The organism is Nocardia rhizosphaerihabitans, from assembly GCF_014646295.1.
Classification (GTDB): domain Bacteria; phylum Actinomycetota; class Actinomycetes; order Mycobacteriales; family Mycobacteriaceae; genus Nocardia; species Nocardia rhizosphaerihabitans.
The window spans coordinates 1093081-1206622 of record NZ_BMNE01000001.1 but is presented as its reverse complement, the minus strand read 5'-3'; the positions used below and the strand labels follow the sequence as shown (position 1 = coordinate 1206622).

At 69.3% G+C, this 113542-nt stretch carries 111 protein-coding genes and 1 tRNA gene (2 of these 112 running past the window's edge); 78 read left to right on the top strand and 34 right to left on the bottom strand.

The window, feature by feature from the left end:
• The 4 genes from IEY60_RS05420 to IEY60_RS05405 all read left to right on the top strand — a co-directional run.
• Positions 1 to 344 carry the 3' end of a tyrosine recombinase XerC gene (locus IEY60_RS05420; protein ID WP_189024375.1) on the top strand. It extends 580 nt beyond the left edge of the window, so only the last 344 of its 924 coding nucleotides appear in the window; its start codon lies beyond the left edge, outside the window; its stop codon occupies positions 342 to 344.
• Positions 345 to 541: 197 nt separating this feature from the next.
• The gene (locus IEY60_RS05415; RefSeq protein WP_189024374.1) at positions 542 to 907 is read left to right on the top strand and encodes a YidH family protein; all 366 of its coding nucleotides are present in this window, start codon (positions 542 to 544) and stop codon (positions 905 to 907) included.
• Complete coding sequence (locus IEY60_RS05410; RefSeq protein WP_189024372.1) at positions 904 to 1212, top strand: DUF202 domain-containing protein; 309 nt, start codon at positions 904 to 906, stop codon at positions 1210 to 1212. The genes IEY60_RS05415 and IEY60_RS05410 overlap by 4 nt, the downstream gene beginning before the upstream one ends.
• Before the next feature lie 237 nt (positions 1213 to 1449).
• Positions 1450 to 1818 carry a GatB/YqeY domain-containing protein gene (locus IEY60_RS05405; RefSeq protein WP_189024370.1) on the top strand — a complete coding sequence of 123 codons (369 nt, stop codon included), beginning with the start codon at positions 1450 to 1452 and terminating at the stop codon, positions 1816 to 1818.
• Between the two features lie 20 nt (positions 1819 to 1838).
• Here the strand turns inward: IEY60_RS05405 and IEY60_RS05400 are convergent, their stop codons facing one another.
• The 3 genes from IEY60_RS05400 to IEY60_RS05390 all read right to left on the bottom strand — a co-directional run bounded on the left by IEY60_RS05400 (position 1839) and on the right by IEY60_RS05390 (position 3462).
• Positions 1839 to 2351, bottom strand: a complete 513-nt coding sequence (locus tag IEY60_RS05400; protein WP_189024368.1) for a DUF1990 domain-containing protein — start codon at positions 2349 to 2351, stop codon at positions 1839 to 1841.
• Positions 2352 to 2408: 57 nt separating this feature from the next.
• Positions 2409 to 2885 carry a M23 family metallopeptidase gene (locus IEY60_RS05395; protein WP_189024976.1) on the bottom strand — a complete coding sequence of 159 codons (477 nt, stop codon included), beginning with the start codon at positions 2883 to 2885 and terminating at the stop codon, positions 2409 to 2411.
• Between the two features lie 121 nt (positions 2886 to 3006).
• Complete coding sequence (locus IEY60_RS05390) at positions 3007 to 3462, bottom strand: hypothetical protein (protein ID WP_189024366.1); 456 nt, start codon at positions 3460 to 3462, stop codon at positions 3007 to 3009.
• Positions 3463 to 3857: 395 nt separating this feature from the next.
• Between IEY60_RS05390 and rpsB the strand changes: the two genes are divergently transcribed.
• The 5 genes from rpsB (at position 3858) to IEY60_RS05365 (ending at position 8229) form a co-directional block, all read left to right on the top strand.
• Positions 3858 to 4721, top strand: a complete 864-nt coding sequence (gene rpsB / locus IEY60_RS05385; protein ID WP_189024364.1) for a 30S ribosomal protein S2 — start codon at positions 3858 to 3860, stop codon at positions 4719 to 4721.
• Between the two features lie 108 nt (positions 4722 to 4829).
• Positions 4830 to 5654 carry a translation elongation factor Ts gene (gene tsf / locus IEY60_RS05380; RefSeq protein ID WP_189024362.1) on the top strand — a complete coding sequence of 275 codons (825 nt, stop codon included), beginning with the start codon at positions 4830 to 4832 and terminating at the stop codon, positions 5652 to 5654.
• A 232-nt stretch (positions 5655 to 5886) separates the two neighbouring features.
• Positions 5887 to 6615: a UMP kinase gene (pyrH, locus tag IEY60_RS05375; protein ID WP_189024361.1), complete on the top strand. Its 729-nt coding sequence runs from the start codon at positions 5887 to 5889 to the stop codon at positions 6613 to 6615.
• Positions 6616 to 6664: 49 nt separating this feature from the next.
• Entirely contained in the window at positions 6665 to 7222 is a 558-nt protein-coding gene (gene frr, locus IEY60_RS05370) for a ribosome recycling factor (RefSeq protein WP_030202900.1), read from the top strand.
• 50 nt (positions 7223 to 7272) lie between these two features.
• Positions 7273 to 8229, top strand: coding sequence for a phosphatidate cytidylyltransferase (locus tag IEY60_RS05365; protein ID WP_373291668.1), 957 nt, complete (start codon positions 7273 to 7275; stop codon positions 8227 to 8229).
• A 9-nt stretch (positions 8230 to 8238) separates the two neighbouring features.
• On the opposite strand, the gene IEY60_RS05360 is transcribed toward IEY60_RS05365, so the two are convergent.
• Positions 8239 to 8610: a LapA family protein gene (locus IEY60_RS05360; RefSeq protein WP_189024359.1), complete on the bottom strand. Its 372-nt coding sequence runs from the start codon at positions 8608 to 8610 to the stop codon at positions 8239 to 8241.
• A gap of 113 nt (positions 8611 to 8723) precedes the next feature.
• Between IEY60_RS05360 and rlmN the strand changes: the two genes are divergently transcribed.
• Complete coding sequence (rlmN, locus tag IEY60_RS05355) at positions 8724 to 9833, top strand: dual-specificity RNA methyltransferase RlmN (protein WP_189024357.1); 1110 nt, start codon at positions 8724 to 8726, stop codon at positions 9831 to 9833.
• 4 nt (positions 9834 to 9837) lie between these two features.
• Here rlmN and IEY60_RS05350 read toward each other — a convergent pair whose 3' ends face one another.
• Positions 9838 to 10641, bottom strand: a complete 804-nt coding sequence (locus IEY60_RS05350; RefSeq protein WP_189024355.1) for a transglutaminase-like domain-containing protein — start codon at positions 10639 to 10641, stop codon at positions 9838 to 9840.
• A gap of 158 nt (positions 10642 to 10799) precedes the next feature.
• Between IEY60_RS05350 and IEY60_RS05345 the strand changes: the two genes are divergently transcribed.
• From IEY60_RS05345 to IEY60_RS05335, 4 genes are all read left to right on the top strand, one after another.
• Complete coding sequence (locus IEY60_RS05345; RefSeq protein ID WP_189024353.1) at positions 10800 to 11222, top strand: uL11 family ribosomal protein; 423 nt, start codon at positions 10800 to 10802, stop codon at positions 11220 to 11222.
• A 107-nt stretch (positions 11223 to 11329) separates the two neighbouring features.
• Positions 11330 to 12025, top strand: coding sequence for a serine/threonine-protein kinase (locus IEY60_RS05340; protein ID WP_308426080.1), 696 nt, complete (start codon positions 11330 to 11332; stop codon positions 12023 to 12025).
• Complete coding sequence (locus IEY60_RS36345) at positions 12022 to 12465, top strand: hypothetical protein (protein WP_308426079.1); 444 nt, start codon at positions 12022 to 12024, stop codon at positions 12463 to 12465. Before IEY60_RS05340 ends, IEY60_RS36345 begins: the two co-directional genes overlap by 4 nt.
• A gap of 43 nt (positions 12466 to 12508) precedes the next feature.
• A complete protein-coding gene (locus tag IEY60_RS05335) occupies positions 12509 to 13474 on the top strand; it encodes a LysR family transcriptional regulator (protein ID WP_189024351.1) in 966 nt (321 codons plus the stop codon).
• A 71-nt stretch (positions 13475 to 13545) separates the two neighbouring features.
• Here the strand turns inward: IEY60_RS05335 and IEY60_RS05330 are convergent, their stop codons facing one another.
• The gene (locus IEY60_RS05330) at positions 13546 to 13815 is read right to left on the bottom strand and encodes a DUF2631 domain-containing protein (RefSeq protein WP_189024350.1); all 270 of its coding nucleotides are present in this window, start codon (positions 13813 to 13815) and stop codon (positions 13546 to 13548) included.
• A 95-nt stretch (positions 13816 to 13910) separates the two neighbouring features.
• Between IEY60_RS05330 and dxr the strand changes: the two genes are divergently transcribed.
• The 5 genes from dxr (at position 13911) to IEY60_RS05305 (ending at position 20384) form a co-directional block, all read left to right on the top strand.
• Entirely contained in the window at positions 13911 to 15092 is a 1182-nt protein-coding gene (gene dxr, locus IEY60_RS05325; protein ID WP_189024348.1) for a 1-deoxy-D-xylulose-5-phosphate reductoisomerase, read from the top strand.
• A 27-nt stretch (positions 15093 to 15119) separates the two neighbouring features.
• Positions 15120 to 16316 (top strand): M50 family metallopeptidase, encoded by a 1197-nt coding sequence (locus IEY60_RS05320; RefSeq protein WP_189024346.1) that lies wholly within the window; start codon positions 15120 to 15122, stop codon positions 16314 to 16316.
• A gap of 115 nt (positions 16317 to 16431) precedes the next feature.
• Positions 16432 to 17586 (top strand): flavodoxin-dependent (E)-4-hydroxy-3-methylbut-2-enyl-diphosphate synthase, encoded by a 1155-nt coding sequence (ispG, locus tag IEY60_RS05315; RefSeq protein ID WP_189024344.1) that lies wholly within the window; start codon positions 16432 to 16434, stop codon positions 17584 to 17586.
• A gap of 78 nt (positions 17587 to 17664) precedes the next feature.
• A complete protein-coding gene (locus tag IEY60_RS05310) occupies positions 17665 to 18528 on the top strand; it encodes a GNAT family N-acetyltransferase (RefSeq protein ID WP_189024342.1) in 864 nt (287 codons plus the stop codon).
• A 77-nt stretch (positions 18529 to 18605) separates the two neighbouring features.
• On the top strand, positions 18606 to 20384 hold the full coding sequence (locus tag IEY60_RS05305) for a penicillin-binding transpeptidase domain-containing protein (protein ID WP_189024340.1): 1779 nt from the start codon (positions 18606 to 18608) through the stop codon (positions 20382 to 20384).
• Here the strand turns inward: IEY60_RS05305 and IEY60_RS05300 are convergent.
• Together IEY60_RS05300 and IEY60_RS05295 are read right to left on the bottom strand one after the other, a co-directional pair.
• Positions 20378 to 20587, bottom strand: coding sequence for a hypothetical protein (locus tag IEY60_RS05300; protein WP_189024338.1), 210 nt, complete (start codon positions 20585 to 20587; stop codon positions 20378 to 20380). The genes IEY60_RS05305 and IEY60_RS05300 overlap by 7 nt on opposite strands.
• 267 nt (positions 20588 to 20854) lie before the next feature.
• Positions 20855 to 21352, bottom strand: coding sequence for a peroxynitrite isomerase (locus IEY60_RS05295; protein ID WP_189024336.1), 498 nt, complete (start codon positions 21350 to 21352; stop codon positions 20855 to 20857).
• A gap of 113 nt (positions 21353 to 21465) precedes the next feature.
• Between IEY60_RS05295 and IEY60_RS05290 the strand changes: the two genes are divergently transcribed.
• The 3 genes from IEY60_RS05290 to IEY60_RS05280 all read left to right on the top strand — a co-directional run bounded on the left by IEY60_RS05290 (position 21466) and on the right by IEY60_RS05280 (position 24451).
• The gene (locus IEY60_RS05290) at positions 21466 to 22812 is read left to right on the top strand and encodes a TIGR03118 family protein (RefSeq protein WP_373291667.1); all 1347 of its coding nucleotides are present in this window, start codon (positions 21466 to 21468) and stop codon (positions 22810 to 22812) included.
• 292 nt (positions 22813 to 23104) lie between these two features.
• Positions 23105 to 23482: a DUF4254 domain-containing protein gene (locus tag IEY60_RS05285; protein WP_229739551.1), complete on the top strand. Its 378-nt coding sequence runs from the start codon at positions 23105 to 23107 to the stop codon at positions 23480 to 23482.
• A gap of 57 nt (positions 23483 to 23539) precedes the next feature.
• Entirely contained in the window at positions 23540 to 24451 is a 912-nt protein-coding gene (locus tag IEY60_RS05280) for a thioesterase domain-containing protein (protein ID WP_229739606.1), read from the top strand.
• Positions 24452 to 24487: 36 nt separating this feature from the next.
• Here IEY60_RS05280 and IEY60_RS05275 read toward each other — a convergent pair whose 3' ends face one another.
• A complete protein-coding gene (locus IEY60_RS05275; RefSeq protein ID WP_189024330.1) occupies positions 24488 to 25351 on the bottom strand; it encodes a helix-turn-helix domain-containing protein in 864 nt (287 codons plus the stop codon).
• Between the two features lie 427 nt (positions 25352 to 25778).
• Here IEY60_RS05275 and IEY60_RS05270 point away from each other — a divergent pair, with 427 nt between their 5' ends.
• Positions 25779 to 26138, top strand: coding sequence for a DUF4254 domain-containing protein (locus IEY60_RS05270; protein ID WP_019048160.1), 360 nt, complete (start codon positions 25779 to 25781; stop codon positions 26136 to 26138).
• A 4-nt stretch (positions 26139 to 26142) separates the two neighbouring features.
• Here IEY60_RS05270 and IEY60_RS05265 read toward each other — a convergent pair whose 3' ends face one another.
• Positions 26143 to 26865, bottom strand: coding sequence for a GntR family transcriptional regulator (locus IEY60_RS05265; RefSeq protein ID WP_189024327.1), 723 nt, complete (start codon positions 26863 to 26865; stop codon positions 26143 to 26145).
• 97 nt (positions 26866 to 26962) lie between these two features.
• Here IEY60_RS05265 and IEY60_RS05260 point away from each other — a divergent pair, with 97 nt between their 5' ends.
• From IEY60_RS05260 to IEY60_RS05235, 6 genes are all read left to right on the top strand, one after another.
• On the top strand, positions 26963 to 28090 hold the full coding sequence (locus IEY60_RS05260) for a TIGR03364 family FAD-dependent oxidoreductase (protein WP_189024325.1): 1128 nt from the start codon (positions 26963 to 26965) through the stop codon (positions 28088 to 28090).
• A 7-nt stretch (positions 28091 to 28097) separates the two neighbouring features.
• Positions 28098 to 28775 (top strand): phosphonatase-like hydrolase, encoded by a 678-nt coding sequence (locus IEY60_RS05255; RefSeq protein ID WP_189024323.1) that lies wholly within the window; start codon positions 28098 to 28100, stop codon positions 28773 to 28775.
• A gap of 82 nt (positions 28776 to 28857) precedes the next feature.
• Positions 28858 to 29904 carry a 2-aminoethylphosphonate ABC transporter substrate-binding protein gene (locus IEY60_RS05250; RefSeq protein ID WP_189024321.1) on the top strand — a complete coding sequence of 349 codons (1047 nt, stop codon included), beginning with the start codon at positions 28858 to 28860 and terminating at the stop codon, positions 29902 to 29904.
• Between the two features lie 28 nt (positions 29905 to 29932).
• A complete protein-coding gene (locus tag IEY60_RS05245; protein ID WP_189024319.1) occupies positions 29933 to 31105 on the top strand; it encodes an ABC transporter ATP-binding protein in 1173 nt (390 codons plus the stop codon).
• Positions 31102 to 31998: a 2-aminoethylphosphonate ABC transporter permease subunit gene (locus IEY60_RS05240; protein WP_189024317.1), complete on the top strand. Its 897-nt coding sequence runs from the start codon at positions 31102 to 31104 to the stop codon at positions 31996 to 31998. Before IEY60_RS05245 ends, IEY60_RS05240 begins: the two co-directional genes overlap by 4 nt.
• 2 nt (positions 31999 to 32000) lie before the next feature.
• Positions 32001 to 32798: an ABC transporter permease gene (locus tag IEY60_RS05235; protein WP_189024315.1), complete on the top strand. Its 798-nt coding sequence runs from the start codon at positions 32001 to 32003 to the stop codon at positions 32796 to 32798.
• Positions 32799 to 32820: 22 nt separating this feature from the next.
• Here the strand turns inward: IEY60_RS05235 and IEY60_RS05230 are convergent, their stop codons facing one another.
• The 3 genes from IEY60_RS05230 to IEY60_RS05220 all read right to left on the bottom strand — a co-directional run bounded on the left by IEY60_RS05230 (position 32821) and on the right by IEY60_RS05220 (position 35871).
• Positions 32821 to 33585: an SDR family NAD(P)-dependent oxidoreductase gene (locus tag IEY60_RS05230; RefSeq protein WP_189024313.1), complete on the bottom strand. Its 765-nt coding sequence runs from the start codon at positions 33583 to 33585 to the stop codon at positions 32821 to 32823.
• An 86-nt stretch (positions 33586 to 33671) separates the two neighbouring features.
• Positions 33672 to 34520, bottom strand: coding sequence for a helix-turn-helix transcriptional regulator (locus IEY60_RS05225; protein WP_189024312.1), 849 nt, complete (start codon positions 34518 to 34520; stop codon positions 33672 to 33674).
• Positions 34521 to 34857: 337 nt separating this feature from the next.
• Positions 34858 to 35871 carry a helix-turn-helix transcriptional regulator gene (locus IEY60_RS05220; protein WP_189024309.1) on the bottom strand — a complete coding sequence of 338 codons (1014 nt, stop codon included), beginning with the start codon at positions 35869 to 35871 and terminating at the stop codon, positions 34858 to 34860.
• Positions 35872 to 35974: 103 nt separating this feature from the next.
• Here IEY60_RS05220 and IEY60_RS05215 point away from each other — a divergent pair, with 103 nt between their 5' ends.
• Positions 35975 to 36373, top strand: coding sequence for a VOC family protein (locus IEY60_RS05215; protein ID WP_189024307.1), 399 nt, complete (start codon positions 35975 to 35977; stop codon positions 36371 to 36373).
• A 256-nt stretch (positions 36374 to 36629) separates the two neighbouring features.
• Here IEY60_RS05215 and IEY60_RS05210 read toward each other — a convergent pair whose 3' ends face one another.
• Both IEY60_RS05210 and IEY60_RS05205 read right to left on the bottom strand, forming a co-directional pair.
• Positions 36630 to 37028 (bottom strand): PPOX class F420-dependent oxidoreductase, encoded by a 399-nt coding sequence (locus tag IEY60_RS05210; protein WP_189024305.1) that lies wholly within the window; start codon positions 37026 to 37028, stop codon positions 36630 to 36632.
• 42 nt (positions 37029 to 37070) lie between these two features.
• Complete coding sequence (locus IEY60_RS05205; protein ID WP_189024303.1) at positions 37071 to 37547, bottom strand: DUF1772 domain-containing protein; 477 nt, start codon at positions 37545 to 37547, stop codon at positions 37071 to 37073.
• Positions 37548 to 37764: 217 nt separating this feature from the next.
• Between IEY60_RS05205 and IEY60_RS05200 the strand changes: the two genes are divergently transcribed.
• Positions 37765 to 38373 (top strand): DUF4126 domain-containing protein, encoded by a 609-nt coding sequence (locus IEY60_RS05200; RefSeq protein ID WP_189024301.1) that lies wholly within the window; start codon positions 37765 to 37767, stop codon positions 38371 to 38373.
• 32 nt (positions 38374 to 38405) lie between these two features.
• On the opposite strand, the gene IEY60_RS05195 is transcribed toward IEY60_RS05200, so the two are convergent.
• A complete protein-coding gene (locus IEY60_RS05195) occupies positions 38406 to 39416 on the bottom strand; it encodes an LLM class flavin-dependent oxidoreductase (protein ID WP_189024298.1) in 1011 nt (336 codons plus the stop codon).
• 121 nt (positions 39417 to 39537) lie between these two features.
• Between IEY60_RS05195 and IEY60_RS05190 the strand changes: the two genes are divergently transcribed.
• Positions 39538 to 40014 (top strand): MarR family winged helix-turn-helix transcriptional regulator, encoded by a 477-nt coding sequence (locus IEY60_RS05190; RefSeq protein WP_189024296.1) that lies wholly within the window; start codon positions 39538 to 39540, stop codon positions 40012 to 40014.
• A gap of 46 nt (positions 40015 to 40060) precedes the next feature.
• The gene (locus IEY60_RS05185) at positions 40061 to 41494 is read left to right on the top strand and encodes a DHA2 family efflux MFS transporter permease subunit (RefSeq protein ID WP_189024294.1); all 1434 of its coding nucleotides are present in this window, start codon (positions 40061 to 40063) and stop codon (positions 41492 to 41494) included.
• A 94-nt stretch (positions 41495 to 41588) separates the two neighbouring features.
• Here the strand turns inward: IEY60_RS05185 and IEY60_RS05180 are convergent, their stop codons facing one another.
• Both IEY60_RS05180 and tkt read right to left on the bottom strand, forming a co-directional pair.
• A complete protein-coding gene (locus tag IEY60_RS05180) occupies positions 41589 to 42299 on the bottom strand; it encodes an HAD-IA family hydrolase (protein ID WP_189024292.1) in 711 nt (236 codons plus the stop codon).
• Positions 42296 to 44293 (bottom strand): transketolase, encoded by a 1998-nt coding sequence (gene tkt / locus IEY60_RS05175; protein ID WP_229739550.1) that lies wholly within the window; start codon positions 44291 to 44293, stop codon positions 42296 to 42298. The genes IEY60_RS05180 and tkt overlap by 4 nt, the downstream gene beginning before the upstream one ends.
• Positions 44294 to 44398: 105 nt before the next feature.
• Between tkt and IEY60_RS05170 the strand changes: the two genes are divergently transcribed.
• Positions 44399 to 45055, top strand: a complete 657-nt coding sequence (locus tag IEY60_RS05170) for a response regulator (protein WP_189024290.1) — start codon at positions 44399 to 44401, stop codon at positions 45053 to 45055.
• Positions 45052 to 46209: a GAF domain-containing sensor histidine kinase gene (locus IEY60_RS05165; protein ID WP_189024288.1), complete on the top strand. Its 1158-nt coding sequence runs from the start codon at positions 45052 to 45054 to the stop codon at positions 46207 to 46209. Before IEY60_RS05170 ends, IEY60_RS05165 begins: the two co-directional genes overlap by 4 nt.
• On the opposite strand, the gene IEY60_RS05160 is transcribed toward IEY60_RS05165, so the two are convergent.
• Entirely contained in the window at positions 46210 to 47193 is a 984-nt protein-coding gene (locus IEY60_RS05160) for a class I fructose-bisphosphate aldolase (RefSeq protein WP_189024278.1), read from the bottom strand.
• Between the two features lie 152 nt (positions 47194 to 47345).
• On the opposite strand from IEY60_RS05160, the gene IEY60_RS05155 reads away from it, so the two are divergent.
• The 5 genes from IEY60_RS05155 to IEY60_RS05135 all read left to right on the top strand — a co-directional run bounded on the left by IEY60_RS05155 (position 47346) and on the right by IEY60_RS05135 (position 53130).
• Positions 47346 to 49640 carry an FdhF/YdeP family oxidoreductase gene (locus IEY60_RS05155; protein WP_189024276.1) on the top strand — a complete coding sequence of 765 codons (2295 nt, stop codon included), beginning with the start codon at positions 47346 to 47348 and terminating at the stop codon, positions 49638 to 49640.
• A 13-nt stretch (positions 49641 to 49653) separates the two neighbouring features.
• Entirely contained in the window at positions 49654 to 50517 is an 864-nt protein-coding gene (map, locus tag IEY60_RS05150) for a type I methionyl aminopeptidase (RefSeq protein WP_189024273.1), read from the top strand.
• Positions 50518 to 50539: 22 nt separating this feature from the next.
• A complete protein-coding gene (locus IEY60_RS05145; RefSeq protein ID WP_189024271.1) occupies positions 50540 to 52123 on the top strand; it encodes a cobyric acid synthase in 1584 nt (527 codons plus the stop codon).
• A gap of 12 nt (positions 52124 to 52135) precedes the next feature.
• A complete protein-coding gene (locus IEY60_RS05140) occupies positions 52136 to 52402 on the top strand; it encodes a YdeI/OmpD-associated family protein (RefSeq protein WP_189024269.1) in 267 nt (88 codons plus the stop codon).
• 164 nt (positions 52403 to 52566) lie between these two features.
• Complete coding sequence (locus IEY60_RS05135; protein WP_189024267.1) at positions 52567 to 53130, top strand: alpha/beta hydrolase; 564 nt, start codon at positions 52567 to 52569, stop codon at positions 53128 to 53130.
• Positions 53131 to 53170: 40 nt separating this feature from the next.
• On the opposite strand, the gene IEY60_RS05130 is transcribed toward IEY60_RS05135, so the two are convergent.
• Positions 53171 to 54214 (bottom strand): alpha/beta hydrolase, encoded by a 1044-nt coding sequence (locus IEY60_RS05130; RefSeq protein WP_189024265.1) that lies wholly within the window; start codon positions 54212 to 54214, stop codon positions 53171 to 53173.
• Between the two features lie 233 nt (positions 54215 to 54447).
• On the opposite strand from IEY60_RS05130, the gene mqo reads away from it, so the two are divergent.
• The 9 genes from mqo to IEY60_RS05085 all read left to right on the top strand — a co-directional run bounded on the left by mqo (position 54448) and on the right by IEY60_RS05085 (position 63234).
• The gene (mqo, locus tag IEY60_RS05125; protein WP_189024263.1) at positions 54448 to 55980 is read left to right on the top strand and encodes a malate dehydrogenase (quinone); all 1533 of its coding nucleotides are present in this window, start codon (positions 54448 to 54450) and stop codon (positions 55978 to 55980) included.
• Between the two features lie 8 nt (positions 55981 to 55988).
• Positions 55989 to 56435 (top strand): GNAT family N-acetyltransferase, encoded by a 447-nt coding sequence (locus IEY60_RS05120; protein ID WP_189024261.1) that lies wholly within the window; start codon positions 55989 to 55991, stop codon positions 56433 to 56435.
• 73 nt (positions 56436 to 56508) lie between these two features.
• Positions 56509 to 58659, top strand: coding sequence for a magnesium chelatase subunit D family protein (locus tag IEY60_RS05115; RefSeq protein ID WP_189024259.1), 2151 nt, complete (start codon positions 56509 to 56511; stop codon positions 58657 to 58659).
• Positions 58660 to 58914: 255 nt separating this feature from the next.
• Positions 58915 to 59529 carry a cob(I)yrinic acid a,c-diamide adenosyltransferase gene (gene cobO / locus IEY60_RS05110; protein ID WP_189024257.1) on the top strand — a complete coding sequence of 205 codons (615 nt, stop codon included), beginning with the start codon at positions 58915 to 58917 and terminating at the stop codon, positions 59527 to 59529.
• A 40-nt stretch (positions 59530 to 59569) separates the two neighbouring features.
• Complete coding sequence (locus tag IEY60_RS05105) at positions 59570 to 60934, top strand: cobyrinic acid a,c-diamide synthase CobB (RefSeq protein ID WP_189024255.1); 1365 nt, start codon at positions 59570 to 59572, stop codon at positions 60932 to 60934.
• The gene (locus tag IEY60_RS05100; RefSeq protein ID WP_189024254.1) at positions 60934 to 61314 is read left to right on the top strand and encodes a cobalamin biosynthesis protein; all 381 of its coding nucleotides are present in this window, start codon (positions 60934 to 60936) and stop codon (positions 61312 to 61314) included. Before IEY60_RS05105 ends, IEY60_RS05100 begins: the two co-directional genes overlap by 1 nt.
• Positions 61315 to 61375: 61 nt before the next feature.
• Positions 61376 to 61441 (top strand) — tRNA-Asp (locus IEY60_RS05095).
• Positions 61442 to 61714: 273 nt separating this feature from the next.
• Entirely contained in the window at positions 61715 to 62536 is an 822-nt protein-coding gene (locus IEY60_RS05090) for a TROVE domain-containing protein (RefSeq protein ID WP_189024253.1), read from the top strand.
• Between the two features lie 227 nt (positions 62537 to 62763).
• Complete coding sequence (locus IEY60_RS05085; RefSeq protein WP_189024252.1) at positions 62764 to 63234, top strand: hypothetical protein; 471 nt, start codon at positions 62764 to 62766, stop codon at positions 63232 to 63234.
• 111 nt (positions 63235 to 63345) lie between these two features.
• Here IEY60_RS05085 and IEY60_RS05080 read toward each other — a convergent pair whose 3' ends face one another.
• Positions 63346 to 64455: an Rv3169 family protein gene (locus IEY60_RS05080; RefSeq protein WP_229739548.1), complete on the bottom strand. Its 1110-nt coding sequence runs from the start codon at positions 64453 to 64455 to the stop codon at positions 63346 to 63348.
• A 15-nt stretch (positions 64456 to 64470) separates the two neighbouring features.
• On the bottom strand, positions 64471 to 65601 hold the full coding sequence (locus tag IEY60_RS05075) for a phosphotransferase family protein (RefSeq protein WP_189024251.1): 1131 nt from the start codon (positions 65599 to 65601) through the stop codon (positions 64471 to 64473).
• A 188-nt stretch (positions 65602 to 65789) separates the two neighbouring features.
• Between IEY60_RS05075 and IEY60_RS05070 the strand changes: the two genes are divergently transcribed.
• From IEY60_RS05070 to IEY60_RS05060, 3 genes are all read left to right on the top strand, one after another.
• Positions 65790 to 67145, top strand: a complete 1356-nt coding sequence (locus IEY60_RS05070) for a DoxX family protein (protein WP_189024250.1) — start codon at positions 65790 to 65792, stop codon at positions 67143 to 67145.
• A gap of 106 nt (positions 67146 to 67251) precedes the next feature.
• Positions 67252 to 68493 carry a uroporphyrinogen-III C-methyltransferase gene (gene cobA / locus IEY60_RS05065; protein ID WP_189024249.1) on the top strand — a complete coding sequence of 414 codons (1242 nt, stop codon included), beginning with the start codon at positions 67252 to 67254 and terminating at the stop codon, positions 68491 to 68493.
• Between the two features lie 78 nt (positions 68494 to 68571).
• Positions 68572 to 70032, top strand: coding sequence for an MFS transporter (locus IEY60_RS05060; RefSeq protein WP_189024966.1), 1461 nt, complete (start codon positions 68572 to 68574; stop codon positions 70030 to 70032).
• Between the two features lie 9 nt (positions 70033 to 70041).
• On the opposite strand, the gene IEY60_RS05055 is transcribed toward IEY60_RS05060, so the two are convergent.
• The gene (locus tag IEY60_RS05055) at positions 70042 to 70455 is read right to left on the bottom strand and encodes a PPOX class F420-dependent oxidoreductase (protein ID WP_229739547.1); all 414 of its coding nucleotides are present in this window, start codon (positions 70453 to 70455) and stop codon (positions 70042 to 70044) included.
• 132 nt (positions 70456 to 70587) lie between these two features.
• Here IEY60_RS05055 and IEY60_RS05050 point away from each other — a divergent pair, with 132 nt between their 5' ends.
• On the top strand, positions 70588 to 71208 hold the full coding sequence (locus IEY60_RS05050; protein WP_189024246.1) for an HD domain-containing protein: 621 nt from the start codon (positions 70588 to 70590) through the stop codon (positions 71206 to 71208).
• Between the two features lie 3 nt (positions 71209 to 71211).
• On the opposite strand, the gene IEY60_RS05045 is transcribed toward IEY60_RS05050, so the two are convergent.
• The 3 genes from IEY60_RS05045 to IEY60_RS05035 form a co-directional block, all read right to left on the bottom strand.
• Positions 71212 to 72459, bottom strand: coding sequence for a DUF1444 domain-containing protein (locus tag IEY60_RS05045; RefSeq protein WP_189024244.1), 1248 nt, complete (start codon positions 72457 to 72459; stop codon positions 71212 to 71214).
• Positions 72460 to 72684: 225 nt separating this feature from the next.
• On the bottom strand, positions 72685 to 73554 hold the full coding sequence (locus IEY60_RS05040; protein WP_229739546.1) for an SGNH/GDSL hydrolase family protein: 870 nt from the start codon (positions 73552 to 73554) through the stop codon (positions 72685 to 72687).
• 146 nt (positions 73555 to 73700) lie between these two features.
• On the bottom strand, positions 73701 to 74393 hold the full coding sequence (locus IEY60_RS05035; protein ID WP_189024242.1) for a type 1 glutamine amidotransferase domain-containing protein: 693 nt from the start codon (positions 74391 to 74393) through the stop codon (positions 73701 to 73703).
• Between the two features lie 94 nt (positions 74394 to 74487).
• Here IEY60_RS05035 and IEY60_RS05030 point away from each other — a divergent pair, with 94 nt between their 5' ends.
• The 4 genes from IEY60_RS05030 (at position 74488) to IEY60_RS05015 (ending at position 76953) form a co-directional block, all read left to right on the top strand.
• On the top strand, positions 74488 to 75414 hold the full coding sequence (locus IEY60_RS05030; protein ID WP_229739545.1) for a LysR family transcriptional regulator: 927 nt from the start codon (positions 74488 to 74490) through the stop codon (positions 75412 to 75414).
• Positions 75415 to 75505: 91 nt separating this feature from the next.
• Positions 75506 to 76186, top strand: a complete 681-nt coding sequence (locus IEY60_RS05025) for an NADPH-dependent F420 reductase (RefSeq protein WP_189024240.1) — start codon at positions 75506 to 75508, stop codon at positions 76184 to 76186.
• Between the two features lie 90 nt (positions 76187 to 76276).
• On the top strand, positions 76277 to 76558 hold the full coding sequence (locus IEY60_RS05020) for an ArsR/SmtB family transcription factor (RefSeq protein ID WP_189024238.1): 282 nt from the start codon (positions 76277 to 76279) through the stop codon (positions 76556 to 76558).
• A complete protein-coding gene (locus tag IEY60_RS05015) occupies positions 76558 to 76953 on the top strand; it encodes a VOC family protein (protein ID WP_189024960.1) in 396 nt (131 codons plus the stop codon). The genes IEY60_RS05020 and IEY60_RS05015 overlap by 1 nt, the downstream gene beginning before the upstream one ends.
• Here IEY60_RS05015 and yaaA read toward each other — a convergent pair.
• Positions 76943 to 77689, bottom strand: a complete 747-nt coding sequence (gene yaaA, locus IEY60_RS05010; protein ID WP_189024236.1) for a peroxide stress protein YaaA — start codon at positions 77687 to 77689, stop codon at positions 76943 to 76945. The genes IEY60_RS05015 and yaaA overlap by 11 nt on opposite strands.
• Before the next feature lie 104 nt (positions 77690 to 77793).
• Here yaaA and IEY60_RS05005 point away from each other — a divergent pair, with 104 nt between their 5' ends.
• Together IEY60_RS05005 and IEY60_RS05000 are read left to right on the top strand one after the other, a co-directional pair.
• Entirely contained in the window at positions 77794 to 79542 is a 1749-nt protein-coding gene (locus IEY60_RS05005; RefSeq protein ID WP_189024234.1) for a proline--tRNA ligase, read from the top strand.
• Between the two features lie 133 nt (positions 79543 to 79675).
• A complete protein-coding gene (locus IEY60_RS05000; protein WP_189024232.1) occupies positions 79676 to 81130 on the top strand; it encodes a DUF6882 domain-containing protein in 1455 nt (484 codons plus the stop codon).
• Positions 81131 to 81282: 152 nt separating this feature from the next.
• On the opposite strand, the gene IEY60_RS04995 is transcribed toward IEY60_RS05000, so the two are convergent.
• Together IEY60_RS04995 and IEY60_RS04990 are read right to left on the bottom strand one after the other, a co-directional pair.
• Positions 81283 to 82314: an FAD-dependent oxidoreductase gene (locus IEY60_RS04995; RefSeq protein WP_189024230.1), complete on the bottom strand. Its 1032-nt coding sequence runs from the start codon at positions 82312 to 82314 to the stop codon at positions 81283 to 81285.
• 19 nt (positions 82315 to 82333) lie between these two features.
• Positions 82334 to 82849 (bottom strand): MarR family winged helix-turn-helix transcriptional regulator, encoded by a 516-nt coding sequence (locus IEY60_RS04990; RefSeq protein ID WP_189024228.1) that lies wholly within the window; start codon positions 82847 to 82849, stop codon positions 82334 to 82336.
• A gap of 49 nt (positions 82850 to 82898) precedes the next feature.
• On the opposite strand from IEY60_RS04990, the gene IEY60_RS04985 reads away from it, so the two are divergent.
• Entirely contained in the window at positions 82899 to 84650 is a 1752-nt protein-coding gene (locus IEY60_RS04985) for an acyl-CoA dehydrogenase family protein (protein ID WP_189024226.1), read from the top strand.
• A gap of 36 nt (positions 84651 to 84686) precedes the next feature.
• Here the strand turns inward: IEY60_RS04985 and IEY60_RS04980 are convergent, their stop codons facing one another.
• The gene (locus tag IEY60_RS04980) at positions 84687 to 85124 is read right to left on the bottom strand and encodes a ferritin-like domain-containing protein (RefSeq protein WP_189024224.1); all 438 of its coding nucleotides are present in this window, start codon (positions 85122 to 85124) and stop codon (positions 84687 to 84689) included.
• Positions 85121 to 85771 carry a hypothetical protein gene (locus IEY60_RS04975; RefSeq protein ID WP_229739544.1) on the bottom strand — a complete coding sequence of 217 codons (651 nt, stop codon included), beginning with the start codon at positions 85769 to 85771 and terminating at the stop codon, positions 85121 to 85123. The genes IEY60_RS04980 and IEY60_RS04975 overlap by 4 nt, the downstream gene beginning before the upstream one ends.
• Before the next feature lie 171 nt (positions 85772 to 85942).
• Between IEY60_RS04975 and rimP the strand changes: the two genes are divergently transcribed.
• The 7 genes from rimP (at position 85943) to IEY60_RS04940 (ending at position 93022) form a co-directional block, all read left to right on the top strand.
• Positions 85943 to 86572, top strand: coding sequence for a ribosome maturation factor RimP (rimP, locus tag IEY60_RS04970; RefSeq protein ID WP_189024221.1), 630 nt, complete (start codon positions 85943 to 85945; stop codon positions 86570 to 86572).
• On the top strand, positions 86569 to 87597 hold the full coding sequence (nusA, locus tag IEY60_RS04965; RefSeq protein ID WP_189024219.1) for a transcription termination factor NusA: 1029 nt from the start codon (positions 86569 to 86571) through the stop codon (positions 87595 to 87597). The genes rimP and nusA overlap by 4 nt, the downstream gene beginning before the upstream one ends.
• A gap of 68 nt (positions 87598 to 87665) precedes the next feature.
• Positions 87666 to 87986, top strand: coding sequence for a YlxR family protein (locus IEY60_RS04960; protein ID WP_189024217.1), 321 nt, complete (start codon positions 87666 to 87668; stop codon positions 87984 to 87986).
• Between the two features lie 108 nt (positions 87987 to 88094).
• Positions 88095 to 91088 carry a translation initiation factor IF-2 gene (gene infB / locus IEY60_RS04955; RefSeq protein WP_189024215.1) on the top strand — a complete coding sequence of 998 codons (2994 nt, stop codon included), beginning with the start codon at positions 88095 to 88097 and terminating at the stop codon, positions 91086 to 91088.
• Between the two features lie 89 nt (positions 91089 to 91177).
• The gene (locus IEY60_RS04950; RefSeq protein ID WP_189024956.1) at positions 91178 to 91471 is read left to right on the top strand and encodes a DUF503 domain-containing protein; all 294 of its coding nucleotides are present in this window, start codon (positions 91178 to 91180) and stop codon (positions 91469 to 91471) included.
• A 22-nt stretch (positions 91472 to 91493) separates the two neighbouring features.
• Positions 91494 to 91943 (top strand): 30S ribosome-binding factor RbfA, encoded by a 450-nt coding sequence (gene rbfA / locus IEY60_RS04945; protein WP_189024213.1) that lies wholly within the window; start codon positions 91494 to 91496, stop codon positions 91941 to 91943.
• A 62-nt stretch (positions 91944 to 92005) separates the two neighbouring features.
• Positions 92006 to 93022 carry a DHH family phosphoesterase gene (locus IEY60_RS04940; protein ID WP_229739543.1) on the top strand — a complete coding sequence of 339 codons (1017 nt, stop codon included), beginning with the start codon at positions 92006 to 92008 and terminating at the stop codon, positions 93020 to 93022.
• A 47-nt stretch (positions 93023 to 93069) separates the two neighbouring features.
• Here the strand turns inward: IEY60_RS04940 and IEY60_RS04935 are convergent, their stop codons facing one another.
• Complete coding sequence (locus tag IEY60_RS04935) at positions 93070 to 94233, bottom strand: MFS transporter (protein WP_229739542.1); 1164 nt, start codon at positions 94231 to 94233, stop codon at positions 93070 to 93072.
• A gap of 454 nt (positions 94234 to 94687) precedes the next feature.
• On the opposite strand from IEY60_RS04935, the gene IEY60_RS04930 reads away from it, so the two are divergent.
• Both IEY60_RS04930 and IEY60_RS04925 read left to right on the top strand, forming a co-directional pair.
• Positions 94688 to 96034 (top strand): MATE family efflux transporter, encoded by a 1347-nt coding sequence (locus tag IEY60_RS04930; RefSeq protein ID WP_189024211.1) that lies wholly within the window; start codon positions 94688 to 94690, stop codon positions 96032 to 96034.
• Between the two features lie 95 nt (positions 96035 to 96129).
• Positions 96130 to 97272 carry a lipase family protein gene (locus IEY60_RS04925; protein ID WP_189024209.1) on the top strand — a complete coding sequence of 381 codons (1143 nt, stop codon included), beginning with the start codon at positions 96130 to 96132 and terminating at the stop codon, positions 97270 to 97272.
• A gap of 6 nt (positions 97273 to 97278) precedes the next feature.
• Here the strand turns inward: IEY60_RS04925 and IEY60_RS36170 are convergent, their stop codons facing one another.
• Positions 97279 to 97596 carry a putative quinol monooxygenase gene (locus IEY60_RS36170; protein WP_189024950.1) on the bottom strand — a complete coding sequence of 106 codons (318 nt, stop codon included), beginning with the start codon at positions 97594 to 97596 and terminating at the stop codon, positions 97279 to 97281.
• A gap of 10 nt (positions 97597 to 97606) precedes the next feature.
• On the opposite strand from IEY60_RS36170, the gene IEY60_RS04915 reads away from it, so the two are divergent.
• The 5 genes from IEY60_RS04915 (at position 97607) to IEY60_RS04895 (ending at position 101617) form a co-directional block, all read left to right on the top strand.
• Positions 97607 to 98548, top strand: coding sequence for a metallophosphoesterase family protein (locus IEY60_RS04915; RefSeq protein ID WP_373291676.1), 942 nt, complete (start codon positions 97607 to 97609; stop codon positions 98546 to 98548).
• A 21-nt stretch (positions 98549 to 98569) separates the two neighbouring features.
• Positions 98570 to 99241: a 4'-phosphopantetheinyl transferase Npt gene (gene npt, locus IEY60_RS04910; RefSeq protein ID WP_189024205.1), complete on the top strand. Its 672-nt coding sequence runs from the start codon at positions 98570 to 98572 to the stop codon at positions 99239 to 99241.
• A complete protein-coding gene (truB, locus tag IEY60_RS04905) occupies positions 99241 to 100173 on the top strand; it encodes a tRNA pseudouridine(55) synthase TruB (RefSeq protein ID WP_189024203.1) in 933 nt (310 codons plus the stop codon). The genes npt and truB overlap by 1 nt, the downstream gene beginning before the upstream one ends.
• An 85-nt stretch (positions 100174 to 100258) precedes the next feature.
• On the top strand, positions 100259 to 100681 hold the full coding sequence (locus IEY60_RS04900) for an EF-hand domain-containing protein (RefSeq protein WP_189024201.1): 423 nt from the start codon (positions 100259 to 100261) through the stop codon (positions 100679 to 100681).
• A 117-nt stretch (positions 100682 to 100798) separates the two neighbouring features.
• A complete protein-coding gene (locus tag IEY60_RS04895) occupies positions 100799 to 101617 on the top strand; it encodes a hypothetical protein (protein WP_189024199.1) in 819 nt (272 codons plus the stop codon).
• On the opposite strand, the gene IEY60_RS04890 is transcribed toward IEY60_RS04895, so the two are convergent.
• Positions 101618 to 102385 carry a metal-dependent transcriptional regulator gene (locus IEY60_RS04890; RefSeq protein WP_229739540.1) on the bottom strand — a complete coding sequence of 256 codons (768 nt, stop codon included), beginning with the start codon at positions 102383 to 102385 and terminating at the stop codon, positions 101618 to 101620.
• A 101-nt stretch (positions 102386 to 102486) separates the two neighbouring features.
• Here IEY60_RS04890 and IEY60_RS04885 point away from each other — a divergent pair, with 101 nt between their 5' ends.
• The 4 genes from IEY60_RS04885 to IEY60_RS04870 all read left to right on the top strand — a co-directional run.
• On the top strand, positions 102487 to 103455 hold the full coding sequence (locus IEY60_RS04885; protein WP_189024197.1) for a bifunctional riboflavin kinase/FAD synthetase: 969 nt from the start codon (positions 102487 to 102489) through the stop codon (positions 103453 to 103455).
• 128 nt (positions 103456 to 103583) lie between these two features.
• The gene (gene rpsO / locus IEY60_RS04880; protein ID WP_019048089.1) at positions 103584 to 103853 is read left to right on the top strand and encodes a 30S ribosomal protein S15; all 270 of its coding nucleotides are present in this window, start codon (positions 103584 to 103586) and stop codon (positions 103851 to 103853) included.
• Positions 103854 to 104228: 375 nt separating this feature from the next.
• Positions 104229 to 106499 carry a polyribonucleotide nucleotidyltransferase gene (locus IEY60_RS04875; RefSeq protein WP_189024195.1) on the top strand — a complete coding sequence of 757 codons (2271 nt, stop codon included), beginning with the start codon at positions 104229 to 104231 and terminating at the stop codon, positions 106497 to 106499.
• Positions 106500 to 107106: 607 nt separating this feature from the next.
• On the top strand, positions 107107 to 113542 hold the start of the coding sequence (locus IEY60_RS04870; RefSeq protein ID WP_189024193.1) for a non-ribosomal peptide synthase/polyketide synthase. Its footprint extends 16973 nt past the window's final position; 6436 of the gene's 23409 nt are visible here — the first part of the coding sequence; the start codon lies at positions 107107 to 107109; its stop codon lies beyond the right edge, outside the window.

Here is a 113542-nt window from a genome sequence, read left to right as displayed (position 1 = left end):
CCGCCGACACCGCGCTCGACGCCTGGCTCCGAGCGGGCCGCCCCTCCCTCGTCAACGAACACTCCGGCCGAGCGCTCCTCCTCGGACAACGCGGCCGCCGCCTGGACCAACGCCAAGCCCGCACCGTCGTCCACGAGGTCGTCGCGGCAATCCCCGGCGCACCCGACATGGGCCCGCACGGACTACGCCACACCGCAGCCACCCACCTCCTCGAGGGCGGTGCCGACCTCCGAGTCGTCCAGGAACTACTGGGCCACGCCAGCATGGCAACCACCCAGCTCTACACCCACGTCTCGGTAGAGCGCCTCAAACGAGTACACGACCAGGCCCACCCCCGCGCGTAACCAGCGCACCCGCGCGTGTAACCGGCGCCCAGGCTCGCACCCGGCGTGCGGCCGCTGCAATCCCGTGCGGTGACGGGCCTACCCGGCGCGTGGCGGGTGCATGCCCGCGTGCGTGATCGGTGGCGGCGCGCCCGCGTCGGGCCGTTGCGGTCGCGCTCCTGATCGGCACGGCAAGATGGGGGACGGAGGTGGTGGTGATGGCGTTGCCCGAGGTCGGGGGCGAATCCGAGGACGGGGAGGACGAGCTCGACTATCGGTTCACCCTCGCCAACGAGCGCACGTTCCTGGCCTGGATCCGGACCGCGCTCGGACTGCTCGCCGGCGGTGTCGCCGTGCATGCCCTGGTCCAGCCACTGCGCCTGGCCGGGTTCGGCGGTGTCATCGCGGTGAGTTGCCTGGTGATGGCGCTCGCGGTGGCGCTCGGCGCATTCCGGCACTGGCGCCAGGTCGATGTCGCGATGCGCCGAGGGCGACCACTTCCCGGCACGATTCTGGTTCCCGTGCTGTCGGTCGGCGTGGCCCTCGTCGCCGCTCTCGCTTGCCTGGCGGTGCTCTTGTCATGACGGCGCCCACCTTGGCGATGGAGCGCACCGCGCTGGCCTGGCGCCGCACCTCCCTCGGCGCGGCGGGCTGCGCCCTCCTGTTCGCCCACCAGGTCACCCGCGACGGCTGGCCGACCAACACGCTCCCGCTGGCCGCCGCCCTGGTGGCCTTGCTGCTGAGCTTCCTCGGTTGGTCACGCGGTCGCGCACTCCACCACGGGCAGGTGAGTACGGGCGGCCGTGTCGTGGTGACCGCAACGCTCGCGGTGGCAGCCATCACGCTCATCGCCGTCAGCGGCGTACTGGTCGACTGGCTGCTTGACTGAGCCTCGCAGAACCGAGCGGCATGGGGACCGCGCGGCGTGGGGACCGCGCGGCGTGGGGACCGCGCGAACGCAATCCCGTCGGGTACTGCTCTCACCCAGCGCTTGTCCCTGCAGCATTGAACGCCTTATCGCCTGCCGCAATTCGTGCGCAGTTGCCCGACCTCGACTTCCACACCATGCCTACTGCGGTGAGAACTCGCTCGACGCTCCCCGGACCGGCAATTAGGCTCGTCGAGCATGACCCCCGGAGTGTCGGACCAGCCTGACTCAGCCCTGCGCGAGCGGCTGCGCGCCGCCTTGAAGCCCGCGATGCGGGCCCGCGACCGCAGTGCGATCTCGGCACTGCGCTCCGCGCTGGGCGCGATCGACAACGCCGAGGCGATCGACGCCGCAGAGGTGAAAGCCGGTGCGCTGGAAGACAGTGCGGTCGGCCTCGGCGCCGCCGAAGCCCGCCGCCGCGACCTCACCGAAGCCGACATCGCCGACATCGTGCGTCGTGAAATCGGCGAAAGACGAGACGCCGCAGCCGAATACGACCGCCTCGGCGCCACCGACCGCCGCGACTCCCTGACCGCCGAAGCGGACACCCTCGCCGCCCTGCTCTGACCACCGCGCCGACGACGGGCTCAGTTGTTCGTCGGCAGGGTGTTCAGGTAGCGGTGGGCGAACCAGCGCTGGATCAGCCGGACTACAGGACCGCCCAGCCGCGCATACCAGGTACCTGGCCGGGAGAAGGCGGTGACCAGTCCGTACACCGTGTCGTCGGTGGGGTCGTATTCGACGGCGAACAGTTCCTCACCCACCTCGGGATGTCCGGGGAGCGTGCCGTATGCGAACCCCCGCCGATCTGGTTCGTCCAGGACGTAGACCACCCGGCAGGGCGCGACGATGCCGATCGGGCCGAGACCGATCCGGACCGTCAATTCCGTTCCCGCCACCGCGGTTTCGGTGTCGGCGCGCTCGAAGACGCCGGAGCCCTTCTGTATCCCGAAGCCGAGGATGTGCGTCGCGGCCCGGTCGAACAGATCGCGGCCGTGGCCGAGCGGCCGCCGATGCGCGAACCGGTGGTAGCCGGGCGGGAAGGTCGCCCGAGTGGCACCCACCTCGGGGTAGGTGAACGGCGCTGATTCCTCTGACACACCCTGATTGTCGTCCCGCGATCGAGGTCGATGTACTCGGTGTGGCCGAGTGGTTCGTCACAGCACCGCCTCCAGCGGCTTCAACCGGACCGGCACTTCGTGCAGCAGACCCAGCGGATCGACATATTCGCGCCTGCCGTGCTCGCTCGCCTCCCGCCGCGCGCCCCAATGCAAACAGGCGGTGGCCGGGCACCCCTCATGCCCGGCCACCAACGTGCCGATCGGCGTTCCCCTGCTCACCCGTCTTCCGACGATGACTTGCGCTTGCACCGGTTCGTAGGTCGTGCGCAGACCGCCGGGATGGTCGATGGACACCACCGGCTTGTCCGCGACCACCCCCGCGAACACCACGATGCCGTCGCCCGCGGCAAGCACCACCTGCCCTGCGCTACCGGCCAGATCCACCCCGCGATGCCCGGGCAGCCAGTTCCGTTCCGGTTTGTCGAAGCGTCGTTCGACGCTCGGCCTCGGCCGCAACGGCCACCCGAACACCCCCACCTCCGTTGCACCGACCGGCGCCGCGCCCCCGAGCATCACCGTCACCAGCCACAGCGCCGCGACACTGTGCCCGGCTACCCGACGTTTGCCGATGACGGTCCTCGCGAGGCCGGTGGCCGGAGAGACCCATGCGCGCACAGGAGTCCCCACACCGAACTCAGCGATGCGGCCGAGGCGCAGGCACCCGCTGCGGCGTCGCGAGTGTCCGCACGAGATCACGCAGCACCGCAGGCAACTCCGCCGCCGACCCGCTCCCACCGCCACGGACGATGATCTCGACCTCGACCTGAGCTGCCGGGCGCCCCGCTTCCCCGCGCGCCGACGCAGGCGCACCGGTCAGATCGTGGACCGTGACCCGGACCGGAACCGGCGCGGGAACGGCCCCATCGCGCGAGGGAACCGCGGGTACGGCCCCTTCGTGGGCGGCAACGGTCGGTCCCGCTGCCCCGTGCCGCTCCGGTGGCGTAGTGGGCGAAACGGCACCACCACCGCCCGAGCACACCGGCGTGATCGGTACCCGATCACCGGGGTGAGCCGCGACAGGCGCCGCCAGCACCCCCGCCGCGCACACCAGCGGAAACGTGCAGATCAGAGTTCGCGTGAAGATGTTCATGCACCTACTCTCGGCGCCGGACAACCTGCCCGGCGGCCCCGTTCGCCGAATGTGGACAACTCCGCCACATGTGGATACCGCGCACTTCACCGCGGGTATGGGCGGTCCGCGCACGGGGGCGATTTCGGCCCTGGCCTAGGTCCGCGTAGACTGATCAACGCGGTTTGTGCACAGCACGGACCGACTTCGCGCGCCACCCGTGCTCGTCCATCCGGTCGTCGCTCGTTATGCAGACGGTCCGCGAGGGCATGTCAGCGCGAGTTCTCCAGCGGATGAACAGTGAAATCGTCGGCTGGTCCCGGTTTTTCGATCGGGTCCGGCGGTTTCGGTGGCGCCAGGGCAGTCGATCGCCGATCGGCTGCGTCAACCGGCAACGAAAGAGAGATACGGGAGCTATGGCTGTCGTAACTATGAAGCAGCTGCTCGACAGCGGCGCGCACTTCGGGCACCAGACTCGTCGGTGGAACCCGAAGATGAAGCGGTTCATCTTCACCGACCGCAACGGCATCTACATCATCGACCTGCAGCAGACGCTGACCTACATCGACAAGGCCTACGAGTTCGTCAAGGAGACCGTCGCCCACGGTGGCACCGTTCTCTTCGTCGGCACCAAGAAGCAGGCCCAGGAGTCGATCGCGGCCGAGGCGACTCGCGTCGGGATGCCCTACGTCAACCAGCGCTGGCTGGGTGGCATGCTCACCAACTTCTCGACCGTCCACAAGCGCCTGCAGCGCCTGAAGGAGCTCGAGGCCATGGAGCAGACCGGTGGCTTCGAGGGTCGCACCAAGAAGGAAATCCTCATGCTGACGCGTGAGATGACCAAGCTGGATCGCACCCTCGGTGGTATCCGCGACATGGCCAAGGTGCCCTCGGCCATCTGGGTCGTCGACACCAACAAGGAGCACATCGCCGTCGGCGAGGCTCGCAAGCTGAACATCCCGGTCATCGCGATCCTGGACACCAACTGCGATCCCGACCTGGTCGACTACCCGATCCCGGGTAACGACGACGCGATCCGTTCCGCCGCTCTGCTCACCAAGGTCGTCGCCTCCGCGGTGGCCGAGGGCGTGCAGGCCCGCGCGGGCCAGGCTTCCGGCGACGCGAAGCCCGAGGCCGGCGCCGGTGAGCCGCTCGCCGAGTGGGAGCAGGAGCTGCTGGCTCAGGCGACCCCGGCCGCCGAAGCTGCCGTCGAGACGCCCGCCGAGGCCGAGGCCGAGGTCAAGGCCGACCCGGCGCAGCACACCCCGGCCGACTTCTGAGCTGATCGGTAGCTCTACGTTCACCTTGCCGGCCCTTCTGAATTCAGAAGCGGTCGGCAAGGTGGTGTAAACACCCAAGCACCCCACACACGAGGAGGCTCGCCCCCGATGGCGAACTACACCGCTGCTGACGTGAAGCGGCTCCGCGAGCTCACCGGCTCCGGCATGATGGACTGCAAGAACGCGCTGGCCGAGTCCGACGGCGATTTCGACAAGGCCGTCGAGGTGCTGCGCATCAAGGGCGCCAAGGATGTCGGCAAGCGCGCCGAGCGCGCGACCGCCGAGGGTCTGGTCATCGCCAAGGACGGCGTCATGGTCGAGATCAACTCCGAGACCGACTTCGTCGCCAAGAACGCCGAGTTCCAGGAGCTGGCCGAGGCCGTCGTCACCGCTGCCGCCGCAGGCAAGCCGGCCGACCTCGAGGCCCTGAAGGCGCTCAAGCTCGACAACGGCACCGTCGACGAGGCCGTGCAGGCGCTGGCCGCCAAGATCGGCGAGAAGCTGGAACTGCGTCGCGTCGTCTCCTTCGACGGCCCGGTCGCCACCTACCTGCACAAGCGTGCTTCGGACCTGCCGCCGGCCGTCGGCGTGCTGGTCGAGTACACCGGTGAAGGCGATGCCGCCGCCGAGGCCGCCCGCGCCGCCGCCATGCAGGTCGCCGCGCTCAAGGCCCGCTACGTCACCCGTGACGAGGTCCCGGCCGAGCTGGTCGAGAACGAGCGTCGCGTCGCCGAGGCGACCGCCCGTGAAGAGGGCAAGCCGGAGGCCGCGCTGCCGAAGATCACCGAGGGCCGTGTCAACGGCTTCTTCAAGGACGTCGTCCTGCTCGAGCAGGCGTCGGTCACCGATTCGAAGAAGACCGTCAAGGCCCTTCTGGACGAGGCCGGTGTCACCCTGACCCGCTTCGCCCGCTTCGAGGTCGGCCAGGCCTGATCCGCCTGAACGAGAGCCCCTCGGGAGCAGCCAACGTCTGCCCCCGAGGGGCTCTTGCCGATTCCTGGCGGCAGCTGCCCCCGGTTCCGGGGTACCCGCCTCGCGCAAGGGGGTCTTGTGCGGCGGCAAGAACCGGATAAGGCAGGATGGATGCCGCTTCGCCTTGCTGTGCGGCCGATTCGCGTGCCCGCAGTTCGACCGATCTCAATCTCGCCGAAGGAGACGAACACCCATGACCGACCCGGGTAACGACCGCCCTGGATACAACCGGGTGCTGCTCAAGCTGGGTGGGGAGATGTTCGGTGGCGGCGGGGTCGGTCTCGACCCCGATGTCGTGCAGACCGTGGCCGAGCAGATCGCCGAGATCGTCGAGACCGGTGTGCAGGTGGCCGTGGTGATCGGTGGCGGCAACTTCTTCCGCGGCGCCGAGCTGGAGGAGCGCGGCATGGAACGCGCCCGCTCGGACTACATGGGCATGCTCGGCACCGTGATGAACAGCCTTGCGCTGCAGGACTTCCTGCAGCAGCAGGGGGTGGACACGCGCGTGCAGACCGCCATCACGATGGGTCAGGTCGCCGAGCCGTACCTCCCGCTGCGCGCCAAGCGGCACCTCGAGAAGGGCCGCGTCGTGATCTTCGGTGCGGGCATGGGCATGCCCTACTTCTCCACCGACACCACCGCCGCCCAGCGCGCGCTCGAAATCGGCGCCGACGTGGTGCTGATGGCGAAGGCAGTCGACGGCGTGTTCGACGCCGACCCGCGCGTGGACGAGAACGCGAGCATGTACACCGAGATCACGTACAAGGAAGTGCTCGAGAAGGGCCTGAAGGTGGCAGATGCCACGTGCTTCAGTCTCTGCATGGACAACCAGATGCCGATTCTGGTGTTCAATCTGTTGACCAAGGGCAATATTGCCCGCGCAGTCGCCGGTGAACACATCGGCACCTTGGTTCGGTCCTGATCCCGCAACCGCGGAAGATGACGATGACGACGCTGTGGAGGAACCGGTCGTGATTGATGAAGCGCTCTTCGATGCCGAGGAGAAGATGGAGAAGGCCGTCTCGGTGGCGAAGGACGACCTCGGAACCATTCGCACCGGCCGCGCCAACCCGGGCATGTTCGCCCGCGTCGTGGTCGACTACTACGGCTCGCTGACGCCGATCACCCAGATGTCGAGCATCACCGTGCCGGAGCCGCGCATGGTGGTGATCAAGCCCTACGAGCAGAGCCAGCTCGGCCCGATCGAGAACGCGATCCGCAACTCCGACCTGGGCGTTAACCCGACCAACAACGGTGACATCCTGCGCATCACGGTGCCGCAGCTCACCGAGGAACGTCGCCGCGAGATGGTCAAGATGGCCAAGGGCAAGGGCGAGGACGCCAAGGTCTCGATTCGCAACGTCCGTCGCAAGGCGATGGACGAACTCGGCCGGATCCAGAAGGATGGCGAGGCGGGTGAGGATGAGGTCGGGCGCGCCGAGAAGGAGCTCGACAAGACCACCGCCAAGTACGTGGGCCAGATCGATGAGCTGGTCAAGCACAAGGAAGCCGAACTGCTCGAGGTCTGAGCGCAGATCTCGCCAGTCCCGCTCGTGCGGGGGATGAACGGAACGACGAGTTGAGCGACGGGACAATCGTGGCCGAAGACGCCGCCGCCACCGGAGCGGCACCGGAGCCGACGCCGGACCAGGTCGACACGACCGGCGCGGCGCCGCAGACACCGGACGACGTGGCGCCTGCCGAGCCGCAGGCGCCCACGTCGCGCGCGGGCCGCAACCTGCCCGCCGCGCTGGCGGTCGGCCTCGGCCTCGGCCTGTCGCTGATCGCGATCCTGCTGTTCGTCCCCAAGGTGTTCATCGGGGTGGCCGGCGTCGGGGTTGCCGTGGCGACCTGGGAGGTCGCCAAGCGGCTGCGTGAGGCCGACGTCCTGGTGCCGCGAATCCCGCTGCTGGTCGGTGGTCAGGCGGTGTTCTGGCTCGGCTGGCCGTGGGGTGCGCGCGGGGTGGTCGGCGCGTTCGCCGCGACGGCGCTGGTCTGCATGGTGTGGCGATTGTTCGATCACGGGCTGAACACCGCACCGAAGAACTTCCTGCGCGACACCGCGATCACGCTGTTCACCCTCAGCTGGATTCCGCTGCTCGCCGCGTTCTCGACGCTGCTGCTGCTCGAACCCGACGGCAACCTGCGGGTGCTGACGTTCATGATCCTGGTCGTCTGCTCCGATGTCGGCGGCTACGTCGCCGGCGTGCTGTTCGGCAGGCATCCGATGGTGCCCGCGATCAGCCCCAAGAAGTCGTGGGAGGGGTTCTGCGGTTCGCTGGTGTTCAGCGTGATCGGTGGTCTGCTGACCGTCACCCTGCTGCTCGAGGCGAACTCGATGATCGGTGTGGTGCTCGGTGTCGGCCTGGTGGTCGTGGCCACCTGCGGCGATCTGATCGAGTCGCAGATCAAGCGGGAACTGGGCATCAAGGACATGGGCACGATGCTGCCCGGCCACGGCGGCATCATGGACCGCCTCGACTCGATGCTGCCCTCGGCCTTCGTGTCGTGGCTGGTGCTCAGCGCGCTGCTGTAGTTCGCCGGGTCACGGCTTCTTCGCGGCGTGGCGGAGCTGCAGAATGCGCACGCCACCGACCAGAGCCATCACCAGTGCGCCGGCGATCACCGACAGCAGCACGGTGATGCCGAGCGGCAGCGAGAAGTCCCAGAACAGCATGTTGACCTGGACCTGGTCGAGGTTCTGGATGATGAAGATCAGCACGATGATGCCGATGATCGCGGCCGCGATCAGGGCGATCCAGGTGTAGCCGGTCTTCGAACCGTGGACCCCGGGCGGGGTGGCGCGTTTCGCGGGTGCCCGCGTCTGCTCGTCCCGGCGATGCTTGGCCTCGGTGTGCGCGGTCGCCGGAGGCTCGTGCTCGGCCGGTGACGCCCCTGATTCGGCATTGGTGGACATGGTTCGATCATTGCCGACAGCTATCACCCGTGCACGCATCTTCTCGATAACGGCGTTCGGCGTGGCGGCCCGCCGACCGGGCCCGCTGCCTCGTTTGGGACAATGGTCGAATTATGGCCACCTCCCTGCCCCTCGTGTTCGATGCCCCGCGTCGCGGTATGCCGCCGCGCCACCTCGCCGATCTCGACGCGGACGAACGCAAGGTCGCGGTGCAGGAGCTGGGTCTGCCGAAGTTCCGGGCCGATCAGCTGGCCCGCCAGTACTACGGCAGGCTGCAGGCCGATCCGGCGCAGATGACCGATCTGCCCGCCGACGTGCGCGAGAAGGTCGGCGAGACGCTGTTCCCGCCGCTGCTGTCGGTCGTCCGCCATCTCGCCTGCGACGAGGGCGACACCCGCAAGACGCTCTGGCGTGCTCACGACGGCACCCTGCTCGAGAGCGTGCTCATGCGCTACCCCGACCGCAACACGCTCTGCATCTCGAGCCAAGCGGGCTGCGGCATGGCGTGCCCGTTCTGCGCGACCGGCCAGGCCGGACTGAACCGGAATCTGTCGACGGCGGAGATCGTCGACCAGGTGCGTGCCGCCGCCGCCTCGCTGCGCGACGGTGAGGTGCACGGCGGGCCAGGCCGGCTGTCCAACATCGTATTCATGGGAATGGGCGAGCCGCTGGCCAATTACAAGCGGGTGGTGAACGCGGTCCGCCGGATCACCTCGCCCGCGCCCGACGGCCTCGGCATCTCGCAGCGTTCGGTGACGGTGTCGACCGTCGGCCTCGCCCCCGCGATCCGCAAGCTGGCCGACGAGGACATGTCGGTGCGGCTCGCGGTCTCGCTGCACACGCCCGACGACGAACTGCGCGACACCCTGGTGCCGGTGAACAACCGCTGGTCGATCGCCGAGGTGCTCGACGCCGCCCGGTACTACGCGGACAAGTCCGGTCGCCGGGTGTCGATCGAGTACGCGCTGATCCGCGATGTGAACGATCAGCCGTGGCGGGCGGACATGCTCGGCAAGAAGCTGCACAAGGCGCTCGGCCCGCTCGTCCACGTGAACCTGATCCCGCTCAACCCCACCCCGGGCAGCGAGTGGGATGCCAGCCCGAAGCCGGTCGAGAAGGAATTCGTGCGCCGCGTGATCGCCCAGGGTGTGTCGTGCACGGTGCGCGACACCCGCGGCCAGGAGATCGCCGCCGCCTGCGGTCAGCTCGCCGCCGAAGGCTGATCCGCTATTCGATGCTGATCGGCTGCACGAAGTCGTCGTAGGGGAGCGGGCCGTCGACGAAGGCCTGCACCGACATCGAGTTCAGGGTGATGTCGCCGCCGTGGTTGTCGAGGAAGGCGATATCGGAGGCGTCGCGGCCGGTGGCGATGCGGACCAGGCTCGAGCGCGGCGCCAGGCAGGTCGGATCAAGGGTGCGCCACGCGCCGTCGACGTAGGCCTCGGCGACCGCGTGGAAGTCCATCGGCACGCAGCCGGGGGCATAGACCGCCGCCACGCGCGCGGGCACGCCGACCGCGCGGAGCAGCGCCACCACCAGGTGGGAGAAGTCGCGGCAGACGCCGGTTCCGGACAGTAGCGTCTCGACCGCGCCGTCGATCGGCGCGCTGCTGCCCGAGACGTAGGAGATGCGCCTGCCCACCCACGCCGCGACGCGGGCGGGCATCTCCGGATCGATGATGCCGTAACCGAATTCGGCGGCCGCGTAGCCGAGCAGCTTGTCCGACTCGGCGTAGCGGCTCGGGCGTCGATACAGGGCGATCTCGTAGTCGGTGGCCGGTTCGGGAACGGCTGTGCCGAACACCGTCGCCTGATAGTCGAGGCGTAGCGTACCGGCGCGGGCCTCGAGCACATGGAGCCGGGAATGGTGCGGTCCGATCACCTCGCGCGGGGTGAGGTACTCGCCGTCGAGGACGCATGTCATGGATTCGACCAGGTCGATGCCCGGCTGCCGGGCCACGGCGATCTGCCATTGCAGGACCGTGTCGGCGTGGACCGCGATCTCCAGGGTGGCGGAAACGTCACGTTTCACCGCTCCAGCCTGCCAGGCGGACAGGCGCGAGGCGACTCGAAGGTGCTCGGCTACCCGGGTTCGTGGCGCCAGGACTGGAGCACCGAGCTCGAACACGTTGCGGCCCAGGCGTTACCGGCGCGGGACCGGATCGAGGCCCGCATCCGAGATGGTTGACTATGGCGCGCGGAACAGCCTCTGTCACAGTCACTCTCGAACTCGAGGCAGGCAATGCCTCCCTCATGGTTCTCGGCAAGATGCTCGGTCCCACCGGTATCCCGCCGTTCGAAGTCAAACGCCGGTACGACGCGGCGACCGCGGATCGACGCGGGGAAATCATCCCCGCCGTCATCACGATCGATGCCCGCAAAAGATGGACCATGCGGCTCAAGACGCCGCCGACGGCCTCGCTGATCCGTAAGGCCCTCGGCAACCCCGGTTCGCCCCAGCCCGGCCACAAACCGGTCGGCGCGATCTCGCGGGAACAGTTGCGGCGCATCGCGATACGCAAACTTCCCGACCTGAACACCACCGATGTGGAGGCGGCGATGCGCATCGTCGCCGGGACCGCCCGATCGATGGGTGTGCGGATCGAGGACTGATCCTGGATGCGGCGACCCGCTGCCCCGCGGGCAATGCGCACGACGGCACGAACGGCGTTTTGGTAGGGTCCAGCCCGTCGGACGACGAGCGAGATTCGGGGGTCAGAGTGGTTTCTGACGGGACGGTGTTCGCCGGATACACGATCGACCGGCAGCTGGGTCGTGGCGGGATGGGGTCGGTGTACCTGGCCAGGCATCCGCGGCTGCCGCGGTGGACCGCGCTGAAGCTGCTGAATCAAGAGCTGTACTCCGACAAGGAGATCAGGGCCAGGTTCGAGCGGGAAGCCGACCTGGTCGCCCAGCTCGACCATCCGAATATCGTGACCGTCTTCGACCGCGGCGTCGAGGGCGACCAGCTGTGGATCAGCATGCAGTACATCGACGGGGTCGACGCCTCCACGCTGGATCCGCGGACCCTGCCGCCGGAGCGGGCGGTGCAGATCATCGGCGAGACCGCCGCCGCGTTGGACTACGCCCACCGCGCGGGTGTCCTGCACCGCGATGTGAAGCCGGCCAATATCCTGCTGGCGCGGTCCAACAGCCAGGAGAGGGTGTATCTCACCGATTTCGGGATCGCCCGGCTGCGCGACGACTCCGGTCACCTGACCGAGACCGGGTCGTTCACGGCCACGCTCGCCTACGCCGCGCCTGAGCAGCTCACCGGCGTCGCCCTCGATCACCGCGCCGACCAGTACGCGCTGGCCTGCACGCTGTTCTCGCTGCTGACCGCACCGCGCCGTACGAGGCCGCGAGCCCGGCCGCCGTCATCACCGGGCATCTACAGGCGCCGCCACCGCCGGTGAGCCCCCGCCGGGCCGGGCTGCCCCCGGTGCTCGACGCCGTGATGGCCCGAGCGCTCGCCAAGCGCCCCGCCGACCGGTTCACCTCGTGTGAGGAGTTCGTCGACGCCGTGCAGCGGGCACTGCGCACCGGGACCACCGGTGCGAGGCCGACGGTGGCACCCACGTCGGGGGCGCACGCCCAGCCGTTCGTCGGGATGACGCCGATGAGCCCGGTCCACGTGCCGGGCGTCCCGCGTCCCGCGCCGGTGAATCCGTACCAGCCGATGACGCCTCGTCCCGTCGCCCCCGCGGCCTGGCAGCAGCGGCCGCCGGTGCGGCCGCAGGCACCGTATCCGGCGCCGTCGCGCGGCGGGTGGGGATCGATGTTCGGCACCTTCCTGATCTGGATCGCCGTCATCGGGTCGGTCATCGGCGTGGTCTGGTTGCTGTCGAACCTGTGATCGGGCGGCAGGCCGCCGTGGCGGGTGCCATATTCTGGTCAGAATGAGCGACTTCGATGTCACCGCCGCCGACTCCATCGACCTCGCCCGGCTGCGTCGCTTCGTCGCGGTCGCCGAGGAACTGCATTTCGCGCGGGCCGCGAAGGGTTTGCGGATCTCCCGGCAGGCCCTGAGCGCCACCGTCATCGAGCTGGAGAACGAGCTCGGGACAAGGGTTTTCGTGCCTGGCGCCTCGCCCACCCAGCTGACCGAGGACGGCGCGGAACTGCTGACTCATGCCAGGGCGCTGATCAGCGCACAGGAGCAGGCCGAGCGCGAGCAGAAGCCGGAAGCGCCCGCGAGTCTGCGGGTCGGGTTCGTGCCCGGTGTCACCGTGTCGAAGTGGGCGCGGATCTGGGGCGACCGGTTGCCGGATCATCCGCTCGAGGTCGTCGGGGTCGCGCAGGGGGAGCAGGAGGCCGCGCTGCGCGAGGGCCGGATCGATCTGTGCTTTGTCCGGTTGCCGATCGACCGGACGGCGATGAACGCGATCCCGCTGTGGCAGGAGACACCGGTCGCGGTCGTGCAGAAGGACGACGCGCTCTCGCTGCTGGAGACGATCAGCCCGGCCGATCTGGCCGAGGAACACCTCCAGGACGGCAGCGACATCGACCAGGCCGTCGACACGCTCGCGCTGGTCGCCGCGGTCGGCGGCGCCACGATCGTGCCGCAGTCGATCGCGCGGCTGCATCATCGCCGCGATCTGGTGTACCGCCCGATCAGCGACACCGAGTTCACCGAGATCGCGCTCGCGTGGCCCGCCGGCACCGACAGCGAACTGCTCGAGGAGTTCGTCGGCATCGTGCGCGGCCGCTCGGCGAACAGTTCCCGCGGTGTCGCCGCCGCGGAACCGGAGCGGCGCGCCGCGGCGAAACCCGCGCGCAAGACCACCGCCAAGAAGCCGGCGGCCAAGCAGCAGCCCGCGCGTCAGGGCAAGGGACGCAAGCCCGGCGCCCGGCGCGGTCGCTGACTCCGGACACACGAAAACGCCTGCGGCGCAAATTGATTGCGGGCCGCAGGCGGAGGTTTCGTGCCGAAGTACTACCTCGGGACGCGCCGGGTCAGCGAGTCGACGACCATGATCGCCGCGAGCAGACCGGCCAGGCCGATGAGGAATATGTCCTCCACGTGGCCCTGGTGGTTGCCGATGGTCATGCCGAGCAGGGCCACGACGACGACCCAGCCCGCGATGCGGAAGGTCTTGCGCGACTCACCGCTCCAGCCCCATGCGGCCGAGGGCACCTCGGCGGGGTCGACGCTGGTGGCGACGGCGCGCTCGGTGCTGGCTGATTCGAGGTCCGTGGCGGCCACGATCGCTCCTTAGGGCTCGAGTTCTGGTTGGGCGAGTGGTCATATCGTGGCATACGACCGTCCGTCGTAGCCAGCAGCCCTGCCACAATGGGGCCGTGTCCCACCCAGCAACGCGTGCCGCACAAGGCCGCTCCACGTCCGCCGACCGGGTCAAGGTGCTGCTCCTCGGCAGTACCGGTTCGATCGGTACCCAGGCGCTCGAGGTGATCGCCGCCAACCCCGACCGCTTCGAGGTGGTCGGCCTCGCCGCGCGCGGTGGCAACACCGCCCTGCTCGCGGAGCAGATGGCGGCCACCGGCACCCGCAATGTCGCCGTCGCCGACCCTGTCGCCGCGCAGGCGCTCGGCCTCGAGCTCGGTGGCCCCGAGGCCGCGACCGAACTCGTGCGCCGCACCGAAGCCGATGTCGTGCTCAACGCGCTGGTCGGCTCGCTGGGTCTCGGACCGACCCTGGCCACCCTGGAGGCGGGGACCCGGCTCGCGCTGGCCAACAAGGAATCCCTCGTCGCCGGCGGTTCCCTGGTGACCCGCGCGGCCGCGCCGGGCCAGATCGTCCCGGTCGATTCCGAACATTCCGCACTCGCGCAATGTCTGCGCGGCGGTCGCGCCGAGGAGGTCGCGCGCCTGGTCCTCACCGCGTCGGGCGGTCCGTTCCGCGGCTGGACCGCCGAGATGCTCGAATCGGTGAACCCCGCCGAGGCCAAGACCCACCCGACCTGGTCGATGGGTCCGATGAACACCCTCAACTCGGCGTCGCTGGTGAACAAGGGCCTCGAGCTGATCGAGACCCACCTGCTCTTCGGCGTCCCCTACGACCGCATCGACGTCACCGTGCACCCGCAGTCGATCGTGCACTCCATGGTCACCTTCACCGACGGCTCCACCCTCGCCCAGGCCAGCCCGCCGGACATGAAACTGCCCATCGCCCTGGCCCTGGGCTGGCCCGACCGGGTCCCCGGCGCGGCCGCCGCGTGCGACTTCGGCACCGCGTCGACCTGGACGTTCGAACCGGTCGACGACAAGGTCTTCCCCGCCGTGCGCCTGGCCAGGCAGGCGGGCGAGGCGGGCGGCAGCGTCACCGCCGTCTACAACGCCGCCAACGAGGTGGCGGTGCAAGCCTTCCTCGACGGCAAGATCAGCTTCCCCGCGATCGTGCGCACCGTCACACAGGCGGTAGAGGCCGCCGATCGCTGGCAGGCGGAACCCGATACCCTGGACGACGTCCTCGCGGCCGACCGCTGGGCACGGCATTACGCCACGGAAATCATCGCGTCCTGACACGACGCGAATCGACACAGGAGCCAGATGGTATTCGCGCTGGGGTTCGCGCTGTTCGCCCTCGGTATCACGATCTCGATCGCGCTGCACGAGTGCGGGCACATGTGGGCGGCGCAGGCCACCGGCATGAAGGTGCGCCGCTACTTCATCGGTTTCGGACCCAAGGTGTTCTCGTTCCGCCGTGGTGAGACCGAGTACGGCCTCAAGGCACTGCCGCTCGGCGGCTTCTGCGACATCGCGGGCATGACCGCGCTCGACGAGCTCGAGCCCGAAGAGGTCGACCGGGCGATGTATCGCCAGTCGACCTGGAAGCGCCTGGTCGTGATGTTCGGCGGTATCGCGATGAACTTCCTGCTCGGCTTCGTGCTGCTGGTCGTCCTGGCGATCGGCTGGGGCCTGCCGCAGCTCGAGCAGCCCCCGGCGACCTCGCTCGGCTCGATGAGCTGCGTCGCCCAGCAGAACCCCGACCAGACGATGCAGCCGTGTGTCGGCGCGGGTCCGGCGCAGCGGGCCGGTCTGCAGCGCGGCGACGTGGTGACCGCTGTGAACGGTGTGCCGGTGACGACCTGGGTGCAGTTCCAGGCCGAGACCCAGAAGCAGACCGGCACCTTCATCTACACGATCGAGCGCGACGGCAAGACACTCACCGTGCCGGTGACCCCGGAACGCACGATGCGGTACCCGAAGGAGGGCCCCAGCCGCGAGGTGAGCGCGGTCGGTGTCGGCCCGGACTTCGCGGAGCCCCAGCAGTACGGCCCGCTCGCCGCGATCCCGGCCACCATCTCGTTCACCGGCGATTTCTTCATCGAGACGGTGAAGTCGCTGGCGAAGATGCCCCAGAAGGTATCGGCGCTGTGGGAGGCGGTCACCGGTGGCGAGCGCGACCCGGAGACCCCGGTCAGCGTCTACGGCGCCAGCCGCATCGGCGGCGAGACCGCCGAACGTGGCCTGTGGGGCATGTTCATCCTGGTCCTGGCCAGCCTGAACTTCTTCCTCGGCGCGTTCAACCTGCTGCCGCTGCTCCCGCTCGACGGCGGGCACATCGCGGTCGTGCTCTACGAGAAGGCCAGGGATACGATCCGGTCGTGGCGCGGCAAGGCCCCTGCCGGTCCGGTGGACTATCTGAAACTGCTCCCCGTGACGTATGTGGCGGTGGTGATCGGTGGTGCGTTCATGCTGCTGACCTTGGCCGCCGACATCGTCAACCCGATCCGCCTACCCTGACCCGCGTCCACCCGCTGTCGTGCCCCTCACAGGGCGTAGCGGGTACCGGCGCGACTAAGCTCGGCAACAACAATCCCGGTCGAATCGACACACGTACGAAAGAAGGCAGCCGAACGTGACCAGCACAATCGGATTGGGGATGCCCGCCGCCCCCGCTGCTGTTCTCGCACCGCGGCGCAAGACCCGCCAGCTCACGGTGGGCAATGTCGGCGTCGGCAGTGACTCGCCCATTTCGGTGCAGTCGATGACCACCACCAAGACCCACGACATCAACGCGACGCTGCAGCAGATCGCCGAGCTGACCGCGTCGGGCTGCGACATCGTCCGGGTGGCGTGTCCGCGCCAGGAGGACGCCGACGCGCTCGCCACGATCGCGAAGAAGTCGCAGATCCCGGTGATCGCCGACATCCATTTCCAGCCGCGCTACATCTTCGCCGCGATCGACGCCGGGTGCGCCGCGGTCCGGGTGAACCCGGGCAACATCAAGGAATTCGACGGCCGCGTCGGCGAGGTCGCCAAGGCCGCGGGCGCCGCGGGCATCCCGATCCGCATCGGCGTCAACGCCGGTTCGCTGGACAAGCGGATGCTGGAGAAGTACGGCAAGGCCACCCCCGAGGCGCTCGTCGAGTCGGCGCTGTGGGAGGCGAGCCTGTTCGAGGACCACGGCTTCGGCGACATCAAGATCTCGGTCAAGCACAACGACCCGGTGATCATGGTGGAGGCATACCGGCAGCTGGCCGCGCAGAGCGATTACCCGCTGCACCTCGGCGTCACCGAGGCCGGCCCGGCGTTCCAGGGCACGATCAAGTCGGCGGTGGCCTTCGGTGCGCTGCTCAGCGAGGGCATCGGTGACACGATCCGGGTCTCGCTGTCGGCGCCGCCCGCCGAGGAGGTCAAGGTCGGCGGCCAGATCCTGCAGTCGCTGAATCTGCGCCCGCGCAAGCTCGAGATCGTGTCGTGCCCGTCGTGCGGACGCGCGCAGGTCGACGTCTACACCCTCGCCGACGCGGTCGCCGCGGGCCTGGACGGGCTCGAGGTGCCGTTGCGCGTCGCGGTGATGGGCTGCGTCGTGAACGGTCCCGGCGAGGCGCGTGAGGCCGATCTCGGTGTCGCCTCGGGCAACGGCAAGGGCCAGATCTTCGTCAAGGGCGAGGTCATCAAGACCGTACCGGAAGCTCAGATCGTGGAGACGCTGATCGAAGAGGCGATGCGCATCGCCGAGGAGATGGGCGAACAGCCCGGCGCCGAGCCGGTCGTCACCGTCGGCTGAGTTCTCCGGCCTTCACGCTCGGGCGTCGGATTCCGCGGACCCGTACCGCTCGGCGTGCTTTCGTGGCAGGCTGGTGCCGTGCGGAGTCTGCTGGAGCCGACGCGACGGTCCAAAACCGCGCCAGCGCGCCCGGTGTCCGTCCGAGATCTGGCCGAGGTGCTGCGTGTCCTGGACGCAGACCCGGTGGCCTCCTGCATGATCGCCGCCCGGGTCCAGGAGTTCGGTCTGGACGCGCGCTCCGGTCTCGGCGAGTTGTGGAGCCGCGGCGGGCCAGCGGACTCGCTGTGCTTCTCCGGCGCGAACCTGATGCCGCTGCGCGGTGACCAGCAGGCCCTTCGGGCGTTCGCCGAACGCGCGGCGCGCTGGCCGCGGGTGTGTTCCTCGGTGGTCGGCAGGCAGGAACTCGCGCTGCCGCTGTGGGAACTGCTGCTGCCCAAGTGGGGACCCGCCCGGGATCTGCGCGCCGATCAGCCGCTGCTCGCGCTCGCCTCGCCCGCGCTGGCCCGGCCCGACGCCGGAGTGCGCCGGGTCAGGCCCGACGAGATCGATCGCTACCTGACCGCCGCGATCGCGATGTTCATCGAGGAGGTCGGTGTCGACCCGCGCGCGGGCGACGGTGGCCGTGGCTACCGGCGCCGGATCAAGAGCCTGATCGAATCAGGAAGGGCCTGGGCACGTTTCGAGGACGGCGTGGTCGTCTACAAGGCGGAGATCGGTGCGCTTTCGCGGCGGACCGGCCAGATCCAGGGCGTGTGGGTGCATCCCGAATTCCGTGGCTCCGGCGTCGGCACGGCGGGCACGGCCACGGTCGCGAATGCTGTTGTCGCGACGGGACGTACGGCCAGTCTGTATGTCAACGACTACAACCAGATCGCCCGACGTGCCTACAGCCGTGTGGGTTTCCGCCAGATCGCCACCTTCGCCACGGTGCTCGTCGACTGAATCCGCCGCGTGTACGGCGCCGTCCTCCGGGGTTTGCCTCCCGGTCGCCGCTACGATCGGTGCCGATGAGGACACGGATGGTAACCACGTTCGCGGTGGCCGCCCTCGCGGTGGCGGCGACCGCCTGCTCCTCCGGCCCGCAGGGACCGGTGCCCGCGGCCGACGCCTTCGCCGAGGCGTTCGCCGACCGCGATCTCGTCGCGGCCGCCGGGCTGACCAGCTCGCCCGAGAAGGCAACGGCCGCACTGACTTCGACGTGGCAGGCGCTACAGGCCGAGAAGCTGGAGATCAGGACCGGCGACGCCCGCGTCAGCGGCGACACCGCCACGGTCGACTACACCTACGCCTGGACCCTGCCCAAGGGCCGCCAGTGGACCTATACCGGCGAACTGCAGATGGGCCGCAGCGGTGGCCGCTGGCTGGTCCGCTGGACCTCGGCTGACATCCACCCCAAACTCGGCGACACCCAGACCCTGGAACTGCGCACCGCACCGGCGCCGCGCGCGCGGGTCAACGAGTCGGCGGGCAGCGATGTCCTGGTGCCGGGCAAGGTGTCCCGCGTCCGATTCGATGTCGCGAAGGCCGCCGACCCCGACCGGGTGGCCGGGGCGCTCGCCGCCGCGCTGAGCCGGATCGATCCGGTCGCCTATACCCCGCAGTCGATCCTGACCGCCGCGCGCAAGGCCGAGGGCCCGTATTCGGTGATCCTGCTCAACGAGTACGAGGCCGAGACCATCGGCGGTGAACTGATCGGCCTGCCCGGGGTCACCCTGACCCAGGAGTGGGACATGGTGCCCACCGATCGCAAGTTCGCGCCCGACCTGCTGACCCAGGTCCGCAAGACGGTGATCGCCGAGGTCGACGGCAAGGCGGGCTGGAGCGTGGTCACCCGCAACGCCAACGGCGCCGATCTCGATGTGCTGCACGAGGTTCCGGCCCAGCCTGCTCCCTCGTTCGCACTGAGTATCGACCGGTTCGTGCAGAACTCCGCGCAGCACGCGGTGGACCTGCGCACCGAGCAGACCATGATGGTGGTGATCCGCCCGTCGACCGGCGCGATCCTCGCCGTCGCCCAGAACAAGTACGCCGACCGGGACGGCCCGGTGGCGACGAGCGGTCAATACCCGCCCGGCTCGATCTTCAAGACGGTGACGGCCTCGGCCGCGATGGCGGCGGGCATTGCCACGCCGGAGACTGTGCTGCCGTGCCCGAGCCACACCACCATCGGCGAGCGCACGATCCCCAACTACAACCTCTTCTCCGTCGGCGACGTGCCGATGGCGACCGCCTACGAACGGTCCTGCAACACCACCTTCGCGCGGCTGGCGAGCAGGCTCGACAGCACTGCGCTCACCGAGGCCGCCGCCCGCCTCGGCATCGGCCAGGACTACAAGGTGGAGGGGCTGCCGACCATGTCTGGTTCGGTGCCGCCCGCGGAGGGACTCGTGCAGCGCGCCGAGGACGGCATCGGCCAGGGCCGGGTGGTGACGAGCCCGTTCGGGATGGCGGTGATGGCGGCGACGGTCGCGCACGGATCGGCGCCGGTGCCGTATCTGATCGCGGGCCGGCCGACCGAGATCACCGGTGACCGACCCGCGATCGACCAGGCCGTGGTTGACGGCCTGCGCTCGATGATGCGCATGGTGGTCACCGGCGGCACCGCCGAACGAATCAGGGATCAAGGCGAGGTATACGGCAAGACAGGCGAAGCCGAGGTCGACGGCGGGTCGCACTCGTGGTTCGTCGGCTACCGCGGGGATATGGCGTTCGCGACGCTGCTGGTCAAGGGTGGCAGCTCCGACAATGCCGTCGCCGTCACCCGGGACATGTTCGCCGCGCTGCCGCCCGGCTATTGAGCGGGGGCCTCGGTCGCCAGCAGGCCCCGCACCACCGCGAGGGAACTGCTTTCGGAATGGGATGTCGCCATGTTGTGCGAGACGTTGTAGCTCGCGGCGGGTTCGGGTGCGGCATTGGTGCCTGCGCCCTCGAGAAGGTCGATGGCGGCCGCGCCGCCCAGAATCATCCCGGCAGTGGTCAAGATCAGGGTGGAACGCCTCATGGTCCGTCTCCCTCGTTCAGGGTTCCGACGTGCTTTCCCGGGCAGCCTTTCGATTGTCTGGCGGTTAGCTGTTGGTTGAACCGTAGAACGGTGATCACAGCGGCAACAGGCGGCGACAGCAAGCGACACCTAATTGTTGCGTTATGTGCGGGCGTGTTCGAACGCAACCGGTATGCGACCGTGATGAAACGGTGAATGATCGGTATCGATCGCGCGAATGCGCAGTTCAGTGGCCGTGTCTGGGTAATATTTCGAATTCGGCGGCGGTCACGCGCGTTGCAGAGTTGCGGCCAGATGGTGCTGCAGGGATTCACCGACGGCGGCCATTCGCACCGTGTAGTCGATGGTGTCACCGGTCACGTGGAAAGAACGGCCTACGGCGGTAACCGGTTTCGCTGAACCGGTCAGGCCGATATTCGTCGAGTTAAATTCCAGGCGAATTCCGTCGACGGTTTCGGTGATCGTGCCCTCGCTGATCTCGGTGATGCCGGTGGGGTGGGCGAGCACCAGCTCGACCCGGCCGGGCGCCGGACAGCGCAGGTAGCCGGTCTCGGCGTGCAGCGGCCTGCCGTCCGATGCCGCCTTGGTCCGCTGCAGGTAGGTGAGGAACGGCCTGCCGAGATGCCCGAAGGTGATCTCCTCGACATAGTCGAACGGTTCGATGGTCGGGTACTCGCCGTGGCCGCGGCCGCGCCAGTTGCCGAGCAGCGGTGCGAGGGCGGCGATGTCGGGATGCGGGGCGACGGGGGCTGAGGGTTCGACCACGGGCGACAGCCTAGACCTGCCACTGGTGCGACGGTCACGGCACGCCGACGCCGCCGTCAGGCTAAGGTCAGCCTCGCCTGAAACGCCGTCCGGCGGAGGCGAAAGGAAAGAACGTGAACGGACATGTGAGGGGTACCCGCGGGGTACGGTCCGGGCTGGTGCGCGGTGTGGTTCTCGGTGCGGCCCTGCTGCTCGCCGTGGCGTGCTCGAGCAACGAGCCCGCCGGCGACGATGTCGCCGCGCTCGACGGCAACCGGTACAGCCAGACCAACCTGGCGGCCAACAAGGACTCCTACCACGCCCAGTTCACCTTCCCCGACCTGGTCAATGCCTGGGGCCTGGCCGATCGCCCCAAGGGCGCGGGCGGCCACTTCTGGGTCGGCGCGGGCGGCAAGTCCTACCAGTTCGTCGGTGACGTGCACGCCTCGTCGGACCCCAAGCTGCAGAAGCTGTTCCAGGACCAGCTCAAGCTCGTCGGCGTGCCCGGCGCCGACGCCGACACCTCCGACAAGAGCGTGGGCAAGACCACCGGCGTGGTCTTCAACCCGGCGCCGATCAACTCCGACCTGTTCGCCGTGCGCGACCAGTGGGTCGATGTCGACGGCATGCCGATCCCGCTCGGCGGCTCCTCGCGCTTCATCTTCGCCACCGACTCCGGCAAGCTCTCCGCCTGGACCGAGCAGGCGCCCGACGGCGCGATCGTGCGCCGCGACGGCGGCGCGAACCAGGTGTTCGACGGTGCGGCGCAGGGCATGGCGTTCTTCGGCATCGCGCTCGCCCCCTCCGGCGACAAGCTGCTCGCCGCCGACTTCGGCACCGATCCCCAGGTCCGCACCTTCGACAAGTTCTGGCAGCCGGTGGCGACCACCGGTTTCGCCAACCCGTTCGCCACCGGCGACGTGATCGACCCGGCCACACCCGAGAAGGGCAAGAAGGTCAAGCCGGGCGACCCCGCGCCGTTCAACATCACCACCCTGGGCAGCCGCGTGTTCGTCTCCTACGCGGTGACCAAGCCGGACGAGAAGGATCCGGCGAAGTTCGACAAGGGCGAAGAGGACGCCCTCGACGCCGATGCCGACAAGGCGTCCAACGGCAAGCCGGACAAGGGCAAGGTCGCCGAGTTCGACGCCGCAGGCAAGCTGGTGCGCATCATCGACGACGGCGGCAGGCTCAACGCGCCGTGGGGTGTGGCGATCGCGCCGTCGAACTTCGGCGCGCTCTCGGGCAAGCTGCTGATCGGCAACTTCGGTGGCCTGGGCCGCGTGCTGGCCTACGACGACACCACCGGCACCTTCGTCGACTACCTGCGTGACGGTGAGGCGAAGCCGGTCGAGATCGCCGGGCTGTGGGCGCTGATGTTCGGCAACGGCGAGAGCCTGGGCGATGCGAACGCGCTGTACTTCACGGCCGGTCCCGAGGACGAGAAAGACGGCCTCTTCGGCAGCCTCCGCGTGCAGTAGCTGGGGCGGACAATTCGAGTGTCCGGTGGGACATCGCTTCCGTGACGGCTTGTTGTGCGGGACAGTTGGGGGCGGGACGAGTGCCGGGTGTACGGGATCCGTGCGGCGGTGGGTTCGTTCCGCCGCACGCGATGACGCTGCTACCGGGGTGTCGTTGCCGATCCGGAGGTGTGCCAGATGAAGGTTTCGCGCGGTGACGTCGTCGGTTCGGCGGGGGAGCGGTGAGATGCGGCAGTCGGCTCGGGGGTCGATGCTGCCCTGTCGCGATGGGCTGCTCGCGGTGTTTCGTGGTTTGCCCCACGATGACCATCCGATCCTCGACGCGGCACGCGAACTGGCCCAGCTGCACGAGTTGCGGGAGCGGACACCGCTGAGCGAGTCGGCGCCGATCGACCGTCGCAGGGCTCAGCTCATGCGGGCGATCGACCGCTGGGTGATCCTGGCCGCGCCGGTGCCGTGCGCCGCGGCCGACGAGCACTGCGAAACCCTGGGCGGACTGGTCGACCGGCTGGCCAGGCACAGCGCCAAGGCGTTCGTCGCGCCGGCCGGTGCACCCGACTCGGTCTGCCACGACGAGTGGGTCCGGCTCGACGATCTCGCCGACACCTATCAGCGTCTCGTCGACGATCTGTGGGCAGGAGTGCGCAGCCTGCCCTCGCACACCTATTGACCCCCCGAAACTGTTGGGCCGGTACAGTTTTCGTACGACGTATCATTGGGCGTGAGCATGCACGCTGATTCGTCCGGCACCGGGCCCGACCCTGCCTGCGCGTGGTCGCCGGATCGGCCCGCTTCCTGTCCGGCGGTGTCCGCCGTCGACGGCGGGCGCGCCGGGTCGTCGGCCCTGTCGGTCGTGGTGCCGATTCGTCCGCGCGCCGCGTCCGTCGACGGCGCTCCGCTGTTCTGTGTGGCCGGTGACGCGGGACTGGCCTGGAATTACGCCGGTCTGGTCGCGCACATCGATCCCCGCGTACCGATCTACGGGCTGCAAGCCCCTGTGGCCCCGGCCCCGCGCACGATCCGCGAGTACGCCGCCCGCTATGTCGCCGAGATCCGCCGGATAGCCCCGCACGGTCCCTACCAACTGCTCGGCTGGTCCGCGGGCGGTTTCGTCGCCCACGAGATCGCGGTGCTACTCCGTGCCGCTGGTGACCACGTCCGGGTCGTTCTGCTCGACGCCGACCTCGCCGCACACAGAGCCGTTCCACCGCAACGGCTCTCGGCCGGGGAATTCGTGGCCCGATTCGGCCCGCTGCTCGGTGTCGAGGCCGACACGGCGGAACTCACCGCCGACGAGACCGCCGCGGTCGTCACCGCCGCCCTGGCCGGAACCCTGGAACTCACCGGCGCCGACCTGGACCGGATCGCCGACGCGGCGGACACCGCCACGCGGATGGTTGCCGGACATCGCCCCTCGCGCCTCCCCGGCGATCTGACCGTCTGCGTCGCGGGCCGTGAGCCCGACGGCGAAACCCGACGGAATCCGGAAGTCGCGGTACGCAACTGGTACCCGTACGTCGAAGGCGAGGTCACCGGCTTCGTCCTGGACGCCGCGCCCGACGAGCTGACCGCACCGGACCTACTGCCCGAGATCGCCCGAGTCCTCGGCACGGCCACCGCGACCAGCACCTCACGCTGATCGCGTTCCGCCGCGACCGATTCCGGCGGCCGGTCGCTACTGAGCGATATCGGCGCGTGCCTGAGCGATCAGCGCCGCCGAATCCCGCGGGCTCAACGCCATCGCGCGCAACTGGTCGAAGATCACACCGAAGCGGCGGATCTCGGAATGTCCTTCGACGAGGTCGTGCACCGACATGCTCTCCACATACACCAGTTCGGGGTCGACCGGATTGCGGAAGTCGAGCAGGGTGAACGAGCCCGCCATGCCGGGATGGGCGCCCGCGTCGAACGGCAGCACCTGCAGGATCACATTCTTGCGCTTGGTCTCGAGCAGCAGCCGGTCGAGCTGACCGGCCATCGTGGCAGGCCCGCCGACAACCCTGCGGATCGCCGCCTCGTCCATCACCACCCAGAGCTCGAGTGGCTCCTCCTTGGTGAGGTTGACAGCACGATCCATGCGCGCCTTCGCCCTGCTCTCCATCACCGCGGCGTCGAGGCGCGGCATCGACGTGTCGATCACGGCCGCGGCGTAGTCGAAGGTCTGCAGCAGGCCAGGCACTGTCGACGTCTGGTACTGGCGGGCCGACAGCGCCTCGGCCTCGAAATTGATGTAAGTGGCGTAGACGTCGGACAGCGCGCCCTCATAGGCGTGCGACATACCGGGTTTGAGCGCGTCGCTGAGCAGGCTGAGCGCTTCTTCACGCGTTTTCTCGTTGACCTGATACAGGTCGAGCATCGCGCCGAGAGTGCGCCGTTGCGGACGAGCCTGCGCCATTTCGATGCGATACAGCGTGGTCACGTTGATGCCGGTACGAGCGCTGACATCTTCCTTGCTCAGACCCGCGGTTTCGCGCAACTCGCGCAACATGGCGGCGAGCCGGCGCAGCCGGACGGTCAGTGTCGTGCGCTTGCCTGCCATGGTTCCCCTTCGCCTGTGGCGCGCTTCGTGAATCGCATTATTGCGCTGTGGGGCGTCGATGTCACGCGATCGGCGAAGAAGGCAGGCTGTCACGCATATCCGGAGGTCGGCGGGCACGAAGACACGCCGTAAAGCTGTGTTGCCCTGCGGATGTGACCGCCGGTTCTGTCAGGGCGGCTTTACTGCAGGAGTGACAACGCAATCTTGCGTTTCGTCTTGTGAGCGAGCATGATCCAGTTAGCCTGGTTGCGAGCAATCCGAACAGAAGACCGGGATAACCGAATCGAGAGCCAATCATGTTGGTAGACAAATCTTGGGTGTCGGGTGAATTCGGGGCGTTGCGATGAGCGCGCCGGTGATGGGGGTACTGCCGACTGCGCCGCAATTGTTGTGCGCATTTCAGGGCAGGCGTTTTCAAGATCGAGAATTGTTGCGGTCGGCGCACGCGCTCGCTGAACTGCACGAACGGCGGGCACAGGTGCGCGATGCCGCACTGATCGCCGAAATCGATTGCCGTCGCAGCGAACTCGTCGACGACATCAACGACTGGATCGTGCAGGAGATCCCGTTGCATCGCAACGGCGCGTCACTGCACACCGAGAGCCTGGGCGCCGTCGTCGACCGGATGGCGCGCAGCTGGGTGGATGCCAACCAGGCCATCGATCTCGACGGTGCGCGCAGCGACAGCACGCACAAGCACTGGTACCACCTTGCCGAGCTGGTCGACGGCTACACCGATCTGGTCACCGATGTGGCAGGCGGCAGGCGCAGGCTGCCTGAGCAGTAACCCGTCACGCGTGCTCGGGTGACAGCATCGCCTCGAAGGCGATGCGGTCACCCCGGTACAGCGATCGCACCCGTTCGATGGGTGCGCCGTCGGCGTCGACACTGCGCCGGTGCAGCAACAGCATCGGCAGCGCGGTGGTGCATTCGAGCAAGCCTGCCTCGCGCGGCGCGGCGAGCACGGTTTCGATGCGCTCGCGCGCGGCGGTGAATACGACGCCGCTCGCCCGGATCGCCGCGTACAGCGAGGTGGTCGGGTCATAACTGCCGCGCAGGCCGGCGAAGCGGTGCAGCGGCAGGTAGGTGCTCTCCAGTCCGATGCGTTCGCCGTCGGCGAGCAGCACACGTTCCAGGTGCATCACCTCGGTGCCCGGCTCCAGTTCCAGGTCGGCGGCGGTCTCCGCGTCGGCGGGGACGTCTTCCCAGCCGACGAGAATGCGGCCGGGTGTGCGGCCGAGTTTGATCGCGCCCTCGGTATAGGAGTGCAGCGACAGCGGCTGGGTGAGCTTCGGGCGCGAGACCACCGTGCCCCGGCCCCGGCGGCGAATCTTGCCCTCTACCAGCAGTTCTCGCAATGCCTGGCGCACCGTCTCGCGGGCGACGCCGAAGCGGGCGGCGAGGTCGCGTTCAGACGGCACCGGATCGCCTTCGCCGAGATCGGCCAGGATGGCGTCGATTTCGGTGCGAACCAGGAACACCTTGGGAACGCGCGTCGGGTGCGGTGCTTCCATGCCGTCCAGCCTACATGGATTGGTCTATACCAAAATTTAACCTGTCGTTCTCGCTGCCCACACCTATCGGTCTAGACCATTTGTCACCATCGGTGGCATGCGATTGGTCATCATCGGTGGCGGGATACTCGGCACCGCACACGCCTGGGCGGCGATCGCCCGTGGCCACGAGGTCGTTCAGCTCGAACGCGAACGTGAGGCACGCGGTGCGACGGTGCGCAACTTCGGCCTGGTCTGGGTCTCCGGCCGGGCGGCGGGGGAGCTGGAGCTGACCCTGCGTTCACGGGAGCTGTGGGAGGAGATCGGCGGCCGGGTCGCCGGTGTCGGATTCCGCCCGGCCGGGTCGATCACGCTGGTGCGCACACCCGCCGAACTCGCCGTCGCCGAGGCCGCGGCCGCCGGTGCGACCGCGCAGGCGCGTGGCTTCGCCCTGCTCGATCCTGACGAGGTGCGCGCGCTCAACCCGGCGCTGCGCGGCAAATACCTTGCCGGACTGCACTGCTCGACCGATGCCGCGGTGGAATCGCGCCAGGCGCTGCCCGCGCTGCGCGCCCACATGGCGAGCAGCGGCCGCTACACCTTCCACGAGGGCACCGAGGCTCGGTCGGTGCTCGATACCGGTTCGGGCGCCGTCGTCGTGGACGATCACGGCCGTCGCCACGAGGCCGACCTGGTCGTGCACTGCCCCGGCGCCGCGCACTCCGGCCTCACCCGCGAGCTGGCCGGTGAGCTGCCGGTGCGCCGGGTCCGGCTGCAGATGATGCAGACCGCGCCGCTGGGCGAACCGCTCACCACCGCGATCGCCGACGGCGACAGCTTCCGCTACTACCCGGGTTTCGCGGGCGCCGAGGTGGATTCGCTCGCCGCCGAGCAGTCCCAAACCGCGACCGCTGCCGAGCACAAGATGCAGCTGCTGTGTGTGCAGCGCCTGCACGGCGGCCTGACCATCGGTGACACCCACGAATACACCGAGCCGTTCGCCTTCGACGTCGACGAAGCGCCCTACGACCACCTCACCGAGGTGACCGAGGAACTGCTCGGCCGCAAGCTGCCGCCGATCGTGCGCCGCTGGGCCGGCGTCTACAGCCAGAGCGTCGACCCCGACACGATCGTCACCCGGGTAGAGGCCGACACCAACGTCTGGGTCGTCACCGGCCCCGGCGGCCGTGGCATGACGCTGGGCCCCGCCATCGGCGAGCAGACCGCCGACCAGATCGGACTGTGAGGAAACCATGCCGGACACCAGGATTCAGCTCGCCGCCCTCGACATAGCAGGCACCACCGTCGCCGACAATGGACTGGTGCTGCGCGCCTTCGAAGCCGCCGCGACCGCCGCCGGGATCGACACCGAAGGCCCGCGCCGTGACGAGGCCCGCCAGTACGTGGTCGACACCATGGGCCAGTCCAAGATCGAGGTGTTTCGCGCGCTGCTCGGCGACGAGAATGCCGCCCAGGCAGGCAATCTCGCCTTCGAAGCCGCCTACGACGCCCTGATCGACGAGGCCGACATCGCGCCCGTCCCGGGTGCGGTCGAGGCGATCACCGCGCTGCGCGAGGCGGGTGTGCGGGTCGCGCTGACCACCGGATTCAGCCGCGGCACCCAGGACAAGCTGCTGGCCGCCCTCGGCTGGGCCGACCTGGTCGACCTCACCCTCGCGCCGTCGGACGCGGGCCGCGGCCGCCCCTACCCCGACATGATCCTCACCGCGGCACTGCGTCTCGGCGTCGACGCGGTCGACCGGATCGCCGTGCTCGGTGACACCACCAGCGATATCGCGACCGGCCTCGCCGCGGGCGCCGGCATCGTCGCCGGCACCCTCACCGGCGCGCACTCCGCCGACCAGCTGCGCGCGGCGGGTGCCACCCACGTGGTCGCCTCGGTCGCCGAGTTCCCCGCGCTCGTTCTCTGATTGCGTGCCGCGGCAGCCGTCGCGGCAGGTCCCACCGTCTCTGCGATTCCCCCTCGACAACAAGCCGAAAGTTGCTGTGATCGTGCGTACTTCTCTTACCGCGCGCCGCCTGTCCAGGGCCGCGCTGCTGCTGGCCGGCGTCACCGCCGTCGCGTTCACCGCGGCCTGCGGTGGCACCGGCACCGAATCCGCGGACGGCAAGACCGTCACCGTGTACTCCGCCGACGGCGTCGGCGGCTGGTACAAGAACCGCTTCGCCGAGTTCACCAAGGAGACCGGCATCGCGGTCAACCTGGTCGAGGCGGGCTCCGGCGAGGTCGTCAACCGCGTCGACAAGGAGCAGTCGAACCCGCAAGCCGACGTCGTCGTCACCCTGCCGCCGTTCATCCAGAAGGCCAAGAAGTCGGGCCTGCTGCAGCCCAGCGGCATCGACACCGCAGCGATCCCTGCCCCGGACAAGGACGCCGAGGGCACCTACGTGACCCTGGCGAACAACTACCTGTGCTTCATCGCCAACCCCTCGGTCGACGCGTCCGCGCTGACCTGGGAGGACCTGCTGAAGCCGGAGTACAAGGGCAAGCTGCAGTACTCCACGCCGGGCCAGGCCGGTGACGGCACCGCGGTGCTTGTGCTGTTGCAGCAGCTGCGCGGCAAGCAGGGCGCGCTGGACTACCTGGCCGCGTTGCAGGCCAACAATGTCGGCCCGTCCTCATCCACCGGCAAGCTGCAGGCCAAGGTCGACAAGGGTGAGCTGCTGATCGCCAACGGTGACGTGCAGATGAACCTGACGACGGTGAAGGAGAAGGGCTCCGAGTTCGACGTCTTCTTCCCCGCCACCGCCGGCAAGCGCTCCACCGTGTCGGTGCCGTACGTGATGGGCCTGGCCAAGGGCGCGCCCCACAAGGATGACGCCACCAAGCTGATGAGCTTCCTGCTCGCCACCGACGCGCAGAGCAAGCTGGGCCCCGAGGCGTTCGCCGTCTCGCCGCGCACCGATGTGGCCGCTCCCACCGAGGGCGGTCCGGCCGCCGCGTTGCAGGGCGTCGACGTGGTCGCGGTCGACTGGACCAAGGTCCTCACCGAGCTGGACGCCGACCTCGCGGCGTACCAGAGGGCAACCGGCAGCTGAATCCGGCTGTGCTGTAAGGGAGTTGACGATGTCCGACGGTGACCTCCGCATGAAGTCCGCCACGCGCACCGCGGCGGCGACGAACGAGCCGGCGATCGTGTTCGACCGGGTCGGGGTCAGGTACGGCAGGGGCCGCAAGGCCGCGGTCGCGCTGGCCGATTTCACCCTGCGCGTCGCCGTCGGCGAGACCGTCGCGCTGCTGGGCCCGAGTGGGTCGGGCAAGTCGACCGCGCTCAAGGCGCTGGCCGGGTTCGTCCGGCCCACCTCGGGCGCGGTCCGGCTGGCAGGCCGCGACGTCACCGATCTCTCGCCCGCCAAGCGCGGGATCGGTGTCGTCGTCCAGTCCTACGCGCTGTTCCCGCACATGAGCGTGCACAGCAATGTCGCGTTCGGCCTGAAATCGCATCGGGTACCGCGCGCAGAGATCGGTGCGCGGGTCACCGAGGCGCTGGAAATGGTCGGGATGGCCGGTTACGCCGACCGGCTGCCGCGCGAGCTGTCCGGCGGCCAGCAGCAGCGGGTGGCGATCGCCCGCGCGCTGGCGATCCGGCCCAAGGTGCTGCTGCTCGACGAGCCGTTGGCCGCGCTCGACGCGCAGCTGCGGCACTCGATGCTCGGCGAGCTCCAGCAGTTGCGGAAAGCCTTGCCCGACACCGCGATGCTGTATGTCACCCACGATCAGGCAGAGGCGCTGGCCCTGGCCGACCGGATCGCGGTGATGCGCGATTCACGGCTGGTCGACATCGATACCGCCGAGAATCTGTGGCAGCGTCCGCCGTCTGATTTCACCGCCGGATTCCTGGGTGGCGCGAACCTGGTGCCGTGCACGGTCAATCACGTCACCGGCACCGCGGCGCTGGTCACCGCCGGTACGGCGACATTGCGCGCGCAGGCGCCGCAGCCCGGTGTCGGGCTGGCCGACTGGGCGCCGAATGATGCCGCGTTGCTGTGCATCCGGCCGCACACGATCACTGTCGGCAAGACCGGTGACCGCGACGCCCTGCGCGCCACCGTGCTGTCCTCGGTGTGGCGCGGCGCTTCGACCAGGGTCGAGCTGGCGGTCGACGGGCTGCCCGGTGAGCTCGCCGCCGACGTGCCGGGCCACTACACAGCCGAAGCCGGAGCGATCGTCGGCGTGCGGCTGCCCGACCCGGCCGGTGTGCTGATCCCGAACGCTGTCGGCGTGGAAAGCGCGTCATGAGTGCCCCCGTCCTCGATCCGCCTGTGCCGCTCGGAAATGCGAAAGTCACCGCGCCTCAGCGCTCCTGGTTGCCGGTCCTGTGGACTCTGCCACCGGTGCTCGTCGTGCTCGGCATCGCGGGCTACCCGATCCTGCGGGTACTCACCGAGTCCACCCAGACGCCGACTGGGCGCGACACCGAGGTGTGGACCTCGGTGCTCGGCTCCGAGGCGTTCCGGGAAGCGTTGTGGCGCACCGTGTCCATCGCCGTCTGCGCGACCGCGGGCTGCCTGGTGCTCGGGACGTTCCTGGCGATCGTGCTGGCATTCGTGCCGTTCCCCGGTTCGGGGGTGGTCGGCAGGCTCATCGACACGATCCTGACTCTGCCGTCGTTCCTGATCACCCTCGCCTTCACGTTTCTCTACGGGACGGCGGGCGCGGTGAACGCGCTGCTGGCCGAATTGACCGGCGCCACCCAGCCGGTCGTCGATTTCCTCACCACTCCGCTCGGGGTGATCCTGGCCGAGATCACCTACTTCACCCCGTTCGTGGTGCGCCCGGTGCTCGCCGCGTTCGCCCAGCTGCCGCGCGAACAACTCGATGTGGCAGCGAGTCTCGGTGCGTCACCCTGGCGGGTCCTGCGGCAGGTCGTCCTGCCCGAGGCGTGGCCCGCGCTCGCGGCGGGCGGCAGCCTGGTGCTGCTGCTGACGCTCAACGAGTTCGGCATCGTGCTGTTCACCGGCGCCAAGGGCGTGATCACCCTGCCCGCCTTGATCTACACCCGCGGCATCGTCACCTTCGACCTGCCCGGCGCCGCCGTGCTGGCCTCGGTGCAGGTGCTGCTCTCGCTCACCCTGTACCTCACCTACCGGCTGGTCTTCGCCCGGTTCACGGCCCGCCCGAAGGGAGACTGATCGTGCTCGTCTGGACGCCGCGCGGAAAAGCACTGGTACTAGGTGTATTCGGGCTGGTGGTGGCGGTGGTCTTCGTCGCCCCGATCGCCACCGTGGTCGCGGCCGCACTGGCGGGCAGCTGGACCGGCCCGCTGCCGTCGGACCTCGGCTTCACCAATGTGGGTAACGCCCTCAGCGGTGAGCAGGCCGCCAGCCTGGCGGTGAGCCTGCAGACCGCCGTGTTGGCAGGTGCGATCTCCCTGATCATCGGCACCTGGGCGGCACTGGCCTCGCGAGAAGCACCCGGCTGGTTGCGCCGCCTCACCGACGCTGTGTTCCACCTGCCGGTCGCGGTGCCCTCGGTCGCCGTCGGTCTCGGCGTGCTCATCGCCTTCAACGAACGTCCGCTGCTGCTCGGCGGAACCAAGTGGATCGTGATCCTGGCACACACAGTCCTGGTCCTGGCCTACGCGTTCAGCGCGGTCTCCGCCGCCCTGGACCGCCTCGACCCCGCCTACCGCCAGGCCGCCGAATCCCTCGGCGCGGGCCCGGTGCGTGTCCTGTGCCAGATCACCCTGCCGCTGCTACTGCCCGCCCTCGGTGCCGCCGCGGGCCTGGCGGTGGCACTGTCCATGGGCGAGCTCGGCGCCACGATCATGGTCTACCCCGCCACCTGGAAGACGGTGCCCGTCAGCATCTTCGCCCAGACCGACCGCGGCGAGGTGTTCGACGCCGCAGCCGGAACCACGGTCCTCGTGGTGGTGACGCTGGTGGTGCTTGTCGTCCTCGGCCGCGTGCGGGGCCGAGCTGCCCTGCGGTGAGTCGAGCAACACCGCAGTCTCGCTACAGGAGTGCGGCGGCATCCACGGCAGTGAGACCGCCGTCGACCCGGAGATCATGGCCGTTGATGTAGGCAGCGTCGCCGGAGGCCAGGAAGGCGACGGCGGCAGCGACGTCCTGGGCAGTGCCGACCCGACCGGCGGGGGACAGAGCCGCCACACCTGCCTGAGCGGCATCCGAGAGTTCGGCGCGGAAAGCCGGCGTATCGATGTAGCCGGGGCTCACCGAGTTCACGCGGATGCGGTGAGGCGCCAATTCGGCGGCAAGCGTGCGGGTCAGGTTGTGAACGGCGGCCTTGCTCGCCGAGTACAGCGCCGCACCCGGGACACCGCGGTGCAGACCGAAGGACGCGTTGATGACGATCGCGGCGTGATCGGGCAGCAGCGGCAGCGCCTTCTGGATCGTGAAGAACGCGGCCTTGACGTTGGCGGCGATCACGTCGTCGAACAGTGCACCGGTGACCTGATCGATCGGCTGGAATGAGCCGATACCCGCATTGGCAAACACCACGTCGAGCTGCCCGAAGCGTTCGGCGACGGCGGCAACCATGGTGTCGAGGTCGCCGAGATCGGTGACATCACCCGCGATACCGTATGCGCGCTCACCGAGTTCGGCCACCGCGGCGTCGAGCCGGCTCTTGTCGCGAGCGGTCACCACGACCTCGGCGCCTTCGGCGACCAACCGATGCGCGGTGGCCAGACCCATCCCACTGGAACCGCCGGTGATCAGTGCCGTCTTGCCGTCGAATCGAGAACTGTTGTGCGTCATGGATTCAGCGTGGCGGCTCGACCGACGCGCCGACAGTGCGCAGTTATCAGGGGTGTGGCACCACCAGGCTTTCCGGGCTGGGGGCGTCAGGCGGATTCGGTCAGGCGCAGCCGCGGCAGGCGGGCGAGGCGCTCGGCGGTATCGGAGCCCGGCCTCGGGTTGTACAACACCAGCGACCAATCCGGATGGTCGGCGATGGTCAGCGTGGTCGCGTCGAAGTACAGCTCGCCGACCTCGGGATGCCGGAGGGCATTCACCGCTTGCAACGGAGCACCGACCTCGTGCCGTTCCCACAGCCGCGCGAACTCCGGCTCGGCAGCAGCGAGTTCGCGCGCCACCCGGTGAAATTCGTCATCGTGCGGTGCGAGCGCTGCATCGGCACGGTACGCGGCAACAACACCGGGGGCCGCCGCATCCCACAGCTCGGGCAGCCCGCGATAGCGCGGACTGGTGAAGAAGGTAACCAGGCAGTTGTGCGGCTCGCCGTCCTCACACCCGAACACCCGCCCGGCGATGACGTTGAACGCCAGGATGTTCCAGTACCGATCCCGCACCACGGCAGGTCCACGCTCCCAGCCATCGATGAGCTGACGAATCTCAGGAGTCACCTCGGTCCCCGTCGAACCGCTCGCGGGCGGCGGATTGAGCCCGGCGAGTAGATACAGGTGCGCCCGCTCCGGCTCGCTCAACCGCAAGACCCCCGCCACGGCATCGAGGACTTCCCCCGACACCGTGATGTCGCGCCCCTGCTCGAGCCACGTGTACCAGGACACCCCGACCCCGGCCAGCATGGCGACTTCTTCGCGCCGTAGGCCGGGCGTCCGTCGACGACCCGCCGCGGGTAGTCCGACATCGCCGGGCCGAACCCGTTCCCGCCGCGACCGCAGGAAATCCCGGAGCTGGGCGCGACGGTGGACGGATGCTGTACCAGCCATGCCACCAAGCTAACTGCGCCATTGGTCGAGCCGCTCGCCGGCGGCGCATCGAGCCCGTCGAACAGGGTAGACATCGCATCCGGATGCCACTCGAAAGGACGGGGCTGTGCGTGGCCAGCCGGTGGGTCGACGTAACGCTTGTGCTGCACAGGCCGTACGGCAGTGGCGGTGAGCCTTGAGAAACTCAGCGAGCTCGGCACGATGCAGGTCGGTCATCAACATCCCTCGGGTGTTGCACCAAGCCGGACAGACAGACTGCGCAACCGACATCTCACCCCGGCGAGCAGGGCCGACGCTGCACTCCTGAGGCCCTGAACAGCCCGCGCGATCAGCGGCATTACCGAGCGTCCGGGCTGCTACCTATGGGTTTGGATCGGCCGTCGGCGGCCGCGGTGAGTCGGCGGGCCAGGGCGCGTACGGCGTCGTTGAGTGTGTCGGGGTGCTCGATGATGAACGGGCGGTTCAGGCCGGCGAGCAGGGCGGGAATCCAGTCGAGTTGTTCGGCGCGGATTCGGATCCGGACCCACGGGTCGGTGTCAGCGGGCTGCGAGTCGATCTCATGCACGGTCGCGATCGTCGCAGGGAGCAGCGGGCGGACCTGGGTGAGTGTGCCCTGGACTCGGACCGATACCTCGTGCCGATAGGGCGCGTTGGCCAATGCGGACAGCAGATGAGCGGCTGGCTCGAATTCGGCGGGCGGAGCGAACGTTCCGGGCTGTGTGCTCACCGCGGTGATGCGGTCCAGCCGGAACTGGCGTAGTTCGTCGCTGTTGCTGTCCATCCCTGTCAGATACCACCGGCCGGAGTGGTCGACGAGCGCGTACGGGTGCACGGTTCGTTGGCTGGAACGCCCGTTTCGGTCGGTGTACCCGATTGCGACCGGTCGGTGCTCGCGGGTGGCCTCGGCGAGCCGGAGCAGGACGGCCGTCTCGACGGCCACTTCCGGGCGCGCGTCGGCGGTGAATTCGACGGTGTCGATCAGTGCGTCCAGCCGGGCCGTCAGACGTGGGGGTAGGACGCGGCGGAGTTTGGCCGTCGCGCTGTCGGCTGCGCGGGCGGCCGCCGTCGGCCGGTCGGCGCCGCGGCTGGTGAGGAGTCCGAGTAATACGGCCACCGCCTCGTCGTCGGTCAGCATCAGCGGTGGCATTCGGTATCCGGGAGCGAGCCGGTATCCCCCGTAGCGGCCACGCACCGATCGGACCGGGATGTCCAGGTCGGTGAGATGTGTGACGTATCGCCTGACGGTGCGCTCATCGACGCCGAGCCGTCCGGCGAGTTCGCCGACGGTATGAGTACCGCCGGTCTGCAACAGCTCGAGCAGGGCCAGCACTCGGGCGGTGGGGCGCGTCATCGGGAAATTCTCGCATCCATACCGGGCGGAAACTGTCCGGTATCGGCTCTACCGTGGCGTGCGGCGGTGGAACCTCCGCCGCATCCGACAGCAGGAGCACACAATGAAGCTCGTCTCGATACGTCTGATCACTGACGACATCCAGCGGCTGGTCAGCTTCTATCACCACGTGACCGGCGTCGAAGCACACTGGGCTACACCGGATTTCGCCGAGATCGTCACACCGGCCGGCACCCTCGCGATCGGAAGCACCCGCACCGTGGCGCTGTTCGCTGCGGGTAGCGCGCACCCCGCCGACAATCACACGGCGATCATCGAATTCCTGGTCCCCGACGTCGATGCCGATTACCGGCGGTTGCGAGATACGGTCGAGGATTTCGTCAACGAGCCCACGACGATGCCGTGGGGGAACCGGTCGTTGCTGTTTCGCGATCCCGACGGCAACCTGATCAACCTCTTCACCCCGGTCACCGTGCAGGCCGCCGCGAAGTTCGCCGGGTGATATCCGTCCGCGCCGGACCCCGTGTCCCGGGTCCGCGGACCGATGTTGGCGGTTCGACCACTGCCTAACCGATCAACCACGATCCGCGCTCTCGCCGCGCCGAATCATGGGGCTGCATCTCACACCGGCCAGCATGGCGACTTCTTCGCGCCGCCGGGCAGATGCCGCACTGACCATGAAACCAAGGTAACAACGTGGGGGAGTCGTGGTGCCCAGTCGCACTCGAAGGCTGGTGGGATCGCGTACAAGGCCTGCACTATTCGGCGTCGCGACTGGTGAAGTCGAAGGGGCCGCCGTCGATGCCCCAGGAGATGATCCGTTCGGGGTGGATTCGGATGATCGCGCGTTCCTGGGGTGGGAACGGTGGCTCCTCGTCGTCGAGCGCCTCGGCGGTGCCGCGTATCTCGATGCCGCGAATCACATAGGGCTCCAGGGAAACCTGTTGGTCGATGACGAACGACACTCGGCTGCCCGCCTCGACATTGCGGTATTTGCGGGTGGCGCGCATCCGCATGCCTCCGATGTCGATGGTGCCGTCGGCGTTCACCCGGTAGTTGGTCGGGTTGTTCTGCACGACGCCGTCGGGGGACACGGTGGCCAGGCGACCGATCCCGGCCTCGGCGAGGAACTGCTGTTCATTGCTGGTGAAGGTCATGTCGATTACTCCTCGGTGATCAGGTGAGCTTCGCTGGTGAGATCAGAACAGGATCAGTGCGGCGCACAGACCGGCGATGGCGATGAACTGCAGGGTGACGCGGTATTTCAGGATGCTGTCCCACTTGTCCTGTAGCGCACGGGCATTGGGCGGAATGATGCCGCTCTGCGCGGCGGCGGTCTGTTGGGTATTGATCGGCTTGGCGACGCGGACGTAGAAGGCGAGCCAGGTCAGCAGGGCCGCCACCGTGATTCCTGCCGCGACAGCGGCGCCGATCTGCCCGGCCACCAGCGCGATCAGCAGTGTGAGCACCGCGGTGACCACACCGCTCACGCCGATCACCGGCATGCGTTTGTCGCCGTAGTAGTGGCCCCATCCCGCGCTCGTGGTCACGGTCGCGTCATCGAGCTTGCGGTAGACGGACCGCATGATCACGGCCCCGCAGACATCGGTGCCGTAGACGACGGCATTGGCGAGAACAGCGACGGCGGCAATGATCTGGCCGGTGACAACGAGCATTGGGGCTCCCTCTTCTGAAACTAGCATCGCTAGATGTTGAAGCAACGGTAGCATTTGCCCGCTAGTGTGTCTAGCGTTGCTAGATTTCGGCGCGATGCCGCTGGATCGCCCTCGGATCGGCAAGCCGCACATGCCCGTTCCTGCCGAGCGGACGCCACCCGAGGCCGCAGTCGCCGAGCTACCGCGAGCTGTCGGTCGGCGGGCCTACGCTGAGCGGGTGTCGGTGCTACCTCTGATCTTCACCGCGGGCTGGGCCAGCGGGATCAACGCGTATGCGGTGGTGTTCCTGCTCGGGCTGTTCGGCCGGATCGGCTGGACCGACGACGTGCCCCCGGGGCTCCAACGGGCCGATGTGCTCGTCGCCGCGGGGGTGCTGTTCCTGATCGAGGCCGTCGCCGACAAGATCCCGTACCTCGACTCGTTCTGGGACGCCGTGCATACGGTGGTGCGGCCCGCCTCGGGTGCGGTGGTGTCGGCCTTGATCGCGGGTCAGGATGATTCGCTGCCGGCTTTGTTCGCCGCGGCGGTCGGCGGGACGACCGCCTTGGCCAGTCACATCGTCAAAGCGGGCACTCGCATGGCGGTCAACACCTCACCCGAACCGGTCACCAATATCGCGCTGAGCACCGCCGAAGACCTCGGTGTCGGAGGCATTCTCACCCTCGCCATGTTCTTCCCGGTGCTGGCCGCGGTGATCGCCGCGGTGCTGCTCGCGATCGGGTTGTGGGTCGTGTACGCATGCGCCAGCCGCATCCGGCGCTATCTCCGCCGCCGCCGGGAACGGCGAGAAGCGCGAAGGACAGGCGAGGCCGCCGCACTCGAATAGTGGTCCCCGAACATGGCAAGTACTCAAACGGCTCAGCGCACCTGCGGCGCCACCTTCGTGCCCAGCAGGTCGATGCTGTGCAGGACCTGCTCCGGCGGGAGCGTGCCGACGCTGGTGTGCAGCATGAACCGGTCGAGTCCGAGGGTGTCGCGGACCTCGGCGATCTTGCCCGCCACGTAATCGGGCGTGCCGACGAACAGGGAACCGCTCTGCGAGCGCAGGGCATCGAACTGTTCGCGGGTCATCGGGCCCCAGCCGCGTTCGCGGCCGATGGTCGACATGGCCAGCGCGTACGGCGCGTAGAAGTCGTCGACGGCTTGCGCGTCGCTGTCCGCGACATAACCGTGCGCGTGCACCGCCACCGGCTGCTTCTCGTGGCCGCCCTCGGCCAGCGCCCGGTGATACAACTCGACCAGCGGCTTGAAGCGCGCAGGCTGGCCGCCGATGATCGCGATCGCCAGCGGCAGACCGAGCAGACCCGCGCGGATGACCGATTCGGGGCTGCCGCCGACCGCGATCCACACCGGCAGCGGCCGGTCGTCGGTGCGCGGATACACCGTGACGTCACGCAGTGGCGCGCGGAACCGGCCCGACCAGGTCACCGGATCCTCCGCGCGCAGCCGCAGCAGCAGGGCCAGCTTCTCCTCGAACAGTGCGTCGTAATCGGCGAGGTTGTAGCCGAACAGGGGGAACGACTCGGTGAACGACCCGCGTCCGGCCATCAGCTCGGCCCGGCCGTTCGACAAGCCGTCCAGCGTCGCGAAGTCCTGGTAGACCCGGACCGGATCGTCGGAGCTGAGGACGGTCACCGCGCTGGTCAGCTGGATGCGCTCGGTGCGGGCCGCCGCGGCCGCCAGCACGACGGCGGGGGAGGAGGCCGCGAAGTCCTTGCGATGGTGCTCGCCGACGCCGTAGACATCCAGGCCGGCGGCCTCGGTCGCGACGGCCTCGTCGACGACCTGGCGCAGGCGCTGCGCGGCGGTCGGCGCGGGCCGGTCGCCGGTGGGGTACAGCTCGGCGAAGGTGGTCAGCCCCAGTTCCATGTGAACCTCGTTTCGGGATGCGGTCTGCTCCGGTCATCTCCTAAACGGACCGCGGTCCGACGAAATTCCTCCGCCATTGCGGATGGATGCAGATTATCTATAACGAAACTAGAGTGGCCGTATGACCGCTCTCGCGCCTACCCGTACCGAACCCGACCTGTCCTTCCTGCTCGACCGGACGAGTCATGTCCTGCGCACCCAGATGGCGGCAGCGCTGGCCGAGATCGGCCTGACCGCCCGCATGCACTGCGTGCTGGTGCACGCGCTCGAGGCCGAGCGCACCCAGGCGCAGCTCGCCGAACTCGGTGACATGGACAAGACGACGATGGTCGTCACCGTCGACGCGCTGGAGAAGGCGGGGTTGGCTGAGCGCAAGCCGTCGAGTACCGACCGCCGCGCTCGCATCATCGCGGTCACGCCCGAAGGGGCGCAGCTCGCCGCGCGCAGCACCGAAATCGTCGACGGCGTGCATGAGGCCGCCCTCGGGTCGCTGCCCAAGGCGGAGCGCGAAACCCTGGTTCGCGCACTGAATCTGCTGGTGGAGGGTCATTTGTCGACCGCGGTCGAGGCTGCGCCCGCGCGTCGTGCGAGGCAATAGTCCGTAATAGATTGTCTGCAACGAAACTATCTAGTACGGTCGCTTCATGACCACTTCACAGCGCATCGCCCTCGCGGTGCTGTCGGCGGCGACGCTGATGACCATCCTCGACGGCAGCATCGTGACCGTCGCCATGCCGGCGATCCAGGACGACCTCGGTTTCTCGCCCGCCGGTCTGAGCTGGACCGTGAACGCGTACCTGATCGCCTTCGGCGGCCTGCTCCTGCTGGCAGGCCGGCTGGGTGACCTGATCGGCCGCAAGACGATGTTCCTCACCGGCAACGTCGTCTTCACCGCGGCATCGCTGCTGGCCGGTGCGGCGACCAGCCCGGCCATGCTGGTCGCGGCCCGTTTCCTGCAGGGCGTCGGCAGCGCGATCGCCGCCTCGGTGGTGCTCGGCATCCTGGTGACGATGTTCCCCGGCCCGCGTGAACGGGCAACGGCCATCGGCATCTTCAGCTTCACCGGCGCCGCGGGCGCCTCGATCGGCCAGGTGCTCGGTGGCGTGCTCACCGACGCGCTGAACTGGCACTGGATCTTCCTGATCAATGTGCCGATCGGGCTCGTGACCGTGCTGGTCGCGGTCAAGGCGCTGCCCGCCGACCGTGGGCTCGGCTGGTCCGCGGGCGCCGACGTCCTCGGTGCCGTTCTGGTGACCTCCGGTCTGATGCTCGGCATCTACACCGTCGTCGAGGTCGAGCGGTACGGCTGGAACTCGCTGCACACCGTGGGTCTCGGCGCGCTGGCCGCCGCGCTGCTGGGCGCGTTCGTCATCCGTCAGGCGACTGCCCGTAATCCGCTGCTGCCCCTGCGAATCTTCCGTTCCCGCACCGTGTCCGGCGCCAATGTGGTGCAGATGCTGACGCTGTCGGCGATGTTCGCCTTCCAGATCATCGTCGCGCTCTACCTGCAGAAGGTGCTGGGCTACAACGCTTTGCAGACCGGTTTGGCCATGCTGCCCGCCGCCGTTGCCATCGGCGGGGTGTCACTGTTCGCCTCGGCCCGGCTCATCACCCGCTTCGGTGAACGCACCGTGCTCGTCGCCGGTCTGGTGCTGCTGCTGGCCGGAATGGCGTGGCTCACCCGGCTTCCCGTGCAGGCCGACTATGTTGTCGACCTGCTGCCGATGATGGTGCTGATCGCCGGCGGCGGACTGGTCCTGCCCGCGCTCACCGGACTGGGCATGTCGGGTGCCGCGGCCGACGATGCCGGGCTGGCCTCGGGGCTGTTCAACACCACCCAGCAGGTCGGCATGGCGATCGGGATCGCGGTCCTGTCCACCCTGGCCGCCGCGCGGACCGGCACCGAGCTCGCCGTGGGTGTGTCGGATCCCGTGGCGCTGACCAGCGGTTACCGGCTGGCGTTCACCGTGGCGGCGGGGCTGCTGGCGACGGCCCTGGTCGTCAGCGTCACCGTCTTGCGACGCCCGGGCATCACCACCGAGCCCGCCCCTGCCGGAACCCCGGTTCCCGCCTTCTGAAGCGGCGGGGACCCTGCCGCCACCCCAGTTCGACCTCGCATAACGCCGTCGCCATCCTGATGGCGGCGGCGAGCTGCATCTCCGCGGGGACTCGCTACCGTTCCAGCCGCTGATCCTCGGCGAGCCGGGTGTCGAACCAGCTGACGAGTTCCGGGTCGTCGAGACCATCGGCGACCAGCGTCGCTGCGGACAGATCGTGCGAGCGGGTGTAGGCGTTCTGCGCTGCGACACAGCGCAATCGGGCGGCTGTCGCGGCCAGGACCCCGTTGGCGGAGTCCTCCACGGCCACGGCGTGTTCGGGAGCGCAGCCCGTCCTGGCCAGTACCTCGAGGTACACCGCGGGACTTGGTTTGAGGTCGGGTACTTCGGTTCCGGTGACGACGGTGTCGAAGACGTCGCCGAACGCGTTCCGCAACAACGGTTCCACCCAGGCGCGGGTGCCGGTGGTCGCCACATGCAGCGCGACACCGTGTTCGGTGAGCTGCTCGATGAGCTGTCGTGCGCCCGGCCTCGGCCGGATCTGCCCGTCTTCGACCAGTCGCCGCATGATCCGTGTCTTGCTGGGGTGCAATCGTTCCGCGAGCTCCCTGGCGTGCGCGGGTGGCCTGCCGGTGCTCTCGAACCAGTACGTCATCCGGTGCGTGCCGCCCGCGATCTTCAGCAGCTGCCCGTAGCAGTCGACGTCCCACCGGTCGGGTAGCCCGGCCTCGGCGAACGCCGCGTTGAACGCGACCCGGTGACCGTCGCGTTCGCTGTCGACCAGGGTGCCGTCGACATCGAAGATCACCGCCTCCAGGCGAGTCATCGTGTCCCACCGAGGTATTCGCGGATTCGGGTGAGCACAGCCTCCACGGTGAAGCCGTGATGGGCCATGACCTCGGCACCGGGACCGCTGTGCCCGAACTCATCGATGCCGATCGCGAGATCGACCAGGCCCGCCCAGCCCGTGGTGCTGCCCGCCTCGATGCTGACGGTGTGTGCTGAGGGGGCAGGGGAGTAGCGCCAACGATCCAGCGCAGACACCACACGAACCGTGTAGCCGTCGGCCCGAAGCTGTTCGGCAACGGCGGCAGCCAGTGCGACCTCCGAGCCGGTGGCAACGAGTTCGACGGTGCGGAGGTCCCCGCCGGGGGCGGCGGACTGTGAGTCGGTCCCGGGGTGGTCGATCGGAGCGCGGGTGTCCTGTGGCAGTGCCTGTCTGGACAGGATCAGTGCGGTAGGACCGTCGGTCCGGGTGAGCGCCAACTCCCACGCGAGGGCGGTCTCGGTGTCATCGGCCGGGCGCAGCACCTGCAAGCCGGGGATCACACGCAGTGATTCGACGTGTTCGACGGGCTGGTGGGTTGGTCCGTCCTCGCCGACAGCGATCGAGTCGTGGGTGAGCACGTAGATCACCGGCTGACCCATCAGTGCCGACAGGCGCAATGCCGGACGCAGATAGTCGGCGAACACCAGGAATGTACTGCCGAACACGCGGAATCCGCCGTGCAGGCTGATCCCGTTGAGGATGGCGGCCATGCCGAACTCACGGATGCCGAACGCGATGGCGGTGCGCGAGTAGTCGTCGCGAGCCACCACTGGGCCGCAGGATGTGCCGGTCGAGCCCGCGAGGTCGGCCGAGCCACCCACCAGCTCCGGCATCACCGACAGCACGGCGTCCAGGCACGCCTGCGAGGACTGCCGAGTAGCCCGCGGTGCGTCCCCGACTGTCCCGGACAGTGCCTCGGCGAGGCCGGCGGGCAGGATCCGCGCGGCAGCACGGGTGAATTCCTCGGCGCGTTCCGGTGCGGCAGCGGCGAATTCGGCGAACCGGTCGAGCCAGTCCGCGCGGTCCCCGGCGCCGATCTCCGCGAGCACCGCGCACGTCGCACCGACTTGCTCAGGTACCGCGAACGGCGGATAGCCCCATCCCGCAATCTCTTTGGCGCGTGCCAGCTGATCGGCGCCCAACGGTGCACCGTGCGCTTTCGCCGTGCCCGCCACATCGGGAGCGCCATGGCCGATCACCGTGCGAACGGCCAGGAAGCTCGGCCGCGGATCCGCCTCGGCGCGGCGGATGGCCGCGTCGATCGCCTCGATGTCGGTGCCGTCCGGCACCACCTCGGTGTGCCAGCCGTAGGCGGCGAAGCGGGCGATCTGGTCGTCGCCGCACGAACGGTCGACCGCACCGTCGATGGTGATGGCATTGTCGTCCCAGAGCACGATCAACCTGCCCAGCCCGAGATGCCCGGCGAAGGAAGCGGCCTCGTGGCTGACACCCTCCATCAGGCATCCGTCACCGACGATCGCGTAGGTGCGGTGATCGGTGATCTCGGGGTAGCGCGCGTGGGACATGCGCTCCGCCAATGCCATTCCCACCGCCATCGCCAGTCCCTGACCGAGCGGCCCGGTCGTGCACTCGACGCCGGGGGTCTCGCCGAATTCCGGGTGACCCGGTGTCCGCGATCCCAGCTGACGGAATCGGCGCAACTCCTCGGTGGGCAGGTCATAGCCGAACATGTGCAGCAACCCGTACAGCAGTGCCGAGCCGTGCCCGGCCGAGAGGACGAACCGATCCCGGTCGGCCCACGCCGGGTCCGCCGGATCGTGCCGCAGATGCCTGCTCCACAGCGTCCACGCCATCGGCGCCGCCCCCATCGGCATGCCGGGATGGCCGGAGTTCGCGGCCTCGACCATGTCGGCGGCGAGGAACCGCAGGGTGTCGACGGCGAGCTGGTCGGTCTCGACCGACGGCGCGACGAGCGGCCGATGGACAGTGGATTCCGGCATGGCGCGGCCTTCCTGATCGGGTCCGTCCATCGGACCGCATCGGCGTCGCCGCGCCCTCCCCCCGGCGGGTGGGCGCGCGGGTGATATCCGCCAAATGCCGGGAGCCACCGGTGTTTTCGGCCGTAGGCTGGCGGTATGCCGACCCCGTTACGGCTTGTGCTCGTCGACGATCACGAGATGGTCCTGCACGGGCTCGACGCGATGCTCGGCCACTTCCCCGACGAGGTCGTCATCGTCGGGCAGTCCACCACCGACACCGGCGCGCTGCGGATGGTCGCCGAGCATCGGCCCGACATCGTGCTGTGCGATGTCCGCATCGGCAAGGCCAGCGGACTCGATCTGTGCAGGCAGATCACCGTGCAATACCCGGCGACGAAGGTCGTGCTGCTCACCGTCTACGACGACGAGCACTACCTCTACCAGGCGCTGCGCGCCGGCGCCGCGGGCTACATCCTCAAACGGGTCGACGGCCGCGAACTCGTCGCCCAGTTGCTGCGGGCGGGGGAGGGGGAGACCGTCGTCGACCCGGCACTGGCCGGTCGGGTGGCACTGGCCGCGGCACGCCTCGACGCCGGGCAGTTCTGGTCCGGCGCGCACCTGGGGCTGACCCAGCGGGAGTCGGAAGTGCTGGGGCTGTTGGTGTCCGGGTATTCGAACCGGGCGGTGGCGGGCAAGCTCGTGGTCAGCGAGGACACGGTGAAGACCCACATCCGCGGGCTGTATCGCAAACTCGGGGTGTCCGATCGCAGCGGGGCGATCGCGGTCGCGTTGCGCGAGGGGCTGTTCCGTTGACCGCTGCGGCGCCGACAGCGGCCGAGCTCGCACCACTTCTCGGGGCCGACGGTGTGCTGCTCTATGCCGTCGACGGGCAGGACCTCGCCATCGTCGATCTGTGGCCCGCGCATCCGTCGGCCGGTTCGCTGACCTTGCAGGTCGGGTTCGGAGTGACCGGGTTGGTCGCCCGGACCGGCAAACCGGTACTGCTCGCGGTCGACTCGCCACGCAATGCACTGCACCGCAAGCTGTTACAGCTCGGGCCCGACCAGACGGTCACCCGGATGTGTCTTCCGCTGCCGGGAATCGACGGCGCGGTGGTCGGTGTGCTGGCGGCGCATCGAGATCCGGCCGAACCGTTCGGGTCGGATGATCTCGCGCGCGCGGAGTCCTACGCGGCGGTTCTCGGACTGTCGTTGCACGCGCACCGGTTGTGGCGCACGGTCAACCGGCATCGCAGCGAACGGGATCGCCTTGTCGAGCAGGCGATCTCGGCGCAGGAAGCCGAGCGACGCCGGATCGCCTTCGACCTGCACGACGGGGTGACCACCGCGCTCGCGTCCATGTCTTTCCATTTGTCCGCCGCCGACCTCACCGTCTCCGAACTCGCCGCCCACGTCGCCACCGGTGACGAAGCGGGTGCGCGGGCCTTGGCACGCGCCCGCGAAGAGCTAATCAGCGCCCGCGCACTGGCCGACTTCGCCTACAGCGAGACCCGGTCGGCGATCTCGGGCCTGCACAGCCTCGTCCTCGACGACCTCGGCCTGGTCGCCGCCATCGAATCGCTGGTGCACACGGCGAGCACCGGCGACGGACCCTCGATCGAATTGCTCGTCGACCCGGCGGCCGCCGTCGGCGACATCCCCGACCACGCGGCCGCCGCCCTGTACCGGATCGCGCAGGAAGCGCTGGCCAATGCGGTCAAGCACGCGGGCGCGAACCGGATCGTGCTGTCGCTGCGCCGGGTCGGCGACTCGATCGTCCTCGGCTGCTCCGACGACGGCGCGGGCTTCGACCCGATCGCCCGCCGGGAAGCGCGGGCCGCCGACGGCGAGCAGCATTTCGGCCTGAGTTCGATCGCCGAACGCTGCGCCGTCATCGAGGCCTCGCTGCGGGTCGAGTCGATGCAGGGGCGCGGGACGATCCTGCTGGTCGAGCTGCCGATCCGGTAGTCAGCGGGTCGCCTCGGCCGCGCTACGGCAGTTGTCGAGCAGAACCTGCTGCGCCGCACCGACTTCGGCCTGACCGGCCCAGGTGTGCAGGGCCGCGCTGACCAGCGCCCGGCCGAACGAGAAGGTCACCGCCCACGGCCGGCCTGCGAGGAGGGTGAGGTCGGCCAAGTAGCGGCAGACCTGCTCGGTGGGTTGCCCACCGGACAGGAACGCGATGCCGGGCACGGCGGTGGGCACGGTCTCACGCAGCACCATGAAGGTCGCCCCCACCACGTCGTCCACCGACGCGGGCGCGGCATCGAGACCCGGCGTCACGAAGTTCGGCTTGAGCACGATGCCCGACAGGTCGACACCGGCGGCATCGAGCGCGGCGAACACCGACCGCAGGGCCAGCCGGGTCGCCTGGGCCGAGGCGTCCAGGTCGTGGTCGCCGGTGCACAGCACCTCCGGCTCCACGATCGGGACGATGCCGTGCTGCTGACACAGCGCGGCGTAGCGCGCCAGCGCGTGCCCGTTGGCGTGCGCGGCATACGGCGTGATCGACCGCACGTCGAAGACGGCCCGCCACTTGGCGAAGGCGGCGCCGCGCTCGGCATACGACGCCAATCGGGCGCCGAGCCCGTCGAGCCCCTCGGTGACCAGAGCGCCGCCCTGGCCGGGGAGTCCGGTGGTGCCGGTGTCGACCTTGATGCCGGGCAGGATGCCCAGCTCGCGCGCCGCGACCGGGAAGGCGCGGCCGTCGGCGAGATCCTGACCGAAGGTCTCGTCGCACAGGATGATTCCGCTGATCCACTCCGCCAGGCCGTCGGCGGTGAGCAGTAGTTCGCGGTAGTCGCGCCGGGTGGTCGCGCTCGCGGGAATCCCCTCCTGTTCCAGGCGGGCGGACATGGTCTTGATCGACTCGTCGGCGGCGAGGATGCCGCGGCCGCCGCCGGTCAGCTGCTGGGCGACGGCGGCGAGAGTCGTGGCGGGAAGTGTCGTCATGGGGAGAGCATGCGAGCCACCCCGGGCGCGCGTCCTCACCCCTGCGGGCGATACCGGGTGTGAACTGCCGCGTTGACAACCGGCACGAAACTGGGAAGCCTTTTGGTCATCCTTGTCTGACCGCAGTGCCGCGGCACGGAAAGAAGCCGGTGATGACCTCGATCGATGACCCCGCCGACGACCTGTCGGTGACGCCGCCGAAGACCTGGGCTGCGGGTGTTCCCGGGGTGGTCCACGCACTCGAGTACTCGCTGGCGCAGACCTCCGCCAAGCGCACCGCGCTGACGCTGCTGAACGTCAACCAGACCGAGGGCTTCGACTGCCCCGGCTGCGCCTGGCCGGAGCCGAAGCACCGGCACAAGAACGAGTACTGCGAGAACGGCGCCAAGCACGTCAGCGACGAGGCGACCACCCGCCGGGTCACCCGCGAGTTCTTCGCCACCCACCCCGTCGACGAACTCGACGGCATGTCCGACTACTGGCTCAATCAGCAGGGCAGGCTGACCGAGCCGATGGTCAAGCGGCCCGGCGCAACCCACTACGAGCCGACCGGCTGGGACGACGCCCTCGACCTGATCGCCACCACGCTGCGCGGGCTCGACTCGCCGAACGAGGCACTGTTCTACACCTCGGGCAGGCTCAACAACGAGGCCGCGTTCCTGCTGCAACTCTTCGCCAGGGCCTACGGCACGAACAATCTGCCCGACTGCTCGAACATGTGCCACGAGTCGAGCGGTTCGGCGCTGAATCAGACGCTGGGTGTCGGCAAGGGCAGCGTGTCGCTGGACGACATCTACGCCGCCGACCTGATCTTCGTCGTCGGCCAGAACCCCGGCACCAACCATCCACGGATGCTCTCGGCGCTGGAAGAGGCCAAACGCAACGGCGCCAAGATCGTCGCGGTCAACCCGCTGCCCGAGGCCGGGCTGATCCGGTTCAAGAACCCGCAGGTCCCGCGCGGGGTGATCGGGCGCGGCACCGCCATCGCCGACCACTTCCTGCAGATCCGCCCCGGGGGCGACCTCGCCCTGTTCCAGACACTGAACCGGCTGCTGCTCGAAGCCGAGGACGCCGCACCGGGCACCGTCCTCGACCACGACTTCATCCGGGAGCAGACCAACGGCTTCGACGCCTTCGCCGCGCACACCAGGCAGCTCGGCTGGGACGCAGCGCTCGAGGCCACCGGGCTGACCAGGGCGGCGATCGAGCAGGTGCACGAGCAGGTGCTTGCCTCCAAGAAGATCATCGTGTGCTGGGCGATGGGCCTGACCCAGCACAAGCACGGGGTGCCCACGATCCGCGAGATCGTCGACTTCCTGCTGCTGCGCGGCAATCTCGGCCGACCCGGCGCCGGGGTGTGCCCGGTTCGCGGGCACAGCAATGTCCAGGGCGACCGCACGATGGGCATCTGGGAACGGATGCCGCAGACCTTCCTCGACGCACTCGGCACCGAGTTCGGCTTCACCCCACCCGCCGCGCACGGCCTGGATTCGGTCGCCGCGATCCGCGCCATGCGCGACGGCCAGGCGAAGGTATTCGTCGGTGTCGCAGGCAATTTCGCGCGCGCCACCCCCGACAGCGCGGTGACCGAGGCCGCCCTGCGACAGTGCGCGCTCACCGTGCAGATCTCCACCAAACTCAACCGCTCGCACACGGTCTGCGGAGAGACGGCGCTGATCCTGCCCACCCTCGGGCGCAGCGATCGCGACATCCAGGCGAGCGGCGAGCAGTTCGTCACTGTCGAGGACTCGATGAGCGAGGTGCACGCCTCGCGCGGTCGGCTCGACCCGGCTTCGCCCCACCTGCTCAGCGAGGTCGCCATCATCTCCCGGCTCGCGCAGCGCACGCTCGGTACGACGCCGGCGATCCCGTGGGCGGAATTCGAAGCGGACTACAACGCCGTGCGCGACCGCATCTCGCGGGTCGTGCCCGGTTTCGAGAACTTCACCGAGCGCGTCGACCGGCCGGGCGGGCTGCGGCTGATCAACCCGGTCAACCTGGGCATCTACCGCACCGCCAGCGGCAAAGCGGAGTTCACCTGCAACGACTTCGCGATGCTCGCGGTGCCGCCCGGGCATCTGCTGCTGCAGTCGCTGCGTTCCCACGACCAGTGGAACACCATCCCGTACGCGAACAACGACCGCTACCGCGGCATCCACAACGCGCGCCGGGTGGTGATGGTCAACCCGGACGACCTGGCCGAGCTCGAGCTGGCCGATCGGGACGTGGTCGACGTGGTCAGCGTCTGGCACGACGGGGTCGAGCGCCGCGCGGAGAACTTCGTCGTGGTGGCCTACCCGGCCAGCCGTGGCTCGGCGGCGGCCTACTACCCGGAGACGAACGTGCTGGTCCCGCTCGACAGCGTCGCCGACATCAGCAACACCCCGACCTCGAAGGGCATCGTGGTCCGCCTCGAACCGCGTCACAGCACCGTGCAGGGGTCCTAGCTACACTCCCCTTATGTCCGTGCGCACCCGTCAGCCACTCGTTCCCGGCACCCAGTCGCCGATCCGGGACGTCCCGCGTTCCATCGAGCGTCCCGAGTACGTGTGGAAGAAGACCGCGAACGAGGGCCACGAGCCCTGGGTGCAGACTGCCGAAACCATCGAGAAGATGCGGATCGCGGGCAAGATCGCCGCCCAGGCGCTCGAAGAGGCGGGCAAGGCGGTCGCGCCCGGCGTCACCACCGACGAACTGGACCGCATCGCGCACGAGTACATGTGCGACCACGGCGCCTACCCGTCCACGCTCGGCTACAAGGGCTTCCCCAAGTCCTGCTGCACCTCGCTCAACGAGGTCATCTGCCACGGCATCCCCGACTCGACCGTCATCGAGGACGGTGACATCGTCAATATCGACGTCACCGCCTACATCCACGGCGTGCACGGCGACACCAACAAGACCTTCCTCGCCGGCAATGTCGACGAAGAGGTGCGGCTGCTGGTCGAGCGCACCGAAGAGGCCACCAACCGGGCGATCAAGGCGGTCAAGCCGGGGCGCGCGCTCAATGTGATCGGCCGCGTCATCGAGGCCTACGCCAACCGCTTCGGCTACGGCGTCGTCCGCGACTTCACCGGCCACGGCGTCGGCCCCACCTTCCACAGCGGCCTGGTGATCCTGCACTACGACCAGCCCGATATCGAGTCGGTCATCGAGCCCGGCATGACCTTCACCATCGAGCCGATGATCAACCTCGGCGGCATCGACTACGACATCTGGGACGACGGGTGGACCGTGGTCACCCAGGACCGCAAGTGGACGGCGCAGTTCGAGCACACGCTGGTCGTCACCGAAACAGGCGCGGAAATTCTCACGCTGCCGTGAACCTGTCGCTGGGGTCGGCGGCGTGAGCGAGGCGGGCTTGCGCGGGGCGCTGCTGGTCGCGGGCACCACCTCCGACGCCGGGAAAAGCGTTGTCGTGGCGGGCATTTGCCGGATGCTGGCCCGGCGTGGGGTGCGGGTGGCGCCGTTCAAGGCGCAGAACATGTCGAACAACTCCGTCGTCACGCTCGACGGCGGGGAGATCGGTCGCGCCCAGGCGCTGCAGGCACGGGCCTGCGGGCTGGAGCCGAGCGTGCGGTTCAATCCGGTTCTGCTCAAGCCGGGCAGTGATCGGCGCTCGCAGTTGGTGGTGCGGGGACAGGCGATCGGAACCGTCGGGGCCCGTGACTATTTCACTCGGCGGCAGCAGTTGCGCGAGGTGGTCGCGGCCGAACTCGCCTCGCTGCGTGCGGAATTCGATGTGGTGATCTGTGAGGGCGCAGGCTCGCCCGCCGAGATCAACCTGCGCGCCACGGATCTGGCGAACATGGGACTGGCGCGGGCGGCGAATCTTCCGGTTCTGGTGGTCGGCGATATCGATCGCGGGGGAGTGCTCGCGCACCTGTTCGGCACCGTCGCGGTGCTGGAACCCGAAGACCAGCAACTCATCTCAGGCTTCCTCGTCAACAAGTTCCGTGGCGACGTCTCACTGCTCCAGCCGGGCCTGGACCAGCTGACCGCCCTGACCGGCCGCCCCACCCTGGGCGTGCTGCCCTTCGCCGAAGAACTGTGGCTCGACGCCGAGGACTCCCTCGGCACGGTCGCGGGCACTCCCGTCGGGCGACCGGCGGCACCCCACGGCTCCGAGTGGCTCACCGTCGCCGCCATCCGCCTGCCCCGCATCTCCAACTCCACCGACATCGAAGCCCTCGCCTGCGAACCCGGCGTCGCCGTCCGCTGGGCCGACAGTCCGCATCAGCTGACCACCGCCGACCTCGTCGTCATCCCCGGCTCCAAATCCACCATCTCCGACCTGGAATGGTTGCGCACCAAGGGAATCGACACTGCCCTGCGGGCCCGCGCCGCGGCAGGCCGCCCCATTCTCGGCATCTGCGGCGGTTACCAGATGCTCGGCCGCCGCATCGTCGACGGCGTCGAACACACCGCGGATCCATCGATCGCGGAGCCGGACCGGGCGTACGTGGCCGACGGACTCGGCCTGCTCGGCCTCGACATCGAATTCGCGAACCCCAAAATCGCCCGTCAGGTGACAGGTGTGGCGGGCCGACTACCCCTGCACGGCTATGAGATCCACCACGGCCGCGTCACCCACAATGCCGACCCGGCCTGGCTGTCCATCGACGGCACCGCCGAAGGCAGTGCGCGCGAAGCGATCTGGGGAACCCACGTGCACGGCCTCCTCGAATCCGACGAGTTCCGCCGGACCTGGCTCACCGAAGTCGCGACCCACGCCGGCCGCACGGGTTTCGCCGTAGCGCCCGCCACCTCGGTCTCGGCCATCCGTACCGCCCAGCTGGACCTCCTCGCCGACCTCGTCGAACAGCACGTCGACCTCCCGGCGCTGGACCGTCTGATCCACGCGGGCGCCCCCACCGATATGCCGGTCATCCGGACCGGAACAGTCCAGATGTCCCCCGAGCTCAGTTGATAGCGTGACCGTATGAGCAGTCAACCGGTGCCGGGCGGGGTGGTCCACGCGCTGCCCGCAGACCTGCGGTCGGCGTTGCTCACCGATCAGGTGGCGCTCGAGGCCTGGCGTGACATCACATCCCTGGCCCGCAACGAGTTCATCTGCTGGGTCGAGGATGCCAAGCAGCCCGCGACCCGGGAACGCCGAATCCGGCGAACCCGGGAAGAGCTGGCGGACGGACAGCGGCGCCCCTGCTGCTGGCCGGGATGCAAGCACCGCGAGCGAACCGGCCGATAGCGGCGCGAGAGGAGTCGCACCGCACACCACGGGGCTCCGCTGTGACAGGTCTGGCAATTTAGCCCCCCCGCATTGGGAAACCGCAGGACAGGGGCGAAAACAGACCGGCCAGGACGAGCGGAACAACCTGCCGTGTTCAGGCTGGCCGTGTACCGTACACCGGCATGAAATCTCGGCAGATCACGGTCGGTGACCGGGCTTGGACAGTGCGGGTCGACGGGCCGTCATCGCGGCACAATGTACTGCTGCTTCCCGACGCGGACGACCCTGCCGACGTCTTCGATCAGGTGTGCGCGCGCCTGCACGAATCCGATCTGCAGACCGTCGTGCTGGAGTCCGTCGACGGGCTGGAACCGGCCGCGATCCACGCCATTCTCGACGAGCTCGAGCTGCCGTATGTCAATGTCGCCGGCCGTGGCGCCGGTGCGGCGCTGGCTTGGCGGTTGTGCGCGGGACGGTTCGGCCGGTTCATGAGCCTGGTGGTCGCCGATCAGGGACATCCGGCCGTGCCCGACGCCGACGGCAACGCTGACGATCCGGCCTGTCCGCCGCTGGAGCTGCCGGTCACCATGCTGGTCACCAAGGGTCTGCCGCGCGCCACCGCCGACGCGTCGGGTCGCTACGTGTACGGCGAATTCCGGGTCGTCCCGCTCGAGGTCGACAACATCGCGACCGAGGGCGCCCACGAGCTGGCCACCGAGATCGTGTTGCGCACCAGCCTCTGGTGAGCGGCGGCCGGGACCGCGCGGTCCCGGCGCGCCACCGGAGCTAGCTCTTGCGGTAGGCCGCCAGCCAGTCGAGCCAGTTGTCGGTTTCGGCGAAAGCGTTGGCGCGCACCGCTTCCGAGGACAGGAACACGTCGTGGCGGGCGCCGTCGATCGGCACGATCGAGGTGCGCTCGCCCAGGCAACCCGCCCAGCGCTGGATCTGCTTGACGTCGAGCACCGCGTCGGCCACGTCGACGGCGGGGCTGTGCTCGCGGGCGAACTTGGTGAGTCGCGAGCGCAGGATCAGTGCGGGCACACCGATCGCCAGACCCTGGTGCAGGCGGGTCTGCCCCTGCCGGATGGCGCGCAGCCAGCCGAGCCGCACCGGTTCGCCGGTCAGTGGCTTCCAGTCCAGGTTGTAATCCCACTCACCCGACCGGGTGCGGTGCAGGCTGTCGCCGTAAGCGGTGCTGACGCCCATGCCGGGGATCATGGCGAACGCGCGCAACCTGCCGACGGCGTTGATGATCGGGGTGCCGACCGTCCGGTAATAGGACGGGCCCTGCAGATCGAACCAGGGGCTGTTGAGGACGACGCCGATGACACCGGCCTTCGCGCTGCCGCCCGCGGCCTCGAGCCGGTCCAGCCACAGCGGCACGACGAGCCCGCCGGTCGAATGCGCGACGATCAGCACGTCGTTGCCGGTTTCCGCGCGCGCGATCCGCAGCGCCTCGTTCAGTTCGGCGTCGTAGAGCGCCAGGTCGCTGACGTAGTGCGCGCTCTGCCCGACCCGCCGCGAACGTCCGCATTTGCGCAGGTCGAGGGCATAGAAGCGGTGGCCGCGGGCAGCGAAGTGCTCGGCCAGATGCTCCTGGAAGAAGTAGTCGGTGAAGCCGTGCACGTACAGCACGGTGGGCTCGGACGCCGTGGCCGCGGCATCGGGCAGGTAGCGCACGAGAGTGGCGACCACCTCGCCCTCACCGTCGGGGTCGGGGCCAAGCGGCAGGGTGCGCTGCTGGTAGTCGGTGCCGAGGACATCGGATTGCCACTGCTCATCGGTCCGCTCGGCGGCGCCGGCAGGCTCGAGTGAGGTTTCGTTCGTCACACCGCTCAATCTATCGCGCGGCCACCGCGACGTGCAGTGTTGGTTTAGATCACATTCCGGAGGTCGGTTGCAGAACTACGAACGGCTGAGGTGCACAATTGGCAAGAGGTGAACGACGGGTAACCTACCCCCCGGCGATTCACCGCGAGTCGCACCAAACCACGAAGCGCCCGCGCCCAAGCGAACTCACTCGCCGGTGAGTAGCTGAGAAGGACAAGGAAGTCGAAGTACCCGTGTCGAACGCTGCGAAGACTGAAAAGACCGATGTAGTTCTCATCGGCGCAGGCATCATGAGTGCCACGCTGGGCGCGCTGCTGCGGCAGCTGCAGCCGGAGTGGACGATCTCGGTGTTCGAGCGGCTCGACGCCGCCGCCGCGGAGAGCAGCGATCCGTGGAACAACGCCGGCACCGGTCACTCGGCGCTGTGCGAGCTCAACTACAGCCCGCAGAACGCCGACGGCTCGGTCGACGTGAGCAAGGCCGTCGACATCAACGAGCGCTTCCAGGTCTCGCGCCAGTTCTGGGCCTCCGCGGTCGACACCGGCGTCCTCGGCGACCCGTCCGGCTTCATCAACCCCATCCCGCACGTCAGCTTCGTGCACGGTGCCGACAACGTCGACTACCTGCGCAAGCGCTACGAGGCGCTGGCGCCGCACCCGCTGTTCCGCGGCATGGAGTACATCGACACCCCCGACGAGTTCGCCGCGCGCCTGCCGCTGATGGCCAAGGGCCGTGACTTCTCCGACCCGATCGCGCTGAACTGGACCGACGGCGGCACCGACATCGACTTCGGCGCGCTCACCAAGCAGCTGCTGGCCTACGTCGGCTACTCCGGCGGGGAGATCGCCTTCGGCACCGAGGTCCGCAACCTCGACAAGCAGTCCGACGGTTCCTGGAACGTCACCGTCCGCAACCTGCGCACCTTCCGGTCCCGCACGATCAACGCGAAGTTCGTCTTCGTCGGCGCCGGTGGTGGCGCGCTGCCGCTGCTGCAGAAGTCGGGCATCAAGGAAGCCAAGGGCTTCGGCGGCTTCCCGATCAGCGGCCAGTTCCTGCGCTCGACCAACCCGGAGCTCATCGCCGCGCACGAGGCCAAGGTGTACGGCAAGGCCGCCGTCGGCGCGCCGCCGATGTCGGTGCCGCACCTGGACACCCGCGTCATCAACGGCCGCAAGGGCCTGCTGTTCGGCCCCTACGCGGGCTGGACCCCGAAGTTCCTCAAGGACGGCTCCAACGCCGACCTGTTCAAGTCGATCAAGCCGAACAACATCGGTTCGCTCGTCGGCGTCGGCCTCACCGAGATGGGCCTGACCAAGTACCTGATCAGCGAGCTGCTCAAGTCGCAGAACGGCAAGGTCGGCGTGCTCGAGGAGTTCCTGCCGCGCGCCGAGGGCCGCGATTGGGAGCTGATCACCGCCGGTCAGCGCGTGCAGGTCATCCGGAAGAAGGGTGCCGGTGGCGTGCTCGAGTTCGGCACCGCGGTCATCTCCGCCGCGGACGGCTCGATCGCCGGTCTGCTCGGCGCCTCCCCGGGTGCCTCGACCTGTGTCACCGCCATGCTCGACGTGATGCAGCGCTGCTTCCCGCGTGAATACGCGCAGTGGACCCCGCAGCTGAAGCAGATGATCCCCTCGCTCGGGGTGAAGCTGTCGGAGAACCAGGCGCTGTTCCAGGAAGTGTGGGACTGGACCACCAAGTCGCTCGAGCTCGACAAGGCGACCGCCACCACCGAGCAGGACGCCGCCGGTTTCGCGAAGGTGCGATAGCCGAGCCGATGTCGCCGGTCGTCTTGCGGCGGGCATGGGCGGCGGAACTGGACACCGCCACCCTGTACCGGCTGTTGAAGCTGCGCGTCGACGTGTTCGTCGTCGAGCAGGAATGCGCCTATCCCGAGCTGGACGGGCGTGACCTGCTGCCGACCACCCGGCACCTGTGGATCGAGGATGACAGCGAGGTCGTCGCCACGCTGCGCCTGCTCGAAGAGCACGAGGACGGCGTGGCGAACTACCGTCTCGGCCGGGTGTGTACGGCCGTGCCCGCCCGCGGGCGCGGCCACTCCGCCCGGCTGCTGCGGGCCGCGCTGACCGAGACCGGATCGGCGACCGTCCGGCTCAACGCGCAGTCCTACCTGGTGGACATGTACGCCACCTTCGGGTTCGCCCCGGACGGCGCGGAGTTCCTCGACGACGGCATTCCGCATATCCCGATGCGCCGGGGATAACCCACGCGGCGCCGGGCTCAGGCCGCGGATGCCCGGCGCGGATCATGATCAGACGCGCGCATAGAGTGGGGGCGTGCCTGGTTTTGCTGATGTCGCCGCTGGTCCGCACACCGCCGTTGGGTCGGCGGGTGAGGCGGGGTTCCCGTTCTCGGCGGTGGTCGGGCAGGAACAACTGCAGCTGGCGTTGATCTTGTCGGCCGTGCACCCCGGCATCGGTGGCGTGCTGGTGCGCGGCGAGAAGGGCACCGCGAAGTCGACCGTGGTGCGGGCACTGGCCCAGCTGCTGCCCCCGGTGGTCGACGAGACCGGCGCGCGCCCCGCGCGGCTGGTGGAGCTGCCGGTCGGCGCGACCGAGGACCGCGTGGTCGGTTCGCTGGACCTCGAGCGGGTGCTGCGCGACGGGGAGCAGGCGTTCCGCCCCGGTCTGCTGGCGGCGGCGCATCACGGCGTGCTCTACGTCGACGAGGTGAACCTGCTGCACGACCACCTGGTCGACGTGCTGCTCGACGCGGCCGCGATGGGCCGGGTCCATGTCGAGCGCGACGGCGTCTCGCATTCGCATCCGGCGCGGTTCGTCCTGGTCGGCACCATGAACCCCGAAGAGGGCGAGCTGCGGCCCCAGCTGCTGGACCGATTCGGCCTCACCGTCGACGTGGCCGCTTCCCGCGAGGTGGACACCCGCATGGCGGTGGTGCGCAGGCGCCTGGACTACGAGGCCGATCCGGCCGGGTTCGCCGCGCGCTACGCCGATGCCGATCAGGTTGTCGCCGAACGGATTCTGACCGCGCGCGACCGACTGCCGGAGATCGCCCTCGACGACACCGAGCTGCGCCGGATCGCGGCGCTGTGCGCGGCCTTCGATGTGGACGGGATGCGCGCGGATCTGGTCGTGGCGCGGACGGCGACCGCGCATGCCGCATGGCGCGGGCGTGACCGGGTCACCGAGGACGATGTGCGGATCGCGGCCCAGCTGGCGCTGCCGCATCGACGTCGGCGCGATCCGTTCGACGAGCCGGGGATCAGTGAGCAGCAGCTCGACGACGCGATGCAGGCGGCGGCCGACGAGGTCGAGAATGCCGCTGCGGCACAGGGATTCGACGAATCCACGGCCGGCGATGACGATGGCGCCGCTGATCCGCGAGACGACGCTTCCGGACAGGGCGAGAACGACGATTCGACTGATCGGCGCCCGGCGAATGCTGGGGGAGGCCCCGATCTCCGTGGTCTCGACGGTGCCGAAGACGACCGCGGTTCCGAGAGCGGGGGAACGGTCGACCAGGGTCCTGACGACGGTGGACCAGACGATCCCGACGGTGGCCCCGACGGAGGTGGCCCCGATGACAACCCCGGGGGCGGCCCCAACGGCGGTGGCGGGTCAAGGCCCGCGGCCGAAGGGATCTCGGGCACACCGGGTTCCGTCTCGAAGCCCGCCCCGCGCTGGGAGGTCCCCGGCATCGGCGAAGGCGCGCCGGGCCGCCGGTCCCGCGCCCAGACCCGTACCGGCCGGATGGTGCGCTCCGATACCGACACCTCCACCGGCCTGCACCTGCTCGGCACCGTGTTCGCCGCCGCCCCAAGGCAATTCGAGCGCGGCCGATTCAGCGGCCCGCTGGCGCTGGCCGCCGAGGACCTGCGCGGCGCGTATCGCGAAGGGCGCGAAGGGAATCTGGTCGTGTTCGTCGTCGACGCCTCCGGATCGATGGCCGCGCGCGATCGGCTCACCGCCGTCACCGGCGCCATCGTCACCCTGCTGCGCGACGCCTACCAGCGCCGCGACAAGGTGGCCGTGATCAGCGTGCGCGGCAGCGAAGCCGAACTCGTCCTCCCGCCGACCTCCTCGGTCGACATCGCCGTCCGCCGCCTGGCCGGTCTGCGCACCGGCGGTAAAACCCCGCTCGCCGCCGGCCTGCTGAAGGCGCGCGAGGTGATCGCCCGCGAACACGTCCGCGACCCCCGCCGCCGCCCGATGCTGGTGCTGCTCACCGACGGCCGCGCCACCGGCGGCATCGACCCGCTGCCCCGCGCCCGCACCGCCGCCCGCCTCCTGGCAGGCGAAGGCCACACCGCCATGGTCATCGACTGCGAACGCGGCATGATCCGCCTCGGCCTCGCCGCCGAACTGGCCCGTGACCTGCGCGCCCGGTACCTGCGCCTGGACGAACTCACCGGGGATACCGTCGCCGACGTCGTCCGCACCACCGGCCTCGGGGCGCGCGCGGCGTAGGGCGACGCCGGGCTGCGCGGTGTGCCCGGGTGCGGTGTGTGGCGATGCCAGCCTCCGAGTTCCACCGATGGCGGCGTACGGCGATGCGGGGTGTGTGAGCCCGTGTGATCGTTGGTGGGGTGACAGGCAGCAGATGCTGTACACCGGCCCTGATAGAAATGGTTCGCGGTCGGCAGCACCAGAGCCCGCGCGAGATGCGGCGTGGTCACCTGGCCGCGAACACGCGCGTCAGCGCACCGACGAGAAGGAGTCTTCGTGCCCAAGGGTGTTCCGGAGGTCGTGCCGGAGGACGGCCTGACGACGCGGCAGCGGCGTAATCAGCCGGTGCTGGCGGTGCACACGGGGCCGGGCAAGGGGAAGTCCACCGCCGCGTTCGGGATGGCGTTGCGGGCCTGGAACCAGGGGTTCGACGTCGCCGTGTTCCAGTTCGTGAAGAGCGCCAAGTGGAAGGTCGGCGAAGAAGCCGCGTTCCGCACGCTCGGCACCGTGCACGAGCAGACCGGCGCCGGTGGCGCGGTCGAGTGGCACAAGATGGGCGAGGGCTGGTCGTGGACCCGCAAGCACGGCACCGAGGAGGATCACGCCGCCGCCGCGCTGTCGGGCTGGCAGGAGATCGCCCGCCGCCTCGCCGCCGAACAGCACCGCTTCTACGTGCTCGACGAGTTCACCTACCCGCTCAAGTGGGGCTGGGTCGACATCGACGAGGTCGTCGAGACGCTGACCAACCGCCCCGGCAACCAGCACGTCGTGATCACCGGCCGTGACGCACCGCAGGCACTCGTCGACGCGGCCGACCTCGTCACCGAGATGACGAAGGTCAAGCACCCGATGGACGCGGGCCGCAAGGGCCAGCGCGGTATCGAATGGTGAGTGGTCGTCGCGAAGGCGTAGTCATCGGCGGAGTTCTGTCATGAGCGCGCCGGCAGTCGTGATCGCGGCCCCGGCGTCCGGCAGCGGCAAGACGACGTTGGCCACCGGGTTGATCGGCGCGCTGCGCCGGGCCGGGCATCAGGTCGCGCCGTTCAAGGTGGGGCCCGACTACATCGACCCCGGTTATCACGGGCTCGCGGCGGGGCGGCCGGGGCGCAATCTGGATCCCGTTCTGGTGGGCGAGGATCGGGTGGTGCCGCTGTATCGGCATGGTGCGCACGGCTGCGATATCGCGGTCGTCGAGGGCGTGATGGGCTTGTTCGACGGGCGGATCGACGAGAACCGGACCGAGGCGGTCGCCGAGGGCTCGACCGCGCAGGTCGCGAGTCTGCTCGGGGCGCCCGTGGTGCTGGTGGTCGACGCGCGCGGGCACTCCCAGAGTCTGGCCGCCCTGCTGCACGGGTTCGCCACCTTCGACTCCTCGGTTCGGCTGGGTGGGGTGATCCTCAACCGCGTCGGCAGTGAACGCCACGAGCAGGTGCTGCGTGCCGCCTGTGACCGCGTCGGGATCCCTGTCCTCGGCGCACTGCCCCGGATGGCCGAATTGGAAGTCCCCTCACGGCATCTGGGCCTCATTCCCGCTGTCGAACACGGTGCCGCCGCTACCGCCGCGGTCGACGCGATGACCGAACTCGTCGCGGCGCACGTCGATCTGCGGGCGATCGTCGACCTGGCCGGGGGATCTGTCCAGGGGCCGGCCTGGGACCCGGTGGTGGAACTGGCCGCGGTGGCTGACGGGGCTCCGCTGGTCGCGATGGCCGGAGGACCGGCGTTCACCTTCGGGTATGCCGAACACCGCGAACTCCTGATCGCGGCCGGCGCCCAGGTGGTCGTCTTCGATCCGTTGACCGATGAACTGCCCGATGGCACAGCGGGATTGGTACTCCCCGGCGGTTTCCCGGAGGAGCACGCGGGCGCACTGTCGGCCAACGAGAAGCTGCGGAAGGCCGTAGCCGACGGCGCCGCGCACAACCTGCCCGTCCACGCCGAATGCGCAGGGCTGCTCTACCTGACCCGCTCCCTCGACGGCCACCCGATGGCAGGAGTCATCGACGCCGACGCCGAATTCGGCCCCCGCCTGACCCTCGGCTACCGCGACGCCGTCGCCCTGCACGACTCCACCCTCTGGCGAGCGGGCACCCGGGTCCGCGGCCACGAATTCCACCGCACCCGCCTCACCCGCACCGGCCCCGAGAGCGCTGCCTGGGGTTGGCGCACGACAACCTCCGTCACGGAGGGTGCGGTGGTCCGCCAGGTCCACGCCTCCTACCTGCACACCCACCCCGCCGGAAACCCCGACGCCATCGCCCGATTCGTCGACGCCGCGAGTCGATTCGGTCACTGATGGCGACTGAATTCGACAGGCCCGCAGTGGTTGTCGGCATCGGCGTCCGTCCCGGAACCGTCGCGGAGAAGATCGTGCACGCGATCGAATCGGTGGTCGGTGACACCACCACCATTTCCTGCCTGGCCACGATCGATCGACGGGCGGCCGAACCAGGCATGGGCGCGGCCGCGGCAATGCTAGGTGTCCCGGTGATCGCTTTCGGCGCGGCGCAACTGGCCGAAGTCGAGGCACCGTACCGATCGCCCCTGACGTCACAGTCCGTCGGCACACCCAATGTCGCGGAGGCGGCGGCACTGCTGGCGGGAAAAGGTGAACTCGTTTGTGGCCGTACGGTTGTCGACGGCGTAGTGGTAGCCGTCGCAACGGTCGCCGGCTAGCCGAATCAATTCGCTGGGCAGGATCGAACCCACCCAGTACCGTTTTGATCAGCAGCCGCACGGCGGACCGGATTCGATCGGTTACCACTGTCACTGGGGATGTCGCAGGTTCGAATCCTGCCCGCCACCGCATGGTGGTGGTAGCTCAGCCTGGTAGAGCGCCTTCCGGTCGGGAACACACGCCCGCCGCGCGGCTGCGGTGCGCAGGAGCAGGACGGACCGGATTCGGCCGGTTATCTGGTAAGGACCCATGGTCCAGCAGGTTCGAGCCCTGCGGCGGAAAGCGATTTCCGTTTCCCGGCCGAGACACACATGTCCGTCCGCTCCGCGCACCGTCACACGCCCCGGTGGGTCCCGGGGCCGAAACAGCAACGCCGGTCTCTGTATCGGAGGGGGAACTATGATTATTCTGTCGCGCTTTTCTCGACGCAGCACGCCGCAGACCAGTCCTGTCGATGCCCGGCAGGTCGTCAACGACGCGGGCGGCTACGTCTTCGAGATCACCCCGCAGGCGCGAGTGCGTCGATTCCTCACCCTCGGAACGGAATCCGGCACGTACTACGTCAGTGCCGCGGCGCTGACCGCCGACAATGCCGACTTCCTCGTCGAGTACGCGGCCGAGCACACCGCCGAGCTGGTGCGCGAGATCGTGGAGATCTCCACGTCGGGCCGCGCGCCACGCCAGAACCCGGCGCTGTTCGCGCTGGCAGCCGCCGCCTCGCTCGGTGACGTCGACGGCCGCCGGGCCGCGCTCGCCGCACTGCCGCTGGTCGCCCGCACGGGCACCCACCTGTTCCTGTTCGCCGGCTACGCCGAGCAGTTCCGCGGCTGGGGTCGCGGTCTGTCCCGCGCGGTCGCGCACTGGTACCTGGACAAGCCGGTCGATGACCTGGCCTTCCAGGTCGTCAAGTACCGGCAGTGGGAAGGCTGGTCGCACCGCGACCTGCTGCGTCTGTCGCACCCGGCGACCGCCGAGGACGAGCGGCGCAGGCTGTTCGACTGGATCTGCGGTCGCACCCCGGAACTCGACGGCCTTGCCTTGGTCGACGGTTTCCAGCGGGCGCAGTCCGCGCCGGTCGAGCAGGTGCCGGAGCTGGTGCGCGAGTACCGGCTGAGCTGGGAGATGCTGCCCAATGTCGCGCTGAGCGCACCGCAGGTGTGGGAGGCGTTGCTGGACAACGGTCTTCCGCGGAGCGCACTGCCGTGCTTGACCCGGGCTTGACCCGCGGCCCGCGTACCGCCGCGATTTGCGCTCAGCTCACCGGCCCCGACCCCGGACCTCGAGCTGCTGCGCTGCTCGCGAGAGGCGGTGAATTGATCCGTCCGAGAACGACTGTCACAGGAGTAGTGGTGGCCGCGGTGACGTCGCAGAATCTGTAACCTGAATGCGCGTGTGTTCGAGCTGAACCGACCATCGAAGTTCTGAGTCTCGAAGGGGGAAAGACGAATATGTCGGCGCGAGGGACGTCGAAAGACGAGGCCACGCCTACCGAAGTTGAGATCGCGTGGTTGGCCGGCCTGCTGGAAGGCGAGGGGTCGTTCGCCATGATCAGGAGCCGTGTCGGCGGCAAGATCTACCGCTATCCGCAAATTATCGTCAACATGACAGATCGGGACGTCATTGCGCGGGTGGCCGGTTTGTTCGGGGGTTCAGTGTATGACGTCCCTCGATACATAGAAGGCCGAAAGTTGGCGTATCGAGCACAGATCACCGGTTCAGGGGCGGCGCAGTGGATGAAGGATCTATACCCATGGCTCGGTGAACGCAGGCGATCGAGGATCGACGAAGTCCTGACGGAGTATCGAGCGCAGGAGCCGACTCAGGTCCGACGTCAGCGAGCATGCTCCGAGGCTGCTGCCAAGCGTCTGAGGAGTGACTCCACCGGGCAGTTCGTGACTGGGGACTCGCCGGGCATCTGAGGCTGCAACGTCATTGCTGGCCGACTTCGCCACGGCCGCATAGGAAATCGGAGCCGCCGCGACCTCGTTGTCGCGGCGGCGCCTTTCCTCTCGCGCGAAAGATCGGTCGCCTCAGGGGGCGACCGAGGACCAATCGGCGAAACCGGTGGGGTCGTGGCGGCCCATCGAGGCGTGCTCGAACAGGCCCCAGCCCTCGGCGTCGCCGCAGCGGGCGAAGCCGATGTGGTCGATCACGCCGTAGGGGGTGCGGGCGACGATCGCGGGGTCGGTGAGGTCGTAGGCGCTCGACAGCGACCAGTCGCGGCCCATCCAGCGGCCGTGCGTCCAGTCGGGGTCGGGGCCGTAGCCGCAGCCGACGTGCAGGGCGATGCCGGGGCGGGACTCGATCTCGACCTCGAGGGGCTTGCCGTCGGGAGTGGTCATGTCCAGGCGCACCGACTTCGGATGCCGGGTGCCCGGCTCGTAGGTCCAGTGCATCCGGGGCCAGCCCAGCTGCTCCTTGCGGCCGTCGTTCCAGATCCGGACCGCGTTGTTGAGGGTGCGGGTGCCGTCGGGATCCTCCTGGATGATCACCACGAGGGCGAACTCGTCGAACCGCAGCGGCGCGTACAGCCACCAGAACCCGCCTGCGCCCTCCGAGGCGGCGCGGCCGGGCGGCTCCGGCTCGCCCGAGGGACGGATGCCCCAGGAGCGGTCGCGGCTGCCGGTCCACACCGCCGGATCGACCGTGTAGTCGCGGCCGTCGACGGCGAGAGTACCTGCCCAGGAACCCAATTGGGCGAACCGGGAGGCCTCGATGATCGGCCGGGTGCCGGACAGGATCAGATGCGGCTGCTCCTGCACGGCAGGGTGCGCGCCGGTCCAGGTGAGGTCGAAGCCGAGGTCGTCGTGCTCGCACACCACCCGCAGCTGCTGCAACGGCTCGATCACCTCGACCCGGTAGCCGCCCACCGCCGTGGTCAGGTCGCGGGAGGTGAGCGCGTCGGAGAACCGGACGCTGCGCTGGGCGTCACCATGGCGCACCGTCGCGAACGCGTCGACGACGCCCAGGTTCGGGTACACGCCGAACCCGGTGATCAGCATGGTGTCGCCGGACGGGTCGAAGGCGTTGAAGTAGTAGCGGTCGTAGAAGTTGCGGTCGCTGGTGGCCACCCGGGCCAGCGACAGCGGCGTCTGATGGACCGGGTATTCGTCCAGGGGGACGGGCATGATCGCGTTCATGGTCGTGTCTCCTTCTCAGTCCCACTCGTAGGTGCCGTCGAGCAGTGCCTCGAGGCTGAGCCGGTGCATCACGTAGTCGTCGAGCTCGGCGGGCACGGTGTCCTCACCGAAGTGGATCATCCGGCGCTTGATCCTGGCCATCACGATCGCGTGCCGCAGCGCCGCGTAGATGATGTAGAAGTCGAGATCCTGGACCGTATGTCCGGTCAGCTCTTCGTATTTCGTGACCACCGCGTCCTTGCGCAGGAAATCGGGCAGGCCGGGCTGATCGAAGCGGGTGGCGATGTCCTGGAAGAAGCGGTGGATGAAGATCACCCAGCCCAGGTCGAGTTCGCGCGGGCCGAAGGTCGCCATCTCCCAGTCCAGGACCGCGGCGGGAGTGAACCCGTCGAACAGGATGTTGCCGGGGCGGGCGTCACCCCAGTTCAGTACGTCGGGGCCGGTCTCGGCGGGCCAGTTGGCTTCGAGCCAGTCGAAGGTCCGCTCGATCAGCGGGATTCGCACGCCGTCGTCGGTCAGCGCCCACCGGTACCAGTCGCGCTGGGCCTCGAAGTGCCTGCGCAGCGCCGAACCCTCACCGTCGAGCAGCGGGAAGCGGCGGGTGATGTCGTCGATCGCGTGCACGCGGGCGATCACGTCGACGGTCGCGTCGGCGATCTGCTCGCGCTCGGCCACGGTCGCGTCGAACACCCAGCCGAAGAACACGTACGGCGGGTTGTCGGCGGCGACCCGGCCCTCGGCCTTCTCCATCACGAAGAAAGGTGTGCCGAACGCTGATTCGTCGAGTTCGAGCCAGCGCAGCGGCGGTACCGGAACGTCGGAGGCCTCGGCGACCCCGGCCATCACCTGGTACTGCAGCGGCAGGTCGTAGGACTGGAACACCGGGAACGAACCGTCCTCGGGCGCCATCCTGGCCACGAACGAACCGCCCCCGGCGACACCGTCGACCGACCACTCGGCGTCGAACAAGATGGTGGTGCTCGACATGCCGCCGGTGGACGGCTTGCTCAGATTGCCGACCTTCGGCGGTGCATCGGCGCCGACCTTGCCGGCCAGCCACTGCGACAACTGCTCGGCGAGTTCGTCGAGATCACGCTCGGTGACGGTGAGCGACTGTTGTGCGGTGAGGTCCGGATCGTCGGACATAGATACCCCTGTCGGCAAAGTTGAAACACGTTCGATACCGGCGTACCGGAAGACCGACCGGAATGCCTAGCGGTCCGTCGGTGAGTGAGATTCAGGGTTGACACCGCAAAGATCGGGGTTTTCCCGGACGCGCCCGGTGGTGACGCCGATTAGCTTCGGTAGCAATCGAACTCGATGAGGAGGCAACGGTGACCGCCGTGACCACGGAGCGCGCCCACGACGACACCGCGAGCCCGCCGCCACCCGCTCCGACCTGGCACCCGGTGACGCGGCTCGCCTTCCGGTTCAGTGTCGCCTACCTCGGGCTGTTCTGTCTGTGGATGGCGCAGATCAGCTTCGTCTTCCTCGGTGTGCTCGCGCTGCACCTGCCCGAGGACGCCATCGCCTGGCAGATGATCTCGCTGGCGCCGGTGAGCCGCTGGATCGGCGAGCACGTGTTCGGCGTGGCGGCGGAGCTGGCCATGAACGGCAGCGGCGATCAGGCCGCGATCTGGATCCAGTGCGGTCTGGTGCTGGTGGCGGCGGTGCTGATCACCGTCGTCTGGTCGGTGCTCGACCGGCGCAGGCTCGCCCATCCCCGGCTGCTGAGCTGGTTCCTCACGGTGCTGCGGCTGTGCGTCGGCGGGCAGATGCTGTTCTACGGGTTCGCCAAACTCGTTCCGACCCAGATGCCGGAGCCCGCGCTCACCACGCTGCTCACCCGGGTCGGCGACCTGAGCCCGATGTCGATGCTGTGGACCCAGGTCGGATCCTCGCCCGCCTACGAGATGTCGCTGGGCGCGGCCGAGGTGCTCGCCGGTCTGCTGCTGTTCTGGGCGCGAACCGCGACGCTGGGCGCGATGCTCAGCGTGATCAGCATGGCGCAGGTGTTCCTGCTGAATCTGACCTTCGACGTGCCGGTGAAGATGCTGTCCGGGCATCTGCTGCTGATGAGTCTGGTGCTGCTCGCACCGCAGGCGCGGCGACTCGCGAATGTGCTGGTGCTGGAGCGGGATTCGGGGCCGATGGTGCAACCGCCGCTGTTCGACTCGGCGCGCAGGAACCGGTGGGCGGCCGTGGTCCAGGTCGCGGCGGGGCTGTGGATCACGGTGAGTTTGGTCTACATCAGCGGGCAGTCGTGGGACGAATACGGCGGTGGCACACCGAAACCCGAGCTGTACGGCATCTGGGAGGTCACCGAGTTCACCGCCGAGGCGAGCCCGGTGCCGCCGCTGACCACCGATCCGGTGCGGTGGCAGCGCCTGATCATCGATGCGGGCTCGGCGGGCTATCAGCGGATGGACGACTCCGTCGTGCCGGCGGTCGCCACGTTCGACACCGAGGCGCACACGATGACGCTGGCCGCCGCACCGTCCGCTCCGGGCGAAGCTCCGGCGGCCACCACGACCTTCATCGTCGACCGGCCCGTCGAGGACCGGCTGACGCTGCGGGGTGAGCTCGACGGCCGTCCGGTGACGGTCACGCTCGACCGCCTGGATCTCGACAGTTTCCCGTTGCGCGGCACGGACTTCCGCTGGGTGCAGAACAACCCGTACGTCGGCTGAGGTCCGCCGGGCCCACGCCGCGGAAGACGGTCGGCAGCGGCTGGCCGACGCTGATGTCGGCGGGCCCGTTCGGTGTCCGGCGGGCCAGGAACTAGGCTCCGACATTGTGCCGAACACGTCTGACACCGCATCGACCCCGCCCGCCGGAGACCCGAACTACCTGGTCGGGCTCGATCTGCGCGGGCGCAGAGTAGTCGTGGTCGGCGGCGGCACGGTCGCCCAGCGCAGGCTCGGTCTGCTGGTGGCCTCCGGCGCGGATGTCCACGTGGTCAGCAAGACGGTCACCCCGGCCGTCGAGGGCATGGCGACGGCGGGCCAGCTCACCGTCGAGCTGCGCGCCTACGCCGACGGCGATCTCGACGGCGCCTGGTACGCGATGGCCTGCACCGACGAACCCGAGACCAATGCGGCGGTGGTCGCCGAGGCGACGGCGAAGCGGATCTTCTGCGTGCGCGCCGACGTCGCCCGCGACGGCACCGCCGTCACCCCCGCCACCGCGCGCTACGACGGGCTGACCCTCGGCGTCCTGGCCGGTGGCGCGCACCGGCGCTCGGCCGCGGTGCGCAACGGGCTGCTCGAAGCGCTGCAATCGGGCGTGGTGACCGATGATTCGGAGCCGGTGACACCCGGTGTCGCCCTCGTCGGCGGTGGCCCCGGCGATCCCGACCTGATCACCGTGCGCGGTCGCAGGTTGCTCGCGCGCGCAGACCTGGTGGTCGCCGACCGGCTCGCGCCGCCGGAACTGCTCGCCGAACTGGGCCCGCACGTCGAGGTGATCGATGCAGCGAAGATCCCGTACGGCCGGTCGATGGCGCAGGAGGCGATCAACCTCGCGCTCGTCGAGGGCGCCAAGGCGGGCAAGTTCGTCGTCCGGCTCAAGGGCGGCGACCCGTATGTGTTCGGCCGCGGCTACGAGGAGCTCGAGGCCTGCACCGAGGCGGGGATCCCGGTGACGGTGGTGCCCGGCATCACCAGCCCGATCTCGGTGCCCGGCGCCGCGGGCATCCCGGTGACCCATCGCGGCGTGACCCACGAGTTCGTCGTGGTCAGCGGCCACGTCGCGCCCGACCATCCCGACTCGCTCGTCGACTGGGCCGCGCTGGCCAAGTTGCGCGGCACCCTCGTGCTGATGATGGCGGTGGAACGGATCGACAAGTTCGCCGGCGTGCTGCTCGCCGGTGGCCGGCCGGCCGATACCCCGGCCGCGGTCATCCAGGAGGGCACGCTGCGCACCCAGCGGGTGGTCCGCGCCGATCTGGCCACCGTCGCCGAGAAGGTCAAGTCCGAGGGCATCCGCCCGCCCGCGATCATCGTCATCGGCCCGACGGCCGGTTTCGGGCTGGACTAGCTTCACGGGCCGCGCACCCCTGCGTTGCCACCCCGCCAATTACACTGCCTCGTTGTGCTCGAGAAACCCGCTGCGACGATGCAGTATCCGGTGACGAAGCGGGCCTTCGGCCTCGCCATCCTCGTACTGAGCGGCCTGCAGCTCATGGTCGTGCTCGACGGCACCGTCGTGATCTTCGCCCTGCCGCGGCTGCAGGAGGAGATGGGGCTGTCCAGTTCGGGCAGCGCGTGGACGGTGACCTCCTACGGCCTGACCTTCGCGGGGTTGATGCTGCTCGGCGGCAGGCTCGGTGACGCGTTCGGCCGCAAACGCATGCTCATCTACGGCGTCGGGCTGTTCACCGCCGCCTCGCTGGCCTGCGGCCTGGCCAACGGCGAGGCGATGCTGCTGATCTCGCGCGCCTTCCAGGGCGCGGGCGCCGCGATCGCGGCGCCGACCGCGTTCGCGCTGGTCGCGACGACCTTCGCGCCAGGGCCCGCCAGGAATCAGGCGATCGCGATCGTCGGGTCGATGGCAGGTATCGGCTCGGTCGGCGGCCTGGTCGTCGGTGGCGCGCTCACCGAGTTCTCGTGGCGCTGGATCTTCCTGATCAACGTCCCGATCGGCGCGCTGATCGTGCTCGGCGCGATCTACAAGCTCACCGACACCGCCCACCACCGCACCCCGCTCGACATCAAGGGCGCGATCCTGGGCACCCTGGCCTGCGCGACGATCGTGTTCGGCGCGACCGAGGGCCCGGCCATGGGCTGGGACAGCCCGGTGATCCTCGGCTCGCTGATCGGCGGGTTCGCGCTGCTGGTGATCTTCGTGCTCACCGAGCGTCGCGAGTCCGATCCGCTGCTGCCGTGGTCGCTGTTCGACAGCCGCGACCGGGTCGCCACCTTCGCCCTGATCTTTCTGGCGGGCGCGGTGCTCGGCGCGATGACATTCTTCGTCGCGCAGCTGCTGCAGAACGTGCTCGGCTACAGCCCGCTGCAAGCCGGTGTCGCCTCGATCCCGTTCACCATCGGCATCGGTGTCGGCGGCGCGGTGGCGTCCAAGGCGGCGCTGGTGATCGCGCCGCGCTGGCTGCTGTCGGCGGCGGCGGTCGTGCTGGCCTGCGGTCTGCTGTTCGGGTCGACGCTGGACCGGCACGTGCAGTACCTGCCGACGCTGCTTGCGCTGCTGCTGGTGATCGGCTTCGGCGTCGGTGTCGCCATGGTGCTGGCGCCGCTGTGCGTGCTTGTCGGAGTGCCGCCGTCGAACATCGGCCCGCTCTCGGCGGTCGGCCAGATGTTCATGAACCTGGCCACCCCGATCGCGATCGGCCTGCTCAGCCCGATCGCCGCCTCGCGCACCCTCTCGCTCGGCGGTCGCGACGGCTTGGCCGCGAACATGTCCCCGACCGAGATCGACGCGCTCAACAGCGGGTACGCGCTGGTGCTGCTGGTGTGTTCCGGGCTGGCGGTGCTGGCCGCGCTCGTCGCGCTGACCCTGCGCTACACCCCGCAGCAGCTGGTGCAGGCCCAGCACGCGCAGGAAGAGGCCCAGCGGAGCTGACCGCGCCGATCACAGGCGGCCGGCGACCCGGTGCGGGGTGATCCGGATGATGACGCGCTCCCCGTCGTGCACGGAGGCGGGATTGAACTCGCGGTAGGGCTTGCCGGTGTACTTGAGCGACATCTCGTCGGGCAGCTCGCGCTCCGGATCAGGGATAGTCGTCGCCGTGCCACGGATCTCGGCGTAGAGGAACGGCCGCTCGGGCGGGTTCACCATCACCGTGATCCGGGGGTCGCGCACCAGGTTCTTGGCCTGCTGCCGCTCGACGGTGGTGGAGAACAGCAGGTCGTCGCCCTCACGTTTGATCCAGACTACGGTCAGGTGGGGATGCCCGTTCGCCCCGAGCGTGGCGACGGTCGCGTAGACCTTCTCCTCGTCCAGATACGACTTCAGCTCATCGGAAAGCACTGCGGTATCGGTCACGCTCCCGGACAACGCGATCCGCGGCCGGCGCATTCCGCCCGACCGTGGATCCGGCGTGTCGGCGATGTGTGACAACGGATGTCATCGAATCCGGGGTTGTCGGCGGGGGCGGGGCCGTCGACACTGGAGGACATGACGTCGTCGTTGGACCTGCTCGACCGCTGGATCGCCTTGGCGGGCCCCGACTCCGCGCATTTCGGAGCCGGGATCATCGCCCGCTACGCCGAACCGCATCGCCGCTATCACACCGTCGAACACCTGCGGGTGATGCTGGCCGCGATCGACGAATTGGCCGACAGCGCAACAGATATCGACGCCGTCCGCTATGCCGCGTTCTTCCACGACGCGATCTACGCCGTCGACCGGGCCGACAACGAGGAACGCAGCGCCGACCTGGCCCGTGACGTCCTCGAATCCCTCGGCGCCGGAAAGGAACTCGTCGCGGAGGTCGTGCGGCTCGTGCTGCTGACCCGCGGGCACGACTCCGAAGCGGGCGACGCCAACGGTGCGGTGCTCTGCGATGCCGACCTGGTCGTGCTCGGTGGCGACCCGGACAGTTACGCCGCCTACGCCGCCGCCGTGCGCGTCGAATACGGGCACGTGCCCGACGATCTGTTCCGCTCCGGTCGCGCGGCGGTGCTGCGGGCGATCGCGAATCAGCCGGTGCTGTTCCGGACCGCGGCGGCGCGCGCCCGCTACGAGGAGCGGGCGCGCGCGAATCTGGCGGCGGAGCTGGCGCAGCTCACGGGATAACGCTCAGCGCAGGCCCTGCGCGGCGGCCATCCTGGCCATCGCCTGCGGGCCCGGGTGGTACTGCACCCGGTAGCGGACCGGGAAGAGCCCGGGCACGGGCACCAGGTCGACCTCGGTGGCCAGGACATGCCACGGCACGCCGAAAGTGGCGCCGGTGTCGACGTTCGTCAACGAGACGTTGTGGGCGTGCGGCAGCAGTGTCGGGACGGTGTCGGACCATGGTGCGACGGTGGTTTCGATGCCGTCTCCGCCACGGACGTGCATCAGCGTCGCGGCGTGGTCCTCGATGAGCTCCGCGTCGAGGTCGGCGCGTAGTCCGTCGTGCTGCGTGCCGTACGCCTGGGCGGCCAGTGTCGATTCGGCCGACCGGATCGCGGGCCACGCCGGATGGTGCCGCGGCACCGTGAACGGGACGAGCCCGCCGTGCTCGTCGAGGGTGTAGGGCACCGGCGACACCGGGCGCTCCGCGTCGTCGAACAACCCGCGCGCGACCTCGACCAGCTCACGTACCCGCTGCGGTGAGGTCGCGAAACCGACGAACACCCCGACACTGCCGGGCACGAAAACGATCGGCAGCGCACCGGCTTTCGCGCCGAGACCGGCGATCCAGCCCCCGGCGAGCGGCAGCGCGCCCGCGTACATCTCACCGTCCTCGTCGGCCAGGTACAGCACGCCGTCGGCCGGATCGAAGACATCGACGATCGCGGATCCGAGTTCGGCCATATTGGCGCGTGCGGTCTCGAACACGGTGTCGGCGTCGACACCCCAGGTCGCCAAGTGTTGCGGCGTCACGGATTCCATCGACGTCGGCTTGTCGATGACCACCCGTTCCATCAGGCAGGGAAGCAGCGGTCGCCAGAGGGTGTTGTCCGCGATCGACAGGCCCTGCACCCGCGTCGCGAGTCCGCCCGCCTGCCGGATCAGCGGTCGCAGACGCGGGGCTACGGTCGCCCAGGCGAGACCGGACGAGTCGTCCTCGCCATTGTCGATCAAGCGGTTCAGCTGGAACATCAGGACATCGCCCGCGAGTTCCCGCGGCGCCGCGCTGACGGCACGGTACGGGGTGGCCAGGCTGATCTGTGCCCAGCCACCGGCCGGGGTGGCGTACGTGATCGTGAATTCCGCCGCGTCGAACTCGGCGGAGACGATGCCGGGGCGTGCCCGCACGATCGTCAGCGCCCACTCGCCGAACGCCGCGTAGTCGTCGGAATCGCTCCTCCGCTTTCCGAAGACGCCACTGAGAAAACCCATTCGAGCCCTGCTCCACTCCACTGTTGGCCCCTGACCCGGACGAGCGCCGAGGCGCCGTCGCGACCCCACCGGGGCCGGATCGTTGTCACGTTCTCCCGGGCGAGCCGCAGCAGAACCGGCGAACATTACCCGCAGGGCGTGCGAATTGCACTGTGGGACAAGGAATCGTGGCTTTGTCCAGGTCAGGCGGGGTGTGCCGGGTCCGTCGGCAGCTGGAGGAGTAGGTCAGCGGTGGAGCGCTCCGCTGGATTCGACGGCGGCGGAGATGAGTTCGGCGACGCCGCGCTGACCGGCCAGGGTCGGGTGGTAGGGGAGCAGGGTCTGGTCGGCGACGAGCGGGTCGAACCAGCGCACGGACGGGTCGGCGCACATGCCGAGTGCGGGTGAGGCCGCGATGGTGTCGATGTAGACGGCGCCGTGGGCCGCGGCCTCGCGGGCGACGACGGTGTTGAGGCGGGCGAACTTGGACTGGATGTAGGCGGCGTCGGCGGGGAGCAGGCCGAGCATGGCCGGGCAGCTCGTGTCGCCGAGGTAGGTCGGCCAGCCGTCGACGAAGATTCGCGCGTCGGGGGCGCGGCGGGCGATGTCGGCGAGTGCGGTGGCGTAGGCAGGCGCGATCCCGTCGATCTTGCGGTCCCACTCCGGATCCGCCGCCGCCGCACAGCCACCGGATGCCGCGGCCGCGTGGCAGTTCAGGATGTACTCGGTCATGTCGGCGTCGTTGGCGCCGATGTGCACGGTGACGATCTCGGTCGCGGGCCCCAGCGCGTCGAGCTGTGGTCCGACGCCGGGTGTTTGGGAGGCGTAGAGGTCGGGGATCTTCGCTGAGCTGCAGGTGCGGTCGTCCAGGGCGAGGCCGAGGCGCTCGGCGACCAGCCGGGGAGCATTGGTGGTGGAGCGCACGCAGCGCAGTGGCGCCTCGAGGTCGAGGTTGGCGGCGCCGGTGGTCGCGGCGCCGGAATCACCGAGCGCGACATACGCCGTCCCGTTCGCGACCGGGGGCTCGGCCTGCGCGGGGACGAGCGGCAGTGCCGAGAGCGTCAATGCCGCGATAAGCGCGCGCAGGCTGTTCTTCATCGAACGGCGGGGATCCACATCGCGAAGAGTAAGACGATGTGCCCCAGGCCACAACCCTCGCCGCCGACAGAGCCGGGAAGCGCCTCCGGCTGTTGCCTACGCACCCGCCGGGACCAGGCCCACCTGCACCGGATCCCGGCGGCCGTCGACGTCCGATCCGTCTGTCAGAGCGCTGTCAGCATCTCCGCGGCCAGCTTCGCCGAAGAGGCGGGGTTCTGGCCGGTGTAGAGGTTGCGGTCGACTTCGATGTGGGGCGCCCAGGGCTCGCCCTCGCGGTAGTCGACACCCAGGGCGACCAGGCGGTCCTGCAGCAGCCATTTCGCCTTGTCGGCGAGACCCGCCTGGGTTTCCTCGGCATTGCTGAACGCGGCGACGCGGTATCCGGCGAAGGGGGAGTTGCCCGCGGCGTCGGCGGTGGCGAGCAGGGCGGCGGGGGCGTGGCAGACGACGCCGAGCGGCTTGCCGGAGGCGAGGGCGGCGGTGAGGAGCTTGCCGGAGACGGGGTCGACGGCGAGGTCTTCCATCGGGCCGTGGCCGCCGGGGTAGAAGACGGCGTCGTAGTCGGCGAGGTCGACGTCGGCGAGCGGGATCGGCTGCTGCAAGGCGGTGGCGCCGGACAGGACCTCGGCGACGGCGGCCGCACGGTCGGCGCCGCCGTTCGCGTCGGCGGCCAGGCTCGCCTGGTCGACCGTCGGGACCACGCCGCCCGGGGTCGCCACCGTGATGAGGTGGCCCGCGCCGGTAAACGCCTCGTAGGGCGCGGCGAACTCCTCGGCCCAGTACCCGGTGGGGTGCTCGGTGCCGTCCGCCAGGGTCCAGCGATCGGCGCCGGTGAGGACGAACAGGATGTGTGCCATCGGATTCCTTCTCCCTGTCAACGGGTTTCGTGGGGACCGGTCGTGGTTCCCACGCTAGGGGCGGTGGCATTTCCTGACCAATAGACTGGTCGATATGAGACATAGGCCAGCCGATGGCTCGATGGATCTGGTGCAGCTCCGGACATTCCTCGCGGTCTATCGAACCGGATCGCTCACCGCGGGCGCCGCACAGGTCGGCCTGTCCCAGCCGACCGTGACCACGCAGATCCAGGCGCTCGAACGGCACCTGGGCAGGCCGCTGTTCGAGCGCCTGCCCCGCGGGGTGACGCCGACGGCCGCCGGTCACGAGCTGGCGGCACGGGTGAGCGCCCCGCTCGACGCGCTGGAGTCGGTCGTCGGCGGCGCGGGCGCCGACCATCCGCCGCCGCCCGAACCGCCGGTGCTGCTCGGCGGTCCGGCCGAGATGCTCGCCGTGCAGGCACTGCCCGCGCTCGCGCCGCTGATCACCGACGGTGTGCGGCTCACCGTCACCAGCGGGCTCACCGACGATCTCCTGGCCGAATTACGTTCGGGGACACTAGATCTGGTCATCGCCACCGCCCGCCCGCGTGGCCGGACCGTCCTCGCCGAACCGCTCGTCGACGAGGAGTTCCTGCTGGTCGCCGCACCCGCGGTCGCGCACGGCATCGACACCGACCGCCTGCGCGCCGACGGCCCCACCGCCCTCGACGGGATCCCGATCATCAGCTACGCCGCGGATCTGCCGATCCTGCGCCGGTATTGGCGGCACGTGTTCGACACCCGCCTGGAGACCGAACCGGCCCTGATCGTCGCCGACCTGCGCGCCGTGCTCGCCACGGTGCTCGCGGGCGCCGGGATCAGCGTGCTGCCCCGCTATCTGTGCGCCGGCGAACTCGCCGACGGCTCGTTGATGACCTTGCTCGACCCGGCCGACCCGCCGATCAACACCGGATTCCTGGCCCGCCGAGTCGGCGCCCCACCCCGCCCGCACGTCGAACTGGTCCGCGCCCGGCTGACGGAAGCAGCGCGCGACTGGTGACTCCGGTATTCCCGATCCACCCGGTCGGTGGGGCATCTCTCGCTCCCCCGCCGAGGGAACACGCGCGCCGGATCGATGGTTGACCGAGCACATGACGACACTCGGATTGATCGGCAGCGGCAATATCGGCTCGACTGTGGCGAGACTGGCGGTAGCCGCCGGAATCGACGTGGTACTCAGCAACTCTCGCGGACCGGAGACGCTCGCCGACCTCGTCGCCGAGCTGGGCCCGCGGGCCAGTGCGGCGACCCCGGCCGAGGCGGCGGCCGCCGGTGATCTCGTCGTGGTGACCGTGCCGTTGAAGGCGTATCAGCAGGTGCCGGTGGCGCCGCTGGCGGGCAAGGTCGTCCTCGACACCAACAACTACTACCCCGAGCGCGACGGCGCCATCGCCGAACTCGACGCCGACACCGTCACCACCAGCGAACTGCTGCAGCGGCACCTGCCCGAGTCGCAGGTTGTCAAGGCGTTCAACAACATCTACTTCGAGCATCTGGCCGAACTGGCCCGTCCCGCGGGCGCGGCCGATCGCTCGGCGCTGCCCGTCTTCGGCGACGACCCGGCCGCGAAGATCGCCGCCGCGCACCTCATCGATGCCCTCGGCTACGACGTCGTCGACGGTGGCACCCTCGCCGAGAGCCGTCGCTCCCAGCGCGACACCCCGGTCTATGTCCACCCGTACGCCGTCGCGGTGGATTCGTGGCCGCCTGCGGCCGCCAAGACCGCTGACGTCGCGACGGTGCGGACCGCGCTGGCCGCCGCCGAGGTCTGACCTCAGGGATCGTCTACCTGCGTCGATGCTTGACATGCAAGTAGCGGCTTGCCTATTGTTCGAGGGGAGACGACGGGAGGAGCGTGCACCGTGACCGATATCTTTTCGGCACTCGCGGATTCGACGCGGCGCGCGCTCCTCGACGAACTGGCGGACCGGGACGGGCAGACCCTGTTCGAACTGTGCGCCAAGCTCGCCACCAAGCATGGGATCAGTTCGTCGCGGCAGGCGATCACCCAGCACCTGGGGATGCTCGAAGCCGCCGGACTGGTGACCACCCGTCGTGCAGGCCGCTACAAGTTCCATCACGCCGACTTCACGCCGTTGCGCGCGGTGTCGGAGCGATGGCCGATCCCCCAGGAGAACAGATGATCCGCATCGGTGTGACCAGCATCTTCGTCGACGACCAGGACAAGGCCGAGAAGTTCTACACCGACGTGCTCGGCTTCCAGGTCAAGGACCGGGTCTCGCTCGGCGAGCACGACTGGCTGACCTTGGTCTCACCCGCCGACGTCGACGGCACCCAGCTGCTGCTCGAACCCGACCAGAACCCGATCGCCCAGAACTACAAGACCGCGCTCACCGCCGACGGCATACCGTGCATGATCTTCACCGTCGACGATCTCGAGGCCGAATACCGCCGCCTGCTCGATCGCGGCGTCCTGTTCACCCAGCCGCCCCAGCCGATGGGCGAGGTCACCACCGCGGTCTTCGACGACACCTGCGGCAACCTCATCCAGCTGATGGGCGCGCCCACTACTGCGTGATGATGAGAAGTTCGGTGGGGGAGGCGATCTCGGTGCGCAAGCCCGCCTTGGTCGCCACCCGCGCCACCGCGCGGATGTCGGTCGGCTCGGCCCTGGTGAGGACCAGGGCGCGAGCCAGCAGGCCCTTGTGATGTTTGTTGAAGTGACTGACCACCGTGCGTGACCCGTCGGGGTGCTCGGTGAGGACGTTGGCGGTGATCGCGTCGGGGACTCGGCCCAGCTGCTGGTAGGTGCCCGAGCGCAGGTCGATGACGAGCTCGCCCGCGGCCTCCGCGGAGAGGGCGTCGGGCAGTACGTCGCGCCACAGCGCCGACAGTGTCGGCAGGCCGGGGAGTTTGGTGCCGCCGGAGAGGCGGTAGGCCGGGATCGGATCGCTCGCGCGGACCGCGCCGAACAGGGCCGAGCCGATCCCGAGGCGCGCGTACGCCTTGGCCCGCTGCGCCTTGGTGAACGATGTCGCGTCCAGCGCGTCGTAGAGGACACCGGTGTAGCGCTCCAGCGCGGGCCGGGTCGGTGACGCGCGCAGGCTCGCGTTGCGGGCGATCTCGGCGTCGGCGCCCTTGCCGAGGCCGAGCGCGGCGGTCGCGGCCGCCGGGTCGGCGGCGAGCTGCACCACCTCGGTGACCAGCTTGTCGCGCACCGCGGTGAGCTGCGGCATCGCCAGATCGGCCAGGTCGAGGGGCGCGCCCGTTCCGCCGTCGGACTTGGTTTCGGAGGGAGGCAGCAGCACCAGCACGATCGCCTACGGTACCGGCGTCGTCCCACGCCGTGGCCGCTGGTGGCACTGCAACCGTAATCGGCTTGCACGGCGCCCTGGACCAGGGACTACTCTGTGCATCCGTGATCACCCGCCTCTCCCGCCTGTTCCTGCGCACCCTGCGAGACGATCCCGCCGACGCCGAGGTGCCGAGCCACAAACTGCTGGTTCGCGCCGGCTACGTCCGCCGCGTCGCCCCGGGCGTGTACTCGTGGCTGCCGCTGGGCCTGCGCACGCTGCGCCGGATCGAGGACGTGGTGCGCCAGGAAATGGACGCCACCGGCGCCCAGGAGATCTCCCTGCCCGCGCTGCTGCCGCGCGAGCCCTTCGAGACCACCAACCGGTGGACCGAATACGGCGACGCCCTGTTCCGCCTGCAGGACCGCAAGGGCGGCGACTACCTGCTCGGCCCCACCCACGAGGAACTGTTCGCGCTCACCGTGAAGGGCGAATACAACTCCTACAAGGATCTGCCGGTCACGCTGTACCAGATCCAGGCCAAGTACCGCGACGAGGAACGTCCCCGCGCCGGCATCCTGCGCGGCCGCGAGTTCACCATGAAGGACTCCTACTCCTTCGACCTCGACGACGACGGTCTCGCCACCAGCTACGCCACCCACCGCGCGGCCTACCAGCGCATCTTCGAACGCCTCGGCGTCAAGTACGTGATCGTGGCCGCCACCTCCGGCGCCATGGGCGGCAGCGCCTCCGAGGAATTCCTCGCCGAGAGCCCCGTGGGTGAGGACACCTACGTGCGCTGCGTCGAGTCCGGCTACGCGGCCAACGTGGAAGCCGTGGTCACGCCAGCGCCCGCGCCGCTGCCCATCGAGGGTCAGCCCGCCGCGGTCGAATACGACACCCCCAACACCCCCACCATCGCGACGCTGGTCGACTGGGCCAACGAGGCGAATGTCCTCGATCGCCCCGTCACCGCGGCCGACACGTTGAAGAACGTGATGGTCAAGCTGCGCCACCCGGACGGCAAGACCGAGATCCTCGGCATCGGCGTCCCCGGCGACCGCGAGGTCGACGACAAGCGCCTGGAAGCCTCCGTCGAGCCCGCCGAGGTGGAACTGCTCACCGAGGCCGACTTCGCCGCCAACCCCTTCCTGGTGAAGGGCTACATCGGCCCGAAGGCGCTGCAGGCCAACGGTGTTCGCTACCTCGTCGACCCCCGCGTCGTCGAGGGCACCGCCTGGATCACCGGCGCCGATGTGCAGGGCAAGCACGTCGTCGGCCTGGTCGCCGGTCGTGACTTCACCCCCGACGGCACCATCGAGGCCGCCGAGGTCCGCGACGGCGATCCCTCGCCCGACGGCGCGGGCCCGCTGGTGGCGGCCCGTGGCATCGAGATCGGCCACATCTTCCAGCTCGGCCGCAAGTACACCGACGCCTTCGACGTCGACGTGCTCGGCGAGAACGGCAAGCCGGTCCGCCTCACCATGGGCTCCTACGGCATCGGCGTCTCCCGCATGGTCGCGGTGATCGCCGAGCAGCAGCACGACGAGAAGGGTCTGCGCTGGCCCGCCGAGGTCGCCCCGTTCGACGTGCACGTGGTGATCGCCAACAAGGACGCCGCCGCCCGCGAGGGCGCCGAGCAGGTCGTGGCCGGTCTGGACTCCCAGGGCCTCGAGGTCCTCTTCGACGACCGCACCGCCTCGCCCGGCGTGAAGTTCAAGGACGCCGAGCTGCTCGGTATGCCGTGGATTCTCGTGATCGGCCGCGGCTGGGCCGACGGCAAGGTCGAACTGCGCAACCGCCTCACCGGTGAGGCCGAGGAGATCCCGGCCGAAGACGCGGTCACCGCGGTCACCGCGAAGATCCGCGGCTGACATCGCTCGACCCGATCGCGCGCGGCACGCGATCGGGTCGGGCGAAAGCCGCTGCGGGACAAGAGATTACTCGCGGCCGCCCGGTGCGCTCGCCGCGATGCCGACGGCCCCGGGGACTGATAGTTTCGAGCGCGTGGACACGTTCAGCGATTCGCTGTTGCGGCTGGCGCGGAATTATCTCGGCGTGGCGATCGAGCAGTACTCGGCATTTCAGGAGCAGATCAGGCCGGGACCGACCCGGGTGGACCATCATTCGGGTCGCGTGTGGATCGGCGATCGGGAGTTCGCCGGGTCCGGCGAGATCGGGACCTACGCCGAGGACCTGAGCTTCATGTGGGCCTGGGCGAAACCCGCTCTGGACGGCTTGCCAGGCGTCGCGGCGTCGACGCGGATGCGTGAGCTGGGGTTGCGCCATGGGATTCCCGAATTCGCCCAAGGGATCGTCGACCTGTCCGGGTTCCCCGACCCGATGCTCGCAGCCGACCATCTGTCGATCATCGCGCTGGGAGCGCTCGGCGGCCGCGGGATGACCAAGTTCAATCACGGCGGTCGCGCGTACGCCTACCTGATCGTCGACGACGAGCAGGTGCCCTGTGCGGCACCGGATCCGGGAGTTGTCGCGGGTGTGGTTCGCGCGGCCGCCCACATGCTGCCGGGCGCGGGCGCACGGGCGGTCGTGGCCGGGTACGCCCATCACCACCACGCGCCCCTTCGCGACACCGCCGACGGTGTGGAGGTACAGCTGCCCGACGGGCTGCGGCTGGTCGTCCGGATCGACGACGGTGACCGGCTCGTCGACGCCGAGGTCGTCGGCCCCGGTCATGGTGCGGTCGCCGCGGCCGATCCGATGCCCCGGCACGAGCGGATTCCGCCGTTCTTCCCGGACAGCCTGCTCGTCGCGCTGGCGCCCGCCGCGGCGACCACCGTCGGCGGTCATGGATCGCTGCGGGGCGCGGCCGCCGCCGCGGCGGTGCCGACCCTGCGGTGGCAGCCGATGTACGGCGACGACGACGTGGTCGATGCTCCCCACCGGCCCGTGGCCGTCGCCGAGATCGGCCGGTACGACAGCGAGCACCGGATCTGGGCGTGGGCGCCCCAGGATTGGACGGGTACCGCCGCGCTGCGCCGGCTGGCGTGCGAGCACGGCGCCGAGCACCTGGCGCTGGACCGCGTCGACCTCGGCACCACCGTCCACCCCGACAACGTCGTCACGATGCTCGTGGCCGGGGCCGCCGATCTGGGTGGGACCGTCGGCTGGGCAGCGGTTCCCGGCGGTGCCGGGTGGCGCTACTTCGCGGTCGTCGACGACGCAGTGACATCGACCGGTTCGGACCCCGGCGTGGCCGCCCAGCTCATCGAGACCGCGGCGAACCTGTTGCATCCCTTGACCGATCCGCACAGCCGCTACCCCACCATGCGGGCGATGGTCGTCGGCTACTTCGATCGCTACCGCGTCACCACGCTGACCTTCGGCGAGCCGCAGATGCTGCTCGGACACTTCGGCCTGTACGAGATGCGGGTGGAGTTCGATGCCACCGGCGGGATCGTCGGCACGCGCACCGGCATGATCGGCGAACTGATGAGCTGAACCCGTCGATCTGCTCGCGATGTGTCTCGCCTGGATCGGCGGCCGACGGAATCGCCGGCCCGTGCCCGGTGCATGGCGCTGAGGTAGAACCCGTGCGGCGGAGATGTCTCCTCGCCTCGGTGGCCGCAGCGGTGATTCGGATGATCGCGTTGTCAGGCGCCGAGGTCGGCGAACACGCGGCGCTTCATCGGCGGGATGGCGCCTGCCGTGCGGAGCACGAGCTTGCCCATCATCCGGCCGAGTCTGCCGTCGGCGACGGAGCGTTCGGCGGTGGACAGCGAGGTGCGGACCGCGGCGAAACCGTAGTCGGTCATGGCGGCCTCGTAGCTGTCGAGGGCCGCGAGCAGGCCGCGTTCGCGGCGGTCGGCGGAGATCAGCATCCGGCACAGCAGCTGGGCGTCGCGCCGGGCGGTGTTGGCGCCGATGCCGGCGAACGGGGTCATGCTGTGGATGGCGTCGCCGAGCAGGGTGACGTTCGTCGTGGTCCAGCGGGGGATCGGGACCGAGGTCTTGATCGGGATGAGAGTTGTTGTGGCCGGGTCGGATTCGGCGACGAGGTGACGGAGTTCCGGTGCCCAGCCGGTGGTCATCCGGTCGGCGGTGGCGTGCAGTCGGGCCGGAGTGAACTCGGTGAGGTCGGTGCCGAAGCGCTCCCGCTTGGCCGCGAACGCCCAGAACACGTAGGACCGGGTGTCGTCGAACAGCAGGCCCGGCGGCAATCCCTCGGCGGCGGGTACGGCCGCGGGTGCGGTGAATTCGTGGGGCGCGATGAACATTCCGCAGCCGCTGGGCGGGATCACGCTCCACGGGTGGGTCAGCAGGCGCGGGTCGAGGCGGTCACGGGCGGCGTCGGTGAGTGCGTACTTGCCGGAAATGGTGACGATGCCGGTGGCGTCGAAGTCGACGAGACGATCGAACTGCTCGGTGACGAAGCCGAATCCGTTGCCGCCCTTGCCCGAAGCCGCGACGAAGGCGTCGAACAGCGCGGGGGAGAGCAGCTCGTGCAGTGCCGCGCTGCCGTGCGGGTTGACGTGGATGCGGAAGCCTTGCAGCCGATCGGTGCGCTGCACCTCGCGTTCGTGCACGCGCACCGCGACACCGGCCCGGCGCAGGCCGTTGGCCAGTGCCAGGCCGCCGATGCCGCCGCCGGCGACGATGGCCTGCAGTGGGGTGTTGGTTGCCATGACGGTGTCCTTTCGATGGTCAGGCCCGGCTCCAGCCGAACCCGCCGGAGCGCCGCTTGGACGCTCGCTGCTGCTGGGTGGGACCCGCCTGCGCCCAATCGGTGATCAGCCGGTCCAGCAGGCGGGTGAGAGTGATGACATCCTCGGCGGGCCAGTCGGCGATGACCGCGCCGAACACCTGGTCGCCGACCTCGAGGAACCGCTGGAGTTCCGCGCGCCCCGCGTCGGTGATCTCGACGAGGATCGCCCGCCGGTCGGCCGGGTCCGGTGCGGTGCGCACCAGCTCGGCCTCGGCCAGGGTCTGCACGTGCCGGGTGATCGAGGCGGGCAGCGCGCCCAGGCGCTCGGCGATCTCCCCGGCGCGCAGCGGACCCGCCTCCGCCACCGCCTGCAGCACCCCGACGCGGACCGGGTCGTACGCCCGGGAGGTTCCCTGACGCATCGCCTCGGCGAACTTGCTCGTCGTGCGGGCGAGTTCGGAGACCTGATCCTTGGGTGGGAACTTACGCCTACGTAGGGGAAACCTGCAGGTCATAGCCTCGAGGCCCGGCGTAGCGGCGTAGCGGCGCTGCTAAGTTGGGCCCATGACGAGTTCGCCGAGCCTGCTGTTCAACCCCGCCACCTACGACCCGCAGCACTTCGATGCCGAGACGCGGCGGCTGCTGCGGGCCACCATCGAGTGGTTCGAGTCCAAGGGCAAGGCGCAGCTGATGGCCGACGATCGCGACGCGGTGTGGGTCCAGGATTTCCTGGACTTCGTCGCGAAGGAGAAGCTGTTCGCGACCTTCCTGACCCCGGCCGCCTACGCCGACGGTGACCCGAACAAGCGCTGGGACGCCGCCCGCAATGCGGCGCTGGCCGAGATCTTCGGCTTCTACGGCCTGGCGTACTGGTACGCCGAGCAGGTCACCATCCTGGGTCTGGGCCCGATCTGGCAGAGCGACAACGAGATCGCCAAGCGCAAGGCCGCCGCCGACCTCGACGATGGCCAGGTCATGGCGTTCGCGCTGTCCGAGCGCGATCACGGCGCCGACATCTACAACACCGACCTGATCCTCACCCCGAGCGAGCCGGGCAGCGCCGACGCCGAGGCGGGCATCCTGTTCCGCGCCAACGGCGAGAAGTACTACATCGGCAACGGCAATGTCGCCTCGATGGTGTCGGTGTTCTCCCGTCGCGCCGATGTCGAGGGCGCCGAGGGCTACATCTGGTTCGCCGCCGACAGCCGCCACGACAACTACCACCTGATCGAGAGCGTCATCCACGGTCAGATGTATGTCAGCCACTTCCGGCTGGAGAACTACCCGGTGACCGCCGCCGACGTGCTGCACGAAGGCCCTGAGGGCTTCTCGGCCGCGCTGAACACCGTCAACGTCGGTAAGTTCAACCTCTGCCACGGCAGCATCGGCATGGTCGAGCACTCGTTCTTCGAGGCCATCACCCACGCCAACAACCGCATCCTCTACGGCAACCCGGTCACCGACTTCCCGCACGTGCGCGGCAATTTCGTCGACGCCTACGCGCGCCTGATCGCGATGAAGCTGTTCAGCGACCGTGCCGTCGACTACTTCCGCAGCGCCTCGCTCGAGGACCGCCGCTACCTGCTGTTCAACCCGATGACCAAGTCCAAGGTGACCTCCGAGGGCGAGGTCGCGATGACCCTGCTGCTGGATGTGCTGGCCGCCAAGGGTTTCGAGAAGGCCACCTACTTCGCCGAGGCCTCGCGCTACATCAACCACCTGCCCCGGCTCGAGGGCACGGTGCACGTCAACGTCGGCCAGATCCTGAAGTTCATGCCGAACTACCTGCTCAACCCGAAGGAATACCCGGCGATCGGCACCGACCTGGCGCCCGGCGACCAGGAGTTCTTCTGGAAGCAGGGCCCGGCGCGCGGCGCGGGCAAGGTGCAGTTCGCCGACTGGACCCCGCCCTACGAGCAGGCCGCCGGCGTGCCCAACGTCGGCCGGTTCTACGAGCAGGCCCAGGCGCTGCGCACCCTGCTGCTCACCGCGGCGCCCGACGCCGATCAGCAGAAGGACCTGGACTTCATGCTGACCATCGGCCACCTGTTCTCCACGGTGGTCTACGGCCAGCTGATCCTCGAGCAGGCCGAGCTCACCGGGCTCGACCGCGACGTGCTCGACCAGATCTTCGACTTCCAGATCCGCGACTTCAACACCCAGGCCACCGCCCTGCTCGGCAAGCCCTCGGTCACCGAGGCGCAGCGCGAGTGGGCGATCGGCGCCCTGCGCAGCCCCGTCGCCGACGCCGAGCGCTTCGACCGGGTGTGGGAGCAGGTGGAGTCCTACGACGGCGCCTACGCGATGCGCCCGTAGCAGTGGCAGGTCCCGGGCGGTGGGCGCCGCCCGGGACTACACCGCGGCGCGGCCGGGGAACGTGGTGGTCACCGGGTTCGCGCCCAGGATCGCCTGCCAGCGGGCACGTCGCACCGCTGACTCGGTGAGCGCCTCGGTCGCGGTGGCACGCACCGACTCGTCGGATGCCTGTTCCACGACGGCGTACCACGCTGCGGCGCAATCGGATTCGACCGCGACCGCGAGGTTGGCCGCGGGGATCGGATCGTCGACCGGGAACGGCGGGTTGTAGGCGGCGTCCGGCGCCTCCGGCGCGGTGCCGCCTGCTTCCAGCAGCTCGATGGTGGCGTCGCGACGGGCCCGGTGCGCGGCGCTGAACTCGGCGACCAGCCGGGCCCGGTCGGCATTGGCGTAGGCCGCGATGACGCCGTAGGAGTAGACGGCGGCGTGCTCGGCGTCGAGTGCGGCCTGCAGCGCCTGTCGTTGATCGGTCATGACAGCAGGACTCCTGCCTCGGTGGCGCAGGCCGCGCTGATCGACGCCAACAGCCCTGCGCGGTAACCGGATTGGGTGCGGGCCAGGGCGGCGGCGGACTGCTGGGAGCGGACCAGCTGATCGCGCAGCTGGGCGATCGTGAGCGGCTGGGTGGGGGTCTGGACGGCCGACACGGGCACCGGTCGCCCGTCCGGGCCTGGCACGGTGACCTCGCCGGTGCGGTGCACCGGGGTGGTGCCGTCGCCGTAGACGCCGACCACCCGGTCGATCTCGGTGCGCAGGGCGTCGGCATGGGCGCCGCGCTCGGTCGCGATGGTCGTCAGCGCCGCCTGGTGCTGGGGCGCGAGCGCGATGGCGGCCTGGGCGGCCGCGGCATCGGCGCGCGCCAGAACCTCCTGCGCGGCAAGCGGATCCGGGGCGTGCACGGTGTCGTCCTCGGCGCAGGCGGCCAGTGCGGTCAGCGCCGGAAGGCCGACGGCGGTCGTGCCGACCAGGCGCAACACAGAGCGCCGCCGCCAGCCGCCCCGCGCCATGAATGCCGCGGCTGTGGGCTGAGCGGCCGAATCCCGGTGTGCGACAGCGGACCGGTCGGAGCGCATGCCGGAAGGTCGCCCGGCGCTCGGCGGGGCGGTATGGCGGAAGGGCACGGAGACCATCGTGCCAGATCCGCCGACGGTGGCCCGACACGACGAGGCACGCCGGGACGGACCGGTGCGCGATGCCCAGTGGCTGGTCCTTTACACTCTCGGGGCGCGTTACGCTAGACCTTCGGCGTAGAAATTTCCGATCGCGTCACAACTGAACCAGGAGCCGCCCATATGCCGATGCCCACCGAGGAAAGGGTGAGCCAGCTCGTCGCTGAGCTCGTCGCACGCCGGGGATTCGACCTCGAGGGCGTTGCGATCGCGTCTGCGGGCAAAGACGAATTGGCGCCGGTTCGGTTGAAGGTCACCGTCGACAGCGACGGTCCGGCCGATCTGGACGCTATCGCCGAGCTCAGCCGGGAGATGTCCGAGCTGCTCGACGAAGCGGGTGACTTCGGCGAATCCGCCTACCTGCTCGAAGTGACCACCCCCGGCGTGGACCGGCCGCTGACCGCCGAGCGGCACTGGCGACGCGCCCAGGGACGCAAGGTGAAGCTCGCGCTGCGCGAGGGCGCCGAACCGATCGAGGGCAAGGCCCGCTTCGAAGCGCGCGTCGGCCTGCTCGCCGACGACGGCACCGTCGCGCTCGTCCTCGGCGGCAAGAACAAGCCGCACCGGGTGCACGTGCCGCTCACCGACATCGCCTCCGCGGTGGTCCAGGTCGAGTTCAACGCACCGGGCGCCGCCGAACTCGAACTGGCCGGCGGCATCGCCGCGGGCCGTCCGGTACCGGGCGAAGAGCCCGCCGACCTCGCCGCTGCAGGCCAACACAGTGACTCTCCCACCGAAGGGGTTGCAGAATGAACATCGAAATCGAAGCCTTGCGGGCGATCGTCGCCGACAAGGGCATCCCCATCGAGACCGTCATCTCGGCGATCGAGTCGGCGCTGCTCACCGCCTACCGGCACACCGAGGGCCACCAGCCCAACGCCTACATCGACATCAACCAGAAGACCGGCGTGGTCCGGGTGATGGCGCGCGAGCTCGACGCCGACGGCAACCTCGTCTCCGAGTGGGACGACACCCCCGAGGGCTTCGGCCGCATCGCGGCGACCACCGCCCGTCAGGTGGTGCTGCAGCGGCTGCGCGACGCCGAGAACGAGAAGTCCTTCGGCGAGTTCTCGACCCATGAGGGCGACATCGTCGGCGGTGTGGTCCAGCGCGACGCCAGGGCCAACGCCCGCGGCATCGTGGTCGTCCGCATCGGCAGCGAGGCCCACGGCGCCGAGGGTCTGATCCCGCCCGCCGAGCAGGTGCCGGGGGAGACCTACGAGCACGGCGACCGGATCAAGTGCTACGTCTACGGTGTCTCCCGTGGTCCGCGTGGCCCGCAGATCCAGCTCTCGCGCACGCACCCGAACCTGGTGCGCAGGCTGTTCTCGCTCGAGGTGCCCGAGATCGCCGACGGCTCGGTGGAGATCGTCGCGGTGGCGCGTGAGTCCGGGCATCGCTCCAAGATCGCCGTGCGGTCCACCGTGCCGGGCGTGAACGCCAAGGGCGCGTGCATCGGCCCGATGGGCCAGCGCGTGCGCAACGTGATGAGCGAGCTGGCGGGCGAGAAGATCGATATCATCGATTACGCCGAGGACCCGGCGACCTTCGTCGGCAACGCGCTCTCGCCGTCGAAAGTGGTTTCGGTCACCGTCGTCGATCCCGAAGCCAGGGCGGCACGCGTGATCGTGCCGGACTTCCAGCTGTCGCTGGCGATCGGCAAGGAGGGCCAGAATGCCCGTCTGGCCGCCCGTCTGACCGGCTGGCGCATCGATATCCGCAGCGACGCGGCTCCGGAGCCGGGCGACTCGGTCCGGCCGGAGGCGCACCGTAGTTGACGAAAATGCGGGAATCCCGACCCCCGGATGACATGTTCGTAACTTCGGAAGGGGAGGGGTTCGTCGTTATGACCGGGTCACCGGTAGAGTGGGTAGAAGACCGGCCCGCGCAATCCGTTCGAACCTGTATCGGATGCCGTCAGCGCGAGCCGTCTGCCGAACTGTTGCGGATCGTGGCGCAGCATCGGGACACCGGTTCTGCCGGGGTTGCGATCGTTCCTGATCCGCGGCGCAGACTTCCCGGACGGGGTGCCTGGCTGCACCCCGTTTCAGCTTGTCTGCGTTCCGCAGAGCGGCGCCGAGCATTCGGCAGAGCCCTACGAGTGTCCGGAAATCTGGATATCTCAGCCCTGGAGCAGTACCTCGAGAACAGGCACGAGCACTCATGAGCACACCGTGAAGCACCAACGATGAACGTCCATCGGAGATAACCCGAGGTCGTGCGGGCCCGCCTTCCCTAGGCGGCGTCACTGCTCGACCTCTCAGTGAGGAGAGCAGTGGCAGGCAAGGCCCGCGTGCACGAGTTGGCCAAAGAACTCGGTGTCACAAGCAAGGAACTACTCGCGAAGCTCAAGGAGCAAGGCGAGTTCGTGAAGTCGGCGTCCTCGACGGTGGAAGCACCCGTCGCACGTCGCCTGCGCGAATCGCTCGCGTCGAAGTCCGCCCCGGCGGCCGACGCGAAGCCGGCGGCCCGTCCCGGACCGTCCCAAGCAGCCCGTCCGGCTGCCAAGCCGACTCCGGGCGGTCCGCGTCCCGGTCCGCGTCCGGCTCCGGCGGCCCCCGCCGCTGCCGCCCCCGCGGCACCGGCCCCGGCGCCCGCAGAACCGGCCGCTCCGGCTGAGGTGAAGCCGGCTCCGGCCGCTCGCCCCACCCCGGCGGCCGCGCAGTCCGCGCCTGCCGCCAAGCCGGCCGGTACCACCCCGGCGCCCGGTCCGCGTCCGGCCCCCGGCGCACCGCGTCCGGGTCAGCCCGCCACCGGGCAGGGCCGTCCGGCCCAGCCCGCACCGGGTACCCAGGCCCCGCGTCCGGCCGGTCCCGGCCCGAAGCCGGGTCCGAAGACCCCGCGCGTCGGCAACAACCCGTTCAGCTCCGCCCCGGACCGTGAGCGTCCGGCGCCGCGGCCCGCCCCGCAGGGTGGCCCGCGTCCGACTCCGGGTCAGGGCGGTCCCCGTCCGGCTCCCGGCCAGGGTGGTCCGCGTCCTGCTCCCGGTCAGGGCGGCCCCCGCCCCGGTCAGGGTCAGGGTGGTCCGCGTCCGGCCGCCGCGCAGGGCGGTGCCCCGCGTCCCGGTGGTCCGCGTCCCAACCCGGGTTCGATGCCTCCGCGTCCGAACCCCGGTGCCATGCCCCAGCGTTCCGCGCGTCCGGGTCCGGCGGCCGGTGGCCGTCCGGGTCGTCCGGGTGGCGCTCCCGGTGGCGGCGCAGGTCGTCCCGGTGGCGGCGGTGGCGGCTACCGCGGTGGCGGTGGCGGTGCCCCCGGTGCAGGTCAGGGTGCCGGTGCACCCGCGGCCGGTGGTTTCCGTGGTCGTCCCGGTGGCGGCGGCGGTCGTCCGGGTGGTCCCGGTGGCCGTGGTGGCGCAGCGGGTGCGTTCGGTCGCCCCGGTGGCGCTCCGCGTCGTGGCCGTAAGTCGAAGCGGGCGAAGCGCGCCGAATACGAGAACATGCAGGCGCCCGCCGTCGGTGGCGTGCGGCTGCCCCGCGGCAACGGCGAGATCATCCGGCTCGCCCGCGGCGCGTCGCTGTCGGACTTCGCCGAGAAGATCGACGCGAACCCGGCTGCCCTCGTGCAGGCGCTGTTCAACCTCGGCGAGATGGTCACCGCGACCCAGTCGGTGAACGACGAGACCCTCGAGCTGCTCGGCAGCGAGATGAACTACGTCGTGCACGTCGTCAGCCCCGAGGACGAGGACCGCGAGCTGCTGGAATCGTTCGATCTCACCTACGGCGAGGACGCCGGCGGCGAGGACGACCTCGAGCAGCGTCCGCCGGTCGTGACCGTCATGGGTCACGTCGACCACGGTAAGACCCGACTGCTGGACACGATCCGTAAGGCCAACGTCCGTGAGGGCGAGGCCGGTGGCATCACCCAGCACATCGGTGCCTACCAGGTGCTGACGAACCTCAACGACGAAGAGCGCCTGATCACCTTCATCGACACCCCGGGCCACGAGGCGTTCACCGCCATGCGTGCCCGTGGTGCGAAGGCCACCGACATCGCGATCCTCGTGGTCGCCGCCGACGACGGCGTCATGCCGCAGACGGTGGAAGCGATCAACCACGCCCAGGCGGCCGACGTGCCGATCGTGGTGGCGGTCAACAAGATCGACAAGGAAGGCGCGAACCCGGACAAGATCCGGCAGCAGCTGACCGAATACGGCCTGGTGACCGAGGAATACGGTGGCGACACCATGTTCGTCGACATCTCGGCCAAGCAGGGCACCAACATCGACGCGCTGCTGGAAGCAGTCCTGCTGACCGCCGACGCCTCGCTCGACCTGCGGGCCAACCCGGACATGGACGCCCAGGGTGTCGCCATCGAGGCGCACCTCGACCGCGGCCGTGGCCCGGTGGCCACCGTGCTCATCCAGCGCGGCACGCTGCGCGTCGGCGACTCGATCGTGGCGGGCGACGCCTACGGTCGCGTGCGCCGCATGGTCGACGAGCACGGCGACGACGTCGAGGCGGCCCTGCCGTCGCGGCCCGTCCAGGTCATCGGTTTCACCTCGGTGCCCGGCGCAGGCGACAACCTGCTCGTGGTCGATGAAGACCGGATCGCTCGCCAGATCGCCGACCGCCGCAATGCGCGCAAGCGCAACGCCCTGGCCGCGCGCAGCCGCAAGCGGATCAGCCTGGAAGATCTGGATGCCGCCCTGAAGGAGACTTCGGAGCTCAACCTGATCCTCAAGGGCGACAACTCCGGTACGGTCGAGGCCCTCGAAGAGGCCCTGCTCGGCATCGAGATCGACGACGAGGTGCGTCTGCGCGTCATCGACCGCGGTGTCGGTGGCGTCACCGAGACCAACGTCAACCTGGCGTCGGCCTCGAACGCGATCATCATCGGCTTCAACGTCCGTGCGGAGGGCAAGGCCACCGAGCTGGCCAACCGCGAGGGCGTCGACATCCGGTACTACTCGGTGATCTACCAGGCCATCGACGAGATCGAGAAGGCCCTCAAGGGCATGCTCAAGCCGATCTACGAAGAGGTCGAGCTGGGCCGGGCGGAGATCCGCGCGATCTTCCGTTCGTCGAAGGTCGGCAACATCGCCGGCTGCATGGTCCTGTCGGGTTCGGTCAAGCGCAACGCCAAGGCGCGCCTGATCCGCGATGGCAGGGTGATCGCGGAGACGATGACCATCTCCTCGCTCAAGCGGGAGAAGGACGACGCCACCGAGGTGCGCGAAGGTTTCGAGTGCGGTATGACCGTGACCTACAGCGACATCAAGGACGGCGACATCATCGAGGCGTACGAGCTGCGCGAGAAGCCGCGCGACTGATAACGCACACCGTTCCACACGCCGCATCCGAAGCTTCGGGTGCGGCGTGTGGTCATGCGGGCAATCCATCTACCAGGAGGTGAGCACCGCTGTACATCGGTGCGCTCGAATTCGATCTACTGCTCGGTGACGTGCATTCGCTCAAGGAGAAGCGGTCGGTGATCCGCCCGATTCTCGCCGAGCTGCAGAAGCGCTTCGCCGTGAACGCCGCCGAAGCGGGAGACCACGATCTACATCGCCGGGCACTGCTCGGTGTCGCCATGGTCAGCGCGGAAACGGCGCACCTGAACGAGGTGCTCGACAAGTGTGAGCGGCACGTTGCCGCCCGTCCGGAGATAGAGTTGCTGGCAGTACGCCGCCGGATCTTCGGACCCGAAGACTAAGTAAGTAGAGGAGGACAGACCCATGGTGGATCAAGCCAGGGCACGCCGACTCGCCAAGCGGATTTCCGCGATCGTGGCCACCGCGATCGAGTACGAGATCAAGGATCCGCGGCTGCGGTTCGTCACCGTCACCGATGCCAAGGTGACCGGCGACCTGCGCGAGGCAACGGTGTTCTACACGGTGATGGGCGAGACGCTCGACACCGAACCCGACTACGCGGCCGCGGCCGCCGGTCTCGACGCGGCCAAGGGCGTGCTGCGGTCCAAGGTGGGTGCGGGCACCGGGGTGAAGTTCACCCCGATCCTGTCGTTCACGCTGGACAAGGTGCCCGACGCCGCCCGCGAGATGGAGGAGCTGCTCGCCCGGGCTCGCGCCATCGACGACGAGGTCGCCAAGGTCGCGGCCAACGCCACCCACGCCGGTGAGGCCGACCCGTACAAGGCCGATCGCGACGACGACGGCGACGAGTAACCCGGCATGAACGGTCAGCGCCCGGAGACGGAAGCCCGCGTGAGCACGCGGGGCGCCCGGGCATGCCGATCGGACGCGGCATGACCGGCGCCCGTAACGCGATGGTGCTGGACGCCGCCGTCGCCGCAGTGGCGGCGGCGCGTTCGGTAACTGTGTTGTGTCACGTGCAGCCCGACGCCGACACCATCGGCAGCGGGCTCGCGCTGGCCCTGGCGCTGGAGCGCAAGGGTGTGCCGGTGGCGGTGTCGTTCGCCGAACCCGCCGAATTACCCGCTTCGCTGCGGACGCTGCCCGGCGGTCATCTGCTGGTGGCGCCCGCAGACGTGCCGCTCGAGGTCGACCTGCTGGTCGTCGTCGACTGTGGCGCGCGCAGCAGGCTCGGCGCGCTCGCCGACCGGTTGCCCGGTGCGGCGACGACGCTGGTCATCGATCACCACCGCGCCAACGACGGGTTCGGCACCGTCGACCTGATCGACGAGTCGGCGGCGTCGACGACCGAACTGGTGACCCGTCTGCTCGACGCGTGGGGCATCCCGATCGACGCCGACATCGCGCACTGCCTGTTCGCGGGCTTGGTGACCGACACCGGGTCGTTCCGCTGGGCGCGCACCGGCAGTCATGCCATGGCCGAGCGGCTGCTCGCCACCGGGATCGACGGCGCCGAGATCACCCGCGTGCTGCTCGATACCCACCCCTTCTCGTGGTTGCCGATGCTGTCGAAGGTGCTGTCGACGGCCGTCGTGATCCCGTCCGCCGCGGGCGTCGGGCTGGTCTACGCGCTGGTGCGCGCCGCCGACACCCATGATGTCGGGCCCGAAGAGGTGGAGAGCGTCATCGACGTCGTCCGCACCACCGCCGAAGCGGGGATCGCGGCCGTCTTCAAGGAAGCCCGCGGTCAGAACGACCGGTGGACGGTCTCGCTGCGCTCCCGTGACTCCGCGCCCGGTGCTGCCGATGGTGTGGATGTCGCGGCGATCGCCGGATTGTTCGGCGGGGGTGGGCATCGGTTCGCGGCGGGTTACACGACCTACGGCAATGCGGTTGACGTGGTGCAGGCGCTGGTGACCGAGCTCGGCTGATCGTTGCGTGGCTCAGGAGCCCCTGCCCGGTAGAGGTCGGCTGACGTTCAGCCGACCTGGACCGGTGTGCGGCGCAGGCGCATGGTGAGCGGGACGCCCAGAATCGTTGTGGCAGTACATAATCCGAAGGCGAGTGCCGGTCGGTCGACGAGGAGTCCGGTGGCACCGGCGACGACCAGGCCGCCGAGGTTGCCTGTCATCCAGATCAGTCCCGCCGCAGTGCCTTCGGCCGCGCCGGTATGGCGTTCGGCCATCGTGAGAACGATCGGCAGCGCGGGCAACAGCGTGAGGCCGATCAGGACGAAGGTCAGGAATCCGGTGGCCGGCCCCGGCGCCACGGCGACGAGCAGGCACGCGAGCGCGCTGGCCGTGAGACCGACCATGACCGCGGGCAGTTCGACGCCGCGGCGCAGGACCGCCACCGGCACCACCGCGCAGCCGACGACGCCCGCGAGGACGTTGATCAGCAGCACGATGCTGGCGGCATCGGCACTGACGCCCGCGGGTTCCAGCAGTGCCTGACCGTAGGTGGCCAGGGCGACGAAGGTGCCGAACGGGAAGAACACCGCGATGCACAACCGGCGCACGTAGCTGTCGCCGAGCGTCGCGCGCAGGGCGGACAGCGACGTTTGTGTACTCGCCGCCGGTCCGCGTCCCGCACGGACCAACTCCACCGTCAGCCAGATCGCGGCCGCGCCGGCGAAGAGCGCACCGATCGCCGCCAGTGTTCCGAGCTGAGATTCCGCGGGCAGCGCCGCGCCGAGGACGAAGGCGGCGGCCATCCCGGCGAACGTGCTCGCCGTGCCCACCGCGATCCCCGTCGGCCGGTCCTTCTCGTCGAGATAGTGCCCGGCGATGCCGGTGATCGCATTGAGCACCAGCGGCTGCGCCACCGCGACGACGGTCTGTCCGACGAACACCACCGCGAACCCGTCATGGAGCAACCGCAGTCCCGCACCGAGCGCGGTCAGCATCGCACCGGCGATCAGCGCGGGCCGGAACCAGTGGTCGAGCAGGATGCCCGCCGGCACCGCGAGGACGACGTAGAGCAGCGGAAACATGTTCGCCAGCCAGCCGACAGCGGATTCGGAGACACCGAAATGCTCGGCCGCGACGGTCGTCACCGGCGCGTAGGTGAGCCACACCAGCTGCGTGGCCGCTCCGACCAGGGCAAACGCCGTGATCATGCGCCATCGGTTCGCCATCGCCATGGTCGATCGTCCTCGGTGGTCCGGGCGAACCGGGGAGTTCGCGGTGTTCGCTCACCCGAGCGCGCGGTGTACTCACACCGGCAGCAACTGGGCAGGTGACCAATAATGCCGCGTCGGAGGGTGTGCCGCGCGAGTTCACCGGAACCGGCCACGTCTGCGTCGGCCCATGATGTCCTCGGACTCCGATGATGTCGCGCCAACCGTGCCGCGGGGGTCGTGCCTCCCGGTCGATCGGTCTGGCTGGCGCAGCGCCACGATGCCCCTCGGGGCGGGCGTGCCTCCGGTGTCGATCGGTCTGCGCGGCGTCGCGCGCGATGTGCCGGGATCACTCGGGATGCTGGGGGTGGATCGCGCGCCGTCGGCGGTGGCTTGTCGGTGCGGTGTGCGAACATCGGCCGTGATCGGCACTGGCGTGCGCCGGAACGTGGCGCCCATCGACGGGGGGAGGTCGGGCGTGAGTTCCACGGCTGGTCCGGAGTATCAGGCGGGACCGCGGCGGATTCTCGGCATTGCGTTGCCTACGCTCGGTGTTCTCGTGGCCGAGCCGCTGTATCTGCTGTTCGACATGGCGGTCGTCGGCAGGCTCGGGGCGCTGGCACTGGCCGGGCTGGCCGTGGGCGGTGTCATCGTGGGCACGGTCAGCACCCAGCTGACCTTCCTGTCGTACGGCACGACCGCGCGTGCGGCGCGGCGGCACGGCGCGGGGGATCGGGCGGGTGCGGTCGAGGAGGGCATCCAGGCGAGCTGGGTGGGGGCGGGGATCGGGGTGCTCATCGTGCTGGTGGTCCAGCTGTTCGCGGGGCCGCTGTGCTCGGCGATCGCGGGCGGTGGCGAGATCGCGGACGAGGCGCTGATCTGGGTGCGGATCGCGCTGTGCGGTGTGCCGTTGATCCTGCTGTCGATGGCGGGGAACGGCTGGCTGCGTGGCGTGCAGGACGTGCGCCGCCCGCTGATGTATGTGGTTGCGGGACTGGCGCTGTCGGCGCTGCTGTGCCCGGTGCTGGTGTACGGGCTGTTGGGCGCGCCGCGGATGGAACTGGCCGGTTCGGCGGTGGCGAATCTCGCCGGGCAGCTCGTCTCCGGCGCGCTGTTCGTCTACGCGCTGCTGCGGGAACGTGTTTCGCTGCGTCCGCGTCCTGCCGTGATGCGCGCGCAGCTGGTGCTCGGCCGCGACCTCATCGTGCGCAGCCTGTCGTTCCAGGTGTGCTTCGTCTCCGCCGCCGCGGTCGCCGCCCGCTTCGGCGCCGCGTCCGTGGCCGCCCACCAGCTGGTCCTGCAACTGTGGAATTTCCTTGCGCTGACCCTGGATTCGCTCGCCATCGCCGCCCAGACCCTCGTCGGCGCCGCGCTCGGTGCGGGCAACGCACGGGGCGCGAAGGGGATCGCGCGCCGCGTCACCGGCTGGTCGGAGATCTTCGCGCTGGTCCTGGCCGCGCTCTTCGCCGCCGGTGCGGGCGTGATCCCGCTGCTGTTCACCGACGACGCGCAGGTCCTCGATCGCACCCACGTCATCTGGTGGTTCTTCGTCGCCATGATCCCCGTGGCAGGCGCGGTCTTCGCGCTCGACGGCGTGCTGCTCGGCGCGGGCGACGCCGCCTTCCTGCGCACCGCCACCCTGGTCGCGGCCCTCGTCGGCTTCCTGCCGCTGATCTGGCTGTCCCTGGTCTTCGACTGGGGCGTGGCGGGGATCTGGTCCGGCCTGGTCGCTTTCATGCTGCTGCGCCTGATCGCCGTTGTCGCCCGGGCGCGCTCCGGACGCTGGGCTCGCGTCGGCGCCGACGTGCCGAGCGGAGCCGCCTGAAGGAAGTGGCGCTCGTCACACCGATCCCCTCGATGGCGATGTCGCACTACCGTCGGAACGGAGGACTTCGAGCCGATGATGGAGGCGAAGTAGCGGTGCTGGACGTGTTTTCGAGGAGTGTCGGCCTGCGATTGGCCGCCGGTGCGGCAGTGCTGCTGGCCGGCGCCGGGCTGGGGATGCCCGCCGCGCAGGCGGCTCCGGAAGGCACCGGGGCGCTCCTCGCGCACGTCGACCAACCCGCGGGCTGGGGCGACTGGTCGCGGGCGGCGATCGTGGACTACCGCACCGAAGGGCCGACCGGCGGCCTGGTCGACAGCGCCGGACTGGTGCTGCTTCCCGATTCACCCGCACCCACGGGCGGCTACCCGATCGTGGCGTGGGATCACGGCACCAGCGGACTCGGCCCACAATGCGGCATCACCACGACGAAAGCGGCCCATGACCGGCCGCTGCTCCAGGCATTCCTCGATCGCGGCTGGGCCGTGGTCGCCCCGGACTACGTCGGATTGTCGCCGAACTCGCGCACCGTCCACCCGTACCTGCACACGCGCACCGAGGCGACGGCGACCGTCGACCTGGTCAAGGCGGCACGGTCCGCGGTCCCCGCGCTGTCGAACACCTGGGCCGTCGTCGGCTCGTCCCAGGGCGGGCACGCCGCGTTGGCCACCGGCAACCTCGCCACCGGCTACGCGCCGGACCTCGACTTCCGTGGCACCGTGGCGATGGCGCCGGAGTCCAACTACGAGAACATCCTCGCCCAGGTGGGTCCGCAGGTGCCCAACCTGCCGATGGTCGATCGGCTCACCGGCCCGTTCGCCGGCATGCTCGCCGGGCTGCGCGCCACCCGCCCCGACCTCGATGTGAACGGTCACCTCAGCGAACCGGGCCGGACCCTCGTCGATGCCATCTCCACCGCCTGCGTCCAGGACTTCGACAAGCTCTCGGCGGGCATGTCACTCGGGTCGATACTCGCGAAACCGATGGCGGACAACGGCATCGGGACCGGCCTGCGCGACTACATGGTCGCCCCCACCGCCGGCTACCAGGAGCCGGTGCTGATCACCCACGGCGCCACCGACACCGTCGTCCCGATCCCGATGACCTTCGCCCTGCTCTCCCAGTTGCGCGCCGCGGGCACCCGGGTCGAGTTCGAGATGTACTCGGTCTCGCACGAGGAGATCGAGGAAGCCTCGCGTGATCGCGTGCTGACCTTCGTCGACGGACTGTTGCGCGCCTGATCCGCGTCAGCGCGGATAGGGGCTGAGCATGTCGACGAACCGGATGTCGAGATCTCGCGTCAGATAGTCCATCCGCGATTCCCAGAACTCGCGCAGGTGCGGCAGCGCGAGGTGGCGGTCCAGGTCCTCGCTGCTGCGCCACACCTCGTAGAACACGAACACCGACGGATCGATGTTGTCGACATGGGAGTGGTACTCGAGGCAGCCCTCCTCCGCACGCTTCCCTGGGCTGCTGGATCTGCTGGTCGCCGATGCGCCGGCGCTGCCCGATCGGTGAACCCACGGACGCGTCGCCGCGCGCGTGTGCCACTGTGGACAGGTGATTCCGAAGTTGATGGCGGTCAGTGATGTGCACGTGGGGCATCAGGGCAACAAGCCGGTGGTGGAGCAGATCCGGCCGGATTCGCCGGAGGACTGGTTGATCGTCGCGGGTGACGTGGGCGAGAAGGCCGACGAGGTCCGGTGGGCGCTCGAGCTGCTGCGTGGCCGGTTCGCGAAGGTCATCTGGGTGCCGGGCAACCACGAGCTGTGGACCACGCCCAAGGACCCGGTGCAGATGCACGGCGCCGCCCGCTACGACTACCTCGTCGCGATGTGCCGTGACCTCGACGTCGTGACACCGGAGGACCCGTTCCCGGTGTGGACCGGATCCGGCGCCGAGCAGTACGGCGGCCGCGTCACCATCGCGCCGATGTTCCTGCTCTACGACTACTCGTGGCTGCCCGCCGGAACCACCACCAAGACCCAGGGCCTGGCCGTGGCGCGCGAGCGCAATGTCGTCGCCACCGACGAATTCCTGCTGACCCCCGACCCGTACCTCACCCGCGACGCCTGGTGCCACGCCCGCGTGCAGTACACCCAGCGTCGCCTCGACGCCCTGGGCGCCGACACCCCCGTGGTCCTGGTCAACCACTTCCCGCTGGTCCGCCAGCCCACCGAGATCCTGTTCTACCCCGAGTTCTCGTTGTGGTGCGGCACCGACCTCACCGCGGACTGGCACACCAGCTACAACGTGGTCTGCTCGGTCTACGGCCACCTGCACATTCCGCGCACCACCTACTACGACGGCGTCCGCTTCGAAGAGGTGTCCCTCGGCTATCCCCGCGAGTGGAAACGCCGCGGCATGCCCGAGCCCCTGCTTCGGCAGATCCTGCCGGAACCGGTCTACGCCGAGGGCGACCTCAACGCCTGGGGCGGCCACTTCGCCATCACCCCGGAAATGGAAGCCGCGGCCGCCGAGATGCGCGCCAAAGCCGACCGTCGTCGCGGTCTGTGACCACCACTAGGCTGGGACCCGATGATTAGCAACATTTTGCCGTCCGGGGTGGCCGCCGCGGAGCTGCTGGCATATCCGGAGGACCTGAAGGCGCACCCGGCCGAGGAGCATCTCATCGCCAAGTCGGTCGAGAAGCGGCGTCGCGACTTCATCGGTGCCCGGCACTGCGCGCGGCTGGCGCTCGAGCAGCTCGGTGAGCCGCCGGTGGCGATCGGTAAGGGGGAGCGCGGCATGCCGCTGTTCCCGCGCGGTGTGGTCGGCAGCCTGACCCACTGCGACGGTTACCGTGCTGCCGCGATGGCGCACGCGCTGCGGTTCCGCTCGGTCGGCATCGACGCCGAACCGCACGGAGCCCTGCCCGACGGTGTACTCGAGTCGGTCAGCTTGCCCGCCGAACGGGAGTGGCTGGCGAGTGCGCCGAGTGCGGGCCTGCACCTGGACCGCCTGCTGTTCTGCGCGAAGGAAGCCACCTACAAGGCCTGGTTCCCGCTGACCCTGCGCTGGCTCGGCTTCGAGGACGCGCACATCACCTTCGAGATCGATTCCCGCACCGCCGATTCCGGCTCGGGAACGTTCCACACGAAGCTGCTCGTCCCCGGGACGACGAACGACGGCGGCGCCCCGCTGACCTCGTTCGACGGACGCTGGCTGATCGCCGACGGGCTGATCCTGACCGCGATCGCGCACGGCTGATGGCCGCGCGTACTCCCGCGGTCGACCAGCTCGGCGGACTGGTGATCGTCGACAAGGACGGCGGCTGGACCAGCCACGACGTGGTCGCGCGCAGCCGGAAACTGTTGCGCACCAAGAAGGTCGGCCACGCGGGCACCCTCGACCCGATGGCCACCGGTGTGCTCGTGCTCGGTGTGGAGCGGGCGACGAAGCTGCTCGGTCAGCTGATCCTCACCACCAAGGCGTACACCGCGACCATCCGGCTCGGCCAGGCCACGATCACCGACGACGCCGAGGGCGAGGTCACCGCGACCACGCCCGCGCTGCACGTCACCGACGAGCAGATCGCGGCCGGTGTGGCCGCGCTGACGGGCGACATCGAGCAGGTGCCCGCCACGGTCAGCGCGATCAAGGTCGACGGTGAACGTGCCTACGCCCGTGCCCGCGCCGGCGAGGACGTGCAGCTGGCGGCGCGTCCGGTCACGGTCTCGCGCTTCGACATCCTGGCCCGCCGCGATATCGCCGACGGCGAATTCGTCGACCTGGACGTGGAAGTCGAATGCTCCTCGGGCACCTACATCCGCGCCCTCGCCCGTGACCTCGGCGCCGCCCTCGGCGTCGGCGGCCACCTGACCGCGTTGCGCCGTACCAGGGTCGGCCCGTTCACCCTCGAACACGCCCGCACCCTCGATGAACTCGCGACCGCCGCGGAGGCCGAACAGCCACTGCTCAGCCTCGATATCGACACCGCGGTGCGTACGGCGTTCCCGCACCGCGACATCGACGAATCCCAGGCGAACGACCTGCGCAACGGCCGCTGGCTCGAACCGATCGGGATCAAAGGCGTATACGCCGCGATCGATCCGGCGGGCCGCGCCATCGCGCTGCTCGAGGAGAGCGGTAAGCGCGCGGCCTCGGTGATGGTGGTCCGCCCCCAGGGCATCGGCGACTGACCTTCGCACAGGGCCCTCGGCTCCGTACAGTGGCGGATAACGGTCGGCGCCATGGCTATCGCCGCCCGCGGGGAAGGATAGTGAGATGAGTGCAGAACAGGTCGACACATTCGCGCTGTGGGACCGTGACGGTGACGGCCTGGTGTCGGTGGACGATATCGCGGCCGGAATCCGTTCCGCCGGTATCGAAGTCGACCGCTCGGCCATCGAGCGACTCGTCGCCGCAGCCGACACCGACGGCGACTTCCTGGTCTCCCGTGCCGAATTCGATGCCGCCGTGGTCGAAGGCCGCATCGAGGTGACCGATGCCGAGGCGGCGTTCCGGGTGTTCGACGGCAACGGCGACGGGCGCATCTCCGTCACCGAACTGGATTCGCTGATCCGCCACGTCGGCGGCGGGCGGATCGAGGAACCGGCGGCCGACCTGCTCGCCGCCGCGGACCAGGACGGCGACGGGTACCTGTCGCTCGCGGAATTCCGTGTGCTGCTGGACTTCCTGTCGCGCTGAGAAATCCGGGTGCTCGGCTGCTTCCTACGACGTCAGGGGCACTGGACGACCGCTAACGTCACTGCCACGTAAGGCGATAGCCAGGACGTATTGCTATCGCGTCGGAGGGGTAGGGCCATGGCTGCGAGGCAGAAGACCTGGATCGGCGTCATCGCCGGTATGACACTGGTGCTCGCGGGATGCGGAACCGATGACTCCAGGACACCGGCGACGTCGAGCTCCGTCCGTCCGGTCACGACGACCAGTTCGTCGGCGGCACCGGTGGTCATTCCGCCCACCGCCGGTGTGCCGACCACCGCGCCGACCGCCCGCCCATCGGCGTCCACGACACCGGCACCGCCCGGCCCGCCACCCACACCGGCGACCGGCACCGTCGTACTGCGTACCGCGACATTGTCCGGCACCCCGGTTCCCGGTGTCCCCGTATACCTTTCGCTCCAGCAGCCGTGCGACCCCGCCGGTCACGACATCCCCGTCGGCGAAACCACCGAAGCCCAGCGCCTGGACGGCGTCACCGACGCGTCCGGACTGGCCGTCTTCACCACCGTGACCGGCTGCTACCGCTTCGGCATGACCGCCCCCGCGGGCACCAACCCGGTCCCGGAAGGCATGCACAGCCTCTTCCTCGTCGACCAGGGCGCCTCCGTCACCGGACAGCTCCGCTTCCAGGACACGCCACCCGAACCGGCGCCGGCCTGCGCCGAATCCACCGTCGAGACCGAACTCGGCGTCGACCCAGCACCGGCCGCCGACATCTCCGAGTGCGACGGCCAGTGGGCCGTGGTCTCCTGGGCCACTCCCGGCGACAACCAGCGAATCATCACCCGCACCTCGGGAGCCTGGACCACCTACGTCTTGTTCCCGCACACCACCTGCTGGGAAACGGCCACCGCCGACGGTGTGCCCGGCAGTCTGCGGCGCTACTTCAACTGTTGATCAGGACGTGAGCCAGATCGCCTCGGCGGCAAGGGTACCCAGCTCGGTCGGGGTGTCGGCGGCCGCGATCCGGACCGCGATGGTGCCGGCGAAGTCACGGCGCTCCTCCACCTCGATCACGGTGTCGAGGGCGATGCCGACCGAGTCGAAGTAGCGCAGCATCGCCGGGTCGGAGTCGGAGATGCGGGCCACCCGGCCGGATTCGCCTGCCGCGAAGTCGCTGAGGCGGCGTGCCGGGGGAGTGGGCACGGCGCCGTCGGCGGAGGGGATGGGGTCGCCGTGCGGGTCGCGGTCGGGGTGGCCCAGTTTCGCGTCGATACGTGACATCAGCAGTTCCGAGACGGCGTGCTCGAGCACCTCGGCCTCGTCGTGCACTTCGTCCCAGCCGTAACCGAGTTCGTTCACCAGGAAGGTCTCGATCAGGCGATGCCTGCGCACCATCGCGATCGCGGCGCGCCTGCCGTGCTCGGTGAGGGTGATCGAGCCGTAGCGGGCGTGCTCGACCAGACCCTGATCGGACAGCTTGCGCACGGCTTCCGACACCGTCGAGGCCGACACCCCGATCCGCTCGGCCAGCAGCTTCGTCGACACCTTCTCCTGTGACCATTCCTGCGCGGTCCAGATGACCTTCAGGTAGTCCTGTGCCACCGCGGACAACTCGGGCGCGATCGTCGCGGTGGCAGCGAGTTCGGCCTGTTCACCGAGCTGCGACGACGCGCGGCGGGGAGCGACATCTCGTTTACCTGGCACATCATTGATGTTAGGCATCCCTGGCCCGAATGACACATCGGCGAACGGCACGGCGCGGTGCGAGGATCCTTCTCACACCGGAATTCTGTTCCCGTACCGCTTTGCGTAGGCTTCGCTCTGTGCAGAGATGGCGAAGTCTCGACGATGTGCCCGCGGACTGGGGGCGCTGCGTCCTCACGATCGGCGTGTTCGACGGCGTGCATCGTGGGCACGCGCAGCTGATCAGCCGTGCGGTGGCGGCGGCGAAGAAGCGTGGTGTTCCGTCGGTTCTGATGACCTTCGATCCGCATCCGATGGAAGTGGTGCGGCCCGGCTCGCATCCAGCGCAGCTCACCACCCTGACCCGGCGCGCCGAACTCGCCGAGGAGCTGGGTATCGACGTGTTCTGCGTGATGCCGTTCACCCAGGACTTCATGAAGCTCACCCCGTCCGGGTACGTCCACGATCTGCTGGTGGAACGCCTGCATGTCACCGAGGTCGTCGTCGGTGACAACTTCACCTTCGGCAAGAAGGCCGCGGGCACCGTCGACACCATGCGCGAACTCGGCGGCCGCTTCGGCTTCGAGGTCGACGGGGTCACCCTGCTCGGCGAGCACGCCGTCACCTTCTCCTCCACCTACATCCGCTCCTGCGTCGACGCCGGTGACATGACCGCGGCGGCCGAAGCGCTGGGCCGCCCGCATCGCGTCGAAGGCGTCGTCGTGCACGGCGACGGCCGTGGCCGCGGGCTCGGCTTCCCGACCGCCAACGTCGCCCCGCCGATGCACGCCGCGATCCCCGCCGACGGGGTGTACGCGGGCTGGTTCACCGTGCTCGGGCACGGCCCGGCCATCGGCACGGTCGAACCCGGTGAGCGCGCGATGGCCGCGATCTCGGTCGGCACCAATCCGACGTTCTCGGGCCGCTCGCGCACCGTGGAAGCGTTCGTCCTCGACGGTGAGGCCGACCTGTACGGCCAGCACGTGGCGGTCGACTTCGTCGAGCAGCTGCGCGGGATGCGCAAGTTCGACACCATCGACGACCTGGTCGAGGCCATGGGCCGCGATGTCGAGAACGCGCGCAAGGTCCTCACCGCCGCCGACGCCTGAGGGCCGCGTCAACCTGCCGCCACCCGTGGCGTAAAGTAGCTCCTCGGGTTTGCTGCGGTCCGCGGTGGCGCCCCTCCCGGGTAACCGGAACTTCGAGCGCGGAACTGAGAAATAGGAGTCGATGCCGCATGGCGCTGACCACTGAGCAGAAGTCGGCCATTCTGGCCGAATACGGCCTGCACGAGAAGGACACCGGCTCGCCGGAGGCGCAGATCGCGCTGCTGTCGAAGCGGATCTCGGACCTGACCGAGCACCTCAAGCAGCACAAGCACGATCACCACACCCGGCACGGCCTGCTGGCCCTGATCGGTCGTCGTCGCCGCCTGTCGAAGTACCTGCAGGCCAAGGACATCGAGCGTTACCGTTCGCTCATCGAGCGTCTCGGCCTGCGCCGCTGATCTGCTTCGACACGCCTCCTCGCTGAGGCGGTCGGCGAGTAGCCAATGGGAAGAAGTACACTTCTTCTCGTTGGCTATTCGTGTATTCGGGGACCATCGGGTTCCCGCGTGCACTACAACATGTGACAGCCGTGTGCATCCGTCCGCGTGGCGTCGGTCTTCGGTAGTGGCCTTTCGGCTGGCGTGTTCCTCACCGCCGTCGGGCTTCGATCGATGACCGCCTCCGCGTCGCCGCTTCCAAGGGGATACGGCCGGGTGCTGCGCGTGGCAGCCAGGAGGGTTTCCACGTGTCCGTGTCCGGTACGGCTGACGAATAGCCGGTTCGCGCCCACATGGTGCTGCGCTCCGGCGAGACGAGAGGTCGAGAGAAGAAAAATGACGCAGACAACTGAACGTACTTCGACTGCGGTCGAGGTCGAGCCCGGTGTTTTCGAGTCGGTCGCGCTGATCGACAACGGTAGCTTCGGCACCCGCACCATCCGCTTCGAGACCGGCCGTCTGGCCAAGCAGGCCGCCGGCTCCGTCGTCGCCTACCTGGACGACGAGACCATGCTGCTGTCGGCGACCACCGCCGGTAAGCACCCCAAGGACCAGTTCGACTTCTTCCCGCTGACGGTCGACGTCGAAGAGCGCATGTACGCCGCCGGCCGCATCCCCGGCTCGTTCTTCCGTCGCGAGGGCCGCCCCTCCACCGACGCGATCCTGACCTGCCGCCTGATCGACCGTCCGCTGCGCCCGTCGTTCGTCGACGGCCTGCGCAACGAGATCCAGGTCGTGGTCACCGTGCTGAGCCTGGACCCGCAGGATCTCTACGACGTGGTGGCCATCAACGCCGCCTCGGCGTCCACCCAGATCTCCGGCCTGCCGTTCTCCGGCCCGGTCGGCGGCGTGCGCGTCGCCCTGATCGGTGATCAGTGGGTCGCTTTCCCGACCGTCGAGCAGCTCGAGGGCGCCGTGTTCGACATGGTCGTCGCGGGCCGGGTCACCGAGACCGGTGACGTCGCCATCATGATGGTCGAGGCCGAGGCCACCGACAAGGTGATCGCGCTGATCGAGGACGGCGCGCAGGCGCCCACCGAGGCCGTCGTCGCCCAGGGCCTCGAGGCCGCCAAGCCGTTCATCGCCCGCCTGTGCCGCGCGCAGTCGGACCTGGCCGAGCTGGCCGCGAAGCCGACCGAGGAGTTCCCGCTCTTCCCGCCGTACGGCGCCGATGTGTTCGAGGCCGTCGAGGGCACCGCCAAGCGTGAGCTGAACGAGGCGCTGTCGATCGCCGACAAGCAGGCCCGCGAGGCCAAGATCGACGAGATCAAGGTCGAGGTGCTCGGTCGCCTCGGTGACGACTTCACCGGTCGCGAGAAGGAGCTGGGCGCCGCGTTCCGCTCGGTCACCAAGAAGCTGGTGCGTCAGCGCATCCTCACCGACGGCTTCCGCATCGACGGTCGCGGTCTGGCCGACATCCGTGAGCTCTCCGCCGAGGTCGACGTGATCCCGCGCGCCCACGGTTCGGCGATCTTCGAGCGTGGCGAGACCCAGATCATGGGCGTCACCACCCTGGACATGGTGAAGATGGCCCAGCAGGTCGACTCGCTCGGCCCGGAGACCTCCAAGCGCTACATGCACCACTACAACTTCCCGCCGTTCTCCACCGGCGAGACCGGCCGCGTCGGTTCGCCGAAGCGCCGCGAGATCGGCCACGGGGCGCTCGCCGAGCGTGCGCTGATGCCGGTGCTGCCCTCGCAGGAGGAGTTCCCCTACGCCATCCGTCAGGTCTCGGAGGCGCTGAGCTCCAACGGCTCCACCTCGATGGGTTCGGTCTGTGCCTCGACCCTGTCGCTGCTCAACGCCGGTGTGCCGCTGAAGGCGCCGGTCGCCGGTATCGCCATGGGCCTGGTGTCGGACACCGTCACCAACGACAAGGGTGAGGACGAGGTCCGCTACGTCGCGCTGACCGACATCCTCGGCGCCGAGGATGCCTTCGGCGACATGGACTTCAAGGTTGCCGGTACCCGTGACTTCGTCACCGCCCTGCAGCTGGACACCAAGCTCGACGGCATCCCCTCGCAGGTGCTGGCCGGTGCGCTGAACCAGGCGCACGACGCCCGCACCACCATCCTGGACGTGATGGCCGAGGCCATCGCCACCCCGGACGAGATGAGCCCGTACGCCCCGCGCGTCACCGCGATCAAGATCCCGGTCGACAAGATCGGTGAGGTCATCGGCCCCAAGGGCAAGATGATCAACCAGATCACCGAGGACACCGGCGCCAACATCTCCATCGAGGATGACGGCACCGTGTTCGTCGGTGCGACCGACGGCCCGTCGGCGCAGGCCGCGATCGACGCGATCAACGCGATCGCCAACCCGCAGCTGCCGAAGGTCGGCGAGCGCTTCCTGGGCACGGTCGTCAAGACCACCGCCTTCGGCGCGTTCGTCTCGCTGCTGCCGGGCCGTGACGGCCTGGTGCACATCTCCAAGCTGGGCAGCGGCAAGCGCGTGGCCAAGGTCGAGGACGTGGTCAACGTCGGCGACAAGCTGCGCGTGGAGATCGCCGATATCGACAACCGCGGCAAGATCTCGCTGGTCCCCGTCGAGGAGGAGACGGCCGAGGCCGCCGCTCCCGCCGAGGAGACCGCCGCCGCGGAGTAAGCCCGCGGTAGCTTCACCACCTGCCGAAACCCCTCGCCGTATCGCACGGCGGGGGGTTTCGTCGTGTCCGGGCAGCCGCGGCCACGGAAAAGTGGTGGGAATCACTGCGATGCAACGGTGATGCAACGTTGTTTCACATAGTGTTGCCCGACACAGCGTGCGGCTGTGCCGACAGCCGTCACGTCGCCTCGGGAGCGATGTGATGCCCCGCTGTCCACTCGGCGTATGCGGTCGGATTGCTGGACCGTTCTCAGCGCCGGGAAACCGAGTCTTCGCGTCGAGATTTTGACTGAATCTGGTCCGGTTTATTAGCGGACCGCCTACGCTTCTCCTCGTCTGCTGGTGCGGGTGTCAGGTGTCGTGGTTTGACGATGGAGGTCGGGAGATAACCGAGTCATAGCTGGTTGCATGGCGGCGAACCGGGTCGCTTCGATCGTGTCATAGCCGATCGCACTCGATTCCGGTATGAGAGGGCGGATTTCGGGCAGGGTGCCCGAGGTTGGCCGCCCGGCGCCGATCCCGTCACCCCGGTGGGTCCGGGGAATTCCGAGAGTTGTTTTGCGGCCGTGTGGCGTCACCTGCGGTCGGTAGATGGAAGGCAGTCCAGATGACCAACACCACTCCGGCGCGCGGGGGAACAGAACAGCTGGCAGCGCTGGTGGCGACGGTCGCGGCGATGGAGCCGGCACGGATCGCGGTCGAGTTCGATGCGACCGCGGTGTCCTATGTCGATCTCGATGCCCAGCTCACCCTGATGGCCGAGCTGACCGGTGGCGCACTGGATCCGGAAACGCTCGTGCAGGTCGTGCTCGCCGAGCTGTTCCCCGGTGTGGTCGACGCGGCCGATGGGACGTTCGGTGTGCTGCTGGATTCGCTGGCGCGCGATGCCATGGCGGCGCTGGGTGTGGAGTTGCCGGCGCCGGGTCAGGCGCCGACCTTGGTCGACCGGTTCGCCGAGCAGCTGGCCCGCACGCCCGACGGTGTCGCGGTGCAGTTCGGCGCCGAGACGCTGACCTATGCCGAATTCGACGCCAGGGTGCGGGTGCTGGCGGGGCGGCTGGTCGCGCTCGGTGTGGGGCCCGAAGCGCTGGTCGGGTTGGCGATGCGGCGCAGTGTGGAGTTGATCGTCGCCGTGCACGCGATCGTGCGCGCGGGTGGCGCGTATGTGCCGCTGGATCCGGATCACCCGGTGGATCGGCTGCATTACGTCCTCGAGGTGGCGCGGCCGGTCGTGGTGGTGACCCGCGCGTGCGATGAGCCGGATCTGAACGGCGCCCCGGTCCTGCGCACCGACGAGATCGACTGGACGGCGCCGCCCGCCGAGGTGGCGGGCGGTGCGCAGGCGGGCAACACCGCCTATGTCATCTTCACCTCGGGTTCCACCGGCAGGCCCAAGGGCGTGGCCGTCACGCACGGCGCGATCGTGGCGAACCTGGACTGGCGGCAGCGGTGCTACGCGATGACCGCCGCCGACGTGGTGCTGCAGAAGACGCCCTACACCTTCGACGTGTCGGTGTGGGAACTGTTCTGGCCCTTGCAGGTCGGTGCGCGGCTCGTGGTCGCCGAACCCGGCCGCCACGGTGATCCCGGCTATCTGGCCGGGCTGATCGCCGAGCGTCGGGTGAGCGTCACCCACTTCGTGCCGTCCATGCTGGCCGCCTTCGTCGGTGAGCTGGCCGAGGCCACCGCGCCGGTGGATCTGTCCTCGCTGCGGATGGTGTTCGCCTCCGGTGAGGCGCTGCCCGCCGCCACCGCCGCGCGCCTGCGCAAGCTGTCGGCGACCGCGCTGCACAACCTGTACGGACCCACCGAGGCGGCGGTCGATGTCACCGCGCACGAGGTGACCGCCGCCGACGAGGTGTCGGTGCCGATCGGTGGCCCCGCCGACGACACCGGGCTGCTGGTGCTCGACGAGAACCTCGATCAGGTGCCCGCCGGGGTGGTGGGCGAGCTGTATCTCGCGGGGGTGCAGCTGGCGCGCGGCTATGTGGCCCGGCCGGGCCTGACCGCCGACCGCTTCGTCGCCAACCCGTTCGGCCAGCCCGGCGAGCGCATGTACCGCACCGGTGACCTGGTGCGGCAGTTGCCCGGTGGTGACGAGCTGGAATACCTGGGACGCACCGACTTCCAGGTGAAGCTGCGCGGTCTGCGGATCGAGCTCGGGGAGATCGAGGCCGTGCTGGCCGCGCATCCCCGGGTCGGCAATGCGGCGGTGGTGCTGCACCGGCACGCGGCCGGTGAGGCGCTGGTCGGTTATGTGGTGAGCGTCGACGGCGAGGAGCTGGATTCCGCCGAGCTGGCCGCGCACGCGAAGACGTCGATGCCGGAGTACATGGTGCCTTCGCTGCTGGTGCAGCTGCCTGCCATGCCGATCAATGCCAGCGGCAAACTGGACCGGAAAGCCCTGCCGGAACCTGATTTCCGGGCCGCGGCGGCCGAGTTCCGGGAACCGCGGACCGCCACCGAACGTGTCGTGGCCGCGCTGTTCGGTGAACTGCTCGACGTCGAGACCGTCGGCCTGGACGACGACTTCTTCCGCCTCGGCGGTAATTCGCTCATCGCCACCCGTGCCATCGCCCGTCTGCAGGCGAATTTCGGTGTGCGCGTCGATGTCAGGGACTTCTTCGACAGTCCGACGGTCGCGGTGCTCGCCAAGCTGGTCGAAGGTGGCGTCACCGACGATCGGCCCGCCCTGGTCGCCGGTCCTCGGCCCACCGTGCTGCCGCTCTCGCCCGCCCAGCAGCGGATGTGGTTCCTGAACCGGTTCGATCCGGAGACCGGGGCCTACAACATCCCGATCGCGGTCCGGTTGTCCGGGGCGCTCGATCTTGATGCTCTGCGCGCCGCGGTCGGCGATCTGATCACCCGCCACGAGGTGCTGCGCACGGTGTACCCGGAGGTCGACGGGGTCGGCACGCAGTATGTGCTGACACCCGCGCAAGCTTTCGAATCGCTGGCCGCCGGCTCGAACTCGGGCATCATCGCTGCCGGCGATGTCGCCCTGGTTACTACGCCGGACGCAGTCGACTCGCTGGCGGGGGAGGAAGGCGCGCTGCCCACCGGGATGTCCGCGCTTTCGGGGGTGCTTGCCCCTGTCAGCGTTGGGGCTCACGAACTTCCGGATGTTCTGGCCGGTGTGATCCTGGGTGGTTTCGATGTGACCGCGGCCCCGCCGCTGCGGCCGCGGTTGTACGAGGTCGACGGTGACCACGTGCTGGTGCTGGTGGTGCACCACATCGCTTCGGACGGCTGGTCCGCCGGTCCGCTGGTGCGCGACACCATGGCCGCCTACTACGCGCGCTCCGAGGGGATCGCGCCCGAGTGGGCGCCGCTGCCGGTGCAGTACGCCGACTACACGCTGTGGCAGCGGGCCGTGCTCGGTGCGGAAGACGATCCCGATTCGCGGGCCGGGCGCGAGATCGCGTTCTGGCGAGGTGCGCTGGCCGGGCTGCCGGACGAGTCGAGCCTGCCGACCGATCGGCCCCGTCCCGCCGTCGCGTCGATGCGGGGACGCCGGGTCGAGTTCGACTTGGACGCAGACCTGGTGGCGGGGCTGAATGCTGTCGCGGCCGAACACGGCGCGACGCTGTTCATGGTGCTGCACGCCGCGCTGTCGGTGCTCCTCGCGCGCCTGTCGGGTAATGCCGACGTCGCGATCGGCAGCCCCGTCGCCGGGCGCGGCGCCGCCGAACTCGACGATGTCATCGGCATGTTCGTCAACACCGCGGTCCTGCGTACCGAGGTGCGCGGCGAAGAGTCCTTCGCCGAACTGCTCGGCCGGGTCCGCGCCGACGACCTGGCGGCCTTCGATCACACCACCTTGCCCTTCGAGCGGTTGGTCGAGGTGCTCGCACCGCCGCGTTCGGCCGGTCGGCACCCCCTGTTCCAGGTCGCACTGTCACTGCTGAACCTGCCGCCGACAACCTTCGAGCTGCCCGGCCTGCGCGCCGCCGCCGTCGACCTGCCCTACGACATCGAGAAGTTCGATCTCTCGGTGACGTTGCGTGAGTCCGGCACCGGTCTGTCCGGCGAGTTCTCCTACGCCACAGATCTGTTCGACGAGGCCACCGTCGCGCGGATGGTGCGCCGGTTCACCGGGCTGCTCGCCGCGGTCGCCTCCGCACCGGACACGGCCGTCGCGGACCTGCCGCTGCTGATCGACGCCGAACTCGCTGAGCTGACCAGCCGCAGTGGCGGCCCGTCCGACCCGTCCCCGCTGCTGCCGCAGGTGCTGACCCGCGCGGCCGCCGATTCCACCGCGATCGCGGTCCGTGACGGCGCGCGCACCCTCACCTACGGCGAACTCGACGCCGCGTCCTCCCGGCTCGCCGCGCACCTGACCGGCCTCGGCGTCGGTGCGGGTGACCTTGTCGCCGTGAGTATTCCGCGCTCGGCCGACTCCGTGATCGCCGTCTGGGGCGTCATCAAGTCCGGCGCCGGTTTCCTCCCCGTCGACCCGAATTACCCGGCGGACCGCATCACGCACATGCTGTCGGATTCCGGTGCGGCAGTTGGTATCACGGTTGACACTGTGGGCGCCGACCTGCCTGCCACGGTGGACTGGCTCGCCCTCGACCCCGCTGCGGCCGACGTCGACCTGGTGGAATCCGATACTGCACTTCCTGGTTCGAAGTCTGCTGCCAGTGGCACCGAGTCGTCGGCCAACCGTCGTGCCGTGGATCCGCTGGATCCCGCCTATGTCATCTACACCTCCGGGACCACCGGTCTGCCCAAGGGCGTGGTGATTCCGCACCGTGCGGTTGCCGCGTATCTGCCGGTGCAGGCGGGGCGGTACCTGGCGTCGGCGGATGCGCGGGTGCTGCACGTCGCGTCGCCGTCGTTCGATATTTCGGTGGCCGAGCTGCTGCTGACGGTCACCGAGGGCGCGACCATGGTCGTCGCCCCGGCCGGGGTGTTCGGTGGCGCGGAGCTGGGTGAGCTGCTGCGGTCCGAGCGGGTGACCCATGTGATCATCACCCCGTCGGCGCTGGCCACGGTGAACCCGGAGGGGCTCGACGACCTGCGCGTGGTGGTCGTCGGTGGTGAGGCGTGCCCGGCGGAGCTGGTGGCGCGGTGGACCGCCGCGATTCCGGGGCTCGTCTTCCGCAACGGTTACGGCCCGACCGAGACGACCATCGTCACCAATATCAGCGAACCCCTCACCGCGACAACGCCGATCACGCTGGGCGCCCCGGTGGAAGGCACCACCGAACTGGTGCTCGACGAGCGGCTGCGTCCCGTCCCGGCCGGTGTGGTCGGCGAGCTGTACATCGCCGGTCCGCAGCTGGCCCGCGGCTACCACCGCAGGCCCGCGCTGACCGCGGGCCGGTTCGTCACCAACCCCTACGGTGCGCCGGGGGAGCGGATGTACCGCACCGGCGACACCGTGCGCTGGGTGCGGACCGAGCGCTCCTGGGATCTGGAATACCTGGGCCGCAACGATTTCCAGGTGAAGGTGCGCGGCTTCCGGATCGAGCTCGGCGAGATCGACGCCGTCCTCGCCCGGCACGCCGCGGTAGACTTCGCCGCGACCATCGGGCACCGCACCGACGCGGGCGCGACCGTGCTGGTGTCGTACGTGGTACCGGTCGACGGCGCGACCATCGACGCCGCGACACTCATCGCGCACGCCGCCGCCCACCTGCCCGCCCATATGGTGCCCGCCGCGATCGTGGCCCTCGACGCCGTCCCGCTGACCCCTGTCGGCAAGCTCGACCGCGCCGCGCTGCCCGCCCCGGTCTTCGAAGCCGCCGCCTACCGCGCACCGCAGACGCCGACCGAGCAGGTCGTCGCCGCCGCCTTCGCCGAGGTCCTGGGCTTTGAACGGGTCGGCCGCGACGACGACTTCTTCGATCTGGGCGGCACCTCGCTGCTGGCGACCCGCCTCATGGCCCGCCTCGGCGCCGACCTCGACACCCGCATCCCGGTCCGCCAGCTCTTCGACACCACCACCGTCCTGACCCTCGCCGCGGCCGCGGACCGACTGCGCGGCACCGGCTCCGGACCCGCCCTCGTCGCAGGAACCCGACCCGACCCGCTGCCACTGTCGCCCGCCCAGCAGCGCATGTGGTTCCTCAACCGCTTCGACCCGGGTTCGGCCACCGACAACATCCCGATGGCCGTGCGCCTCACCGGCGCCCTCGACATCGCCGCCCTGCAGGCCGCCCTCGTCGATGTACTGGACCGGCACGAAGTTCTGCGCACCCGCTACCCTGAGCGCGACGGCCACGCGATCGCCGAAATCCTGCCCGCCGCAGGCCTGGTCCCGGATGTCCTCCCGCAGATCGTCACCGCGGAGGCGCTGCCGGACGCGGTCCGCGCCTTCGCCGCCACCGGCTTCGATCTCGCCCTCGACGCGCCGATCCGGGCGATTCTGCTGCGCGTCGCCGACGCGGCGGGGACGACAGTCCCTACTGCCGGCTTCGCGTGGGATCGTGCGGACTCGCCGGGGTCAGATGGTTCCGCAGGCCGTGCCGTGTCGCAGCTCCATGCGCGCTCCCTCGAGCCCGGGTATGTGCTCGTGATCGTGTTGCATCACATTGCCGCTGACGGGTTCTCGTTCGGCCCGCTCATCCGGGACGTGCTCACCGCCTACAGTGCGCGGGCCGTGGGGGAGGCGCCGCAGTGGGCGCCGTTGAGTGTGCAGTACGCCGACTACGCGGTGTGGCAGCATGCGGTGCTCGGTGATGCCGCTGATCCGGAATCGACAGCGGCGCAGCAGCTGTCGTTCTGGGCGGATGCGCTGGCCGGTGTGCCGGAGCAGCTGGAATTGCCGACCGACCGGACGAGGCCCGCGGTCGCGTCGCGGCGTGGTGCGCTGCACGCGATCGACATCGATGCCGAAACACACAGTGCGCTCGCCGAATTCGCTCGTGCGCAGGGTGTCACGGTGTTCATGGCGGCCCACGCCGTGTTCGCCGTCCTGCTGGCACGACTGTCGGCGACCACCGATATCGCGATCGGCACGCCGGTGTCGGGGCGTGGTGATCGGGCGCTCGACGACCTGGTCGGCATGTTCGTCAACACTCTCGTGCTGCGCACCG

Coding starts and splice junctions, on each gene's coding strand:
- IEY60_RS05305 (WP_189024340.1), top strand. CDS start 18,606: ATGGTAACCACGTTCGCGGTGGCCGCCCTCGCGGTGGCGGCGACCGCC.
- IEY60_RS04985 (WP_189024226.1), top strand. CDS start 82,899: ATGACGAGTTCGCCGAGCCTGCTGTTCAACCCCGCCACCTACGACCCG.
- map (WP_189024273.1), top strand. CDS start 49,654: ATGTCCGTGCGCACCCGTCAGCCACTCGTTCCCGGCACCCAGTCGCCG.
- IEY60_RS05275 (WP_189024330.1), bottom strand. CDS start 25,351: ATGGCAGGCAAGCGCACGACACTGACCGTCCGGCTGCGCCGGCTCGCC.
- IEY60_RS04935 (WP_229739542.1), bottom strand. CDS start 94,233: ATGGCGATGGCGAACCGATGGCGCATGATCACGGCGTTTGCCCTGGTC.
- IEY60_RS05100 (WP_189024254.1), top strand. CDS start 60,934: ATGGCGACTGAATTCGACAGGCCCGCAGTGGTTGTCGGCATCGGCGTC.
- IEY60_RS04960 (WP_189024217.1), top strand. CDS start 87,666: ATGACCGGGTCACCGGTAGAGTGGGTAGAAGACCGGCCCGCGCAATCC.
- IEY60_RS05195 (WP_189024298.1), bottom strand. CDS start 39,416: ATGGAACTGGGGCTGACCACCTTCGCCGAGCTGTACCCCACCGGCGAC.
- IEY60_RS05215 (WP_189024307.1), top strand. CDS start 35,975: ATGAAGCTCGTCTCGATACGTCTGATCACTGACGACATCCAGCGGCTG.
- tkt (WP_229739550.1), bottom strand. CDS start 44,293: ATGGACGGACCCGATCAGGAAGGCCGCGCCATGCCGGAATCCACTGTC.
- IEY60_RS05080 (WP_229739548.1), bottom strand. CDS start 64,455: ATGAACGCGATCATGCCCGTCCCCCTGGACGAATACCCGGTCCATCAG.
- IEY60_RS05025 (WP_189024240.1), top strand. CDS start 75,506: ATGACGACACTCGGATTGATCGGCAGCGGCAATATCGGCTCGACTGTG.
- IEY60_RS05240 (WP_189024317.1), top strand. CDS start 31,102: ATGAGTGCCCCCGTCCTCGATCCGCCTGTGCCGCTCGGAAATGCGAAA.
- IEY60_RS04895 (WP_189024199.1), top strand. CDS start 100,799: ATGGCTGCGAGGCAGAAGACCTGGATCGGCGTCATCGCCGGTATGACA.
- IEY60_RS05410 (WP_189024372.1), top strand. CDS start 904: ATGACGGCGCCCACCTTGGCGATGGAGCGCACCGCGCTGGCCTGGCGC.
- IEY60_RS05405 (WP_189024370.1), top strand. CDS start 1,450: ATGACCCCCGGAGTGTCGGACCAGCCTGACTCAGCCCTGCGCGAGCGG.
- rimP (WP_189024221.1), top strand. CDS start 85,943: ATGCCGATGCCCACCGAGGAAAGGGTGAGCCAGCTCGTCGCTGAGCTC.
- IEY60_RS05060 (WP_189024966.1), top strand. CDS start 68,572: ATGCAGTATCCGGTGACGAAGCGGGCCTTCGGCCTCGCCATCCTCGTA.
- rpsB (WP_189024364.1), top strand. CDS start 3,858: ATGGCTGTCGTAACTATGAAGCAGCTGCTCGACAGCGGCGCGCACTTC.
- IEY60_RS04875 (WP_189024195.1), top strand. CDS start 104,229: ATGACGCAGACAACTGAACGTACTTCGACTGCGGTCGAGGTCGAGCCC.
- nusA (WP_189024219.1), top strand. CDS start 86,569: ATGAACATCGAAATCGAAGCCTTGCGGGCGATCGTCGCCGACAAGGGC.
- IEY60_RS05345 (WP_189024353.1), top strand. CDS start 10,800: ATGGCGCGCGGAACAGCCTCTGTCACAGTCACTCTCGAACTCGAGGCA.
- npt (WP_189024205.1), top strand. CDS start 98,570: ATGATTAGCAACATTTTGCCGTCCGGGGTGGCCGCCGCGGAGCTGCTG.
- truB (WP_189024203.1), top strand. CDS start 99,241: ATGGCCGCGCGTACTCCCGCGGTCGACCAGCTCGGCGGACTGGTGATC.
- pyrH (WP_189024361.1), top strand. CDS start 5,887: ATGACCGACCCGGGTAACGACCGCCCTGGATACAACCGGGTGCTGCTC.
- IEY60_RS05300 (WP_189024338.1), bottom strand. CDS start 20,587: ATGAGGCGTTCCACCCTGATCTTGACCACTGCCGGGATGATTCTGGGC.
- IEY60_RS04890 (WP_229739540.1), bottom strand. CDS start 102,385: ATGCCTAACATCAATGATGTGCCAGGTAAACGAGATGTCGCTCCCCGC.
- rlmN (WP_189024357.1), top strand. CDS start 8,724: ATGGCCACCTCCCTGCCCCTCGTGTTCGATGCCCCGCGTCGCGGTATG.
- IEY60_RS05180 (WP_189024292.1), bottom strand. CDS start 42,299: ATGACTCGCCTGGAGGCGGTGATCTTCGATGTCGACGGCACCCTGGTC.
- IEY60_RS05085 (WP_189024252.1), top strand. CDS start 62,764: ATGTCGGCGCGAGGGACGTCGAAAGACGAGGCCACGCCTACCGAAGTT.
- IEY60_RS05140 (WP_189024269.1), top strand. CDS start 52,136: ATGAGCAGTCAACCGGTGCCGGGCGGGGTGGTCCACGCGCTGCCCGCA.
- IEY60_RS04915 (WP_373291676.1), top strand. CDS start 97,607: ATGGCGGTCAGTGATGTGCACGTGGGGCATCAGGGCAACAAGCCGGTG.
- IEY60_RS05230 (WP_189024313.1), bottom strand. CDS start 33,585: ATGACGCACAACAGTTCTCGATTCGACGGCAAGACGGCACTGATCACC.
- IEY60_RS05135 (WP_189024267.1), top strand. CDS start 52,567: ATGAAATCTCGGCAGATCACGGTCGGTGACCGGGCTTGGACAGTGCGG.
- IEY60_RS05030 (WP_229739545.1), top strand. CDS start 74,488: ATGAGACATAGGCCAGCCGATGGCTCGATGGATCTGGTGCAGCTCCGG.
- IEY60_RS05035 (WP_189024242.1), bottom strand. CDS start 74,393: ATGGCACACATCCTGTTCGTCCTCACCGGCGCCGATCGCTGGACCCTG.
- IEY60_RS05075 (WP_189024251.1), bottom strand. CDS start 65,601: ATGTCCGACGATCCGGACCTCACCGCACAACAGTCGCTCACCGTCACC.
- IEY60_RS05220 (WP_189024309.1), bottom strand. CDS start 35,871: ATGACGCGCCCCACCGCCCGAGTGCTGGCCCTGCTCGAGCTGTTGCAG.
- IEY60_RS05090 (WP_189024253.1), top strand. CDS start 61,715: ATGATTATTCTGTCGCGCTTTTCTCGACGCAGCACGCCGCAGACCAGT.
- IEY60_RS05260 (WP_189024325.1), top strand. CDS start 26,963: ATGCGATTGGTCATCATCGGTGGCGGGATACTCGGCACCGCACACGCC.
- IEY60_RS05265 (WP_189024327.1), bottom strand. CDS start 26,865: ATGGAAGCACCGCACCCGACGCGCGTTCCCAAGGTGTTCCTGGTTCGC.
- IEY60_RS05170 (WP_189024290.1), top strand. CDS start 44,399: ATGCCGACCCCGTTACGGCTTGTGCTCGTCGACGATCACGAGATGGTC.
- IEY60_RS05185 (WP_189024294.1), top strand. CDS start 40,061: ATGACCACTTCACAGCGCATCGCCCTCGCGGTGCTGTCGGCGGCGACG.
- IEY60_RS05245 (WP_189024319.1), top strand. CDS start 29,933: ATGTCCGACGGTGACCTCCGCATGAAGTCCGCCACGCGCACCGCGGCG.
- IEY60_RS05045 (WP_189024244.1), bottom strand. CDS start 72,459: ATGGGTTTTCTCAGTGGCGTCTTCGGAAAGCGGAGGAGCGATTCCGAC.
- IEY60_RS05210 (WP_189024305.1), bottom strand. CDS start 37,028: ATGACCTTCACCAGCAATGAACAGCAGTTCCTCGCCGAGGCCGGGATC.
- IEY60_RS05105 (WP_189024255.1), top strand. CDS start 59,570: ATGAGCGCGCCGGCAGTCGTGATCGCGGCCCCGGCGTCCGGCAGCGGC.
- IEY60_RS05390 (WP_189024366.1), bottom strand. CDS start 3,462: ATGAACATCTTCACGCGAACTCTGATCTGCACGTTTCCGCTGGTGTGC.
- IEY60_RS05360 (WP_189024359.1), bottom strand. CDS start 8,610: ATGTCCACCAATGCCGAATCAGGGGCGTCACCGGCCGAGCACGAGCCT.
- IEY60_RS04980 (WP_189024224.1), bottom strand. CDS start 85,124: ATGACCGATCAACGACAGGCGCTGCAGGCCGCACTCGACGCCGAGCAC.
- IEY60_RS05395 (WP_189024976.1), bottom strand. CDS start 2,885: ATGCTCGGGGGCGCGGCGCCGGTCGGTGCAACGGAGGTGGGGGTGTTC.
- IEY60_RS05160 (WP_189024278.1), bottom strand. CDS start 47,193: ATGACGACACTTCCCGCCACGACTCTCGCCGCCGTCGCCCAGCAGCTG.
- IEY60_RS05335 (WP_189024351.1), top strand. CDS start 12,509: ATGAGCGACTTCGATGTCACCGCCGCCGACTCCATCGACCTCGCCCGG.
- IEY60_RS05190 (WP_189024296.1), top strand. CDS start 39,538: ATGACCGCTCTCGCGCCTACCCGTACCGAACCCGACCTGTCCTTCCTG.
- tsf (WP_189024362.1), top strand. CDS start 4,830: ATGGCGAACTACACCGCTGCTGACGTGAAGCGGCTCCGCGAGCTCACC.
- rpsO (WP_019048089.1), top strand. CDS start 103,584: ATGGCGCTGACCACTGAGCAGAAGTCGGCCATTCTGGCCGAATACGGC.
- IEY60_RS05155 (WP_189024276.1), top strand. CDS start 47,346: ATGACCTCGATCGATGACCCCGCCGACGACCTGTCGGTGACGCCGCCG.
- IEY60_RS05320 (WP_189024346.1), top strand. CDS start 15,120: ATGGTATTCGCGCTGGGGTTCGCGCTGTTCGCCCTCGGTATCACGATC.
- IEY60_RS04990 (WP_189024228.1), bottom strand. CDS start 82,849: ATGACCTGCAGGTTTCCCCTACGTAGGCGTAAGTTCCCACCCAAGGAT.
- IEY60_RS05415 (WP_189024374.1), top strand. CDS start 542: ATGGCGTTGCCCGAGGTCGGGGGCGAATCCGAGGACGGGGAGGACGAG.
- IEY60_RS05225 (WP_189024312.1), bottom strand. CDS start 34,520: ATGGCTGGTACAGCATCCGTCCACCGTCGCGCCCAGCTCCGGGATTTC.
- IEY60_RS04940 (WP_229739543.1), top strand. CDS start 92,006: ATGCCGATCGGACGCGGCATGACCGGCGCCCGTAACGCGATGGTGCTG.
- IEY60_RS05050 (WP_189024246.1), top strand. CDS start 70,588: ATGACGTCGTCGTTGGACCTGCTCGACCGCTGGATCGCCTTGGCGGGC.
- rbfA (WP_189024213.1), top strand. CDS start 91,494: ATGGTGGATCAAGCCAGGGCACGCCGACTCGCCAAGCGGATTTCCGCG.
- IEY60_RS04995 (WP_189024230.1), bottom strand. CDS start 82,314: ATGGCAACCAACACCCCACTGCAGGCCATCGTCGCCGGCGGCGGCATC.
- IEY60_RS05255 (WP_189024323.1), top strand. CDS start 28,098: ATGCCGGACACCAGGATTCAGCTCGCCGCCCTCGACATAGCAGGCACC.
- IEY60_RS05120 (WP_189024261.1), top strand. CDS start 55,989: ATGTCGCCGGTCGTCTTGCGGCGGGCATGGGCGGCGGAACTGGACACC.
- IEY60_RS05280 (WP_229739606.1), top strand. CDS start 23,540: ATGCACGCTGATTCGTCCGGCACCGGGCCCGACCCTGCCTGCGCGTGG.
- IEY60_RS04900 (WP_189024201.1), top strand. CDS start 100,259: ATGAGTGCAGAACAGGTCGACACATTCGCGCTGTGGGACCGTGACGGT.
- IEY60_RS05205 (WP_189024303.1), bottom strand. CDS start 37,547: ATGCTCGTTGTCACCGGCCAGATCATTGCCGCCGTCGCTGTTCTCGCC.